At 60.3% G+C, this 114,529-nt stretch carries 98 protein-coding genes, 1 tRNA gene and 3 pseudogenes (1 of these 102 cut by a window edge); 72 read left to right on the top strand and 30 right to left on the bottom strand.

From position 1 onward, the window contains the following. Positions 1-1,507 carry the 3' portion of an efflux transporter outer membrane subunit gene (locus AC1D2Q_RS25375; protein ID WP_477814951.1) on the top strand. 86 nt of this gene lie to the left of the window's left edge, so 1,507 of the gene's 1,593 nt are visible here — the last part of the coding sequence; its start codon lies off the left edge, out of view; it ends in the stop codon at positions 1,505-1,507. Here the strand turns inward: AC1D2Q_RS25375 and AC1D2Q_RS25370 are convergent. Further along, positions 1,488-2,177 (bottom strand): NYN domain-containing protein, encoded by a 690-nt coding sequence (locus AC1D2Q_RS25370; RefSeq protein ID WP_019581661.1) that lies wholly within the window; start codon positions 2,175-2,177, stop codon positions 1,488-1,490. The genes AC1D2Q_RS25375 and AC1D2Q_RS25370 overlap by 20 nt on opposite strands. Before the next feature lie 496 nt (positions 2,178-2,673). Here AC1D2Q_RS25370 and AC1D2Q_RS25365 point away from each other — a divergent pair, with 496 nt between their 5' ends. Genes AC1D2Q_RS25365 through AC1D2Q_RS25350 form a run of 4 tightly spaced genes read left to right on the top strand, consistent with a single transcriptional unit; the run spans position 2,674 to position 7,378 of the window. Continuing rightward, on the top strand, positions 2,674-3,456 hold the full coding sequence (locus tag AC1D2Q_RS25365; RefSeq protein ID WP_026331885.1) for an efflux RND transporter periplasmic adaptor subunit: 783 nt from the start codon (positions 2,674-2,676) through the stop codon (positions 3,454-3,456). After that, on the top strand, positions 3,453-4,772 hold the full coding sequence (locus tag AC1D2Q_RS25360) for an efflux RND transporter periplasmic adaptor subunit (RefSeq protein ID WP_477814950.1): 1,320 nt from the start codon (positions 3,453-3,455) through the stop codon (positions 4,770-4,772). The genes AC1D2Q_RS25365 and AC1D2Q_RS25360 overlap by 4 nt, the downstream gene beginning before the upstream one ends. Beyond that, positions 4,773-6,869 carry a site-2 protease family protein gene (locus AC1D2Q_RS25355; protein WP_477814949.1) on the top strand — a complete coding sequence of 699 codons (2,097 nt, stop codon included), beginning with the start codon at positions 4,773-4,775 and terminating at the stop codon, positions 6,867-6,869. It abuts the gene before it with no gap. 11 nt (positions 6,870-6,880) lie between these two features. Beyond that, complete coding sequence (locus tag AC1D2Q_RS25350; RefSeq protein ID WP_477759474.1) at positions 6,881-7,378, top strand: GNAT family N-acetyltransferase; 498 nt, start codon at positions 6,881-6,883, stop codon at positions 7,376-7,378. Between the two features lie 43 nt (positions 7,379-7,421). Here AC1D2Q_RS25350 and AC1D2Q_RS25345 read toward each other — a convergent pair whose 3' ends face one another. Together AC1D2Q_RS25345 and AC1D2Q_RS25340 are read right to left on the bottom strand one after the other, a co-directional pair. Next, on the bottom strand, positions 7,422-7,733 hold the full coding sequence (locus AC1D2Q_RS25345) for a DUF6916 family protein (protein ID WP_019651576.1): 312 nt from the start codon (positions 7,731-7,733) through the stop codon (positions 7,422-7,424). A gap of 56 nt (positions 7,734-7,789) precedes the next feature. Continuing rightward, on the bottom strand, positions 7,790-8,377 hold the full coding sequence (locus AC1D2Q_RS25340) for a phage tail protein (RefSeq protein ID WP_018929399.1): 588 nt from the start codon (positions 8,375-8,377) through the stop codon (positions 7,790-7,792). Between the two features lie 290 nt (positions 8,378-8,667). On the opposite strand from AC1D2Q_RS25340, the gene AC1D2Q_RS25335 reads away from it, so the two are divergent. From AC1D2Q_RS25335 to AC1D2Q_RS25305, 7 genes are all read left to right on the top strand, one after another. After that, positions 8,668-10,239 (top strand): glycosyltransferase family 39 protein, encoded by a 1,572-nt coding sequence (locus tag AC1D2Q_RS25335; protein WP_477814948.1) that lies wholly within the window; start codon positions 8,668-8,670, stop codon positions 10,237-10,239. A 151-nt stretch (positions 10,240-10,390) separates the two neighbouring features. Further along, on the top strand, positions 10,391-11,236 hold the full coding sequence (locus tag AC1D2Q_RS25330) for a sulfotransferase family protein (RefSeq protein WP_477814947.1): 846 nt from the start codon (positions 10,391-10,393) through the stop codon (positions 11,234-11,236). 51 nt (positions 11,237-11,287) lie between these two features. Further along, positions 11,288-19,153, top strand: a complete 7,866-nt coding sequence (locus AC1D2Q_RS25325; protein WP_477814946.1) for an Ig-like domain-containing protein — start codon at positions 11,288-11,290, stop codon at positions 19,151-19,153. Between the two features lie 42 nt (positions 19,154-19,195). Beyond that, entirely contained in the window at positions 19,196-20,713 is a 1,518-nt protein-coding gene (locus AC1D2Q_RS25320; RefSeq protein WP_477814945.1) for a TolC family protein, read from the top strand. Continuing rightward, positions 20,697-21,302 carry an adenylyl-sulfate kinase gene (gene cysC, locus AC1D2Q_RS25315; RefSeq protein WP_477814944.1) on the top strand — a complete coding sequence of 202 codons (606 nt, stop codon included), beginning with the start codon at positions 20,697-20,699 and terminating at the stop codon, positions 21,300-21,302. The genes AC1D2Q_RS25320 and cysC overlap by 17 nt, the downstream gene beginning before the upstream one ends. After that, positions 21,299-22,084 (top strand): aspartyl/asparaginyl beta-hydroxylase domain-containing protein, encoded by a 786-nt coding sequence (locus tag AC1D2Q_RS25310; protein ID WP_477814943.1) that lies wholly within the window; start codon positions 21,299-21,301, stop codon positions 22,082-22,084. Before cysC ends, AC1D2Q_RS25310 begins: the two co-directional genes overlap by 4 nt. Further along, entirely contained in the window at positions 22,072-23,043 is a 972-nt protein-coding gene (locus AC1D2Q_RS25305) for a sulfotransferase family protein (protein ID WP_477814942.1), read from the top strand. Before AC1D2Q_RS25310 ends, AC1D2Q_RS25305 begins: the two co-directional genes overlap by 13 nt. Here the strand turns inward: AC1D2Q_RS25305 and AC1D2Q_RS25300 are convergent. Both AC1D2Q_RS25300 and AC1D2Q_RS25295 read right to left on the bottom strand, forming a co-directional pair. Beyond that, positions 23,009-23,767 (bottom strand): slipin family protein, encoded by a 759-nt coding sequence (locus tag AC1D2Q_RS25300; protein ID WP_019581674.1) that lies wholly within the window; start codon positions 23,765-23,767, stop codon positions 23,009-23,011. The genes AC1D2Q_RS25305 and AC1D2Q_RS25300 overlap by 35 nt on opposite strands. 2 nt (positions 23,768-23,769) lie before the next feature. Further along, entirely contained in the window at positions 23,770-24,303 is a 534-nt protein-coding gene (locus tag AC1D2Q_RS25295) for an NfeD family protein (RefSeq protein ID WP_477814941.1), read from the bottom strand. 214 nt (positions 24,304-24,517) lie between these two features. Between AC1D2Q_RS25295 and AC1D2Q_RS25290 the strand changes: the two genes are divergently transcribed. The 15 genes from AC1D2Q_RS25290 to pgaD all read left to right on the top strand — a co-directional run bounded on the left by AC1D2Q_RS25290 (position 24,518) and on the right by pgaD (position 40,468). Continuing rightward, a complete protein-coding gene (locus tag AC1D2Q_RS25290; protein WP_477814940.1) occupies positions 24,518-24,985 on the top strand; it encodes an aminoacyl-tRNA deacylase in 468 nt (155 codons plus the stop codon). 120 nt (positions 24,986-25,105) lie between these two features. Next, positions 25,106-25,351, top strand: coding sequence for a DUF2789 domain-containing protein (locus AC1D2Q_RS25285; RefSeq protein ID WP_007940999.1), 246 nt, complete (start codon positions 25,106-25,108; stop codon positions 25,349-25,351). 145 nt (positions 25,352-25,496) lie between these two features. Then, a complete protein-coding gene (locus AC1D2Q_RS25280) occupies positions 25,497-25,742 on the top strand; it encodes a type II toxin-antitoxin system Phd/YefM family antitoxin (RefSeq protein ID WP_477814939.1) in 246 nt (81 codons plus the stop codon). After that, positions 25,732-26,013, top strand: a complete 282-nt coding sequence (locus tag AC1D2Q_RS25275; protein ID WP_477814938.1) for a type II toxin-antitoxin system RelE family toxin — start codon at positions 25,732-25,734, stop codon at positions 26,011-26,013. The genes AC1D2Q_RS25280 and AC1D2Q_RS25275 overlap by 11 nt, the downstream gene beginning before the upstream one ends. Before the next feature lie 334 nt (positions 26,014-26,347). Next, complete coding sequence (locus tag AC1D2Q_RS25270) at positions 26,348-26,776, top strand: MarR family winged helix-turn-helix transcriptional regulator (RefSeq protein ID WP_477814937.1); 429 nt, start codon at positions 26,348-26,350, stop codon at positions 26,774-26,776. Then, on the top strand, positions 26,773-28,845 hold the full coding sequence (locus AC1D2Q_RS25265; protein WP_477814936.1) for an FUSC family protein: 2,073 nt from the start codon (positions 26,773-26,775) through the stop codon (positions 28,843-28,845). The genes AC1D2Q_RS25270 and AC1D2Q_RS25265 overlap by 4 nt, the downstream gene beginning before the upstream one ends. Continuing rightward, positions 28,842-29,051 carry a DUF1656 domain-containing protein gene (locus AC1D2Q_RS25260; protein ID WP_477814935.1) on the top strand — a complete coding sequence of 70 codons (210 nt, stop codon included), beginning with the start codon at positions 28,842-28,844 and terminating at the stop codon, positions 29,049-29,051. Before AC1D2Q_RS25265 ends, AC1D2Q_RS25260 begins: the two co-directional genes overlap by 4 nt. Beyond that, the gene (locus tag AC1D2Q_RS25255) at positions 29,048-29,935 is read left to right on the top strand and encodes an efflux RND transporter periplasmic adaptor subunit (RefSeq protein WP_477814934.1); all 888 of its coding nucleotides are present in this window, start codon (positions 29,048-29,050) and stop codon (positions 29,933-29,935) included. The genes AC1D2Q_RS25260 and AC1D2Q_RS25255 overlap by 4 nt, the downstream gene beginning before the upstream one ends. After that, the gene (locus AC1D2Q_RS25250) at positions 29,932-31,380 is read left to right on the top strand and encodes an efflux transporter outer membrane subunit (protein ID WP_477814933.1); all 1,449 of its coding nucleotides are present in this window, start codon (positions 29,932-29,934) and stop codon (positions 31,378-31,380) included. The genes AC1D2Q_RS25255 and AC1D2Q_RS25250 overlap by 4 nt, the downstream gene beginning before the upstream one ends. An 81-nt stretch (positions 31,381-31,461) precedes the next feature. Continuing rightward, the gene (locus AC1D2Q_RS25245) at positions 31,462-32,097 is read left to right on the top strand and encodes a hypothetical protein (protein ID WP_019651562.1); all 636 of its coding nucleotides are present in this window, start codon (positions 31,462-31,464) and stop codon (positions 32,095-32,097) included. Between the two features lie 236 nt (positions 32,098-32,333). Further along, a complete protein-coding gene (locus AC1D2Q_RS25240; RefSeq protein WP_477814932.1) occupies positions 32,334-33,845 on the top strand; it encodes a YdgA family protein in 1,512 nt (503 codons plus the stop codon). A gap of 251 nt (positions 33,846-34,096) precedes the next feature. Further along, entirely contained in the window at positions 34,097-36,577 is a 2,481-nt protein-coding gene (gene pgaA, locus AC1D2Q_RS25235; RefSeq protein WP_477814931.1) for a poly-beta-1,6 N-acetyl-D-glucosamine export porin PgaA, read from the top strand. 12 nt (positions 36,578-36,589) lie between these two features. Beyond that, positions 36,590-38,587 carry a poly-beta-1,6-N-acetyl-D-glucosamine N-deacetylase PgaB gene (pgaB, locus tag AC1D2Q_RS25230; protein WP_477814930.1) on the top strand — a complete coding sequence of 666 codons (1,998 nt, stop codon included), beginning with the start codon at positions 36,590-36,592 and terminating at the stop codon, positions 38,585-38,587. A gap of 1 nt (position 38,588) precedes the next feature. Continuing rightward, complete coding sequence (gene pgaC / locus AC1D2Q_RS25225) at positions 38,589-39,944, top strand: poly-beta-1,6-N-acetyl-D-glucosamine synthase (RefSeq protein WP_018929378.1); 1,356 nt, start codon at positions 38,589-38,591, stop codon at positions 39,942-39,944. Continuing rightward, a complete protein-coding gene (gene pgaD, locus AC1D2Q_RS25220) occupies positions 39,941-40,468 on the top strand; it encodes a poly-beta-1,6-N-acetyl-D-glucosamine biosynthesis protein PgaD (RefSeq protein WP_477814929.1) in 528 nt (175 codons plus the stop codon). Before pgaC ends, pgaD begins: the two co-directional genes overlap by 4 nt. Before the next feature lie 23 nt (positions 40,469-40,491). On the opposite strand, the gene AC1D2Q_RS25215 is transcribed toward pgaD, so the two are convergent. Beyond that, the gene (locus AC1D2Q_RS25215) at positions 40,492-42,021 is read right to left on the bottom strand and encodes an FAD-dependent oxidoreductase (protein ID WP_477814928.1); all 1,530 of its coding nucleotides are present in this window, start codon (positions 42,019-42,021) and stop codon (positions 40,492-40,494) included. 140 nt (positions 42,022-42,161) lie between these two features. Between AC1D2Q_RS25215 and AC1D2Q_RS25210 the strand changes: the two genes are divergently transcribed. The 7 genes and pseudogenes from AC1D2Q_RS25210 to AC1D2Q_RS25180 form a co-directional block, all read left to right on the top strand. Further along, the gene (locus AC1D2Q_RS25210; RefSeq protein ID WP_477814927.1) at positions 42,162-42,722 is read left to right on the top strand and encodes a YbhB/YbcL family Raf kinase inhibitor-like protein; all 561 of its coding nucleotides are present in this window, start codon (positions 42,162-42,164) and stop codon (positions 42,720-42,722) included. Between the two features lie 87 nt (positions 42,723-42,809). After that, positions 42,810-44,543 carry a vWA domain-containing protein gene (locus tag AC1D2Q_RS25205; RefSeq protein WP_477814926.1) on the top strand — a complete coding sequence of 578 codons (1,734 nt, stop codon included), beginning with the start codon at positions 42,810-42,812 and terminating at the stop codon, positions 44,541-44,543. A gap of 8 nt (positions 44,544-44,551) precedes the next feature. Beyond that, positions 44,552-45,133 (top strand): RNA polymerase sigma factor, encoded by a 582-nt coding sequence (locus tag AC1D2Q_RS25200; RefSeq protein WP_477814925.1) that lies wholly within the window; start codon positions 44,552-44,554, stop codon positions 45,131-45,133. Continuing rightward, positions 45,130-45,729, top strand: coding sequence for a hypothetical protein (locus AC1D2Q_RS25195; RefSeq protein WP_477814924.1), 600 nt, complete (start codon positions 45,130-45,132; stop codon positions 45,727-45,729). Before AC1D2Q_RS25200 ends, AC1D2Q_RS25195 begins: the two co-directional genes overlap by 4 nt. A 20-nt stretch (positions 45,730-45,749) precedes the next feature. Continuing rightward, positions 45,750-46,019: a hypothetical protein gene (locus tag AC1D2Q_RS25190; protein WP_477814923.1), complete on the top strand. Its 270-nt coding sequence runs from the start codon at positions 45,750-45,752 to the stop codon at positions 46,017-46,019. Positions 46,020-46,148: 129 nt separating this feature from the next. Next, a pseudogene (locus AC1D2Q_RS25185) lies at positions 46,149-46,280 on the top strand (type II toxin-antitoxin system HicA family toxin); the annotation flags it as partial. Continuing rightward, a pseudogene (locus tag AC1D2Q_RS25180) lies at positions 46,277-46,459 on the top strand (type II toxin-antitoxin system HicB family antitoxin); the annotation flags it as partial. The pseudogenes AC1D2Q_RS25185 and AC1D2Q_RS25180, both read left to right, overlap by 4 nt. A gap of 140 nt (positions 46,460-46,599) precedes the next feature. On the opposite strand, the gene AC1D2Q_RS25175 reads toward AC1D2Q_RS25180, so the two are convergent. Continuing rightward, positions 46,600-46,893: a DUF3077 domain-containing protein gene (locus AC1D2Q_RS25175; RefSeq protein WP_007941022.1), complete on the bottom strand. Its 294-nt coding sequence runs from the start codon at positions 46,891-46,893 to the stop codon at positions 46,600-46,602. 719 nt (positions 46,894-47,612) lie between these two features. On the opposite strand from AC1D2Q_RS25175, the gene AC1D2Q_RS25170 reads away from it, so the two are divergent. Next, a complete protein-coding gene (locus AC1D2Q_RS25170) occupies positions 47,613-47,912 on the top strand; it encodes a type II toxin-antitoxin system prevent-host-death family antitoxin (RefSeq protein WP_019581695.1) in 300 nt (99 codons plus the stop codon). Beyond that, a complete protein-coding gene (locus AC1D2Q_RS25165) occupies positions 47,909-48,217 on the top strand; it encodes a type II toxin-antitoxin system RelE/ParE family toxin (RefSeq protein ID WP_081625773.1) in 309 nt (102 codons plus the stop codon). The genes AC1D2Q_RS25170 and AC1D2Q_RS25165 overlap by 4 nt, the downstream gene beginning before the upstream one ends. 76 nt (positions 48,218-48,293) lie before the next feature. Here AC1D2Q_RS25165 and AC1D2Q_RS25160 read toward each other — a convergent pair. Beyond that, positions 48,294-48,370, bottom strand: a tRNA-Arg gene (locus AC1D2Q_RS25160). A 349-nt stretch (positions 48,371-48,719) separates the two neighbouring features. Here AC1D2Q_RS25160 and gabD point away from each other — a divergent pair. From gabD to AC1D2Q_RS25145, 3 genes are all read left to right on the top strand, one after another. After that, positions 48,720-50,162 (top strand): NADP-dependent succinate-semialdehyde dehydrogenase, encoded by a 1,443-nt coding sequence (gene gabD / locus AC1D2Q_RS25155; RefSeq protein WP_477814922.1) that lies wholly within the window; start codon positions 48,720-48,722, stop codon positions 50,160-50,162. A 197-nt stretch (positions 50,163-50,359) separates the two neighbouring features. Beyond that, positions 50,360-51,637 (top strand): 4-aminobutyrate--2-oxoglutarate transaminase, encoded by a 1,278-nt coding sequence (gabT, locus tag AC1D2Q_RS25150; protein ID WP_018929369.1) that lies wholly within the window; start codon positions 50,360-50,362, stop codon positions 51,635-51,637. Positions 51,638-51,773: 136 nt separating this feature from the next. Further along, complete coding sequence (locus AC1D2Q_RS25145) at positions 51,774-52,988, top strand: HDOD domain-containing protein (protein ID WP_477814921.1); 1,215 nt, start codon at positions 51,774-51,776, stop codon at positions 52,986-52,988. 129 nt (positions 52,989-53,117) lie between these two features. On the opposite strand, the gene AC1D2Q_RS25140 is transcribed toward AC1D2Q_RS25145, so the two are convergent. Together AC1D2Q_RS25140 and desA are read right to left on the bottom strand one after the other, a co-directional pair. Beyond that, positions 53,118-54,107 carry a GGDEF domain-containing protein gene (locus AC1D2Q_RS25140; protein WP_477814920.1) on the bottom strand — a complete coding sequence of 330 codons (990 nt, stop codon included), beginning with the start codon at positions 54,105-54,107 and terminating at the stop codon, positions 53,118-53,120. A gap of 249 nt (positions 54,108-54,356) precedes the next feature. Next, positions 54,357-55,541, bottom strand: coding sequence for a delta-9 fatty acid desaturase DesA (gene desA / locus AC1D2Q_RS25135; RefSeq protein WP_477814919.1), 1,185 nt, complete (start codon positions 55,539-55,541; stop codon positions 54,357-54,359). A 148-nt stretch (positions 55,542-55,689) separates the two neighbouring features. Here desA and dibA point away from each other — a divergent pair, with 148 nt between their 5' ends. From dibA to AC1D2Q_RS25105, 6 genes are all read left to right on the top strand, one after another. Beyond that, positions 55,690-57,609 carry a phosphodiesterase DibA gene (dibA, locus tag AC1D2Q_RS25130; protein ID WP_477814918.1) on the top strand — a complete coding sequence of 640 codons (1,920 nt, stop codon included), beginning with the start codon at positions 55,690-55,692 and terminating at the stop codon, positions 57,607-57,609. A 253-nt stretch (positions 57,610-57,862) separates the two neighbouring features. Next, a complete protein-coding gene (gene oscA, locus AC1D2Q_RS25125) occupies positions 57,863-58,045 on the top strand; it encodes a sulfur starvation response protein OscA (protein ID WP_022643503.1) in 183 nt (60 codons plus the stop codon). A gap of 131 nt (positions 58,046-58,176) precedes the next feature. Then, positions 58,177-59,190: a sulfate ABC transporter substrate-binding protein gene (locus AC1D2Q_RS25120; protein ID WP_477814917.1), complete on the top strand. Its 1,014-nt coding sequence runs from the start codon at positions 58,177-58,179 to the stop codon at positions 59,188-59,190. Positions 59,191-59,261: 71 nt separating this feature from the next. After that, positions 59,262-60,080 carry a sulfate ABC transporter permease subunit CysT gene (cysT, locus tag AC1D2Q_RS25115; RefSeq protein ID WP_018929362.1) on the top strand — a complete coding sequence of 273 codons (819 nt, stop codon included), beginning with the start codon at positions 59,262-59,264 and terminating at the stop codon, positions 60,078-60,080. A 13-nt stretch (positions 60,081-60,093) separates the two neighbouring features. Continuing rightward, complete coding sequence (gene cysW / locus AC1D2Q_RS25110; protein ID WP_007941037.1) at positions 60,094-60,963, top strand: sulfate ABC transporter permease subunit CysW; 870 nt, start codon at positions 60,094-60,096, stop codon at positions 60,961-60,963. A gap of 3 nt (positions 60,964-60,966) precedes the next feature. Then, positions 60,967-61,956: a sulfate/molybdate ABC transporter ATP-binding protein gene (locus tag AC1D2Q_RS25105; RefSeq protein ID WP_028939547.1), complete on the top strand. Its 990-nt coding sequence runs from the start codon at positions 60,967-60,969 to the stop codon at positions 61,954-61,956. 115 nt (positions 61,957-62,071) lie between these two features. On the opposite strand, the gene AC1D2Q_RS25100 is transcribed toward AC1D2Q_RS25105, so the two are convergent. Beyond that, a complete protein-coding gene (locus AC1D2Q_RS25100) occupies positions 62,072-62,590 on the bottom strand; it encodes an Mpo1 family 2-hydroxy fatty acid dioxygenase (RefSeq protein WP_477814916.1) in 519 nt (172 codons plus the stop codon). A gap of 84 nt (positions 62,591-62,674) precedes the next feature. Here AC1D2Q_RS25100 and AC1D2Q_RS25095 point away from each other — a divergent pair, with 84 nt between their 5' ends. Together AC1D2Q_RS25095 and AC1D2Q_RS25090 are read left to right on the top strand one after the other, a co-directional pair. Next, the gene (locus tag AC1D2Q_RS25095; protein WP_477814915.1) at positions 62,675-63,361 is read left to right on the top strand and encodes a Crp/Fnr family transcriptional regulator; all 687 of its coding nucleotides are present in this window, start codon (positions 62,675-62,677) and stop codon (positions 63,359-63,361) included. 97 nt (positions 63,362-63,458) lie between these two features. Next, positions 63,459-63,818 (top strand): response regulator, encoded by a 360-nt coding sequence (locus tag AC1D2Q_RS25090; protein ID WP_477814914.1) that lies wholly within the window; start codon positions 63,459-63,461, stop codon positions 63,816-63,818. A gap of 112 nt (positions 63,819-63,930) precedes the next feature. Here AC1D2Q_RS25090 and AC1D2Q_RS25085 read toward each other — a convergent pair whose 3' ends face one another. Beyond that, positions 63,931-64,935: an AraC family transcriptional regulator gene (locus AC1D2Q_RS25085; RefSeq protein WP_477814913.1), complete on the bottom strand. Its 1,005-nt coding sequence runs from the start codon at positions 64,933-64,935 to the stop codon at positions 63,931-63,933. Positions 64,936-65,035: 100 nt separating this feature from the next. Here AC1D2Q_RS25085 and AC1D2Q_RS25080 point away from each other — a divergent pair, with 100 nt between their 5' ends. From AC1D2Q_RS25080 to AC1D2Q_RS25030, 11 genes are all read left to right on the top strand, one after another. Next, positions 65,036-66,109, top strand: a complete 1,074-nt coding sequence (locus AC1D2Q_RS25080; protein ID WP_477814912.1) for a fatty acid desaturase — start codon at positions 65,036-65,038, stop codon at positions 66,107-66,109. Between the two features lie 375 nt (positions 66,110-66,484). Continuing rightward, positions 66,485-67,066, top strand: coding sequence for an alpha/beta hydrolase (locus AC1D2Q_RS25075; RefSeq protein ID WP_477814911.1), 582 nt, complete (start codon positions 66,485-66,487; stop codon positions 67,064-67,066). Positions 67,067-67,121: 55 nt separating this feature from the next. Beyond that, positions 67,122-68,054 carry a sigma 54-interacting transcriptional regulator gene (locus AC1D2Q_RS25070; protein WP_477814910.1) on the top strand — a complete coding sequence of 311 codons (933 nt, stop codon included), beginning with the start codon at positions 67,122-67,124 and terminating at the stop codon, positions 68,052-68,054. 262 nt (positions 68,055-68,316) lie between these two features. Beyond that, entirely contained in the window at positions 68,317-69,099 is a 783-nt protein-coding gene (locus AC1D2Q_RS25065; protein ID WP_428635508.1) for a MetQ/NlpA family ABC transporter substrate-binding protein, read from the top strand. 548 nt (positions 69,100-69,647) lie between these two features. Further along, a complete protein-coding gene (locus tag AC1D2Q_RS25060) occupies positions 69,648-70,313 on the top strand; it encodes an amino acid ABC transporter permease (RefSeq protein WP_018929351.1) in 666 nt (221 codons plus the stop codon). Beyond that, positions 70,294-70,953: an amino acid ABC transporter permease gene (locus AC1D2Q_RS25055; RefSeq protein WP_477814909.1), complete on the top strand. Its 660-nt coding sequence runs from the start codon at positions 70,294-70,296 to the stop codon at positions 70,951-70,953. Before AC1D2Q_RS25060 ends, AC1D2Q_RS25055 begins: the two co-directional genes overlap by 20 nt. Next, a complete protein-coding gene (locus AC1D2Q_RS25050) occupies positions 70,950-71,732 on the top strand; it encodes an amino acid ABC transporter ATP-binding protein (protein ID WP_305410771.1) in 783 nt (260 codons plus the stop codon). The genes AC1D2Q_RS25055 and AC1D2Q_RS25050 overlap by 4 nt, the downstream gene beginning before the upstream one ends. Further along, positions 71,729-72,610: a transporter substrate-binding domain-containing protein gene (locus AC1D2Q_RS25045; RefSeq protein WP_477814908.1), complete on the top strand. Its 882-nt coding sequence runs from the start codon at positions 71,729-71,731 to the stop codon at positions 72,608-72,610. The genes AC1D2Q_RS25050 and AC1D2Q_RS25045 overlap by 4 nt, the downstream gene beginning before the upstream one ends. A 383-nt stretch (positions 72,611-72,993) precedes the next feature. Then, positions 72,994-74,097 carry an efflux RND transporter periplasmic adaptor subunit gene (locus AC1D2Q_RS25040; protein WP_477814907.1) on the top strand — a complete coding sequence of 368 codons (1,104 nt, stop codon included), beginning with the start codon at positions 72,994-72,996 and terminating at the stop codon, positions 74,095-74,097. Beyond that, on the top strand, positions 74,094-75,161 hold the full coding sequence (locus AC1D2Q_RS25035; protein WP_477814906.1) for an efflux RND transporter periplasmic adaptor subunit: 1,068 nt from the start codon (positions 74,094-74,096) through the stop codon (positions 75,159-75,161). Before AC1D2Q_RS25040 ends, AC1D2Q_RS25035 begins: the two co-directional genes overlap by 4 nt. Further along, positions 75,158-78,211, top strand: a complete 3,054-nt coding sequence (locus AC1D2Q_RS25030) for an efflux RND transporter permease subunit (RefSeq protein ID WP_477814905.1) — start codon at positions 75,158-75,160, stop codon at positions 78,209-78,211. Before AC1D2Q_RS25035 ends, AC1D2Q_RS25030 begins: the two co-directional genes overlap by 4 nt. Before the next feature lie 3 nt (positions 78,212-78,214). Here the strand turns inward: AC1D2Q_RS25030 and AC1D2Q_RS25025 are convergent, their stop codons facing one another. After that, a complete protein-coding gene (locus tag AC1D2Q_RS25025; protein WP_477814904.1) occupies positions 78,215-78,844 on the bottom strand; it encodes a class I SAM-dependent methyltransferase in 630 nt (209 codons plus the stop codon). 450 nt (positions 78,845-79,294) lie between these two features. Between AC1D2Q_RS25025 and AC1D2Q_RS25020 the strand changes: the two genes are divergently transcribed. Continuing rightward, positions 79,295-82,210 (top strand): RHS repeat domain-containing protein, encoded by a 2,916-nt coding sequence (locus tag AC1D2Q_RS25020; protein WP_477814903.1) that lies wholly within the window; start codon positions 79,295-79,297, stop codon positions 82,208-82,210. Between the two features lie 92 nt (positions 82,211-82,302). Here AC1D2Q_RS25020 and AC1D2Q_RS25015 read toward each other — a convergent pair whose 3' ends face one another. The 11 genes from AC1D2Q_RS25015 to AC1D2Q_RS24965 form a co-directional block, all read right to left on the bottom strand. Further along, positions 82,303-82,947 (bottom strand): methionine ABC transporter permease, encoded by a 645-nt coding sequence (locus AC1D2Q_RS25015; RefSeq protein ID WP_008005138.1) that lies wholly within the window; start codon positions 82,945-82,947, stop codon positions 82,303-82,305. Next, on the bottom strand, positions 82,937-84,058 hold the full coding sequence (locus tag AC1D2Q_RS25010; protein WP_477814902.1) for a methionine ABC transporter ATP-binding protein: 1,122 nt from the start codon (positions 84,056-84,058) through the stop codon (positions 82,937-82,939). Before AC1D2Q_RS25010 ends, AC1D2Q_RS25015 begins: the two co-directional genes overlap by 11 nt. Positions 84,059-84,060: 2 nt before the next feature. Next, complete coding sequence (locus AC1D2Q_RS25005) at positions 84,061-84,870, bottom strand: MetQ/NlpA family ABC transporter substrate-binding protein (RefSeq protein ID WP_477814901.1); 810 nt, start codon at positions 84,868-84,870, stop codon at positions 84,061-84,063. Between the two features lie 147 nt (positions 84,871-85,017). After that, complete coding sequence (locus tag AC1D2Q_RS25000; protein ID WP_477814900.1) at positions 85,018-86,370, bottom strand: LLM class flavin-dependent oxidoreductase; 1,353 nt, start codon at positions 86,368-86,370, stop codon at positions 85,018-85,020. Then, positions 86,370-87,563 (bottom strand): SfnB family sulfur acquisition oxidoreductase, encoded by a 1,194-nt coding sequence (locus AC1D2Q_RS24995; protein WP_477814899.1) that lies wholly within the window; start codon positions 87,561-87,563, stop codon positions 86,370-86,372. The genes AC1D2Q_RS25000 and AC1D2Q_RS24995 overlap by 1 nt, the downstream gene beginning before the upstream one ends. A gap of 23 nt (positions 87,564-87,586) precedes the next feature. Continuing rightward, a complete protein-coding gene (locus AC1D2Q_RS24990) occupies positions 87,587-88,828 on the bottom strand; it encodes an SfnB family sulfur acquisition oxidoreductase (RefSeq protein WP_477814898.1) in 1,242 nt (413 codons plus the stop codon). A 315-nt stretch (positions 88,829-89,143) separates the two neighbouring features. After that, a complete protein-coding gene (locus AC1D2Q_RS24985; RefSeq protein WP_477814897.1) occupies positions 89,144-89,908 on the bottom strand; it encodes a hypothetical protein in 765 nt (254 codons plus the stop codon). A 507-nt stretch (positions 89,909-90,415) separates the two neighbouring features. Beyond that, a complete protein-coding gene (gene tcyN, locus AC1D2Q_RS24980) occupies positions 90,416-91,165 on the bottom strand; it encodes an L-cystine ABC transporter ATP-binding protein TcyN (protein ID WP_007939567.1) in 750 nt (249 codons plus the stop codon). Positions 91,166-91,169: 4 nt separating this feature from the next. Next, positions 91,170-91,835 (bottom strand): cystine ABC transporter permease, encoded by a 666-nt coding sequence (tcyL, locus tag AC1D2Q_RS24975; RefSeq protein WP_007939566.1) that lies wholly within the window; start codon positions 91,833-91,835, stop codon positions 91,170-91,172. Then, a complete protein-coding gene (tcyJ, locus tag AC1D2Q_RS24970) occupies positions 91,835-92,629 on the bottom strand; it encodes a cystine ABC transporter substrate-binding protein (RefSeq protein WP_007939565.1) in 795 nt (264 codons plus the stop codon). Before tcyJ ends, tcyL begins: the two co-directional genes overlap by 1 nt. 240 nt (positions 92,630-92,869) lie before the next feature. After that, positions 92,870-93,862 carry a D-cysteine desulfhydrase gene (locus AC1D2Q_RS24965; protein ID WP_477814896.1) on the bottom strand — a complete coding sequence of 331 codons (993 nt, stop codon included), beginning with the start codon at positions 93,860-93,862 and terminating at the stop codon, positions 92,870-92,872. A 190-nt stretch (positions 93,863-94,052) separates the two neighbouring features. Here AC1D2Q_RS24965 and AC1D2Q_RS24960 point away from each other — a divergent pair. From AC1D2Q_RS24960 to AC1D2Q_RS24945, 4 genes and pseudogenes are all read left to right on the top strand, one after another. After that, positions 94,053-94,808, top strand: a pseudogene (locus AC1D2Q_RS24960) (serine O-acetyltransferase); the annotation flags it as partial. Between the two features lie 100 nt (positions 94,809-94,908). Further along, on the top strand, positions 94,909-96,078 hold the full coding sequence (locus AC1D2Q_RS24955) for an IS4 family transposase (protein ID WP_477814895.1): 1,170 nt from the start codon (positions 94,909-94,911) through the stop codon (positions 96,076-96,078). 151 nt (positions 96,079-96,229) lie between these two features. Continuing rightward, positions 96,230-96,787, top strand: coding sequence for a PQQ-dependent catabolism-associated CXXCW motif protein (locus AC1D2Q_RS24950; protein ID WP_477814894.1), 558 nt, complete (start codon positions 96,230-96,232; stop codon positions 96,785-96,787). Between the two features lie 56 nt (positions 96,788-96,843). Next, positions 96,844-97,509 carry a response regulator transcription factor gene (locus AC1D2Q_RS24945; RefSeq protein WP_018929713.1) on the top strand — a complete coding sequence of 222 codons (666 nt, stop codon included), beginning with the start codon at positions 96,844-96,846 and terminating at the stop codon, positions 97,507-97,509. Positions 97,510-97,542: 33 nt separating this feature from the next. Here the strand turns inward: AC1D2Q_RS24945 and nahK are convergent, their stop codons facing one another. From nahK to AC1D2Q_RS24930, 3 genes are all read right to left on the bottom strand, one after another. Continuing rightward, on the bottom strand, positions 97,543-100,176 hold the full coding sequence (gene nahK, locus AC1D2Q_RS24940) for a hybrid sensor histidine kinase/response regulator NahK/ErcS' (RefSeq protein WP_477814893.1): 2,634 nt from the start codon (positions 100,174-100,176) through the stop codon (positions 97,543-97,545). Further along, positions 100,106-101,269, bottom strand: coding sequence for a nitric oxide-sensing protein NosP (gene nosP, locus AC1D2Q_RS24935; protein WP_096480056.1), 1,164 nt, complete (start codon positions 101,267-101,269; stop codon positions 100,106-100,108). Before nosP ends, nahK begins: the two co-directional genes overlap by 71 nt. A 222-nt stretch (positions 101,270-101,491) precedes the next feature. Next, positions 101,492-102,298: a sulfite exporter TauE/SafE family protein gene (locus AC1D2Q_RS24930; RefSeq protein ID WP_477814892.1), complete on the bottom strand. Its 807-nt coding sequence runs from the start codon at positions 102,296-102,298 to the stop codon at positions 101,492-101,494. Between the two features lie 163 nt (positions 102,299-102,461). Here AC1D2Q_RS24930 and AC1D2Q_RS24925 point away from each other — a divergent pair, with 163 nt between their 5' ends. After that, positions 102,462-103,325: an MBL fold metallo-hydrolase gene (locus AC1D2Q_RS24925; protein WP_477814891.1), complete on the top strand. Its 864-nt coding sequence runs from the start codon at positions 102,462-102,464 to the stop codon at positions 103,323-103,325. Between the two features lie 40 nt (positions 103,326-103,365). On the opposite strand, the gene bkdR is transcribed toward AC1D2Q_RS24925, so the two are convergent. Continuing rightward, a complete protein-coding gene (gene bkdR / locus AC1D2Q_RS24920; protein WP_017339472.1) occupies positions 103,366-103,854 on the bottom strand; it encodes a Bkd operon transcriptional regulator BkdR in 489 nt (162 codons plus the stop codon). Between the two features lie 185 nt (positions 103,855-104,039). Here bkdR and AC1D2Q_RS24915 point away from each other — a divergent pair, with 185 nt between their 5' ends. The 6 genes from AC1D2Q_RS24915 (at position 104,040) to AC1D2Q_RS24890 (ending at position 110,700) form a co-directional block, all read left to right on the top strand. After that, complete coding sequence (locus AC1D2Q_RS24915; RefSeq protein WP_018929723.1) at positions 104,040-105,275, top strand: 3-methyl-2-oxobutanoate dehydrogenase (2-methylpropanoyl-transferring) subunit alpha; 1,236 nt, start codon at positions 104,040-104,042, stop codon at positions 105,273-105,275. Between the two features lies 1 nt (position 105,276). Next, positions 105,277-106,335, top strand: coding sequence for an alpha-ketoacid dehydrogenase subunit beta (locus AC1D2Q_RS24910; protein WP_477814890.1), 1,059 nt, complete (start codon positions 105,277-105,279; stop codon positions 106,333-106,335). Further along, entirely contained in the window at positions 106,336-107,610 is a 1,275-nt protein-coding gene (locus tag AC1D2Q_RS24905) for a dihydrolipoamide acetyltransferase family protein (RefSeq protein ID WP_477814889.1), read from the top strand. It begins immediately after the preceding gene. Between the two features lie 17 nt (positions 107,611-107,627). Further along, a complete protein-coding gene (gene lpdA / locus AC1D2Q_RS24900) occupies positions 107,628-109,013 on the top strand; it encodes a dihydrolipoyl dehydrogenase (protein ID WP_477814888.1) in 1,386 nt (461 codons plus the stop codon). 190 nt (positions 109,014-109,203) lie between these two features. Continuing rightward, positions 109,204-110,223, top strand: coding sequence for a branched-chain amino acid aminotransferase (locus tag AC1D2Q_RS24895; protein ID WP_205888616.1), 1,020 nt, complete (start codon positions 109,204-109,206; stop codon positions 110,221-110,223). Positions 110,224-110,358: 135 nt separating this feature from the next. After that, entirely contained in the window at positions 110,359-110,700 is a 342-nt protein-coding gene (locus AC1D2Q_RS24890; protein ID WP_105345583.1) for a hypothetical protein, read from the top strand. Here the strand turns inward: AC1D2Q_RS24890 and AC1D2Q_RS24885 are convergent. After that, positions 110,690-111,613 (bottom strand): LysR substrate-binding domain-containing protein, encoded by a 924-nt coding sequence (locus AC1D2Q_RS24885; RefSeq protein ID WP_477814887.1) that lies wholly within the window; start codon positions 111,611-111,613, stop codon positions 110,690-110,692. The two genes, AC1D2Q_RS24890 and AC1D2Q_RS24885, sit on opposite strands and share 11 nt — an antisense overlap. 105 nt (positions 111,614-111,718) lie before the next feature. Here AC1D2Q_RS24885 and AC1D2Q_RS24880 point away from each other — a divergent pair, with 105 nt between their 5' ends. Beyond that, the gene (locus AC1D2Q_RS24880; protein ID WP_477814886.1) at positions 111,719-112,327 is read left to right on the top strand and encodes a LysE family translocator; all 609 of its coding nucleotides are present in this window, start codon (positions 111,719-111,721) and stop codon (positions 112,325-112,327) included. Here AC1D2Q_RS24880 and AC1D2Q_RS24875 read toward each other — a convergent pair. Continuing rightward, positions 112,324-113,085, bottom strand: coding sequence for an ArsR/SmtB family transcription factor (locus AC1D2Q_RS24875; RefSeq protein WP_477814885.1), 762 nt, complete (start codon positions 113,083-113,085; stop codon positions 112,324-112,326). The genes AC1D2Q_RS24880 and AC1D2Q_RS24875 overlap by 4 nt on opposite strands. An 81-nt stretch (positions 113,086-113,166) precedes the next feature. On the opposite strand from AC1D2Q_RS24875, the gene AC1D2Q_RS24870 reads away from it, so the two are divergent. Then, positions 113,167-114,285 carry a cytochrome P450 gene (locus tag AC1D2Q_RS24870; protein WP_477814884.1) on the top strand — a complete coding sequence of 373 codons (1,119 nt, stop codon included), beginning with the start codon at positions 113,167-113,169 and terminating at the stop codon, positions 114,283-114,285. Positions 114,286-114,529: the final 244 nt, after the last annotated feature.

Genomic DNA, 114,529 nt, shown 5'->3' with positions numbered 1-114,529 from the left:
GCACTCGAACGGGGCGGTGCGGCGGTCCGACAAGCTCCCTCGCCACAAGGTCAGCATTCATTCAGTAGTTTTGGTGTTGAGTCTGTTTTCATTGAACGCCTGCACCGTCGGCCCGGACTTCCAGCGCCCTCAGGCACAGCAAGTCGCCCAATGGTCGAAACCGGCCAAAGCCGCCGCCAGTCAGGCCGTTCCCAACGAGATGGACGAACGCTGGTGGGAAGTGTTCCACGATCCGAAACTCTCGGCCCTGAACCAACGCGCCCTGACCGACAACCTCGACCTGAAACTCGCCAGCAGCCGTTTGCAACAAAGCCGCGCCGCGCGCCAGGTAATCACCGCCGAGCGCTATCCCAACACTGCCGCCACTAGTAGCTACGGGCGCAAACGCAACAGTGGTGAAGGCCTGAACGATCCGTCGGGCAATAACGGCGACTCGGCGTACAACCTGTGGGATGCTGGCTTTTCCGCCTCCTGGGAACTGGATTTCTGGGGGCGTGTGCGCCGCGAAACCGAAGCCGCCGATGCCACCCTGGAGGTGGCGGAAAACGATCGCCGTGGGGTGCTGCTGTCGGTGCTCGCCGAAACGGCTCAGGACTACATTCAACTGCGCGGTGTGCAAAGCACCCGGACCGTCACCGAGCAGAATCTCGACGTCGCCCGGCATAGTTTGAAACTCTCGCAACTGCGCCTGGCCGACGGTGTGGCGACGGATCTGGACGTCGCCGAAGCCGCCGCGCAAGTCGCGGCCATCGAATCACGTTTACCGGCGCTGGAGCAGCGTCAGTCGCAATTGATCAACGCGCTGAGCCTGTTGATGGGCGAACCGCCGCAAGCGTTGTCCGCCGAGTTATCCACAGACGCCCCGGTACCGCAAACCCCGCGACAGGTCGCCATCGGCTTGCCGTCGCAATTGGCCGAGCGCCGCCCGGATATCCGCCAGGCCGAAGCCCGACTGCATGCCGCGACCGCCAGCATCGGCATGGCCAAGGGTGACTTCTATCCGCGAATCACCCTGTCGGGCAACATCGGTTCGCAAGCCCTGCAACTGAGCGATTTCGGCTCCTGGGGCTCGCGCTCGTTCAGCATCGGTCCGCAATTGAGCTTGCCGCTGTTCGACGGCGGTCGGCTGCGGGGCGTGTTGCATCTGCGCGAAGCCCAACAACAGGAAGCGGCCCTGGCTTACCAGCAAACCGTGCTGCGGGCCTGGCATGAAATCGACAATCAACTCACCGCCTACAACGCCAGCCAATTGCGCCGCGACAGCCTCGCCGAAGCCGTGCGCCAGAACCAGATCGCCCTGCGTACCGCGCAACAGCAGTACGTCGAAGGTGTGGTGGATTTCGTCAACGTCCTGACCGTGCAAGGCGAATTACTGGCGACCCAGCAGCAGTGGGTCGAAAGCTCGACCGGGGTGTCGTTGGCGATGGTGGGGTTGTACAAGGCGTTGGGTGGGGGATGGGAGTCGGTGTATCCGGTGGCAGGGGCCGTTACCAATAATCCGGCTTGATCGCGGGTGCCTTATGAGTAGCCACACGAACTGGAAACTGGTGCGACTGCAGCTCTTCTGAGGTTACGACACGTCGCATCCAGTGTGAGTGCTCCTTTAAAGAGCCTGGTGATGGACGGTTTAACTCGGCTCGATGAGGAAGAATGACTCCAACTCTTATGTCTGGGAAATCTTCTCGAATTGCTCTCAGGGCTGGAGTCATATCGGTGTCGCTGGATACCAGGACTAGCTGTTCGATTTGCTCATGGAAATGGAGCTTGGCCTGCCTTGCCGCAGTGCGATACATGCTGATTGCGATGTGGACATCCGTTTCTTTTTCTTCAAGCTTCCAGATGTCGATCTTGTCTTGGCGAGAGGCGGCGGTCTTTCTGTCAATGAAGCGAGGTGCTTTAGCTGGCTCAAGTTTATGGCGACCATAGTGAACGGCAACATTAGTCGCTTTTAAAGCACGCACATAGGTGTCTTGAGCTTCTTTGGACACTCTGCCGCGAGTAGCAAGTTCTGGTTTGACAGATGAGGTGAAGTAATCAACCGAGATGAGTGAATTTTGTGGGTTCTCGATGTGGGCGACATGGCCCAGCAAGCCTTTCAGATTGAGCCATTTGTATGGGGTACCCGCGAGCAATCCATAGAACACGTTGTAGCCATCAACAAAGAAAGCGGTACGCACAAACTCAATCCTCAGAAACGAAAAAACCGGCCTAGGCCGGTTTCTTCACCACCAACTGCCAGTGAACTTAATCTCTGCGTACGGGGTTCAGTAAGACGATCCTAAGTCGAGTTAGCGATGACGTCAACCGTTGACTGACCAAGGCATCACTCGGAGGGACATCCCCAGCGCCGGCAAGCCAGTTTTGTGCATTTGTCTGGTTGATGGTCAAGCCATTCCTGGACCCATCTATTAATGATTGTTACGGCGGAAAGGGTAGATGTGCCGTTGCGTTTGTAGGGGATGAAGTGTCTATTGCCGATTTCGTTTTTGATCGAATGGTCGTTCCTGATTTCTTGTGGGATTTATTACCGATACTCATCGAGCTCGGAAATCAACGACCGCTCTGAAAATTTTGTCATTTTTGAAACATTACATTTCCAACCAATGATGGCCATCCGCTTGACGCGCCCCCCCGCTGTCGTAGACTCCGCTCATCCGTCAGGGAGTTACGGTTATGCGGCGTTTTCGTATTTGGGTTGCGGGATTAACCTTTGTAACGTGCGTAGTACAGGCACAAACGCCTGCGCCAGACGATCCGTTGCTGGAAAGCAACGCGGTCGGCGGTAACGCGTCAGCCAGCAGTGAGGCCCGTGGTGTGTTGCGAGCCCGGGATCAGGCGGTGCTCGCCAGTGAGTTGTCCGGGCGGATTGTCGAGTTGCCGTTCAGTGAGGGCGAGTCGTTCAAAAAGGGCGACACCCTGGCGCGGTTTGACTGTTCGGCCTATCAGGCTCAGCTCAACGCGGCTCAGGCCGCCAACCGTGGTGCTGGTGAGGAGCTGGCCCATAATCGGCAACTGGCGGCGCTGAATTCGGTGGGGCGCTTTGAAGTGGCGCGGGCTGAGGCCAAGGTCAGCGAAACCCAGGCGCAATCTCAGGTTTATCAGGTTCAGGTCAAACGCTGCAGCGTGGTCGCGCCGTTCGATGGCCAGGTCGTCGAGCGCAAGGTCAAGCGCTACGAAAGCGTTGCCGCCGGCGCGCCGTTGTTGGATGTGGTCGATAACCGCACCCTGGAAATTCACCTGTTGGTGCCGTCACGCTGGATGGGCAAGCTCAAGCCCGGCCAGACGTTCAGTTTTGTCCCCGATGAAACCGGTCAGCCGCTGGATGCCACGGTCAAGCGCCTCGGCGCGCGGATCGACGAAGGCAGCCAGACCTTGCTGCTGGTGGCGACACTGCCCAACGCCAGCGGCCTGTTGGCCGGCATGAGCGGAACGGCGCGTTTCGCGGAGCTCAAGTGAACGCCCCGGTAACGGGCGGCGCCGAGCAGGTGTTCGCCAGGTTTCTCGACCTCGAACGCCAGACCCGCGCGGCTCGTAATCCTTCGCAGCTGGCTTACAGCCTGGTCAATGACGGCCAGGCGCTGTTCGGTTTTCGCCATGCCGCGTTGTTGATCGCCGGCAAGGTGCAGGCGGTGACCGGTGTCAGTGCGGTGGAGCCGAATGCACCGTTCGTGGCGTTTGTCGAGCAAGCGGTCGCGCAGCTGTTCAAGCTCGAGGTGCTGAAACAGGCGCGGGTGATCGCACCCGATCTGCTCAGTGAATCGATTCAGGCCGATTGGCAAAGTCTGTCGGCCGCTCAGGTGTTCTGGTTGCCACTGATTGATCATCAGGGCGAGATATTCGGCGGGCTGTGGCTGGCGCGAGATGTGCCATGGAACCCTGCCGAGCAGGTGCTGTTGTCGCAACTGGGCGACACCTACAGCCATGCCTGGCTGGCGCTGCAACCGCGCAAACCCTGGCGACTGCGCTGGACGCGTAAGCGTCAGGTGGCACTGGTCGCCGTGTTGTTGTGCGGGTTACTGATTCCGGTGCGCCAATCGGTGTTGGCACCGGCTGAAGTCGTCCCGTTGGGCGGCCGGGTGGTCGCCGCGCCGCTGGACGGAGTGATCGCCGAGTTCCTGGTCAAACCCAATCAGACGGTGAAGACCGGCGACTTGTTGCTGCGCTTCGAAAGCACCACGCTCAAGGCTCAGGCTGATGTGGCTGAGCGCGCCCTGGGCGTTGCCGAGGCGGAACTCAAGGCCAATTCCCAACGCTCCTTCGCCGATGCCGAATCCAGTTCGAAAATCGATCTGCTGGCCGCACGTGTCGAGCAGAAACGCGCCGAACGGGATTACGCCCGTGAACTGCTCAAGCGCAGCGAAGTACGCGCCGAGCGGGACGGCATCGCGGTGTTCGCCGATGCCGAACGCTGGACCGGCAAACCGGTGCAGACCGGCGAGCGCTTGATGGAACTCGCCGACCCGAATCAGGCCGAGTTGCGCATCGAATTGGCCGTGGGCGATGCGATCGCCCTGGAACCGGGGGCGCAGGTCGCACTGTTTCTCGACAGCGATCCACTGCAGCGGCACCAGGCCAGACTCGAACGTTCGGCCTATGAAGCGCAGCCAACAGCTGGCGGGCAATTGGCTTATCGACTGGATGCGACATTTGACGGCGCACCGCCGCGCATTGGCCTGCGTGGCACCGCGAAAGTCTTCGGTGACCGTGCGCCGCTGGCGCTGTACCTGTTGCGTCGACCGCTGGCCGGGTTGCGTCAGAGCGTTGGCCTTTAGATGAGCCTGCCGAGCCTGCGGGCAGACCTGCAATTATCGACGGCGGCGCCGGCCCTCGACGGGTCACCGTGCTGGACCCTGGCCGACCCGGTGCGTGGGCGTTATTTCAAACTCGGCGCGGCGGCGATGCGCTTGCTGCGTCATTGGTCCCTGGGTGATCCCGAGCAGGTGCTGCGTGCCGCCAACCGCGAGCCAGGGCTGCCACTGGACGGCGCGGCGCTTGAACAATTACTGGAGTTTTTGCGCGGCCACGACCTGATCAGTGCCCTCGACCCATCGCAGCGCGCCAGTTACAGCCTGAAGGCCGCGGCCCAGCGCCAGAGCCTATGGAAAATCCTGCTGCATCAATACCTGTTTTTCCGGATTCCGCTGTGGCGCCCGGACGCCTTTCTCAATCGCGTCTGGCCGTGGCTGGAGCGTTTCGGCCCGCGCGCATTGCGCTACGGATTGCCCGCGACGCTGGGGCTCGGGGTGTTTCTGGTGTCGCGGGACTGGCAGCGATTCATTGCTACCTTTCCACACCTGTTCAGCCTCGGTGGTGCGCTGGCGTTCGCGGTGGCGCTGTTTTTCGCCAAGCTGTGCCACGAGTTCGGCCACGCCTTCATGGCCAAGCGCGCCGGTTGTCGGGTGCAGAGCATGGGCGTTGCGTTCATGGTGCTGCTGCCGATGTTCTACACGGACGTCAGCGACGCCTGGCGGGTCAACGATAGACGGGCGCGATTGCTGATCGGCGCCGGCGGGGTGCTGGCGGAACTGGTGTTGGCCTGTATCGCGCTGCTCGCCTGGTCCCTGCTGCCCGATGGCCCCGGGCGCACGGCGGCGTTCATGCTCGCCAGTGCGACCTGGATCACTACGCTGGTGATCAACCTCAACCCGTTCATGCGTTTCGACGGCTACTTCTTGCTCAGCGACTTCTGGGAAGTGGACAACCTTCAGGGGCGCGCCTTTGCGTTGTGTCGCTGGCGATTGCGCGAGTTCCTGTTCGGCTACGCTGCCCCGGCGCCGGAGCCGTGGGTGCCGAAGATGCAGCGGCGGTTGCTGATCTGGGGATACGGCTCGTGGCTATGGCGCGCGGCGTTGTTTTTCGGGATCGCGCTGGCGGTTTATCACCTGTTCTTCAAGGTGTTGGGGATCTTCCTGATGCTGGTGGAGCTGGTGTGGTTCATCTTCCTGCCGATCTTGAGCGAGTGGCGGCAATGGTGGAGTCGTCGCGAACAGGCGCATACGCCTCGGGTACTGCTCAGCGGTCTGACATTGCTCGGGCTGTTGTTGCTGCTGGCGGTGCCGTGGCGCAGCGCGGTGGAGCTGCCGACGATGCTGGAGGCGGGACCCACCAGCGCCTTGCACGCGCCGGTGGCGTCGCGGGTTAAAACGGTAAATGTGCTCGACGGCCAGGTTGTCGCTCAGGGCGAGGTGCTGATCGAGCTGGAATCAYCGGACCTGGACTCACGCCAGGCCATCGTCCGTCGCGAGATCCAGATTCAGCAGTTGCAGATGCGTCGTCAGGCCAGCCGCAGCGAAACCGCGGCCGACGCCGGAATCGTCGAGCAGCGCCTGGCGGAAGCGGTGGCGGAATACCGAGGCCTGGTTGCCCAGCGTGAGCGACTGCTATTGCGCGCGCCCCACGCCGGCAAGGTGCGCGACCTGCTGCCACAGTTAACGGTCGGTCGCTGGCTTTCGACCAAAGATCCTTTGGCGCGGGTGGTCGAAGACGGCGCGCGGTTGCGCGGTTATCTGGCTGAAGCCGAGCTCTGGCGTGTTGCTTCGGGTGCTCGCGGGCGGTTCATCGCCGATGACCCGATGCACCCGGCGATCGCCGTGCAATTAAGCGAAATCGATACCAACGGCGCGGCCTATGTCGATCAAGAGGCGCTGACTTCCGATCATCACGGGCCGATTGCCGTACGCCGGGATGAGCATCAGCGCGCCGAGCCGGTGCAGGCGCAGTATGGCGCGCGGTTGAGCGTCCTCGAAGAGACGCCGACGCCGGTGCAACCTTTGCGCGGCATTGTGGTGTTGCAGGGCAGCGGCGAATCGTTGCTGGGCGTTGCCTGGCGGCGCATGGCAGCCCTGGGGGTCAGGGAAAGCGGTTTCTAAGGAGAGCAGCGATGGCGAACAGCGATTCAGTGGCGGCGGACGGCTTGGTGGTCAGGCCCTCGCGGACCAGCGATGGACCTTTCCTGCACAGCCTTTACCAGGCGGCGCGGCCGGATCTGCAATGGATCGACGGCGAGCAGGAAGTGGTCCAACAGGTGGTTGCCCAGCAATTCACCGTGCAGGAACAAGGACTGGGGGAAAACTTTCCCAACGCCATGCATTACGTGATCGAGAAACTCGACACAGCCATCGGCGCGCTGACCACCGACTTCGGTCCCAATGAGATTCGTGTGCTGTACCTGGCGTTCATCCCCCAGGCCCGAGGCCGGGGTTACGGGCGGACGGTGCTGCAAGGCGTGCAAAAAGCCGCGCAACAAATCCGTTGCCCGGTGGCGACGGTGGTCTGGGCCAACAATCCCCATGCGCGCCAGCATTACCTGGCGCTGGGGTTTCAGGTTGAAGAGCGCAACCCGGCGGCGGAGCGGTTGGTGTGGTATCCCCAAGGCTGAACTCACCATGAATCCCGTGTAGGAAAGCGATCAGCGTCGCTGTTCAATTGAACGCGATGTAGAAATAACCCACGTCGGGATCCCGCCCCATGTTCGGTACTCGCGAGACAAAAATGTTTTCCACCTGACCCAGTTCCGGCAATTCCAGCGCACACAAGCCATCGACAAAGTCGGTGGGTTGCAGGCTGTTGAGCTCGACGCTGAACGGCATGCGCTCGCTTTTGGGCATCTGTGAATGGGGCGTTTCTTTAAGGGTGTCGATATGGATCGGCAATTCACTGCCATCGGGCAGCCGCAGCGTCCCGGTCTTGCCCAGCAGTGCCTGAAAGTGTTGGCTTTGAACCTGTTGCAGCATGGCATCCCTCCATCAAGCAAAAGTGGCCGGGGGATGTGCGTCCCCCGGCCAGACCCTCAGTTACGCGAAGGGAACAATCCGTTCAGCGCGATGCTGAAGTTGAGCACCAGGAACGGGTTCATCACCGTCATGGGCAAACCATTGCCGGCGGACGAGATTTCCCCCGTCACCGTGCTCGTGACACCCTTGAGCGGTACCGCCGCAGCACCTTGCTGATCGGAGTAGATGCTCGCCGAGCCTGGCCCGCCGCCCGAGGCACCGATGTAGGAGTTGGTCGCGGTCGGGTTGGTGACCGGGTTGCTCGCCGGGCTGGCCAGTTGCAGGGTGGTGGTGGCCGTGAGCCCGGACAGGGCGTGGGTGTGGTTGGGCAGGTTATTGATGGTCGCGGTGACGTTTTCGGTCCCGGAGACCTCGCCGATGACACGCGGGGTCAGGCCCAGGCCGTTGCCCTGGGCAATCGGCATGCGGCCCTGCAGGTTGGGCAGCATGAAATTGGTGGTGCCATTGCCTCCATAGTAGGTTCCCAGCAGTGAGAACAGCGCCTGGTATTGCGAGATCCCCAGCGTCTGGCCGTAGCACAGGGCCCAGCCGTTGGGGGCGAAGTTAAAGGCGAAAGGTTGGATAGTGCCCATGAAGACTTCCATAGTTCCTCATCCCTCAGGTTAGTGTCTGATATGTCACATCGCAGGCCCGGTTATCCGGGCGGATCGCAGTGATCAGCCGACTCCGTTCATCTCCGTGGCTGGGTCACGCCACGCCAAAGCGTAGACGCTGATCGGAATGATTGCCGGACGTCGTCCGTCGTAAAGCCAGCATCGACGACGGACCTGAGCCTGTCCTACAGTGCTTGAGAAAATTGCGTATTCACTGGGTCGAAGCTCATTGGGTCGAGGCACATCAGGTCGAAGCACATCAGGTCGAAAAAGGGGAGGCAATGGAGGCGCGCAGAGAAACACCGCTGGGTGACACTCAGGATCCGCACGCGACACCGGGCTCATGGGCGGCTGCCCGCCGCTTATTGCGGTGGGCGCGGGAGCACTGGCTGCTGCCGATCCTGACATTGGCTGCGCTGGTGCGTTTTTACGACCTGACGGCGGCGGCAATCTGGGGGGACGAAGGTTCCAGCCTGTTGCTGAGTCAGTATTCCCTGGCCGGGATCTGGGAGCACGCAGCCCATGATGTGCATCCGCCGCTGTATTTCATGCTGCTGCACGGCTGGATCGAGCTGTTCGGCGATGGCATTTTTTCGATTCGCTGCCTGAGCGCGCTGCCGGGGATTGCCACGGTCGGGCTCGGCGTCTGGCTGGTGGACCTGCTCGCTACCCGTCGCGCCGCGTTGCTGGCCGGGGTGTTGCTGGCGCTATTGCCCACGGCGGTGCGTTATAGCCAGGAAGTGCGGATGTATTCGCTGTTGGGGATGTGGCTGATCGGTGCCACGATCGCCCTGGTGTACTGGATAAAACGGCCACAACGCACGCGCTATCTGGTGATCTACACCCTGCTGATGACAGCGGCGTTCTACACCCATTACTTCACCGCGCTGTGCGTGCTGTGTCACTGGCTGTATCTGGGCCTGATCCGTGTGCAGCCAGGGTATCGACTGCGGCACATTCAGCGCTCCGGCTGGTGGCTGGCCAATGTGGCCATTGTGCTGTTGTACCTTCCGTGGGTGCCCAGCCTGATCGATCTGATCCAGCACATGGATCTGCTCAAGGCCAATGGCGATGTGGGGTGGGAGCCCCCTGTCACGCTCAGCTCATTGCCGTCGATGATCTGGTCGCTCCTGATCCAGGACGATGGCGAGAACTTGCCCACGCTGATGTTTATCGCGCTGCCACTGGCGCTGGTGGCCGTGGTGGGTGTGGCGCTGGCCCGCGACCGCAGTGTGTTCCGTGGCAGTGCGCTGGCGGTGATTTACACCGTGGTCCCGTTATTGCTGGTGTTTGCGGTGTCGTTCATCTCTCCGGTGTTCATCGAGCGTTACCTGACCGCTTATGCCTTGGGCCTGCCGATAGTTGTCGCACTGGCCGTCGATCGCTTGTACGCAGACTTCAAGGTATTGGCGATGGCCGTGCTGCTGCTGTTTGCCGGCGTCGAGCTGGTGGGGCTGAAGAACAATGCCACGGTGGATACCGACGATCAGATCAGCGTCATGGTCAACTACGTGAACCAGCACTTCATGCCCGGCGACCGAATCGTCACCAGCGACATGCTCTGGTACCTGAGTTACGTCTATTACAACCAGACCGACGCCAAACCGATGCTGTATACGCCGCCGATGGCCGATGGCCGGTCGAGCCGGCCGAATGCCTACGGCTTCGGCACGCTGGTGACCAATGACATCTACCTGGATAGCCTTGGTGCCTTGCCCAAAGGCACTGGCCGAATATGGCTGGTCGGTAGCATCGAGGGGGCGGACGAGTTCGCGCCGTTACCCGCAGGCTGGCAACGCGTCAGCGATGCCCGGGCGGGCGGCGCCGAGGCACGCTTGTATGTGCTGAAGTAATCCGGTGAGGCAGGACTGAAACGATTCATCTTTCAGTCCGTTATATAAATTGCGTTTTCCAGTCGATTTAGCTCCGATTTGATATCAAAACACCACTAGCTGTAAGGCTATTCATGGTCTACGCTCCGTCGTACAAAGGACTGAATGACGGGTGAATGGATTGCAACAATTCCACTTTATCTCCGGCTTGCCGCGCTCGGGCTCGACCCTGCTTTCTGCCATTCTTTTGCAGAATCCGCGTTTTCATGCCGGCATGACCAGCCCTGTGGGCGCACTTTTTTCCGGTGTTCTGGAGCAATGCAGCGCCGGCAGCGAATTCGGCGCAGTGATCGACACCGACCTGCGCCGCCGCCTGTTGCGTGGCCTGTTCGATTCTTACTACGCCGACAAGGCCGACAAACCGGTGGTGTTCGACACCAACCGCTTGTGGAGTTCGCGCCTGCCGGCGATCAGCGATCTGTTCCCTCAAGCCAAGATCATTGCCTGCGTGCGCAATGTCGCCTGGGTCATGGACAGCATCGAGCGCCTGTACCGCGCCAATCCCTTTGAAAACACCAAGCTGTTCGGCGATGCGGTCGAACGCAATACGGTCTACAGCCGCTGTGAAACCCTGGCCCAACGCAATCGACTAGTAGGGTTTTCCTGGGCCGCCCTCAAGGAAGCCTATTACGGCGAGCACGCCGACTCACTGCTGATCATCGATTACGACCTGCTGAGCCAGGCGCCAGAGCGGGTGATGCGGCTGGTCTACGACTTCATCGGTGAACCCTGGTTCGAACATGATTTCGATCATTTGGCCTACGACGCGCCGGAATTCGACCAGGCCCTTGGCCTCTCGGGGCTGCACAAGGTGAAGGCCAAGGTTCAATTGCAGTCCAGGCGCACGATCCTGCCGCCGGATTTGTTCAAGCAATACGCCGAGTTGTCCTTTTGGCTCGATGGCTCAGCCAGCGCCGCCAATGTCATTCGTATGAAAGCCGACGCCGCGCTCAGTTGATCGCGGCGTTTTCATTGATCCGTTCAAAAAGTTCGAGTCCGGGTGAGCAGCATGTGGTGGAGCAAAGGCAAGTCGCGGGTTACTCAAGGCACACGAGCGCTGGCCTCGCCAATGATCATGTCCCTGGAGCCGCGCATGCTGTTCGATGGCGCGGTGGCCGCCACGGTGGCCGATACCGCCCAGGCTGACAGCCATACCACTGCCGACGCGGTCAAGGCACCGACTGCCGACCAGTCGGTCGCCAGCAAGGACACCCACGGCCAGGCCGATGCCACGCCAACCCCGACGCCTGTCGCGGTGCCGGGGCAAAGCGTGGTGTTCGTCGATTCGCGGGTCAAGGACGCCGACAGCCTGCTTAAAGGCGTCGCGCCCGGTACTCAGGTGGTCCAGCTGGACGCGGGCAAGGACGGCTTGCAGCAGATTGCCGACTACCTCGATACCCATCAGGGCATCAGTTCGGTGCAGATCATCGCCCACGGCAACGCAGGCGATCTGTGGCTGGGTAACAGTTATCTGTCGGCCGATAACGTCGCGGCCCGCAGCGCCGTGCTGGCGGAAATCGGCAAGGACATGAACGTCGGCGGCGACATCTTGATCTACGGCTGCTACACCGCTGAAGGCGAGCGCGGCTTGAGTTTCGTCGACTCGCTGGCGCAACTGACCGGCCGTGATATCGCCGCTTCCAGCAACCGCACCGGGGTCGGTGGCGACTGGAATCTGGAAATTGCCACCGGCAACATCGAAAGCGCCAACGTGCTCTCGACCACGGCCATGAGCGAGTATCAGTGGGGCCTGGCCACCTGGACCGCCACCAACAACGCCAACACGGGCGTCGGCTCGCTGCGTGCCGCCCTCGCCTCGGCGCAGAACGGCGATATCGTCACCTTCAGCGGCAGCATGACGGTGCAGTTGACCTCCGAACTGTTGATCAACAAGAACGTCACCGTTGATGGCGACTTGAACAACGATGGCGCGGCGGATGTGATTCTCGATGGTCAGTACCGGACCCGAGTGATTGAAGTGAGCTCAGGCAGTATCGTCACGCTCGATGGCCTGGTGATCACCCGTGGCCTGGTGTCGGGCAATGGCGGCAACGGCGGCTACGGTGCCACGGGCGCGATGGCCGGGGGGATTTTCAACGCCGGGGTTCTGACCCTGAACAACGTTACCGTGACCTCCAACGGGGCTTCCGGTGGTGGCGGCGGCGGCGGTGTCACGGGCGCTTTTTATGGCGGTGGCGGCGGTGGCGGCGGCGGTTTGGGCGGCCAGGGCGGCGGGCATGGCGGTTCGGCAGGGCCGGGCACCGGCACGTTGGGCGGCCAGGCGGGCAGCGGCGGTGTCGGTGGTTATGGCGGCGGTTATGACGCCACCCACATGGGCGGTCGCGGTGGTTCCACCACTGGCGGTGCTGGCGGGGTGGGCGTTTCCTATTACAGCAACGGCGGTAACGGTGCGACGGCCACCAATGGCACGATTTCCATTGGCGGTGGCGGCGGCGGGGCCGGTTGGGACAAGGTAGGTGGCGCCGGCGGCAACGCTGTGGGCGGGATCTACAACGCCAGCAGCGGCACCATAACCGTCATCGGCACGTCGACCATCAGCAACAACATCGGCGCCGGTGGCGGCGGTGGGGGTGGTGGTGGCCAAGGCAGCAATGCCAGTAATGGCGGCATTGGCGGTCGGGGCGTCGGTGCGATCTGGAACAAAGGCACGCTGCTGATCACGGCCGCCAACTTCGCGGCCCTGGCCGGTAATGCCGCGGGCAGTGGCGCCGGCGGTACCGCGCAGGGCGGAGGTACAACCGGCACCTCGCCGACCTCCTTCTCGACAATCTACAACGACGGCGGTGTACTCAACACCGCGTACTCGCCGCCGCCGACTGCGACCATTGTGGTCGCCGACACCACACTGAGCATCGGCGAAACGTCCTTGGTGACGATCACCTTTTCCGAGGCCGTGACCGGTTTCACCAACGCGGACCTGACTATCCCCAACGGCACCCTCAGCGCCGTCAGCAGCAGCGATGGCGGCATCACCTGGACGGCAACGTTCACCCCGTCCGCCAGTATTTCCGATACGACCAACGTCATCACCCTGGACAATACCGGGGTGATAAACATTCTGGGCACAGCCGGCGTCGGTACCACCAACTCCAACAATTACACGGTCGACACCGTACGCCCGACCGCGACCATCGTGGTGGCGGACACTGCGCTGAAAGTCGGCGAAACCTCGCTGGTGACCATCACCTTCAACGAAGCGGTCACCGGCCTCACCAACGCGGACCTGACGATTGCCAACGGTACGCTCACGGCGGTGAGCAGCAGCGATGGCGGCATCACCTGGACGGGGACCTTCACCCCGACCGCCAGCATCACCGATACGACCAACCTGATCACTCTGGACAACACCGGGGTCAGCGACTCGGCGGGCAACGCCGGGAGCGGCACCACTGATTCGAACAACTACGCCATCGATACCGTACGCCCGACCGCGACCCTGGTGGTGGCGGATACCAGCCTGAGCAGTGGCGAAACCTCGTTGGTGACCATCACGTTCAGTGAAGCAGTCAGCGGTTTCACCAACGCCGACCTGACGATTGCCAACGGTACACTTACCGCAGTGAGCAGCAGCGATGGCGGCATCACCTGGACCGCGACCTTTACGCCTTCGGCCAGCGTCAATGACACGACCAACCTGATCACCCTGAACAACACCGGGGTCAGCGATCTGGCGGGCAACACCGGGAGCGGCACCACCGATTCGAACAACTATGCCATTGATACGCTCCGCCCGACCGCGACCATCGTGGTAGCCGACAACGCACTGAAAATCGGCGAAACCTCACTGGTGACGATCACCTTTAGCGAAGCGGTGACCGGCTTCACCAATGCCGACCTGACCATCGCCAACGGCACACTCACTGCGGTGAGCAGCAGTGACGGCGGCATTACCTGGACCGCGACCTTCACCCCGACCGCCAGCATCAACGACACGACCAACTTGATCACCCTGGACAACACCGGGGTCATCGATGCTGTCGGCAATGCCGGCAGCGGCACGACCGATTCCAACAACTATGCGATCGACACCGTGCGCCCGACGGCCACCATCGTGGTCGCGGACACAGCGCTGAGAATTGGCGAAACCTCGCTGGTGACCATCACCTTCAGCGAAGCGGTGAGCGGTTTCACCAATGCGGACCTGACCATCGCCAACGGGACACTCACGGCGGTGAGCAGCAGCGACGGCGGTATCACCTGGACCGCAACCTTCACGCCTTCGGCGAGCATCAACGACACCACCAACCTGATCACCCTGGACAACACCGGGATCAGCGACCTGGCGGGCAACGCTGGCAGCGGCACCACCGATTCCAATAACTACGCCATCGACACGGTGCGCCCGACCGCCACGATTGTGCTGGCCGATACAACGCTGACAGCGGGCGAAACCTCGCTGGTGACCATTACCTTCAGCGAAGCGGTGAGCGGTTTCACCAACGCCGACCTGACCATCGCCAATGGCACGCTGAGTGCGGTGAGCAGCAGCGATGGCGGCATCACCTGGACGGCGACCTTCACGCCTTCGGCGGGCATCAACGACACCACCAACCTGATCACCCTGAACAACACCGGAGTCAGTGATCTGGCGGGCAACACCGGCAGCGGCACCACCAACTCGAACAACTACGTGATCGACACCGCCCCGCCGACCGCGACCATCGTGGTAGCCGACAACGCACTGAAAATTGGCGAAACGTCACTGGTGACCATCACCTTCGATCAGGCCGTAACCGGTTTCACCAACGCCGACCTGACCATCGCCAACGGTACGCTCACCGCGGTGAGCAGCAGCGACGGCGGCATCACCTGGACGGCGACGTTCACCCCGACCGCCAGCATCACCGACGCGACCAACCTGATCACCCTGGACAACACCGGCGTGCAGGCGGCCGCCAGCGGTAACGTGGGCAGCGGCACCACCGATTCCAACAACTATGCGATCGACACCGTGCGCCCGACAGCCACTATCGTGGTCGCGGACACAGCGCTGAGAATTGGCGAAACCTCGCTGGTGACCATCACCTTCAGCGAAGCGGTGAGCGGTTTCACCAACGCCGACCTGACCATCGCCAACGGCACGTTGAGTGCGGTGAGCAGCAGCGACGGCGGCATCACCTGGACGGCGACCTTCACCCCGAGCGCCAGCATCAACGACACCACCAACCTGATCACCCTGGACAATACCGGGATCAGCGATTTGGCGGGCAACGCCGGCAGCGGCACCACCGATTCCAATAACTACGCCATCGACACGGTCCGTCCCACCGCGACCATCGTCCTGGCAGACACCACCTTGAGTGCCGGTGAAACTTCGCTGGTGACCATCACCTTCAGCGAAGCGGTGAGCGGTTTCACCAACGCCGACCTGACCATCGCCAACGGTACGCTCACTGCGGTGAGCAGCAGCGATGGCGGCATCACCTGGACCGCGACCTTCACCCCGACCGTCGGCGTGAATGACTCGAGCAACGTCATCACCCTGAACAATACCGGTGTCACCGACGTGGCCGGAAACACCGGCAGCGGCACCACCAACTCCGGCAACTACACCATCGATACGGTGCTGCCGACGGCGACCATCGTGGTGGCCGACAATGCGCTGAACATCGGTGAAACCTCACTGGTGACCATCACCTTCAGCGAAGCGGTGACCGGGTTCACCAACGCCGATCTGACCATCGCCAACGGTACGCTCACCGCGGTGAGCAGCAGCGACGGCGGCATCACCTGGACGGCCACGTTCACCCCGACCAGCGCCATCACCGACACCAGCAACGTCATCACCCTGGATAACAGCGGTGTGACCAACGCCTCGGGCAACGCCGGTAGCGGCACCACCGATTCCAACAACTACGCCATCGATACCGTGCGCCCGACGGCCACCATCGTGGTCGCGGACTCGGCGCTGGCGGTGGGTCAGACTTCGGTAGTGACCATCACCTTCTCCGAGGCGGTGACCGGCTTCAGCCTCGCCGACCTGACGGTGAGCAACGGTACCCTGAGCAGTCTGAGCACCAGCGATAACATCACCTACACCGCCACCCTGACACCGGCAGCGAGCATCACCGATGCGACCAACCTGATTACCCTGGACAACACCGGGGTGACCGATGGGGCCGGCAATACTGGAAGCGGCACCACCGACTCCAACAATTACGCCGTCGACAGCCAACGCCCGACGGCCACCATCGTCCTGGCGGACGCCGCCCTGAGTGCCGGAGAAACATCGTTGGTGACGATCACCTTCTCCGAGGCGGTGACCGGTTTCACCAATGCCGACCTGACCATCGCCAACGGTACGCTCACGGCAGTGAGCAGCAGCGATGGCGGCATCACCTGGACCGCGACCTTCACCCCAACCGCCGGCGTGAATGACACGAGCAACGTCATCACCCTGAACAATACCGGTGTGACCGATGTGGCCGGCAACACCGGCAGTGGCACCACCAACTCGGGCAACTACACCATCGATACGGTGCTGCCAACGGCCACCATCGTGGTGGCCGACAACGCGCTGAAAATCGGTGAAACGTCGCTGGTGACCATTACCTTCAGTGAAGCGGTGACCGGTTTCACCAATGCCGACCTGACCATCGCCAACGGTACGCTCACGGCGGTGAGCAGCAGCGATGGCGGCATCACCTGGACGGCAACGTTCACCCCGACCACCAGCATCACCGACGCGACCAACCTGATCACCCTGGACAACACCGGCGTGCAGGCGGCCGCCTCCGGTAACGTGGGCAGCGGCACCACCGATTCCAACAACTACGCGATCGACACCGTGCGCCCGACGGCTACCATCGTGGTCGCGGACACGGCGCTGCAAATCGGCGAAACCTCGCTGGTGACCATCACCTTCAGCGAAGCGGTCAGCGGTTTCACCAACGCCGACCTGACCATCGCCAACGGAACGCTGAGCGCGGTGAGCAGCAGCGACGGCGGCATCACCTGGACCGCAACCTTCACGCCTTCGGCGGGCGTCAACGACACCACCAACCTGATCACCCTGGACAACACCGGGATCAGCGACCTGGCGGGCAACGCCGGCAGCGGCACCACTGATTCCAACAACTACGCCATCGACAGCCAGCGTCCGACGGCGACCATCGTGTTGAGTGATTCGACCCTGAAACCGGGGGAAAGCGCCCTGGTGACCATCACCTTCAGCGAAGCGGTGACGGGTTTCGACAACAGTGACTTGAGCGTCGCCAACGGGACCTTGAGCGCGGTGAGCAGCAGCGACGGCGGCCTCACCTGGACCGCGACCTTCACCCCGACTGCCGGAATTACCGACGCCAGCAACATCATTACCCTGAACAACAGCGGCGTGTCGGACGTGGCCGGCAATACCGGAGCGGGCACCACCAACTCGGCCAACTATGTAGTGGAAACCCAAGTGCCGACCGCCACCATCGTAGTTGCCGACAACGCCCTCAAGGCCGGTGAAACATCGCTGGTGACCATTACCTTCAGCGAAGCGGTGAGCGGTTTCACCAATGCTGACCTGACGGTTGCCAACGGCACCCTCAGCAGCGTTTCGTCCAGCGATGGCGGCGTGACCTGGACGGCGACTTTCACGCCTGCCGCCAGCGTCACGGACACCACTAACCTGATCCGCCTGGACAACAGCGGTGTGACCAACGTGTCGGGCAACAGCGGCGTCGGTGTGACCGACTCCAACAACTACGCCATCGACACCGTGCGTCCGACCGCGACCATTGTGGTCGCGGACAATAAACTGGGTATCGGCGAGACCACCACGGTGACCTTTACCTTCAGCGAAGCGGTGTCCGGTTTCGACCTGTCCGACCTCAGCGTGGCCAATGGCGTCTTGTCCAACCTGGCCAGCAGCGACGGCGGAGTGACCTGGACCGCCACACTCACGCCGACCGCAAGCATCAATGATGCGACTAACCTGATCCTGCTCGACACCGGCAATGTGCTCGACGCCGCGGGCAATGCCGGCGCCAGCATCGCCATCTCCAACAACTATGCGCTCGATGCGACCCGCCCGACCGTCAGCATCGTGGTTGCCAATCCGGTGTTGGGAATTGGCCAGACGACACTGGTGACCTTCACGTTCAGCGAAGCGGTCAGCAACTTCGACTTGTCGGACCTGAGCGTGACCAACGGTGAACTGACCAATCTGTCCAGCAGCGATGGCGGCAAGACCTGGACCGGCACCTTCACGCCCACCGCGAACATTACCGACCCAAGTAATTTCATTGCGCTGGACACCAGCAATGTGACGGACCTGGCGGGCAACCTGGGCGCCAGCGTCGCGGTATCCAATAACTACACAATCGACACCGTACCGACGCCACCCCCCTTGGTGTTGACACCGGTGGTCGTGGCCGATCCACCGAACGTGCCATTGCAACCGATCATCTTCACCCCACCCACTGGCGATCTCGGCTCGCCGCTGACCTTTGCCCCGCTGTTTGAACAACGGGTGATCGGCAATGGCATTCGCCCTCTGGGTGACATCTTCATGAACCACGGGGCGTTGGCGCCAAGCTTTATCGCGCAGGTATTCAGCAGCAGCGACAACGGCGGCGATGGCTCAGGCCACGGCTTCCTCGGCTTTGGCGGGGGCGATGGCGGGGTCTTCGGCAGCAGCACGCTGTCGAGCCTGTTCAATCAGGCCACCAGTAGCGAGGGGGATTCGCTGAACATCTTTGGTAATCAGTCAATCAGGGCGGGGGATGCTTCCCAAGGGCTGCGCGGCGTGTTTGGCGCACCGAGTCTTGGCCAGCAATTACAACAGCTCAAAGACACCGAGCAGCGGCAGGTCGACAGCCTGGCCGCGGCTTTGCAGCAAGTCGGCATCAGTGAAATGCAGGCCTGAAAAAACCATTAAAGGCAGTGCGGTACCGGGGGCAATACAAGGATGAAAAGAAGTCATAAGTTGTTCGGCGCCAGCCTGCTGGCGCTGGCGATCAGCGGATGTGCGGTCACCAGTCAACCGATCGAACGCAGCGTCAGCCAACAGCGCGCCAAAAGCGATCTGCAAAACATGTACAAGGGTCAGGAGCCCCTCAGCGGCCCGCTGACCCTGCACCAGGCCATGGCCCGCGCGGTGAAATACAACCTCGAAGGCCGGCTCAAGATCATGGAAGAAGCCCTGGCCAAGCGCCAACTTGACCTCGCCAGTTTCGACATGCTGCCGCGCATGGCGCTGGATGCCGGTTACGTGGGGCGCAACAACGTCAACGCCTCCAGCAGTCAGAGCGTGCGCACCGGCACCCAGTCTCTGGAACCGTCGACCTCCCAGGACCGCGACCGTGACGTGGCGGACCTGACCATGGTCTGGAACGTGCTCGACTTCGGCGTCAGCTACATCAGCGCCAAGCAGCAGGGTGATCAGCGGCTGATCGTGCAGGAGCGGCGGCGCAAGGTGATCAACACCATCGTCCAGGACGTGCGCTCGGCCTATTGGCGAGCCGTGGCCGCCGAACGTTTGCTCAAGCAGATCGACAGCCTCATGGCCCGAGTCGACACCGCCCGTGAGAATAGCCAGAGCATGAGCCAACAGCGTATCGGTGATCCGATCCAGTCGTTGGCTTATCAGCGCTCGCTGATCGAAGCCACCCGGCAACTGGAAGAGCAACGCCGCGCGCTGTCGCTGGCAAAAACCGAGTTGGCGACCCTGATCAACCTGCCACTGAATACCGAGCTGACGCTGGCGACCCAGGACGATTACGTCATTCCGGAACTCAAGGTCGACCTCGCCAGCCTGGAGCAGGAAGCGCTGACCAGTCGGCCGGAGTTGCGCGAGCAGGATTACCAGACCCGCATCAGCGCGGCCGAAACCCGCAAAGCCATGCTGCGCCTGTTACCAGGGCTGGAGTTCTCCGCTGGCGGGCATTACGACAGCAACTCGTTTCTGGTGGAGCAGGGCTGGGCGGATTATGGGGTGAAAGTCACCTGGAACCTGTTCAATGTGATTTCCGCACCCGCCGCGATCGACGTCGCCAAGGCTGGTGAGGAAGTCGCCACGGCACGTCGTCAGGCGATGTCCATCGCAGTGTTGGCCCAGCTCTACGTGGCCAACGCCAACTACCGCGAAGCACTGCGGCAGTTCCAGACCAATCAGCAATTGTCGAACATCGACGGGCAAATCGTCGGTCAACTGCGCAACCGCTATCAGGCGGCCGGGCTGGGTGAACTGGATCTGATCCAGGGCGAGCTGAACACGTTGCAGGCCGATCTGCGTCGCGACCTGTCCTACGCTGACCTGCGCAACGCTTACGGGCAAATCTTCGCCAGCGCCGGTCTCGATCCGCTGCCGGACGAAGTGCAATCTACCGAAGTCCAGTCCATCGCCACCGCACTGGCCAATCGCGAAGCGGCGTGGGCGGCGGGCAACATCTCAGTACCGCCGGTGGCCCATGCCCCGGTCCGCTAACCTGCTGGCGCCGACGGCGAGCATCAGCCGCGCCCAACGGGAAGCCCGCAACGGCCATCGCGGCACGGCGATTCTGCTGACCGGTTTACCGGCGGCGGGCAAGTCGACATTGGCCCAGGCACTGCACGCCGAGCTGTTCGAACATGGCGTGCAGAGTGTGGTACTCGATGGCGATGGACTGCGGGTCGGGCTCAATCGCGATCTGGGGTTCACCGACAGCGATCGCCTGGAAAACATCCGCCGCGCCAGCGAACTGGCGGCGCTGTTGGTCGAGAATGGGCAGATTGTCATCCTCGCGATGATCGCGCCCTTGGTGGAGTTGCGCGAACTGTTTGCCCGACGGTTGGGTGAGGATTATCGCGAAGTCTGGTGCAACGCCTCTTTGGCAGTGTGTGAACAGCGTGATCCCAAAGGTCACTACGCCCGTGCTCGACGGGGTGAGTTGGCGGGGTTCACGGGTGTCTCTGCGCCTTACGAACCACCGCCGTGTGCGTCGTTGGTGCTCGACACGGGCGCGCTGTCGGTGGAGGCCTGTCTCGACCGCTTACTGACCTGGCTCGGTGAATGTGCGGTACTGCCAAAACGATGAGCCGGCCGGCATTCTCACGGTTGCCGGTGACGGTGGATTTGCCGTTGCTGTTGCAGGCGCTGGCGGCGATCGGTGAGGGCGACTGGCACGGTCATTTCAACAGCGCTTATTACACGGGCGACTGGAGCGGCGTGGCGCTGATTTCCGCAACCGATGCCTTGACGGAACTGGCACCCGGTCGCGGCGAGCCTCAATGGCGCGAACCCTGGCGACGGGATGGTCGATGGCAGCAAGGCCTGCGGGATCTGCCGCTGGAGATCGTCTGCGCGCGCCTGTTGCGACTTGGCCCGGGCGGGCGCATCCATGAGCATCGCGACTATGACCTGGGCGAGCCGGATGCGGACTTGCGTCTGCACATCCCGCTGCTCAGCCCACCTCAAGTGGACTTCATGCTGGACGGCCAGCGCATGCCGATGACCGCTGGCGAATGCTGGTACCTCGACCTGGCGCGACCTCATCGCGTGGACAATCGCGATACCCGGGCACGAATTCATCTGGTGCTCGATTGCCGGCCCGGTGCTTGGCTGGAGCAGGCGATTATCGATGGGGTGGCAACCACGCCGTCGCCGCTAGTCGGTGATCAAGCTTTAGAGCAATTCAAGGCACTGCTGGCCGGCGATCCGCAGCTGTGCAAGACCTTGCAGGGATTGCGGGACAACGAAGCCTTTATCGCCCGCACCCTGGAGTTGGCCGCCGAGCGTGGCCTTGTGTTCACCCGCGAAGAATTGCGTGCGGCGATGCGCGACGGTCGTCGCCAGTGGACTGAACAATGGAGCGCCTGAACCTCGAAGGCTGGTTGCCGATTCGCCTGTGGCAAGAGGCTGGGCAATGGCAAGTCGATTGGTGCTGGTTCGGTGACACGCGGCTGCATCAGCCGTTTTTTCGTGACGCCGTGGAGGATGCGCTGCGGCTGCCGTTCAATCAGGCGTTTCGGCGGAAAACGGCGTTGTCGACCCTCGCGGACTGGCGGGCTTGCAGTCCCGGCCTGACGCCGAGCGCCTTTATCTTTCACGCGTCCCGCTGTGGCTCGACCCTGATCAGCCAGATGCTGGCGCGACTCGACAACCACATTGTCATCAGCGAACCACCGCCACTGGACGCGTTGCTGCGCAGCGATTTGCCTGCCATCGAGCGCCGTGCCGCGATCAAAGGGTTACTGTCGGCCTACGGGCAATGTCGACGTGGCGTGGAGCGACGGTTGGTGATCAAACTCGACGCCTGGAACATCGGTGAACTGCCGTTGCTGCGTGAGTGCTTCCCCGAAACGCCGTGGCTGTTTCTTTATCGCGATCCGCTGGAAATTGCTGTCTCGCATCTGCGTCGCCCGGGCATGCACATGGTGCCGGGGATGATCGGCGCCAGTGTGCTGGATGACGAATTTCCATTCAGCAGCCGTGAGGATTACATCGCTCGGCGATTGGGGCGGTTGCTGGCGTCGGGGTTGGCGCAATGCCAGGCATTTGGCGGCTGGGCGGTGAATTACAGCGAACTGCCGCAGGCGATGGCGGGGCGGTTGGCAGCGTTCTTTGCGTTGGACATCGAGCAGCGCCGGCAAGTGTTTGCGGCAGTGGGACAACATGCCAAGCAGCCGTCGCAGGTGTTTGTCGGCGACGGCGATGACAAGCGTCGCGAAGCCTCGGAGCTGCTTCGTGAGCGGGTGGAACACTGGGCGCGGGAACCGTATGAGGCGTTGGAAAAAGATCGGCTCAGGATTTTGACGACAAATCCGCCATCCCCTTGAGTAACTCGATCGGCAGCGGGAAGACGATGGTTGAACTCTTGTCCCCCGCGATCGCACTCAGCGTCTGCATGTAACGCAACTGCATGGCCCCCGGCTGACGCCCGAGCATTTCGGCAGCCTGCATGAGTTTTTCCGAGGCCTGCAATTCGCCTTCGGCGTGGATCACCTTGGCCCGGCGTTCCCGTTCCGCTTCGGCCTGTTTGGCGATGGCGCGAATCATCGATTCGTTGAGGTCCACGTGCTTGATCTCGACGGTGGCCACCTTGATGCCCCAGGCATCGGTCTGGGCATCGAGCACTTGCTGGACGTCGACGTTCAGCCGTTCCCGTTCGGCCAGCAATTCATCGAGTTCATGTTTACCGAGCACCGCCCGCAACGTGGTCTGGGCCAGTTGGCTGGTGGCCATGAGAAAGTCCTCGACCTGGATGATCGCCCGTTGCGGATCGAGCACGCGGAAATACAGCACTGCATTGACCTTGACCGAGACGTTGTCGCGGGTAATCACGTCTTGTGGCGGTATGTCGAGCACCACGGTCCGCAGGTCGACACGGACCATTTGTTGAACCGCCGGAATCAGCAGGATCAGACCCGGACCCTTGACCTGCCAGAAGCGTCCGAGCTGGAACACCACGCCGCGTTCGTATTCGCGCAGAATGCGGAAAGTCGACCCCGCCAGTGCAATCAGCAATAACAGCAGCGCGGCAAAACCCAATTGCAGACCCATGACTATTCTCCACCCGGTGCCGCGTCAGTCGCGGCCACTTGCAGCAGTAGACCCTTGCGTGCCACCACCCGGACCTGTTGTCCCGGTTTCAGTGGTGTGGCACTCATGACTTGCCATTGTTCGCCTTGCAGGTGCACCCAGCCGACATAAGCATTGCCAGCCTGCAACGAGGTTATCGGCGTCACGCTGCCCAGTAATTCGGCGTCGCCGCTGAAGTTGCGGCGCGGTCGGGTTTTCAAGGCGCGGATCAGCAGGAAAATCAGCAACAGTGCGCTGATCAGTCCCAGGCCGATCATCAAGGGAATGGGGACTTCGGCGTTGGTCAGAATCACCGCCCCAATCACGAACATCACAAGGCCGCCCAGACCGACCACGCCGTAATTGGGCAAGGCCGCCTCGGCGATCAGAAACGCGATACCGAACGTGATCAGCCAGATCCCGATGGGGTCGGGAACCAGCACTACGACGGTGTCCTCCGCCAATACCGGTCCGCTCAAGGCCAGCAGCAGCGCAATTACCCAGCAACGAATGTTCACTTGACCCTCCGGGAGAGTCATCCGTCCGCGAGCCGTTCGTGGCTCTGTATACAAGTCTAGTTGAGCCTGCGACTGTATGAATTTTGACCAGTTGTCGACCGCGTCCGACGGGCGGATTTCCCGCCGGTTCCCACCAGCGGGCCTAGACTTTTAATGGAGAGAAAAAACTCTAACCATCGTCCGCCCTTCGTTGTTGCGGACACCGAGGTGCATCATGCGTATGGCAAGAACCGTGCAGAACAGCCTTGAAAAGGCGCACTGCGAATATGACATCGTTTCCCATCCGCACTCGGCCAGCAGCCTTGAAACGGCGCGGCTCGCGGGCATTCCTGCCGAACGGGTGGCCAAATCGGTGATCCTCGACGATCGTCACGGGCATTACTTGATGGCCGTACTGCCCGCCAGCCGCCATCTGGACCTGAGCAAAGTCCGTGGCAGCAGCGAATGGCAAGTTACCCGGGAAAGCAACCTGCCGCGCCTGTTCGACGATTGCGAACGCGGCGCCGTGCCTGCATTGGGCGAATCCTATGGACTGGACATGGTCATCGACCCAATGCTGACCCGGCAGCAAGACATCTACCTCGAAGCCGGCAACCACAACAACCTGGTACACATGAGCGTGCCGGAATACTTGAAAATGGTGCCGCATGCCGAGGTCTGCGAGTTGAGTCTGTCGGCGTAACCGCCGTCATCGCGGGCAAGCCCGCTCCCACAGGAATTGCGAAAACCCTGTGGGAGAGGGCTTGCCCGCGAATGGCAGCGCCGCGGTCACCCTCATTCAGCCATCACGAAGGAGCCCGACATGGAATCCCCCACCCACAGCCTCCCGGCCCTGTTCAAACAACTCGGCCTGCCTGACGACGCCGAAAGCATTGATAAATTCATCGCCACCCACTCGCCGCTCAAACCCGAACTGCACCTGGCGGACGCGTTCTTCTGGAGCGAGAGCCAGGCGGAGTTGCTGCGTGAGGAAATTCTGGATGACGCGGATTGGGCGGAGGTGGTGGATCAGTTGGATGTAATGCTGAGGAAGGGGCGGGGGGTGTAAAAAAATCTGGGGAAAAATGGCGAAATGTAAAAAAAACTGGTGAGTGGTAAAAAAATCTGGGCAGAAACTGAATTTGTTAGCTTTTTCTAGGTTGCTCAGAAGCAGTCGATAGACCAGAATCTAGACCTGAATTGAGGTCTTAATTATGCAAAGTGTTCTGGCCGACATGGCGGTTAGCGTGTCCGAGTTGAAGAAAAACCCATCTGCAGTTCTAAGCGGTGCTCACGGTGGACCTGTGGCAGTGCTGAACCACAACCGGGTTATGGGATACATGGTTCCGGCCGATGTTTTCGAGCAAATGATGGAGCGCCTCGATGACTTCGAGCTGGCGGAAATTGTTCGCTCTCGTAGAAATGAAACGCCGGTCCCGGTAAGCCTGGATGAGCTATAAGCTTGAATTCCTGCCGTCCGCACGCAAGGAGTGGGACAAGCTTGGTCATACGTTGCGTGAGCAGTTCAAAAAGAAATTGGCGGAGCGACTCGAATTGCCTCGAATCCCTTCCGACTCACTGCATGGGATGCCTGATTGCTACAAAATCAAGTTGAAGTCATCGGGATACAGGCTTGTGTATCAAGTTTTTGACGAGCGTGTAGTCGTTTCTGTAGTGGCGGTTGGTAAACGCGAACGCAGCGATGTATATGACCGAGCCAAGAAGCGCTGATAATTCCTAGATGTCCATTTCTGCCGCTTGCGCCCGCTTAGTGGCAAATTCAATTTCGATCTCTTCATGACTGCGACACTGTCCACCGTGTCGCGAGAGTCGTGCCACGTTCACTTCCCTTTGCAGGAAATTGTAACGATCCGGCCCTCGGTTCGGATAGCGAACGTTACACAGATTTCAAATCCGGCAGCGATCCCCGTTGAACTCCGTGTCTGGCATTGCTCGCCAAATTGTTTCAAAACTTGACCAACTTTCCTCTCAAATGCCATATTGATAGTTAGCAAACTAACATTGTGTGCATTCCCTCGTGCCAAAGAACCTCGCCGCTCTCCAGATGAACATCAGCAGCTCCATGGTGGTGGCCGCCAGGCATTGGCGGAAGATCTGCCAGACCACGCTGGCCAACTATGGAATCTCCGAAGCCTGCGCTGTCCCGCTGTTGATGATCGGGCGCTTGGGCGAGGGTGTGCGGCAGGTGACGGTCGCGCAGGCGGCGGGGATGGAGAGTCCGTCGCTGGTGCGGTTGCTGGATCAGCTGTGTCATGCCGGTTACGTCTGCCGTACCGAAGACATTCATGACCGACGCGCAAAATGCCTGAGCCTGACCGCGACCGGTCGCGAGTTAGTGCAGGCGGTCGAAGCCGAGTTGGTACGTTTGCGCCAGGACGTGCTCGAAGGCATCGACCAGAGTGACCTGGAAGCGGCACTGCGGGTACTCAAAGCCTTCGAAGCGGCCAATCATCTGCCGGTGGTTCACCCTTGAGCGGTTTTTTCACCGGCGTGCCCCCGGCGCGGGACTGGTTCTACGGTGTGCGCACGTTTGCAGCCTCGATGATTGCGCTGTACATCGCCATGCTCATGCAAATGCCTCGTCCGTATTGGGCGATGGCCACGGTGTACATCGTTTCCAGTCCGTTCCTCGGCCCTACCAGCTCCAAGGCGTTGTACCGCGCGGCGGGTACCTTGCTCGGTGCCGCGGCGGCGGTGTTGTTTGTGCCGATGTTCGTTCAGAGCCCTTATGTGCTGGTGGTGGTCATCGCACTGTGGACCGGGATTTTGCTGTTCCTGTCCCTGCATCTGCGCACCGCCAACAGCTATGCCTTGATGCTCGCCGGTTACACCTTGCCGCTGATCGCCTTGCCGGTGGTGGCTAACCCTTTGGCGGTGTGGGACGTGGCCGAGGCGCGGACCGAAGAGATTTTTCTCGGCATCGCCTGCGCGGCGGTCGTCGGCGCCATGTTCTGGCCACGGCGGCTGGCGCCGGTGTTCAACGACTCGGTGAACAAATGGTTTGCCGATGCCTCGACCTACAGCCTGCGTTTCCTTAGCCGCAATGTGCAGCCGGAGGAAGTCAGCGCCTTGCGTTCATCGATGGTGGCGAACTTCAATAGCCTGGAATTGATGATCGGTCAGCTGCCGCACGAGGGCGCGCGAGCGCAAACGGTGCGCAACACCAAGGAGCTGCGCGGTCGGATGATTCATCTGTTGCCGGTGATCGACGCCCTCGACGATGCGCTCTATGCCCTCGAGCGGCGCACGCCGGAGCTTGTGGATAAGTTCGCGCCACTGCTGACCGCGACCACCGAATGGCTCAATCACAAAGACGCTGATCTCGACCGTTGGCAGGCCCTGAAAAACCGGCTCGAAGCGCTGCAACCACGTGCCGAGGCGCTGGACGATCGCAAGCAGTTGCTGTTTTCCAACGCGCTGTATCGCCTCGGCGAGTGGATCGACCTGTGGCAAGACTGTCGCAGCCTGCAATACGCCATTCAGTGTGAGAGTCAGGACAACTGGCGCGCGGTGTATCGGCACTGGCGCCTGGGGCGACTGTCACCGTTTCTCGACCGTGGCTTGATGCTCTATTCGGCGGCTTCTACGGTCACCGCGATCATCGTCGCCTCGGTGCTGTGGATTCTGCTCGGCTGGACCGACGGCGGCAGCGCGGTGATTCTGGCGGCGGTGGCGTGCAGTTTCTTTGCGTCGATGGACGACCCGGCGCCGCAGATCTACCGGTTCTTTTTCTGGACCGCGATGTCGGTGCTGTTCGCCGGCCTTTATCTGTTTCTGATCCTGCCGAACCTGCATGACTTCCCGATGCTGGTGCTGGCGTTCGCTATCCCGTTCATTTGCGTCGGCACCTTGACGGTACAGCCGCGTTTTTATCTGGGGATGTTGCTGACCATCGTCAACACCTCATCTTTCATCAGCATTCAGGGCGCCTACGACGCGGATTTTCTCAGTTTCACCAACTCCAACCTGGCCGGGCCCATGGGGTTACTGTTCGCGTTCATCTGGACCCTGATCGCCCGGCCATTCGGTGCGGATCTGGCGGCCAAGCGCCTGACCCGTTTCAGCTGGCGCGACATCGTCGGCCTGACCGAGCCGGCCACGCTGGCCGAACACCGGCATATGGGCGTGCAGATGCTCGATCGCCTGATGCAGCATTTGCCGCGACTGGCCATGACCGGCCAGGACACCGGCATCGCCCTGCGCGAAGTGCGCGTGGCCCTGAATCTGCTGGACCTGCTCGCCTATTCGCCGCGAGTGCCCGGTGCGCCGCAAGCGCTGCTGCGCCAAGTGGTGGCTGAAGTTGGTGAGTACTTCAAGGCCTGCCTCAAGGCCGGTGAACGTTTGTCGGCGCCGAGTCCGTTGCTGATGACCCTCGACCGCACCCGCCGCGCTCTCGGCGGCCAAGGTGATGACGAAACCCGTCTGCATCTGCTGCACGCCTTGAGCGGCCTGCGTCTGGCGCTGTTGCCGGGCGTCGAGTTTGTCGGCACGGGCGAACTCGAGGAACCGCTTCCCCATGGCATCGATGGAGCGCCTTTATGATCGGTGATCTGGATATCAGCGGGGTGTTCCTGCCCACGCTGCTGGTGCTGATGGGCATTACCTATGTGTTGTTCCTGTGGGTGCACGGGGTGCTGACGCGCCTGCACTTTTACCGTCTGGTCTGGCACCGGGCATTGTTCAACGTGGCTCTCTACGCTGTGCTGCTCGGCGCCGTGGACTCACTCAGTCGATACCTGATGACATGAAAAAACCTTTATTGACCCTCGGCCGTGTGGTCCTGACGTTGTTGATCGTGACCTTCGCCATTGTCGTGGTCTGGCGCATGGTCATGTATTACATGTTCGCGCCCTGGACCCGGGACGGGCATATCCGTGCCGACGTCGTGCAGATCGCCCCGGACGTCTCCGGGCTGATCCAGCAAGTAGAGGTGCGCGACAACCAGTGGGTGAAACGCGGCCAGGTGCTGTTCAGCATCGATCAGGACCGCTTCAAGCTGGCCCTGCGCCAAGCCAAAGCGGCGGTCGCCGACCGTCAGGAAACCTTGGCCCAGGCCCAGCGCGAGGCCAAGCGTAACCGTGGCTTGGGCAATCTGGTCCCGGCCGAGCAACTGGAAGAAAGCCAGTCCCGGGTGGCGCGCGCCGAAGTGGCGTTGATGGAAGCGCAAGTGACGGTGGACAGCGCCCAGCTCAACCTCGACCGCTCAGTGATCCGCAGCCCGGTGGATGGCTACGTCAACGACCGGGCGCCGCGCTCTCAGGAGTTCGTCAGCGCCGGCCGCCCCGTGTTGTCGGTGGTCGACAGCAATTCCTTCCACATCGACGGTTATTTCGAAGAAACCAAACTGGACGGCATTCATGTCGGCCAGAGCGTCGACATTCGGGTGATCGGCGACCGTGCGCGCCTGCGCGGGCATGTCGAAAGCATCGTCGCCGGCATCGAAGACCGCGACCGCAGCAGTGGCAGCAACCTGTTGCCCAACGTCAACCCGGCGTTCAGTTGGGTGCGGCTGGCCCAGCGGATTCCGGTGCGAATCGCTTTCGATGAGGTGCCGGAAGATTTCCGCATGATTGCCGGGCGTACGGCCACCGTGTCGATCATCGACGATCGAATCGGGGGGCCGGCGAAATGAGCAGGGCCTCGGGTTTGGCAGTTGCCGGATTGGGCTTGTTGCTGTCGGCCTGTCAGGTGGTGGGGCCGGATTATCACTTGCCGGACGAGGCCGCCGTGCACCGTGAAGACTTTCAGGGCGACCTGGCGGTGAACGGCAAACATGTGGTCTCGGCGCCGGTGCCCGCCGATTGGTGGCGGCTGTATCAGGATCCGCGTCTGGGCCAATTGGTGCAGCAGGCCATGGCCTCCAACACCGATTTGCGGGTGGCGGCGGCGAATCTTTCGCGGGCTCGCGCTCAGGTCGACGAAGCGCAGGCGGCGGGCGGTTGGAGCGGCGGCGTGAAGGTCGGCGCCCAGCGTTTGCAGGAATCCGGCGAAGCGTTCTTGATACCGGAAAAAGTGCCCGTGGCCAACGTCGGCGATATCGGCATCACGACCTCGTATCAGTTCGATTTGTTCGGCACCTTGCAGCGCGGCATCGAAGCGGCCAAGGCCAATGCTGATGCGACCCAGGCGGCAGCGGATACCGCGCGTATTACCCTGGTGGCCGATGTGGTGCGGGCTTACACCCAGGTTTGTGCGGCCAACGAAGAGCGGGAGATCGCCCAGCATTCCCTCGACCTGCAAGCCCAGAGCACCTCCCTGACCCAGCGCTTGCGCGATGCCGGGCGCGGCGATGAAACCCAGGTCACCCGTTCGCAAACCCAATTCAAATCCTTGCGCGCCGAATTGCCGCGTTATGAAGCCGCACGTCAGGCCGGGTTGTTCCGCTTGTCGATGCTGCTGGCCAAACCGGTCGAGCAACTGCCGGCGGGCACCAGCGACTGCGCCGAACTGCCGAAAGTTACCCAATTGTTGCCGGTGGGTGACGGCGCCACACTGCTCAAACGCCGGCCCGACGTGCGCCAGGCCGAGCGCAAGTTGGCGGCGGCCACCGCCGGCATCGGCATTGCCACCGGCGAGTTGTACCCGGACATCAGCATCGGCGCGACCGTGGGCACGGTCGGCATCCTGGAAAACCTCGGTAAACCATCGACCAATCGCTGGGGCTTCGGTCCGTTGCTGACCTGGACCGTACCGTCCAACGGCTCCCGCGCGCGAATCCGTGAGGCCGAGTTCGCAACCCAAGGCGCGCTGGCGCATTTCGATGGCGTGGTACTCAACGCCATCCGCGAGACTCAGACCGGCCTGGCGCAATACTCCGCGCAACTTCAGCGCCGCGATGCGTTGGCTGACGCCGAACAGTCGGCGCAATTGGCGGCAGACCAGACCCACCGCTTCTTCCAGGCCGGTCGCGCGTCGTTCCTGGCGGACTTGCAAGCCACCCGCACCTACACCGATGCACGGGCGCAACTGGCCTCGGCCAACACCCAGGTCGCCATGAGCCAGATCGATTTGTTCCTCGCCTTGGGCGGCGGCTGGGAAAGCGGACGAACGCAAGGCTCACAACCCGGCAAACCCTGAGGCCGTTGCTATGCTTTGATTTGATGGGGTCGCGCGGCGAACCCGTCGATCAAGGCTTGCGTTGGTCATGGGGATCTAATAATGAAAAACCCTTACGCTCCCGGCTTCTGGTGCGCCATTGCGGCATTGGTTTTGCTGTCGGCCACCTATTTTTATGGCGTCATGCTGGCCCACCAGATCGACAAGGCGCTGATCTTCCTCGACAGCGCGGCGGCACTGATCGCCGTGATGGCCATCGTGGTGGTCGCCTGGGCTTCGCTCCAGAACCAGCGCATCAAGAAACGACAACTCGAACAAGGCAAAACCCTGGTACTGATCTGGGACACCAAGGTGGCTTTGCGTCGGGTGGAAACGGTGTTCGACCGATATTTCTGGGGCAGTTACTGGCAACCGGGGCGCACGTTTCAGGAAGTCATGGGCGAACTGACCGGCACGCCACTGGAAAAAAGCCTCGAAACCTTGAAGAAGCAATGCCAGGCGCTGGACAAGCAAGTGGCCGACGAGGGCTGGCACTGGCTCAACAATGCCCGAGAACTGTCCGATGTCGCCAACGCCATGGCCCGCGAACGCTATCAACTGGATTTCTGTGACCCACGCGCGGAGGTGACTGGCGGCGCGGTGATCAATCGGGATTTTGAAGTGCTGGTGTATACGTGGACCGCGCGGCTAAAAAGTTTTGATCATCAGCTTGATGAGATCGAGGTTCAGTATTCGTAAGGTTGTATTGGCAGGGCTGCTCGCGAAGGCGATTGAACGATCGCCGAAACTGTCCCCTGCCAGGTGTCCACAGGCAGCCGCACCCCCATGGACACTCTTTCACCTTTAATCATTGGGCCGCCCTGCGGCGCAAATGCTAATCTCCTCGCCACTTTCAGCGCAGTCGTGACCGCGACCCGTTATGGGTTCAGGGAAGACGACCACACTTTCAACAATGGACATTGATCGGGTACTTCATGAATAAATCAGCAGGCGTGCTTCTAGGAATTGTCGTGGCCATCGGTGCAATCAGCGCGGGCGGCGCCTGGTACACCGGCAGCAAACTCGATGGGGTGCTGAACAGCTCGATCGCCGACGCCAACAAAGAACTGCAAGCCGCGCTGGCAGGCTCCAACGGCACGGCGTCGCTGGAGCTGGTGTCGCTGGAGCGTCATGTGTTCAGCAGCACCGCGCACTACCGCCTCAAGGGCGAGGGCGAGATGTTTGGTGAAGCGCCGATGGAGATGCTGTTCGTCGACCGCATCGAACACGGCCCGCTACCGTTCTCGCGCCTGGTGTCGTTCAAGTGGTTGCCAGTCCTGGCCACCAGTCACTACGAGCTGGAAAAAACCCCGCTGACCGAAAAGTGGTTCGCCGCCGCCAAGGACAAATCCCCGGTCAAAGGCGTGGTCAACATCGGCTACGACAACTCCACAAAGGGCTCGCTCGAATTCCTGCCGCTGGAAGCCGCACTGGATGACAAGTCCAACCTGACGTTCTCCGGGTTGAAACTCGACGTGGCCGCCAGCGCCCAGGCGCAAAAGGTCAAAGCCGACGGTTACATGGACAGCCTGAAACTGACCACCGTGGCCGAAGATCAGACCCCGGTTCAGGTCGAGCTCAACGGCTTGACCCTGGCCAGTAATCTGACCAAAAGTACCTACGGCTATTACGTCGGCGACAACACCCTCGAGCTGACAAACAGCAAAACCACCTTTGGCCCCAAGCAATCGGTACTCGGTTTCAAGAACTTTGAAATGAAGAACCAGACCGGGGAATCAGGCACCAACGCTTCGGGGCGTGCCGATTACAAGGTCGGTGAAGTGTCCTTGAACGGCAAGGTTATCGGCTCTGCGCAGATGGCCATGAGCCTGAAAAATCTCGACATCCCGTCGACGATGTCGCTGATGCAGATCTACCAGACCAAACTGCAACCGTACGAGCGGGCCGCCGCCGAAGCCACTGCCGCCGGTCTGCCGGCGCCGCCGCTGAACCTGACTCCGGCCGAAGAGGCACAGGTCAAGACCGGTCTGGAGAAACTGCTGGCCGCAGGTCCCCAGGTGGCCCTGGAAAACCTGTCGTTCAACACCAGCAACGGAGAAAGCCGCGCTAACCTGGTGCTGGACCTGACCAAACCGCAATCCATGGACCTGCCGCCAGACCAATTGGTCAAGCAGTTGATCGCGTTGCTGGACTTCAACGTCTTGGTGTCCAAGCCAATGCTCATTGATTTGCTCACCGTGCAGTCACAGATTGACGGCCAGACCGATGCCAAACTCATCGCCGATCAGGCGAGCGCAACCGCCGACATGTTCAGCAGCATGGCGGTCGGTACGCAACTGGCAAAACTGGACGGTAACAACATCGTCACCAAGTTGCGTTACGCCAACAATCAGGTGGACTTCAACGGCCAGAAAATGACCCTCGAGGAATTTGTCGGCTTCGTGATGGGCAAACTCGGCGGCACTGGTGACGTCACCATCCAGTAAAACCGCAGGCTTCAGCGCAACGCCCGGCCTCTGCAACACGCAGACGCCGGGCGTTTTGCTGTCTGGAGTTCCGAAACGGGGTAAGGGGAAGGCCCGCCACGAATCTGAAGAAATATTGTGTCTTGAATTATTGACTACGCTTGCATGCAAGACTGCTTCGATAAAGCTTGGCCGGGTCTTTCGATCCGGCTTTCCGTTACGAGTGGGCAAGGGGCATTGTGACCCGGCTGGCCATGTAAGGATGCTGACGAATGCCGCGTATTGCTGGTCCCTTTATTTATCGTGGGCTGCGCCCCTTGTTTCGCGTTGCGCTGTGCGGCCAATTGTTGTGGCCGGTGCTGGCGCTCGCTGATACCCCTTACGATCAAATGGTTCGCGATGCGCGGGCCGGCAACTACACGCCTGCGCTGACGGTGTTGCGCCAGGTGCCGGTAAGCCAGGCCTCCACTGGCCAGATCAGCGATCACCTGCAGATCGCCAGTTGGGCCGGTCTGGATGCGGAAGTGGTACAGGTCTATGAAACCCAGGGACGTGAGCGGGCGTTGCCAGTCCAGGCCCTGACCGCCACCGCGCGGGCCTATCGCAACCTCAAGCGTTGGGACTCGGCGACCCAGGTGTACAACAAGGCCCTGGCCCTTGAACCGCAAAATGCCGACCTGCAGCTGGGCCTGGCGATGACCCAGGCCGACGCCGGTAAACCTGACGAGGCGGTTGCCCGCGCCAGGGCGCTGGTGGCGGCGAAACCGGATGATCCTGGCCGCCGTCTGGCTTTGGCCTACGCCTTGACCCGCGCCGGTGCCACTTACGATGCGTTGTTTGAATACGACCAGGCCTTCACCCGCGCCGGCAGCAAACCCGAAGTCGCTCGGGAATACGTGATTGCCCTGCAACGCGCCCGTTTGCCGGAGCCGGCCTTGCGCCTGGCGCGTCAGCGGCCGGGGTTGATTGATCCGGTCACGCAACGCCGTCTCGAAGGTGACCTGGCCGCCGAACGCGTGCGCCTGGCCGAACTGGCCACCCGCAGCGAAAAAGAACGTTATGTGATCGCCGGTCGGGCCCTGGCCGATTACGACCAGTTACTGGCGACCTGGACGCCGGACCCTGCGGCCCACGATGATGTCATCCGCTGGCGAATCGACCGCATGGGCGCCCTCAAGGCCCGTGCACGCACCGCCGATGTGATCACCGAATACCAGAAACTGCTCGCCGAAGGGGTGAAGATTCCGACCTATGCCCTGCGTTGGGTGGCGTCGTCCTATCTGGATCAGCGTCAGCCGGAAATCGCCACCGATTTGTATCGCCAGGTGCTGGTAGCGCCGGATGCCGATGTCGGCGATCGCCTGGAAGACAGCACCGCGCTCTATTACGCCCTGCTCGAAAGCGACAAGGCCGATGAAGCGCGCAAGGTCGCCGAAGACGTGGCCAAGACCCAGAAACCGCGAATCGAGCTCAAGGGCTTGCCGGTGGGTAACCCCAACGATGAATGGATGGACGCGCAGCAACTCGCCGCCCAGGCCGGCACCTACGGCGCCGATCTGCCGTCGGGCGAGCAGCGTTTACAGACGTTGGTGGATCAGGCACCGGGCAACATCGGCCTGCGCCTGGCCCAGGCCGATCTGTACCTGGCCCGGGACTGGCCACGACGCGCCGAGAATCAGCTCAAGGAAACCGAGAGCATGGCCCCGCGGGATATCGGGCTGGAAGTCGCTCAGGGCCACACTGCCATGGATCTGCAGGAATGGCGGCAGATGGATGCGCTGACCGACGATGTGGTCGCGCGCTTTCCGGACAACCGTCAGGTGCAGCGTTTGCAGCGTCAGCGTGCGGTCCATGACATGGCCGAGCTGCGAGTTCAGGCCTACGGCGGCAAGAGTTATGGCGGCGGCAACGGCGATGTCGGGGCGGTCAACGGCAGCCGCGACTTCGGCATCGAAACCACGCTGTACAGCCCGCCCATCGATGAAGACTGGCGCCTGTTCGCCGGTGCCGGCTACGCCACCGGCGACTTCCAGGAAGGCACCGGCCACCATCGCTTCCAGCGCGTCGGGCTCGAACGCCGGACCCGTGACATGTCCCTGGAAGCGGAAGTTTCCAACCATTCCTACGGCTTTGGCGATAAACAGGGCGCGCGCCTGGCGATTGCCCGAGACATCGACGATCACTGGCAGTACGGCGGCAGCCTCGAATACCTGTCGGCACAAACGCCGTTGCGAGCATTGAACAGCGACATCACGGCCAACGGCGGCAGCGGTTTTATCCGCTGGCGCGCCAATGAAAGCCGTGAGTGGAGACTGGCGGTCAGCCCCTCGCACTTCAGCGACGGCAACAACCGTGTCGAAGCCGTACTCACTGGTCGCGAGGGCGTTTATCGCGCGCCGGGGCTGCAAGTCGACCTCGGTCTGGAAGTCGGCAGCAGCCATAACTCCAAGTCCGACGACGTGCCGTACTTCAACCCCAAATCCGACTTCAGCGTGCTGCCGACGGTGAACGTCAATCACGTGCTCTACCACCGCTACGAAACCTCCTGGAGCCAGCAGTTCCAGGCCGGCGCGGGCACTTACAGCCAGCGCGATCACGGCACCGGCGGTATCGCCCTGCTGGGCTACGGCCAGCGCTACAGCTGGAACGACGTGTTCGAGGTGGGCGGCCTGCTGAGCGTGATCAACCGGCCATTTGACGGTGACCGGGAAACCGATCTGCGCCTGCTCGTCGACCTTACTTACCGCTTCTAGAAGAGTTTGAAGATGCCTTTTATTTCGCGTTTCATCCTCCTGCTGGGAGTGCTGTTGATCAGCGCCTGTGCCCAGCAAGCCCCAGCCTTCGCGCCGCCGTCCGAACGCACGGTGTCGGCCAATGAAAAACCCTGGCCGAAAAACCATGTGCTGGGGATCGCGTACCACGATGTCGAAGACCGCGACCCCGATCAGGCGGTGGTGGCCGTGCGCACCGAACGCATGATCGAGCAACTGGCATGGCTGCGGGAGAACAACTACACACCGGTCACCGTCGATCAGGTCATGGCCGCTCGCAACGGCGGTCCCGAGCTGCCGCCACGGGCGATCATGCTGAGTTTCGATGATGGTTATTCGAGCTTCTACACCCGCGTAATGCCGGTGCTGCGCGCCTATAACTGGCACGCCTTGCTGGCGCCGGTCGGGGTGTGGATCGACACGCCGCTGAACCAGCCAGTGGATTTCGCCGGTACACCGCGCAAGCGTTCGGATTTCCTGACCTGGGAGCAGATCCGCGAGATTTCCCGGTCCGGCCTGGTGGAAATCGCCGCCCACACCGACGCCAGCCACAAAGGCGTGCTGGCCAACCCGCAAGGCAACCTGCAACCGGCAGCCGCGACCCGGCGCTATGACGCCGCGACCGGTCGCTATGAAACCGAAGCCCAATTCCAGGCGCGGATGCGCGCCGACGTAGCGGCCATTTCGGAGAAGATCCGCAAGGCCACCGGTTACAAGCCGCGGGTCTGGGTCTGGCCATACGGCACTGCGGATGGCACCTCGCTGCAAGTGATCAACGACCAGGGTTATCAGATGGCCCTGACCCTGGACGACGGCCTCGATGCCCTCGACAACCTGATGAGCAGCCCGCGCTTTCTGGTGGCCTCGGACCCGGATGGCGAACACTTCGCCAACAGCATCGTCTCGGTGCAGTCCGAGTCGCCGATGCGCGTGGTGCATGTGGACCTGGATAACGTCTACGACCCGGACCCGGCCCAACAGGAAGTCAACCTCGGCAAACTGATCCAGCGCATGGCCGACATGGGCGCCAACACGGTGTTCCTGCAAGCCTTCGCCGACCCCGCGGGCGATGGCCTGGTGCACTCGCTGTACTTCCCCAACCGCCACCTGCCGATGCGCGCCGATATCTTCGATCGCGTGGCCTGGCAGTTGCGCACCCGGGCTCACGTCAAAGTCTATGCCTGGATGCCGGTGCTGAGTTTTGCCCTGGATTCGAAGTTGCCGCGTGTTACTCGCTGGGACCCGAAAACCGGCACCACGTCAGTTGATCCTGACCAGTACAAGCGCTTGTCACCGTTCGATCCGAACGTGCGGCGCATCATTGGTGAAATCTACGAAGACGTGGCACGCCTGACCTCGGTCGACGGCATTCTCTATCACGATGACGCCGTGCTGTCGGACTTCGAAGACGCCGGCCCCGACGCCCTGAAAGTCTATGCGGCCAACGGCCTGCCCGGTTCGATTGCCGCCCTGCGCGACGATCCGGCCACCCTGCAACGCTGGACGCGGTTCAAGAGCCGCTACCTGATCGATTTCACCCATGAGCTGACCGCCAAGGTCCGCGCCATTCGCGGCCCGCAGGTAAGCACGGCGCGCAATATTTTCGCCGGGCCGATGCTCAACCCCGAGAGCGAAGCCTGGTTCGCGCAGAACCTCGACGACTTCCTGGGCGCCTACGACTGGACAGCGCCGATGGCCATGCCACTGATGGAAAAACAGAGCCTCCAGCAATCCGGCCCCTGGCTCGAAACGCTGGTAGCGACGGTCAAATCGCGTCCCGGCGCCCTCGATCGCACGGTGTTCGAGTTGCAGGCCCGCGACTGGACGAAAAACAAAGACTCCGACATCGACGGCGTGCAGTTGGCCGACTGGATGGGCCGCCTCAAGCGTCAGGGCGCCACCAGTTTCGGCTACTACCCGGACGACTTTCTCGAAAACCAGCCGGACCTGAAAACCGTGCGGCCCGCGCTCTCCAACAAGTGGAATCCATAACATGCTGGACAGACTTCTGGCCCTATTGGTTCTGGCGATCGTCCTTGGGGTTCCCCTCGGGCTGATCTTTCTGGTCACCGGGCAATTCCTGATGGACTTCGTGTTCTTCTACCCACTGTTCATGTCGGGGCTGTGGATCGCCGGCGGCCTGTATTTCTGGCTGCACTGGGAGCGGCACTGGCCGTGGCAGGACGACACCTTGCCGCCGCCGCTGGCCGGCGAACCGCTGATCTCGATCCTGATCCCTTGCTACAACGAAGGCGATAACGCCGCCGATACCATCCACGCAGCGCTGGCCCAGCATTACCCGAACATAGAAGTGATCGCGATCAACGACGGCTCCAAGGACAACACCGCTGCGGTGCTCGACGCACTGGCGGCGCAGGATCCGCGTTTGCGGGTGCTGCACCTGGCGGAGAACCAGGGCAAAGCGGTTGCCCTGCGCATGGGCGCCATCGCGGCGCGCAGCGAGTACCTGGTGTGTATCGACGGTGACGCGCTGCTGGCGCCCAACACCGCGGCCTATCTGGTGGCGCCGATGCTCGACAACGCGCGACTGGGCGCCGTGACCGGCAACCCGCGAATCCGCACCCGTTCGACTCTGATCGGCCGGGTACAGGTCGGCGAGTTCTCCTCGATCATCGGCCTGATCAAGCGCACCCAGCGGGTGTTCGGGCGGATCTTTACCGTCTCCGGGGTGATCGTCGCCTTCCGTCGCACGGCCCTGAACCGGGTCGGCTACTGGAGCCCGGACATGATCACCGAAGACATCGACATCAGTTGGAAGCTGCAACTGGATCACTGGAGCATTTTCTACGAGCCCCGCGCGTTGTGCTGGATCCTCATGCCGGAAACCCTCGGCGGCCTGTGGAAGCAGCGCCTGCGCTGGGCCCAGGGCGGCGCCGAGGTGTTGTTCAAGAACATCCGGGGCATCTGGCAATACCGCCATCGTTATCTGTGGCCGCTGTTGTTCGAATACTGCCTGTCCACCGGTTGGGCCTTCACCTTCCTGTTGTCGGTGATTTTCTGGGGTGTCGGCAACTTCGTCGAAATGCCGCCCGCCATTGCCGTCCATCACCTGATGCCACCGGCCTTTACCGGGCTGCTATTGGCGGTGGTTTGCCTGGTGCAATTCGCGGTCAGCATCATGATCGACCGACGTTACGAAAAGGGACTCGGCAGGACCATGTTCTGGGTGGTCTGGTATCCGCTGGTGTTCTGGTTCATCAGCCTGCTCACCACCCTGGTCAGCTTTCCCAAAGTGCTGTTCGGCCAACATCAGAAGCGCGCGCGCTGGGTCAGTCCGGACCGGGGCATCAAGCCGCTGGATGACGATGAAGAGGAGGTCATCAAATGAAAATCATCAGAACCCGGCAGCGGCCTTTTCTAGTCGTGATCGATGTTGTCTTCACCGTGCTGGCCTGGATCGGGCTGCTGTATTTGCTGGCGCGGGGTCTGTGGCCGCTGATCGATACCCATGACGGCCCGCGCATCGATGCATCGTTTTTCGACGCCCTCGGCACGTTGCAGATTTACCTGTGGGTGGCGCTGGTGAACGCGGTGATCCTGATTGGCTGGGCGCGTTATCAACAGCGCAAAAGCAAGAGCTTCGCCCAGCGCCGTTTGCCGGCGCCGGTGGTGGATGATCAGGGGCTGAGCAAAAGCTTCAAGCTGACCGGCGACCGGCTGGCGAAACTGCGCACGCCGGGCTCAATGACCATTCACAACGATCAGGAAGGCGATGTCAGCCATGTCGTTACACACTACACCCCGGTCGACCCGTCTCAACTGCCGCCGCCCTTGGCGCCATTGGAACATCCACTGGTGATCCGCCTGCCGGCCGAAGATGATGACAACCGCGAGCCGATAAGCCACATCTGAGCCTGACGCGTTGCAGACGTGCGTCAGGCAAAATCCCGAACCAGGCGCCACGCCTCGTCCACCGACAGCGGTTGTTTCATCCGTTCGGCAAGCATCGCCATGGCGCGCTCCTGATCGCACGCAACCGCTGCCGCCACTACGCCGTTTTTGGCGAACAGACCAATAAACGGTGGATGCTCAGGGTCGCCCTTGAACTCAACCTCGTCCCAGGCCTCGGCGTGTCCGAGGTAGTCGTAGTTTTTGCCGAAGTGCCAGGTCCAGAAATACGGCACGTCGAGGTAGCGTTCGTCGCCGCCGAGCATATTCGCCGCCGCAATCCGCGCCTGTTGCTGGGCCAGGCGCCAGTGTTCGATCCGTTGGGGCTGGCCATTGAGCGGGAAGGTCGCGATATCGCCGACGGCCCACAGCCCGTCAGTCACGCGCATGCCGCCGTCGACCTTCAATGACTGATCTTTTTCCTTCGGCAGATCGGTAAACGGGGTGGTCGCCGGGGTGACGCCAATGCCGACCAGCACCAGATCCGCCGGCAAGCGCTGACCGTTGTCCAGCAGCACCGCTTCGACTTTGCCTGTGCCTTCGATCTTTGCCGCTTCGCCATCGGTATGAAACACCACGCCATTGGCCTCGTGCAGGGCACGAATCGCCTTGCCGACGGCCTCGCCGAATTGCGCCTCGAAAGGGATGGCATGGCGCGTCAGGACGGTGACATCGAGGCCGTATTGACGCAGGGATGAAGCGGATTCCAGACCAATGAAGCTGCCGCCGATAATCACTGCCCTTTGACCCGGTTTTGCGGTGGTCAGAATCTGCTGCGCCTGCGCCTTCGAGCGCAACACGAACACCTGCGGCAGATCGGCGCCTGGCAGCGACAGGGATTTTGGTATGCCGCCGGTGGCAATCACCGCGGCGTCATAGCTCAACGATTGACCATCGGCCAGGCGCAGGGTCCGGCTCGGTGCATCCAGGCCCATCACATCGCTGTTTATCCGTTCAATGCGCTGTTCACGATAAAAATCTTCATCGCGCAGCGGCGGAACTTCGTCTGGTGGCATCTCCCCGGCAATCACGAATTTGCTCAATGCCGTACGGTCGTATCCGGCCTCGGGCTCACGGTCGATCAGTAGCACCCGACCGCCGAAGCCTTTCTCCCGCAACGCCGCCGCACAGGCTGTACCGGCGGCACCAGCGCCGATGATCGCAAAGGTGCGCTTATCGTCCGCCGGCGGTGTGCTGGGGCTGGGCATCGGCTGGTCATCGACCCAGACCTTATCGTCGCGCAATTCCAGCGGGTAGCGCCGCAGACTGTCCAGGGACGGTGGCTCGCACAGCGCGCCGTCTTCGAGCCGATAGGCTGCCTTGTGCCACGGGCAGATCAGCCGTCCCTCACACAGCGCACCTTTGGCCAAGGGAGCCCCGGCGTGGGGACATTTGCCCTGATAGGCGCGCAATTGATCGCCGACCCGCAGCAAGACGATTTTCATCTTGTCGATACGGACCTCAAGGCCACGGTCGAGGGGCACATCGGCAAAACGGGCGACGCGGTGCAGTGCCATGATCGATCTCCAGGCAGGTGTTTCACTTAGGAGTTTGGTGCTTATTCACAGGTTCAGCCAATTCCCTCTGCCACCGCACGAACGGTCCGGCTATAGTTTGCGTGCCGACGACGGCCCCACCCCGCACAAGGTGCTCCGGTATGACCCGATTGACCTCTTTGAACCCTTGGCTGGCGGCCGTTGCAGTCGCCCTTTGCGTGCAGTTGCCAGCGCAGGCCCAGGAGCGTTTCACCCTCAGCATCCCCGGTGTTTCGGACAATCGGCTGTTCACGTCGGCGGAAGCCAGCGATGCCAGCGGTTGCGGCGGCAAGAATCAGTCCCCGGCCCTGAGCTGGAGCGCCGGGCCCCCGGGCACCCTCAGCTACGCCATCGTCATGCACGACCCGGACGGCCAGAAAGGCTTGGGCGTCGATCACTGGATTCATTACGGCATCAAGGCCACGACACGGCAGATCCCGGCTGGTGTCGGCGCCAAATCCACTCTCGAAGGCGTGGGTGGCACCAACATCAAAGGCACCACTCACTACGTTGGCCCGTGCCCGCCCATCGGTGACAGCTCCCATCACTACATCATTCAGATCTACGCCCTGGACCTGGCGCCAGAAGCCTTGCCCGCCGGCCTGACCCGCGCGCAGCTGCTGGAACAGGTAAAAGGCCATGTGTTGAAAAACAGCAGCGTGGTGCGGCGTTATCACCGCTGAAGATTTTTCACTTCGGCTTAACCCGAACTGATCGGGCTGTCCGTCTCAGAGGATGAATGAGTCAATTTCCTCCTGAGGTCAGCCCCCATGTCCCTCCCTCTGCATGTCCTCCGCCCGGCCGCCCAGGGTTTCGCCGCCGGGTTGTTGCTGGCCGTTGCCGGTTGCGGCGGATCATCCACTCCACCCTCTGAGACGGGCAACCCGGCAGCGGTTGCGCCCCCGGCTCAAAATGCGCCGAAAACTGAAGCATTAGTGCGCGAATCGGCCATGGCGGACACCGCGATGGCCAAACGCAGCGCACGACCGGGCCCGCTGGTCGCTTTCGCGCCGGTGCCCGCCGGTGAAACTTATCCACAGGGCTACCGGGATGAACAGCGCGAGCAATATCAGGCGCTGGCCGATAACCCGATTCACAGCGTGGCTGAAGCGCCGGTCTCGACCTTCAGCGCCGATGTCGATACCGGCGCGTACGCCAATGTCCGGCGCTTGCTCAATCAAGGGCGTTTGCCGCCGGAAGGGGCGGTGCGGCTGGAAGAGATGGTCAATTACTTCCCCTACGATTACGCCTTGCCCACCGACGGCTCGCCATTTGGCGTGACCACCGAACTGGCGCCGTCACCCTGGAACCCGCATACCCGATTGCTGCGTATCGGCATCAAGGCCTCCGATCGCGCGGTGGCAACGCTGGCCCCAGCGAACCTGGTATTTCTGGTGGACGTGTCCGGCTCCATGGACCGTCGCGAAGGCCTTCCTCTGGTCAAAAGCACCCTGAAATTGCTGGTCGATCAATTGCGCGAGCAGGACCGGGTTTCGCTGGTGGTCTACGCCGGAGAATCCCGTGTGGTGCTGGAGCCGACTTCCGGACGGGAAAAAGCGAAAATTCGTACCGCCATCGAGCAATTGACGGCGGGCGGTTCGACGGCCGGCGCGTCGGGTATCGAACTGGCTTACCAAATGGCACAACAGGCGTTTATCCCCAAAGGCATCAACCGCATCCTGCTGGCCACTGACGGTGACTTCAACGTCGGTATCAGCGACTTCGACAGCCTCAAGCAAATGGCTGTGGATAAACGCAAGACCGGCGTGTCCCTGACCACCCTGGGTTTTGGTGTGGATAACTACAATGAACACCTGATGGAACAACTGGCCGACGCCGGCGACGGTAACTACGCCTACATCGACAACCTGCGCGAGGCGCGCAAAGTGCTGGTGGATCAACTCGGCTCAACCCTCGCGGTGGTGGCGAAAAACGTGAAGCTGCAGGTGGAGTTCAACCCGGCTCAGGTCAGCGAATATCGGCTGTTGGGTTATGAGAACCGCGCCTTGAAGCGTGAGGATTTCAGCAACGACAAGGTCGACGCCGGAGAAATCGGCGCAGGGCATACGGTGACAGCGCTGTACGAAATTGTGCCCAAGGGCGAGAAGGGCTGGCTGGAACCGTTGCGCTACGGCAATTCCGGGGCAGAAGTTTCCGCAAAAACCGGAGAATTGGCGATGCTGCGGGTGCGTTATCAGTTGCCGGAAGGTGGGAACAGTCGCTTGATCGAACGGCCAATACTGAAGGGCGAGGCCGGTAAACTCTCGGCCGCCAGCGATGACCTGCGCTTTGCCGCCGCCGTCGCTGCCTTTTCCCAGCAGCTCAAGGATGGGCGCTACACCGGTAATTTCAGCCTGAAAGACACCGAAGCCCTGGCCCGTGGCGCACGGGGTGACGATCAGTTCGGCCTGCGCGGTGAGTTCGTGCAATTGGTGGAGCTGGCGCAAAGCCTGCGAACCTCCACCGCCTCGAATCAATCGCCCAACGACAACCGGATAGAGTGAAAGCTGACATGTCCGATCCAGCAATCAGCTCCGCCGCCGGCAGTGATGAATCGCTGCTGGCGCGCTACCGCTCGGGCGACGGGCCGGCGTTCGAAGTTTTGTACGCCCGCCACCGCCAGGGCCTGTATCGCTTCCTCCTCGGCCTCAGCGGTAAACCCGAACTGGCCGAAGAGGTGTACCAGGAAACCTGGCTGAGCCTGATCCGCAGCACCAGTCAGCCACAAGGCCGGGCGAACTTTCGTACCTGGCTCTACCAGATTGCCCGCAACCGACTGATCGATCACTGGCGCAAACACGGCATCCACAACCCCTTCCACGACAGCTATGACGAACAGGCCCACGCACTGATCGACGACGCCGCCGACCCCGAACAACTGCTGAGCCTGAGCCGCGACAGCCAACGCCTCGAAGCGGCCCTGCAAACCCTGCCCGCCGACCAGCGCGAAGTGTTCCTGCTACGCGCCCACGGCGACCTCGACCTGCCGCAGATCGCCACCCTCACCGAAACACCGCTGGAAACCGTTAAAAGCCGCTTGCGCTACGCCCAGCAAAAACTGCGTCGGCTGCTGGCCGAGGAGGTACTGACATGACTGACGCCAAACAGACACCGCCATCGGCCGACGATGAAGTGCTCAAGCATTTTCGCGATCACAGCAGCGGCGAACCACCGGCGCACCTCGACGCCTTCATCCTCGCCACCGCCCACCGCGAAGCCCCCGCGCCGAAGCCGAACCTGTGGCAACGCTGGCTCCGCGCCTGCCAACAGCCCCGTTGGCAAGTCGCGTTCGCAAGCCTGGTCGGGATTGCGCTGATGCTGGCGCTGGTGCAACGCACGCCGGAACAACTGCCGGGTTACGACTTCGCGCCTGCGCCGAAAGCCTCCGCCCCGGCTGCTAAACCGGAAGCCGCTGCCCGCTTCCAGGCTACGCCCGCACCGGCTGCGCCGATGGCGGATTTTGCTGCACCTATGCAACGTGAATCGATCAACAGCGAAATGGCCGACGAAGCCAAACTCAGCAAACGCGCCGCCGCGCCGGTCCAGTCACTGGATGATCAATTACGTGAGGTGATACGCCTGCAAGACGCCGGACAAACCCAAGCCGCCGAAGCGCTGATGACGACATTGCACAAGCGCTTTCCCAAGGAAAACCTTGCGGAAAAACTCAAGGATTTGCAGAAAAAATGAGCTGAACAGCGGTCGACGATTTGGCAACAACACCCGAAAGCGCGCACTATCGGCCTATAGCCGATGCGTTGGAGGATGCCGTGGCCCAAAAAATCGACCGCATCGCCCAAATGCTCAACTGCCCGGTGAAGGGTGAGGAATTAAGGCGAGCAGTGACTGAGAGTCGTAAGGAGTTTCTTCTGGCGAAGCAGGCAGAAGAGGATCTTGAGGAAGACGTTCTTGATGATGAGTTGATCGAGGACGAAGAAGACGATGATGAATACGACGAGTTTGACTGGACGACAGAATGAGAAAACCGCTTTGGCGGTTTTTTGCCATTAAAGAAATGTTGATGGCCCCTGTCGGTTGATGCGCTTCGGTGCTGAGACTGCTCAGGGGTTTTTTATTGCCTGGGATTTTTCCGCCTTACCAATCATGTTGGGTTCCGGGTACGTTTTGAGCTCAACGGTGTGGTCGGCACCTTTCATCGACCACACCCAGACAAAAAAGCAAAGTCCTACCAGGTTCGTGGTGCGCGGGCTTTCCTTGAACAAGCAGGAGTCACCCCATGAACGTAATGAATTACAAAGGCTATGCCGCCCGAATTGAATACAGCGAGGAAGACGGCCTGTTTATCGGCCATATCGCTGGTATTAGAGATGTCGTTGGGTTTCATGGCGAGTCGGTACAGGAACTTCGAAACGCATTTGAAGAGGCCGTCACTGATTATCTGGAAACTTGCGCCAAGCTCTGACGAAGATCGAGCGCATGCCTGACCACTGCTATTGCACGGTTATGCAGTTGCATGAGTGGTAGGACGCCAGAAGCAGCATCTACACGCAATTTTGGAGGCCCCGAATAATCGGGGCGCATTTAAAGGGTGAGTTGCCGCTATTCTGCGGCTTGTTGCGTCGCCGTCTGCGGTGGTTGTGTCAGCACTTTCACCACATCATCAATCACTGCCTTACTCATCGCAGTCAGATAATGCGCGGCCCACGCGTGGCGATCGGTGTCTTTTGCGTAGGCTGCATCCTCAGCAAACGACTTGGCCAGGAACAACAGGTCGGACGCCTGCGCCAATGCTTTGCTAATAGGCACCCCAGCGCTGACACGAAACAGTGGATCGTCTGCACAGTAGAGGCAGGGCGTGAAACCGATGGTTTTTGCTTCTGAATGTTCAGTCATTTGCCACCTCCATTGACGGAGGTGCGGTGGGGGCGCGATTCGAAGTCGGGGTGAGGGATAAGCCTAATTTCGTACGGATTTACATTGCGCATGGTCTAGCTCCTTGACGAGGAACTGCCACTTTTTCGTTACCAAGCGAATGGGTGGCAGCTGTGCGCAGGTTGGTAAACCGGGAGTCAAGGAATCCGGCACGCCCGAAGACGTCCCACGCACAGCCGCCATAACTCAAAATTGCGGGCGTAAACAAACGCCTGCAATTCTCAATGGGGGCGCTGTTGCGCTTAACTCTCGGGTTACCAAGCCCGGTCGCTGAATTGGCAGCGACGGCGGAAGGGTATCGTGCAGGCTGATCTCCTGCAACCGTCGAAAGTCGTAAGGATTTTCTGCTGAATCGGTCGGAAGAAGATGACGTCGATGATCCCAAGGCTAATCGCAAAGTTCGCTAAGTACCCGGCTGGGTATTATCGTCATTTGACGGTCATTTGATTGAACAAGGCGCTGGCAGCAGACAGCAACTGGCCAAGGTGCGGTTTCAGCCGCCTTTGTTCGTGCCGCTCATTTGCCGGTCATTTGACTAGCGAATCTCGATTTAACGACAGCAAAGGAAACCCGTTTCGATGGTTTTTTGTGGGGCAGATGGCCCCGGTCAGTTGCACGTTGACCGTTGTTCGGAAAATCGAGCACTATAAGGTACTATTTTTTGTACCTTTGGAGCCGTCATGGAGCAATTACTTGCGAGTCGGTCGGTCAGTATTACCGAGCTGAAACGCAGCCCAAGTACTGTGATTGAGCAAGCAGGCTCAGAGCCAGTTGCCGTTCTCAACCACAATCGTCCTGCTGCCTACCTTTTGCCGCACGCCGCTTATCAGCAGCTCCTGGATAGATTACGAGCCGCAGAAATATGTGTAGCTATTGCGACCAGCCGCAATGACCCACGTCCGGCCATTGCTGCCGATACCGTGTTTGCCGAGCTTGATGCGCTCATTGATGAGGTCGAAGCAGAGCAGAAGCGCCCATGAGACAATTGTTTTTCTCCGCACTGGCACGAGAGGATCTGCAGCAAATCGCCCGCTACATTGCCCGTGACAATCCGGGTCGAGCTCGGACTTTTGTTGGTGAGCTACGAGTGTGCTGTGCTCGGCTGCTGGATCAGCCTAATCAAGGTATTCCCCGAGATGACTATGCCAGAGGGCTGCGAATGATTTCCCACGGCCGATATTTGATCTTTTATAGTCTTTTCGAGGGCGATGTTCAGATTGAGCGTGTCCTGCATGCCGCAAGGGACGTTGGACGTCTATTCGAATCAGGCAGTGCTGATCACTAGACCCAAACCATTGAAAATGGCTTACCCACAAAAAAGCCCCAGACCCAACGGCCTGAGGCTTTCTCGTTTCTACAGATGGTGCACCAGGCGGGATTCGAACCCACGACCCCTGCCTTCGGAGGGCAGTACTCTATCCAGCTGAGCTACTGGTGCAATGCGGGCGCCATGATACTCATATGCGCTGCGGGCGTCCATGCCGCTGAATCGCCTGCGTTTTTCCAAAGCGTAACCTACGATTGCTACGCTGATCCGAAAAAATAGGCAAATGCGGCGTTTTCGTTCTTTTTTTCGAACAGCCTATTGTCCTTTACCCCCTTTGATCCTAGGATTCGTTTGAGATTTCAAACGCTCTTGTCTGGGTGCTGAACCGCACGAGTTCGATCAGTGCGCTATTTATGTGCTTCAGCCCGGTGAATGATTTCCCTGACGGCAGCCTATAAGGCGCCTTTCTACAATCATAATTCGCTCCGCGCTGGCCGCGGTGCTGTTAAGGAAAGCCGACATGCAGCTTAAAGACACCCAGTTGTTCCGCCAGCAAGCCTTTATCGATGGCGCTTGGGTCGATGCGGACAACGGTCAGACGATCAAGGTCAATAACCCGGCAACGGGCGAAATTCTGGGTACTGTGCCGAAAATGGGCGCTGCCGAAACCCGCCGTGCGATTGAAGCTGCTGATAAAGCGCTGCCGGCCTGGCGTTCACTGACCGCCAAGGAGCGCGCGAACAAGCTGCGTCGCTGGTTCGAGCTGATCATCGAGAACCAGGATGACCTGGCTCGCCTGATGACCCTGGAACAGGGCAAGCCATTGGCTGAAGCCAAGGGCGAGATCGTTTACGCCGCTTCCTTTATCGAGTGGTTCGCCGAAGAAGCCAAGCGCGTCTACGGTGACGTGATTCCGGGCCACCAGCCAGACAAGCGCCTGATCGTGATCAAGCAGCCGATCGGCGTGACCGCTGCGATTACTCCATGGAACTTCCCGGCTGCAATGATCACCCGTAAAGCCGGCCCGGCCCTGGCCGCCGGTTGCACCATGGTGCTCAAGCCTGCTTCGCAAACTCCGTTCTCTGCATTCGCCCTGGCTGAACTGGCCCAGCGTGCCGGTATTCCGAACGGCGTGTTCAGTGTGGTGACCGGCAGCGCCGGCGACATCGGCAGCGAGCTGACCGGCAACCCGATCGTGCGCAAACTGTCGTTCACCGGTTCGACCGAAATCGGGCGTCAGCTGATGACCGAGTGCGCCAAGGACATCAAGAAAGTCTCGCTGGAACTGGGCGGCAACGCGCCGTTCATCGTGTTCGACGACGCGGACCTGGATAAGGCCGTCGAAGGCGCGATCATTTCAAAATACCGCAACAACGGCCAGACCTGCGTCTGCGCCAACCGCCTGTACATTCAGGATTCGGTGTACGACGCGTTCGCCGAAAAACTGAAAGTGGCTGTGGCCAAACTCAAGATCGGCAACGGTCTGGAAGACGGCACCACCACTGGCCCGCTGATTGACGAAAAAGCCGTGGCCAAGGTGCAAGAGCACATTGCTGACGCCGTCGGCAAAGGCGCTACCGTGCTGGCGGGTGGCAAGAGCATGCAAGGCAACTTCTTCGAGCCGACCATCCTGACCAACGTGCCGAACAACGCGGCCGTAGCCAAGGAAGAAACCTTCGGTCCATTGGCACCGCTGTTCCGTTTCAAAGACGAAGCCGACGTGATCGCGATGTCCAACGACACCGAGTTCGGTCTGGCCTCGTACTTCTATGCGCGTGACCTGGGCCGTGTGTTCCGTGTGGCTGAAGCCCTGGAATACGGCATGGTCGGCGTCAACACCGGGTTGATCTCCAACGAAGTCGCGCCGTTCGGCGGCATGAAGGCGTCGGGCCTGGGCCGTGAAGGCTCCAAGTACGGCATCGAAGATTACCTGGAAATCAAATACCTCTGCCTGGGTATCTAAGCTCGAAGGGATAAGCCCGGCAAGGCATTGCTTCAAACGCAAAGGGCACGAGAGCGCTGTCCCTTTGCGCGCTTCAAACGGAATTTTCTCTGTGGCCGGGAACGCTGTGGCAGTCGATCATCGCATGCTGCCGTAGTTGCTTCCCCGCCGCTTAATCCTTGAACCACGCCGACCGATGAGCGGCGAATGAGGAATGTATGAGCAAGACTAACGCTGAGTTGATGGCCCGCCGTACCGCTGCCGTACCCCGTGGTGTTGGCCAGATTCACCCGATCTTCGCCGACCACGCGAAGAACGCCACCGTGACCGACGTTGAAGGTCGTGAGTTCATCGACTTCGCCGGCGGTATCGCCGTGCTGAACACCGGTCACTTGCACCCGAAAGTCATCGCCGCCGTGACTGCGCAGCTGAACAAGCTGACCCACACCTGCTTCCAGGTGCTGGCCTACGAGCCATACGTGGAGGTGTGCGAAAAAATCAACGCCAAGGTGCCAGGTGATTTCGCCAAGAAAACCCTGCTGGTGACCACCGGCTCCGAAGCCGTGGAAAACTCCATCAAGATCGCCCGCGCCGCCACTGGCCGTGCCGGCGTGATCGCGTTCACCGGCGCTTACCACGGTCGCACCATGATGACCCTGGGCCTGACCGGTAAAGTCGTGCCTTACTCGGCCGGCATGGGCCTGATGCCAGGCGGCATCTTCCGCGCGCTGTACCCGAACGAACTGCACGGTGTGAGCATCGACGATTCGATCGCCAGCATCGAGCGCATCTTCAAGAACGACGCCGAGCCGCGTGACATCGCTGCGATCATCATCGAGCCGGTTCAGGGTGAAGGCGGTTTCTACGTCGCGCCTAAAGAGTTCATGAAGCGTCTGCGCGCCCTGTGCGACCAGCACGGCATTCTGTTGATCGCTGACGAAGTGCAAACGGGCGCTGGCCGTACCGGCACCTTCTTCGCCATGGAACAGATGGGCGTCGCCGCCGACCTGACCACCTTCGCCAAATCCATCGCTGGCGGCTTCCCGCTGGCCGGTGTGTGCGGCAAGGCCGAATACATGGACGCCATCGCTCCAGGCGGCCTGGGCGGCACTTACGCCGGTAGCCCGATCGCTTGCGCCGCGGCCCTGGCCGTGATGGAAGTGTTCGAAGAAGAGCACCTGCTGGACCGTTGCAAAGCGGTTGGCGAGCGTCTGGTGACTGGCCTGAAAGCCATTCAGGCCAAATACCCGGTGATCGGCGACGTGCGTGCCCTGGGTGCGATGATCGCTGTCGAGCTGTTCGAAAACGGCGACAGCCACAAGCCGAACCCGGCTGCTGTAGCCGCCGTTGTGGCCAAGGCTCGCGACAAGGGCTTGATCCTGCTGTCGTGTGGCACCTACGGCAACGTTCTGCGCGTGCTGGTACCGCTGACCGCGCCGGACGAGCAACTGGACAAAGGCCTGGCGATCATCGAAGAGTGCTTCGCCGAGCTCTGATCCATTTGTGAACTGATCGACAAAAAACCCGCTTCGGCGGGTTTTTTTATGCCCCTTGAAACAGATCAACGGCAATTGCGCTGTATCGAATGGCCAGCATTGACTAAGGTGCAAGCATTGCCGTTGGAGTGTGCAGATGACTGCTGTGGTGTTACCCGCTGTACCGCGAGTGCTGATTGCCGAGGCGGACCCTTGGTCCCGCGACCTGCTTAAGCAGGTGTTGTTGAATGTGCGCTGCGACGCACGGCTGGACCTGTGTGCCGATGGCCAGGAAACCCTGCACCTGTTGGCGGAAAATCCTTATGACCTGGTGATCGTCGACTGGGAGTTGCCCGGCGTCGATGGCTTGAATGTGTTACGCAGCGTTCGTCAGCGCAAACGTAATCCGCCGTTGCCGTTCATTCTGATGAGCAGCCGCAACGACAGCGCCAGTGTGCGTGAAGCCTTGCCCCTGGCGCCCACGGCGTACCTGACCAAACCCCTGAACATGGAAAACCTGACCCAGCGCTTGCAGGATTTGCTGCTGAACGCGGGTGAAGAGGTGTCCTGCGAAGTGCCCTCACTGGCGCCGGGCATGACCTTGTCGGTGTATCTGGAGCGGCGGCGTGAACTGGCGGACGGCGCGCCGCTGATGACCGATGTGCAGGTGGCGATCAAACGTAGCCTCAATCCCGATGGCCTCGATCTGACGCGGCTTGAAGACGAAATCCGCACCGATCCGCAAGTCACCGCTGTCCTTATTGCTGCCGCCAACAGCGCGGCCAAGCATCATGGCGCGGCTGTGCAAACCCTGTCGCAGGCGCTGCATCGCTTGGGTACCGGGCAAAGCATGAACCTGATTCTGGGCCTCGCCCTCAAGCGCAGTGCCCGGCTCAGTGATCCGCAACTGGCGGACTATGCCGAGCGCTATTGGGAACTGTCCCTGCACACCGCTGAGTACGCGCGGACGCTGGCGCGCTTGCTGGATCTGGATCAGGAGCGTTGTTATTGCGCAGGCATGCTGCATCGCCTCGGCGACCTGGCGTTGCTGCGCTGTTTGCAGGAGTGGAAGCAGGCCGGTGGTGAGCTGGATGAGTGGGAGGAAGTCGGCGATGCCTTGGCCGAATTCGGCGCGGCCTACGGTTCGGCGCTGCGTACCCGCTGGCGCCTGCCGCTGGAGCTGCGTGAGCTGATTGCGGCGGTTTATCAGCTCGGTGGCGGGGTCTACTCTCGCGAAGCGCTGGTGATGAACATGGCCGCGCGACTGGCGCGCCTGACCGAGCATGAGGGGGTCGAGGCATTGGCCAAGAGCCGCACGGCGCGGTTGCTCAAGATCGGATTGCCGGAGTTGATGCGCTTGCGCAAAAAATAGGCTTTGTAGATTGTTCCCATGCTCTGTGTGGGAATGCCGCCCGGGACGCTCCGCGTCCCTTCGCAAGTCGTGACGCAGAGCGTCACTGGATGCATTCCCACGCAGAGCGTGGGAACGATCATCATGGGCTCAGCTGGAGATTATCCGGTTCTTGCCCTGGCGCTTGGCCTGATACATCGCCGCATCGGCGCGGGCGAACAGGCTGTCGAGGTTTTCATCCTCGGGCGTGAGGCTGGTCAGGCCCTGGCTGACGGTGATGCCGAATGTCTGGTCGTCATGGCTGAAACTCAACCGTTGAATCTCCCGTTGCAGGCGCTCGGCCACTTGCATGGCCATGTCCGGTGCACATCCGGGGAACACCGCGGCGAATTCCTCACCGCCGATCCGCCCGAACAGATCACCACGCCGCAGGGCCGCGCGACCGCTCTCGGCGATGCGTTGCAGCACCTTGTCGCCTTCCGGATGGCCGTAGGTGTCGTTGATCACTTTAAAGTCATCGATGTCCAGCAGCAGGAAGGCCAGCGGCTTGCCTTGCAGGCGTGCCTGCTCGAATTCGTGATTGGCACATTCGAAGAAGTGTCGGCGGTTGCTGCTTTGGGTCAGTACGTCGGTGGTGGCCAGGCGGTGGAGCTCGGTTTCCATCTGCTTCTTTTCGGTGATGTCTTCGGCAATGCCAACGATGATCACCGGTTCACCCGGCTCGGCCTGACGGTTGATGAAGCACTTGTCGCTGAGCCAGCGCACCTGGCCGTCGGCGGCGATGATGCGGTATTCGCGGTCTTCAACGGCGCCGTTGACCAGCACTTGCGCCAGGCTGCGCTCGGCGTAGTCCAGATCGTCGGGATAAACACTGTCGCGCCAGTGGTTGTAGTCGGACAGCAACAGGCCGGCGGGGCGGCCGAAGATCCGGTCATAGGCCGGGCTGACGTAGAGGACCTGACGGGTTTCCCAGTTGAATGCCCAAAGCACGGCGTTGACGCTGACCAGCAGCGAGCTGAACAGCTGTTCGCGTTCGCTCAGGCGCGCCACTTCGCCCTGCGCATGCATCAGCGCCATCAGCGTTTGCGCGGCCTCGGGCCACTGCGGAAGGGATGTGTCTTGTAGGTTTTTATTGACCATCGGCACAAGTCTCAAAGGGCGTGCCGCTATTTCGACAGCGGCCAACACAAAGCCCGCCGGGGTGGCGAAGTGTCTTTGAGATAGGAGATTTGGGGCGAAGTTCCCGCTTTTCGTGGCGAGGGAGCTTGCTCCCGCCGGGCGGTATTGGCGACGCGTTTTTTCAGTTAAAACGCGTCGTCAGGTATTGCGGCTGCTGCGCAGCCGAGCGGGAGCAAGCTCCCTCGCCACAGGTGCGCCCCTGATTCAGGGTCAGGCAGTGGCGGGGCGCAGGGAGTAGGTTTTCAACTGGTCGGCGAAGTCGCGCAGGGATTGAATCCCGCTGGCCTCGGCCTCGTGTACCCAATCCTTGATGGCGGCCAGCATGTCGTGACCATTTGAGCTGGTCTTGACCCAGATCTGCTGTAAGGCCAGGCGTTTCTCGTAAATTACCTTCAGCGCCTGGCTGTGCTCGAGCATGGTCTGGATGCGCAGGTGGTGCTTGTCGTCCAGCAGGCTGGTTTCCCGCGAGAGCAGGCGTTTGGCCCGGTGGAACTGGTGGCGGACCGAGTGATCGACCTTTTCCAGCTCTTGCTTGACCAGCGGCGCGATCACCAGCTTGCGGTACTGGGCCATGATCTGGAAGCGGTTGTTGAGGATCGCCATAGCGGTGTCCATGTCCAGGTTGCCTTTGCCTTCGACACGATGGGCGATCGGCGCAACCCGCTGGACCTTGGCCAGGCGCAGGAAGCTGAAGACCTGGATCCAGGCCCAGCCGAGGTCGAATTCCCACTTCTTCACCGACAGTTTGGCCGAGTTAGGGTAGGTGTGATGGTTGTTATGCAGTTCTTCGCCGCCGATCAGGATGCCCCAGGGCACCAGATTGGTCGCCGCATCGCGGCATTCGAAGTTGCGGTAGCCGATGGCATGGCCCAGGCCATTGACCACGCCGGCGGCCCAGACCGGGATCCACATCATCTGGATGGCCCAGATGGTGATGCCGATGGTGCCGAACAGCAGCAGGTCGATGACGCCCATGATCGCCACGCCCAGCAGCGGGAAACGGCTGTAGAGGTTGCGTTCGATCCAGTCTTCGGGGCAGTTCTTGCCGTAGATGCGCAGGGTCTCGGGGTTTTCCGCTTCGGTGCGGTACAGCTCGGCACCTTTGCGCAGAACGGTGGACAAGCCCTTGATGACCGGGCTGTGCGGGTCATCGACGGTTTCGCATTTGGCGTGATGCTTGCGGTGGATAGCGGTCCATTCGCGGGTGTTCTGCGCCGTGGTCAACCACAGCCAGAAGCGGAAGAAATGTTTAAGGCCGGCATTGAGCTCAAGCGAGCGATGGGCTGAATAGCGATGCAGATAGACCGTGACGCCGACGATCGTGACGTGGGTCATCAGCAGGGTGACTGCCACCAGTGACCAGGGCGATAAGCCAAGAAAACCTTCGTACCACATAGCCTATAGGACCCTCGATAAAGAAAAAAACAGCCGTTGCATTATCACTTAGCCCACAGATAAAACCAGTCGCCCTTTCAGATAAGAGTGGCCGGATGTTTCTTTAATCTATAATTCCAGCCTTTTTTGTAGGGACATGGACGCTCTAATGTCAGCCACATATCGCGATGCCTTGCGTGCAGCGCTGCTCTATCTGGTGCTTTCTGTAGTCTGGCTGCAGTTCAGTGGTTATTTATTGAACAGTTTCTTCGATAACTCCACCGACCTGCTGCGCTGGCAACTGATCAACGGTTATGCCTGGGTGGCCTTCAGTGCCGGGCTGATTTTCATTGCGCGGGCACGTTTGTTTCGCTGCCTGGGCGTCGGTGCCAGATTGCGTGAGCGCACTGCCGACCGGGAGCGTTTGCGACAGGCGGCCGCGGTATTCGATTGCACTCGCGAAGGGGTGCTGGTCACCAATAGCAAAGGGCTGATCGTCCATGTGAATCGGGCGTTCATGGAAATCACCGGCTACCAGTGTGAGGAAGTGCTGGGTCAGCGACCGAGCATGTTCAAGTCGGGCCATCACCCGCCGGGTTTTTACCAGGCGATGTTCGCGACACTCGACAGCCTCGGCGAGTGGAGCGGGGAAATCTGGAATCGGCGCAAAAGCGGCGAGATCTACCCGCAATGGCAGACGATCCGCCTCGTTCATGACGATCAGGGGCGGCTCAGCCAGTACGTTGCGGTGTTTTCCGACATCAGTGCGATCAAGAACTCCGAGCATGAACTGACGCACCTGGCCCACCACGATCCGCTGACCGATCTGCCCAATCGCCTGCTGTTTACCGACCGTGCCGGGCAGGCCGTGGCCTCGGCGCAGGCCCATAAGCGCGGTTGTGCGTTGCTGATGATCGACCTCGATCACTTCAAATTGATCAACGACAGCCTTGGCCACAGCGTCGGTGACCAACTGCTCAAGGGCGTGGCTGAGCGTCTGAATACCTTGTTCGGCCCGGGCATCACCCTGGCGCGGCTCAGTGGCGACGAATTCGCGGTATTGGCTGAAAATTGCCCGCAACCGGGGCACGCGGCGGCGTTGGCTCAGCAGGTCGTCGATGGGCTCAAGGAGCCGTTCCAGATCGACGGGCATTCGTTGTTCATCAACGCCAGTGTCGGCATCAGCCTGTTCCCCAGTGATGCCTTGAGTGCCGAGCAATTGTTGCGCAACGCCGACTCGGCGCTGTTCAAGGCCAAGAGCGCGGGCCGAGACGGTTATGCCCTCTATACCGAAGAGTTGACCGCACATGCCCAGCAACGCGTGGAGATTGCGTTCGAGTTGCGCCGAGCACTGGAACAGCAGGAGTTGCGGGTTTATTACCAACCTGTGCACGACCTCAAGACCAGCCGTCTGATCGGCGTCGAAGCCCTGGTGCGCTGGGAGCATCCACAGCGCGGGCTGGTGTCACCGGCTGAGTTCATCCCCATTGCCGAACGCACCGGGTTGATTGCCGAGATCGATGCCTGGGTCATGCGCCAGGCCTGTCAGCAAATGTGCCAGTGGCAAGCCGCGGGCGTGGTGTTGTCGTTTGTTGCGGTGAACGTTTCTTCGCGCCTGTTCGCTCGCCGTGAGTTGTACCAGCAGGTGGCTCAGGTGCTGCACGATACCGGGCTGGATCCGGCGTATCTGGAGCTGGAAGTCACCGAAAGTGCGGTGATGGAGGATCCGGAAGTGGCGCTGGAGCAGATGCACCGCTTGCGTGAGTTAGGCGTGCGGCTGGCCATCGATGACTTCGGCACGGGCTATTCGTCGTTGCTGCGACTCAAGCGTTTACCGGTGCAAAAACTCAAGATCGATCAGGGATTCGTCGCAGGCTTGCCGGGTGATGAGGACGACGCCGCGATCGCGCGGGTGATCGTTGCGTTGGCGCAAAGCATGGGAATGCAGGTGCATGCCGAGGGGATCGAGCAGGTCGAGCAGGCGGCTTTCCTGCTCGAGCACGATTGCGATCTGGGGCAGGGGTACTGGTTTGGGCGGCCAGTGCCGACCGCTTCATTGGATTGGACGCGGGCGCCGGTGATTTCCTGAAAAGCGAAAGATCGCAGCCTTCGGCAGCTCCTGCAGGAGATCGGCGTACACCCGTAGGAGCTGCCGAAGGCTGCGATCTTTTGATCTTCAAGTCCCTGACGCTCAGTAACCCCTTGCGTCACCAAATAATTTCTTTTTGTTATATAAACATTCTTAAATAGTATTTTTAAGAATATGCGCGCCTAACTACTATTGCTCCACGCCTTAAGCAGTGCCGCCACTGCCGGGCACATCTCATTAAAGGAGCAGCACCATGAGCGCATCCCTACGCAGTGTTGACGGACAGGACGAAGCCACCATTTTGCGCGAGATCCAGAGCGCCTTGCGCGACCTGCGCTTTGGCGCGGTGGAAATCACCGTGCACAACGCCCAGGTGGTACAGATCGAACGCAAAGAGAAATTTCGTTTGCAGCAGCCGGGCAACAAACCGAGCTGAAGCAAAGATCAAAAGATCGCAGCCTTCGGCGGCTTCTGCGGGAGCGTCGAAGGCTTCGATCCTTGAGTCAGGCAACCCGTTCCAGACCATAAGAAAAAGCCACCACACCAAGAATTCCAGGAGCTTTCACCATGTCGTCGATTCGCCATTTTGCTTTGGCCGCCCTGGCCAGTGCCCTTTTTGCTGGTTCCGCGGTTGCCAAGGATTACGAATTGCTCAACGTGTCGTATGACCCGACCCGTGAGCTGTATCAGGACTACAACGCCGAGTTCATCAACTTCTGGAAGAAAGACCACGCTGGCGACAACGTGAAGATCCAGCAATCCCACGGTGGTTCGGGCAAACAGGCTCGCGCCGTTATCGATGGTCTGCGGGCCGACGTGGTGACCCTGGCCCTGGCCGGTGACATCGACGAAGTCGCCAAGCTCGGCAAGAGCCTGCCGGCTGACTGGCAGAAGCGTCTGCCGGAAGCGAGCACGCCTTACACCTCGACCATCGTGTTCCTGGTGCGCAAGGGCAACCCGAAAGGCATCAAGGACTGGGGCGACCTGACCAAAAACGGCGTGGAAGTCATCACCCCGAACCCGAAAACCTCCGGCGGTGCACGCTGGAACTTCCTCGCGGCCTGGGCCTATGGCCTGAAAGCCAATGGCGGTAACGAAGCCAAGGCCAAAGAGTACGTACAGACCCTGTTCAAACACGTGCCTGTGCTGGACACCGGTGCTCGCGGTTCGACCATCACCTTCGTCAACAACGGTCAGGGCGACGTGTTGCTGGCCTGGGAAAACGAAGCCTTCCTGGCCTTGAAAGAAGACGGCGGCGCCGACAAGTTCGACATCGTCGTGCCTTCGCTGTCGATCCTTGCCGAGCCACCGGTGGCTGTGGTCGACAAGAACGCCGAGAAGAAGGGCAATACCGAAATCGCCGAAGCGTACCTCAAGCACCTGTACAGCCCGGCCGGCCAGGAAATCGCGGCGAAAAACTTCTATCGTCCACGTGACAAGGACGTAGCCGCCAAGTACGCCAAACAGTTCCCGACCCTGGAACTGGTGACCATCGACAAGGACTTCGGCGGCTGGAAAACCGCCCAGCCGAAATTCTTCAATGACGGTGGCGTGTTCGACCAGATTTACCAGGCGCAGTAGCCTGAAATAGATCTGCCAACGGGCCCCGATCTTGCCGTCGGGGCTTAGTGCGTTTTCAACCAAGGACTTTTATGTCGCGTCGTATCTCCCCCGTCATACCCGGCTTCGGGCTGACGCTGGGCTACACCTTGGTGTACCTCAGCCTGATTGTGCTCATTCCACTGGCGGCGATGTTCGTGCATGCCGCTCAACTGACCTGGGACCAGTTCTGGGCAATCATCTCGGCACCTCGGGTGCTGGCCGCGTTGAAGCTGAGCTTCGGCACCGCGTTGTACGCCGCGATCATCAACGGCGTGATCGGCACGCTGCTGGCCTGGGTGCTGGTGCGCTACACCTTCCCCGGGCGCAAAGTCATCGATGCGATGATCGATCTGCCCTTCGCATTGCCCACTGCCGTGGCCGGTATCGCGTTGACCGCGCTGTACACCCCCACCGGCCTGGTGGGTCAGTTCGCGGCGGATCTGGGTTTCAAGATCGCGTATACCCCCCTCGGCATCACCCTGGCGCTGACTTTTGTAACACTTCCATTCGTAGTACGTACGGTACAGCCTGTACTGGCCGATATCCCCCGTGAAGTGGAGGAGGCGGCGGCGTGCCTGGGGGCAAATCCGTTGCAGGTTTTCCGCCATATTCTGATGCCGGCGCTGCTCCCAGCCTGGCTGACCGGTTTCGCTTTGGCCTTTGCCCGTGGGGTCGGCGAGTACGGTTCGGTGATTTTCATCGCTGGCAACATGCCAATGAAAACCGAAATTCTGCCGCTGCTGATCATGGTCAAACTCGACCAGTACGATTACACCGGCGCCACCTCCATTGGTGTACTGATGCTGGTGGTTTCCTTTGTCCTGTTGCTGCTGATCAACTTGTTGCAGCGGCGCATCGAAACCCCATAAGGAGGCGCGAAAAATGTCCCAATCGTCTATTGCAGCAGCCTCCTCGAACGCCGCCCGCCGTGGCAGTGCAGCTTCGCGGCGAATCCTCATTGGCCTCGGCTGGCTGATTTTTGCGCTGTTTCTGTTACTGCCGCTGTTCATCGTGGTGTCCCAAGGCCTGAAGCTGGGCCTGGGGGCGTTCTTCACCGCGATCTTTGAGCCGGACGCGTTGTCGGCCCTGAAACTCACGGTGATTGCGGTGTTGATTTCGGTGCCGCTGAACCTGGTGTTCGGTGTCAGCGCGGCGTGGTGCGTGAGCAAATACTCGTTCCGCGGCAAGAGCATGCTGGTGACCCTGATCGACTTGCCGTTCTCGGTGTCGCCGGTGATCGCAGGTCTGGTCTACGTGCTGATGTTCGGCGCCCAGGGCTTGTTCGGCCCATGGTTGCAGGATCACGACATCCAGATCGTCTTCGCCTTGCCGGGCATTGTGCTGGCGACGATTTTCGTCACCGTGCCGTTCGTGGCCCGTGAGTTGATCCCGCTGATGCAGGAACAAGGTACCCAGGAGGAAGAGGCCGCGCGTTTGCTTGGCGCCAATGGCTGGCAGATGTTCTGGCACGTCACCGTGCCGAATATCAAATGGGGCCTGATCTATGGCGTGGTGCTGTGTACCGCGCGGGCCATGGGTGAGTTCGGTGCGGTGTCGGTGGTGTCCGGGCACATTCGCGGGGTGACCAACACCTTGCCGCTACACGTCGAGATTCTCTACAACGAATACAACCACGTGGCCGCGTTCGCTGTGGCGAGCCTGTTGCTGATCCTGGCGCTCTTCATCCTGCTGCTCAAGCAGTGGAGCGAAAACCGTATTAACCGCCTGCGCGCCAGCGCCGCGGAGGAATAAGTCATGTCGATCGAAGTGCGTAACGTCAGCAAGAACTTTCACGCGTTCAAGGCGCTGGACAACATCAGCCTGGACATTCAAAGCGGCGAGCTGGTGGCGCTGCTGGGGCCGTCCGGCTGCGGCAAGACCACCTTGCTGCGGATCATCGCCGGCCTGGAAACCCCGGATCAGGGCAACATCGTGTTCCACGGCGAAGACGTTTCCGGCCACGACGTGCGTGATCGCAACGTCGGTTTCGTGTTCCAGCACTACGCCTTGTTCCGCCACATGACGGTGTTCGACAACGTTGCGTTCGGCCTGCGTATGAAGCCGAAAAACCAGCGTCCGAACGAAAGCCAGATCGCGGCGAAAGTCCACGAACTGCTGAACATGGTGCAACTGGACTGGTTGGCCGATCGCTACCCGGAACAACTCTCCGGCGGCCAGCGTCAGCGCATCGCGTTGGCCCGCGCCCTGGCGGTGGAGCCGAAAGTGCTGCTGCTCGACGAGCCTTTTGGTGCACTCGATGCCAAGGTCCGTAAAGAACTGCGTCGCTGGCTCGCGCGGCTGCACGAAGACATCAACCTGACTTCGGTATTCGTGACCCACGACCAGGAAGAGGCGATGGAAGTTGCCGACCGGATCGTGGTGATGAACAAGGGGGTGATCGAGCAGATCGGTTCACCGGGCGACGTCTACGAAAATCCGGCCAGCGATTTCGTCTATCACTTCCTCGGCGATTCGAACCGTCTGCATTTGGGCGAAGACCGGCACGTACTGTTCCGTCCACATGAAGTGTCGCTGTCGCGGCATGAACTGGAAGACCACCACGCCGCTGAAGTGCGGGATATTCGTCCGTTGGGCGCCACCACGCGGGTGACGCTGAAGGTCGAAGGCCAGAGCGAGTTGATTGAAGCTGAAGTGGTGAAGGATCACGACAGCCTGGTTGGATTGACGAAGGGTGAGACGTTGTTCTTCAAACCCAAGGTCTGGCAGAAAGTCGCCAACATTTAAGATCAAAAGATCGCAGGCTGCGCCAGCTCCTACAGTGGATTTGGGTTGAACACACATTTGTGGCCAACCCAAAACCCCGTAGGAGCTGCCGCAGGCTGCGATCTTTTAAAGCGGCCTAAGCCGCCGCATTCTTCGGATTGATTCGCACACCACCCACTCGCGCCTCGATCTGCTCTTTGAGCTCATGCCGCATCCCGAGCAAAAACGCCAACTCAGCCACCACAAACAATGGCCCGACAATCAACCCCGTCACATCATCGACAAACGCCGGTTTGCGCCCCTCGTAATGATGACCGACAAACTGTATCGCCCAGCCCACCACAAACATCCCGATGCCGGCGCCAAGCCAGGCAAATGTGCTTTGCTGCGCAAGCACATGCCCCAGCCAGACCGACAGGCCCAGCAATACCGTCATCAGCGCCCCCAGCCGCAGTTCCAGGCGCAGGTAAAACCACGCCGACACCAGTGACACCAGCACTGCCGGTGACAGCCAGCCCCCGGCCCATTGCGGACGCGACAGCAACACCGCGACCGCCACGACGATCAGGGGAATGCCCACGAAATGGCTGGCGATATTGCGCGGATCACGGTGGTAGGCGGCGTATTGACTGAGATGGTCAACGAGGCTTTTCATTGTTATTCCTCCTGTAGGGTGATTGATGATGCCCCGGGTTCAGCTCTCGCTCTGTCAGCCAGGCGACAATCTCCAGGAGTTTTCATGGACATGCAGGTTTGGCGTTCGCGCCTGGATACGGGGCAATGGTTCAGTCATTTACCTGTTTCCTTACAGGATAGTCTGCTGGCAATCGCCCGGGTTCGGCGGCTGTCACCGGGGCAGCGGCTGTTCCAGCGCGCAGATCCGCCGTGCGGGTTGTATGCGGTACTTGAAGGTTCGGTGCGCATTGGCGCGGTGAACGAGCAGGGCAAGGAAGCGCTGCTGAGTCTGGTGGAACCGCCGCACTGGTTCGGCGAAATCTGCCTGTTCGATGGCCAGCCGCGCACCCATGATGCCTACGCCGTGGGCCATTGCATCCTGTTGCACATCCCGCAAACAGTGCTGCTGGCATTGCTCGACGAACACCCGGTGTACTGGCGGCAACTGGCGTTGTTGATGAGCCACAAATTGCGCCTGACCTTCATCAACCTCGAACAGCTGAGCCTGATGCCGGCCCCGGCGCGCCTGGCCCATCGCTTGCTGATGATCGCCGAGGGCTATGGTGAAATCGACCTGCCGCGCCGCGTTCTGCAACTGCCGCAGGAGCAACTGGCGTCGATGCTGTCGTTGTCGCGCCAGACCACCAACCAGATCCTCAAGGACTTGCAGGGGCAGGGAATTCTGAATCTCAGGTATGGCGAGATCGAGATTCTGGATGCGCAGCGGTTGCGGGCGTTGGCGGTGGTTTGACGTGCACCTGTAGGCGCTGTCGAAGGCTGCGATCTTTTATTGATGGGCTTTGTCCACGAACGCGCCTAGCCTGTGAAGACGACAATCGAGGTGTGCCATGCGTGTGCTGTTAGTGGAAGACGAACCCGAGACCGCCAGCGTCCTGGCCAAAGGCCTGAGCGAAGCGAGTTATGCGGTGGATGTAGCGCTCAATGGCATGGACGGCCGACGCTTTATCGAATCTGGCGAATATGAATTGATCATCCTCGACGTGATGCTGCCGGGGCTCAACGGCTGGCAGTTGCTGCAGCAGATCCGCAAGCTCGGCGATACGCCGGTGCTGTTGCTCACCACCACGGACGGCATCGAGGACCGGCTGCGTGGGTTGGAACTGCATGAGGATGACTACCTGCTCAAGCCGTTTACCGTCAGTGAGCTGGTGAGGCGGGTGCGCAAAGTGTTGCGGCGTAAACGTTGATGGCATGCGGTGAATTGATTGACGCCTTCGCGGGCAAGAGTCAATCGTGTGTACGACGCAAATGTGTAGGAGCGAGGCTTACCCGCGACTCTCAACACACCTGGCGAATCTATTACCGCAACCCATCCCGAAACTGCCCCGGCGTCATCCCCGTCCAGCGCTTGAACGCGCGGCTGAAACTGCTGGTGTCGGCGAATCCCAATAGATAACTGACTTCGCTCAACGAGCATTGCGGGTCGCGCAGGTGCAGCAGCGCCAGGTTTTCCCGACTTTCGTTGAGCAGCGTATCGAACCGACAACCTTCGTCCGCCAGGTGCCGTTGCAGGCTGCGCAAGCTCAAGTGCAGTGCCTGGGCGATACGTTCGGCCGACGGTTCACCTTCGGGTAGTTGCTCTTCAATGGCGTCGCGAACCTTGCGCTCCCAGGTCAGGAGTTTGAGTTGCGCCAGGGTGCGATCGAGCACGGTTTCGTTGTGTTCGGCCAGTTCCGGGTTGGCATCGTCCAGGTGACTGTCGAAATCCACCAGGGCGAATTCCAGTCGGTCTTCCTCGGCGGCGAAATACACCGGCGAACGGAACACTTTGTGCCATTGATGCGGGTCGGCAGGTTCCGGACGGCGCAGATAAACCGCCAGCGGCGCGTAGTCACGGCCCAGCCGGTTACGGCAGGTGCGCACGTAAATCGCCGCGAAGGCGTCGATGGCTTCGAAGGCGGGCGCGGGGTTGCCCTGGGGGATTTTCAGGCGGAAGCGGTAGCGATCCTCGTCGCGGATCAGCTCCAGGTCCAGCGCATTACTGACCACCTGGTGATAACGCACGATGCGCTCGAAGACCTCCCGCAGACTGCCGCTGGCTACCAACGCATAACCCAGCGCATGAAAGGTGGTAGGGCTGACGAAACGCGACACCCGCAAGCCAATCGCCGGGTCGCCGCTGACCTGCACCGCGATTTCCCACAGGCGTGTGGTGCCGGACAACGGGTAACGGGCGTTCGGGTCGTCCATCAACTGCGGATCGAGCCCCGCCTGTCGGCACAGGGCAGTGCTGTCGAGGCCCAGCGCATCGAGCTGCTTGCGCAGGGCGCGGGTCCAGCTGGCGAGGGAGGTCGGTTCAGTCATGTCGATTGGCGCGTCCGGTCAACAGGTTGGCGTTCACGGCTACCGTTCAGTTAAGCATCACAGGGCAGGATGCGAGCATCAATAACCAGAGGATGGAAGCATGGACGGTACTTCTGCAAGTCCCCAGCGACTGAATGCAGCACAGCGATCAGCGCATATTCGCCAAGTGGTATTGGCCAAAGGCGTCGAATTGCGTCGGCGCTACCCGATTCTCAATCATCAGGACGCCTTGGGCGCGGGCATCCTGGCCTTCGCCCTGGCCGGGATGATCGGTTCGGCAGTGCTCTATATCAACGGATACATGGCCTGGTGGGCATGCCTGTTGGTCAACGCGTTCTTCGCCTCGTTGACCCATGAACTTGAGCATGACCTGATCCACAGCATGTATTTTCGCAAACAGCGGGTGCCGCATAACCTGATGATGGGCCTGGTGTGGCTGGCGCGGCCGAGCACCATCAATCCGTGGATCCGCCGCCATTTACACCTCAACCACCACAAGGTGTCCGGCACCGAAGCCGACATGGAAGAGCGGGCGATCACCAACGGTGAGCCCTGGGGTTTTGCGCGGCTGTTGATGGTTGGCGACAACGTGATGTCGGCGCTGATCCGCATGCTGCGGGCCAAGACCTGGGCGCACAAGTTCAGCATCCTCAAGCGCTCCCTGAAAGTTTACGCACCGCTGGCGCTGATGCATTGGGGGGCGTGGTATGTGTTCCTCGGTTTTCACGCCGCCAACGGAATCGCGCATCTATCGGGGGCGCCCATCGAATGGTCGGCGACGACATTGGCGGTGATGCAAGTGATCGACATCGCTGTCGTGGTGATCATCGGTCCGAACGTATTGCGCACGTTCTGCCTGCACTTTGTCAGCTCGAACATGCACTACTACGGTGACGTGGAGCCGGGGAATGTGATTCAGCAGACTCAGGTCTTGAACCCTTGGTGGCTGTGGCCGTTGCAGGCGTTCTGCTTCAACTTCGGCAGCAGCCACGGGATCCATCACTTTGTGGTGAAGGAACCGTTTTACATCCGCCAGATGACAGTGCCGGTGGCGCATGAGGTGATGCGAGAGATGGGGGTTCGGTTCAATGATTTCGGGACGTTTGCACGGGCGAACCGATTTGCGCACAAGGCGACCACAGAACCCCGTCAGGTGCGTGCCGCCCAGGTTTGAGCAATGCACCCGGAAACTCAAAGGCGAAAAACGCTCGTCATCAATTTGACCCAAAGGGACGCTACGTTGTGACGCAAGCAGCGAGGGTTCGGCGATTATTGAGAGTTGGCATATGTCTTTTGGGTCTAATAAAGTAATTAAATATTCCTTTATTGGATAACCGATTTCGCCAATCATCGGCTTCAGGATTGTTGATCAGCGCAAACAGATTTTGAGTTTCCGGGGCCGTCTCCTTGGCAGGGTGCGGCCCCTTTTTTATTTCGGGTAAACACATATTCGATATTGGTCTTAATAAATAGCCTCTTATTCCTTAGCGAATATAACTCTCCTCCCTATACTCGATCAGGAACAGACACACAGCAGGAGAGCTCCCCCATGCGCAACGAATCAATTCGCTACCTGATTGTGCCGGGCTGGCAAGGATCGCCAGAAGATCATTGGCAAACCCACTGGCAGAACAGTCTGCCAAACAGTGCGCGGGTGGAGCAGGCCGATTGGCTGACGCCTCGTCGCGAAGACTGGGTCGCGGCGTTGGCCGAGGCGATTGCCGCCGACAGCACGCCTGTGATCCTGATCGCCCATAGCCTGGGTTGCATCACCGTTGCCCATTGGGCAGCCACCGCGCCGGTGCAATTCTTGCGTCAGGTGCGCGGCGCCTTGCTGGTCGCGCCAGCGGACGTCGAGCGCCCGGCCTGCGCGCCGGCCCTGCGCAACTTTGCGCCGATCCCGACCCATTTATTGCCGTTCCCGAGCCAGGTCGTCAGCTCTGACAACGACGCCGCCGTGAGCGCGCCACGTGCGCTTGAACTGGCGCGTCAGTGGGGCGCCGAGGCGGGGATTTTATCGGGGGCCGGGCACATCAACGTGAAGTCCGGTCACCGGCGCTGGGAGCAGGGTTTTGCCTATCTCTATCGCCTGCAAAACCGTATGGAACACCACGCCCTGCGACGTGCGTAACCCTTTTTCTTGTTAAACGCCCCCGCCTCCCGGCGGTTTTGGGCGGGAGTCTGCCATGAGTTTGCATGAAACCTTCGGTCAGCCATTGCTGACCTTTCCCGATGCGGAGAAAAGCCCGCTGAGCATCCGCGCCAAGGCGCTGGTGTTTGTCGATCCGCGTTCCCGGCAATTGCGCCAGGAGCTGGAACAACTGGCGCCACGTTCGATCTCGGTGTTGATTCGCGGTGAAACCGGCAGCGGTAAAGAACTGCTGGCGCGGCACATCCATCGCGCCAGTGATCGTGGCGGGTTGTTCGTGTCCGTCAATTGCGGCGCGATCAGCCCGACTTACGCCGATGCTGAACTGTTCGGCTATGCCGCCGGCAGTTACAGCGGTTCGGCCAGCAGTCGTGCCGGCTGGTTCGGCTCGGCCAACGGCGGCACCTTGTATCTGGACGAGATCGGCGACCTGCCGCTGCCGATCCAGATCAAGTTGCTCGCAGCCCTGGAAAACCACGAAGTCACCCGCGTCGGTGCGCACCAGCCGAGCCCGGTGGACGTGCGTCTGGTGGCGGCCACCAGCATCGATCTGGCCCAGGCAGTGGCTGCCGGAAAATTCCATGAGCGGCTTTATCACTACCTCAGCGAGGGCCAACTAGAACTGCCGGCCTTGCGTGAGCGGGTGGGCGATATTTTGTCGCTGGCCGAATACTTCCTCGGCATCTACAGCCAGCGCCTCGACCTGCCGGTGCCCCTGATCAGCGAAGCCGCGCAGCATTTGCTGGAGCAACACAGTTGGCCGGGCAACACTCGGGAGCTGGAGAACGTCATTCACTTTGCGCTGCTGGTGAGTACTGGCGATGAGATTTTGCCGGAGCATTTGAATCTGCCCGAGGCGCCGGCATCGTTGCTACAGATCGAGCAGCAACTCAAAAAAATCCTCGGCAACGGCTCCACCGCCGAAAAAGAGGCCTTGAAAAAACTGCTCAAAGACGCCGGGCTTTCGTAGGAGCTGGCGCAGCCTGCGATCTTTTGATTTTGGCGATTTCAAAGCCACCGAAGATCAAGATCAAAAGATCGCAGCCTTCGGCAGCTCCTACATCGGGTGCGGCTGTTGTAGGAACAAAATGGAATATGAAAGTGAATAAAAGATATTGTTCGGGAATAAAAAATCCCGGTATTGTCCGCGTCACGCCAGCGATAGCACTTCACTGGCACCTAAACATTTAGCCGTCGTCGATGACGACCGTGATTTTCGATAAGGACACTGCATGAAAAAGGTTCTGTTGTTCACCGCATTGGCGGCTGCCCTGACCGCGGGCCTGGCCCAGGCCGGCGAGAAACTGGTGGTTGCGGCGACGCCGATTCCACATGCCGAGATTCTTGAACTGATCAAGCCAACCCTCGCCAAAGAAGGCGTGGACCTGGAGATCAAAGTCTTCACCGACTACGTTCAGCCGAACGTGCAGGTCGACCAGAAGCGTCTGGACGCCAACTACTTCCAGACCCTGCCGTACCTGAAAAACTTCAATGAAGGCAAAGGCACGAACCTGGTGACCGTAATCGGTGTACACGTCGAACCATTCGGCGGCTACTCGAAGAAAGTCAAAAGCCTGGCTGAGCTGAAGGACGGCGCAACCATCGCCATCCCGAACGAAGGCAGCAACAGCGGCCGTGCCCTGATCCTGCTGCAGAAGGCTGGTCTGATCGAGTTGAAAGACCCGAAAAACGCCGTGGCCACGCCGAAAGACATCGCCAAGAACCCGCACAATTTCAAATTCAAGGAACTGGAATCGGCCATGCTGCCGCGTGTTCTGGACCAGGTCGATCTGGACATGATCAACACCAACTATGCGCTGGACGCGGGCCTGAACCCGGCTAAAGATGCGCTGGTGATCGAAGGTGCCGACTCGCCTTACGTGAACTTCCTGGTGGCTCGTCCAGACAACAAGGACAGCGTTGCCATCCAGAAGCTGGCCAAGGCTCTGACCAGTCCTGAAGTGAAGGCGTTCATCGACAAGAAATACAGCGGCGCGGTACTGCCGGCGTTCTGATTGATCGCAGTCTCGAACCCCTTCAAGGTTTCAAACGCCGACGGCTTTCGATAGCGTCGGCGTTTTTTATGGCGCTTGAAAATCAAAAGATCGCAGCCTTCGGCAGCTCCTACAGGTGTTCACATAACCCCGTAGGAGCTGCCGAAGGCTGCGATCTTTTTGTTTTTACGGTCTAGCCACCCTGGTCTTCAACGCCTTGCGCAGCGCCACCAGCAATTTCACGATGTCCTGCGGATCCAGCCGCGGCGGCACTTTTAGGTCAGCCATGTTCTCTTCCTTGTGATGGTTCGGCCGGGGGAGTCTGGCCAAAAGCTGCACGTCCTTGGAGGGGCATTTTGAAAAAAAGATCCCTCCTACAGCGCAAAGGAAAATAGCCGTCCCCCGCTGCCGTCGCAAATCCGCAGAATAGTTTTTTGCGTGATATCAATATGCTTTAACGGTATTTAAATTCCTCTTTTTATACCTTTAAAGTTGGCGCCTGCCGGGTGGTTATCCACTGCCCATGGACTGCGCCATCGTCGCTTACCGAGCGGCGTACAGGATGTTCAATGACCTTCGATTACGCATTTATCCTCAGCACCCTGCCGGCGTTTCTCAAAGCCGTTGGTGTGACGCTGCAGGTCGGCTTCATCGCCATCGGCACTTCATTGCTGGTGGCGCTGGTCAACGCGACGATTCTGGTGTTTCGCACGCCTTACCTGCAGCGGCTGGTCGGGCTGTATGTGGAGTTGGCGCGTAACACGCCATTGCTGATCCAGTTGTTCTTCGTCTACTTCGCCTTGCCGGCCCTGGGCATCAAAGTCTCGGGCTTCGCCGCAGCGATCATCACCATGACCTTTCTCGGCGGAGCCTACCTCACCGAAGTCCTGCGCGCCGGCGTGGATGCCGTGCCCCAGGCGCAACTTGAGTCCGGTCGTTCAATAGGCTTGTCCCACGGGCAATTGCTGCGCTACGTGATCCTGCCGCAAGCCGGCATTCTCAGCCTGCCGTCGCTGTTCGCCAATTTCATATTCCTGCTCAAGGAAACCACAGTGGTCTCGGCGGTGGCGGTGCCGGAGATTCTCTACACCACCAAGAGCTACATCGCGCTCTATTACAAAACCTACGAAATGCTCGCCGTGCTGACGTTGATCTGCGTGCTGTTGTTTTTGCCGTTGTCGCTGCTGCTCAGCCGTCTGGAAAGGAGGCTCCAGCATGGCCAGTTCGGGTCTTGAGTTGCTCATGGTGTCGTTGCCGCAACTGGGCAAGGGGGCTGCGCAAACCTTGTCGATTTCTTTCCTGAGCATCGCCTTCAGCACCGTCGGCGGGGTGCTCTACGGCGTGTTGCGCACGCTGAATTCGACATGGCTCAACGCAATTCTGCGGGTTTATCTGGAACTGTTCCGGGCGATCCCGGTGCTGGTCTGGTTGTATTTGCTGTTCTTCGGCCTGCCGATTTTTTTCGGCCTGAGCATTCCGAGCTTCTGGTGCGCGGTGCTGGTGCTGTCGCTGTGGGGCGCCAGCGAAGTCGGGGAAGTGGTGCGCGGCGCCTTGCATTCGTTACCGCGCGGCCAGCGAGAAGCGGGATTGTCGATTGGCTTGAACGGCCCGCAACTCTACGGCTACGTACTGCTGCCCCAGGCGCTGAAACGCATGACGCCGCCGACCATCAACGTCTACACGCGGATCATCAAGACCAGCTCCCTGGCGGTGCTGATCGGCGTGGTGGACGTGATCAAGGTCGGCCAGCAGATCATCGAGCGCACCTACGAATCGGTACTGATCTACGGCGCGCTGTTTCTGTTTTTCTTTTTCATCTGCTACCCGCTGTCAGCCGCTTCCCGCGTGCTGGAGCGGCGCTGGACGCAAGCATGAGCGCATTGATCGAGTTCAAGGGTTTTAACAAGTTTTTCGGCGAGCAGCAGGTGCTCAACGGCATCGACCTGAAGGTGAAACCGGGCGAAGTGATCGTCATCCTCGGCCCCAGCGGATGTGGCAAAAGCACCTTGCTGCGCTGCCTTAACGGCCTGGAAGTCGCTCACAGCGGCAGCTTGAATTTTGCCGGGCGTGAGTTGCTGGACAAGGGCACCGACTGGCGCGAAGTGCGTCAGCAGATCGGCATGGTATTCCAGAGTTATCACCTGTTCCCGCACATGAGCGTGCTCGATAACGTGCTGCTTGGCCCGGTGAAAGTGCAGAAGCGCGACCGCCGCGAAGCCCGTGCACAGGCCGAAGCCTTGCTGGAGCGCGTAGGCCTGTTGGACAAGCGCGACGCGTTCCCGCGTCAGCTCTCCGGTGGTCAGCAGCAACGCATCGCCATCGTCCGTTCGCTGTGCATGAATCCCCAGGTCATGCTCTTTGACGAAGTCACCGCCGCCCTCGACCCGGAGATGGTCAAGGAGGTGCTCGAAGTGATTCAGGGCCTGGCCCGCGAGGGCATGACCCTGCTGATTGTCACCCACGAAATGGCCTTCGCCCGCGCCGTGGCCGACCGCATCGTGTTCATGGACGCCGGGCGCATCCTTGAGCAACACCCCCCCGAGATTTTCTTTACGAACCCGCAAACCGCACGAGCGCAGCAGTTCCTGGAGAAGTTCTCCTTCGTCGCCGCACTACCTAAAACGACTCAAACAAAGGAACTGGAACTGCCATGAAAACTGCCAAGTCTTCTCTGCTGCTACTCCCGCTGTTCGGCCTGGCGCTGCTGGCCGGTTGCAACAAAACCGAAGAACCGGCCAAGCCCAAAGTCGCCAGCGTCAGCAGCGCACCGGCCGGTTACCTGGAAAAGATCAAAGCCCGGGACAAGCTGATTGTCGGCGTGTTCACCGACAAACCGCCGTTCGGTTTTGTCGATGAAGCCGGGCGCTATGTGGGGTTCGATACCGACATTGGCCGCCAATTCGCCAAGGATCTATTGGGCGATGAAAACAAAGTCGAGTTCGTGGCGGTGGAGCCGGCGAGCCGGATTCCATTCCTGCAAAGCGACAAGGTTGACCTGATCCTGGCCAACATGACCGTCACCCCGGAGCGCAAGGAAGCGGTGGACTTCACCAACCCGAATCTCAAGGTGGCGGTGCAGGCGCTGGTGCCGCAGGCCAGTTCGGTGAAGAACCTTGATGACTTGGCGACCCGCACGACTATCGTGACCACGGGCACCACAGCCGATGTCTGGCTGACCAAAAATCACCCGGACTGGAAACTGCTGAAGTTTGAGAAAAACTCCGAGTCCCTGCAAGCCCTGGCCAATGGTCGCGGCGACGCTTATGCGCAGGACAATCTGGTGTTGTTCAGTTGGGCCAAACAAAACCCGGGCTACCGTGTACTGGAACAGAAATTGGGTGCCGAAGCACCGATCGCCCCGGCGGTGAAGAAGGGCAACATCGAACTGCGCGATTGGGTGAATACGGAGTTGGCGAAGCTGGGTGAGGATAAGTTTTTGCTCAAGCTGTACGACCAGTATGTGCGCAAAGAGCTGAGCGACGACACCAGGCCTGAAAGCGTGATTGTCGAGGGTGGGAAGTGGCAGGGGTGATTCACTCGGCCTTGTTGTGACCCTGCCACCGTCTTCGCGAGCAAGCCCGCTTAATCCGGCCAATACCACGCCGGCTCATCCAGCATCCGTTGCCCGACCACCCCGGTCTGCCGAGATGCTTCTCCAGCACAATTGCGGCTGCCCGTGCCGGGGCATCGGCATCGCTGCGAAAGTGATCGTTGACGCGAATTTACGTTGTAGGAGCTGCCGAAGGCTGCGATCTTTTGATCTTCCGGCGAGAGCACTACCGCTAAAGTCAAAAGATCGCAGCCTTCGGCTGCTCCTACAGGGATATGGTTATCTGCGTGGGCTAAGGTGGAACCCTGTTCTAAGCTCACAGTCGTATCGACACTGGCACGCCCGTACAACGCAAAGGAGTCTGCATGGTTGGTCCCGGATTGAAAATAGTGCTTGGCTTGTGCCTCGTTGCCTTGCTGACCGCCTGCGGTGAAAAAGCACAGGTCGAAAAGGACCGTCCGCGAGTCTTCGTGCAAGAGGTCAAGCCAACCGATTACGCCGCCGCGGTGACACTCACCGGCGATGTCCAGGCCCGAGTCCAGACCGAGTTGTCGTTCCGCGTGGGCGGCAAGATCATCCAGCGCATGGTCGATGTCGGTGACCGGGTGTCGGCCAAACAAGTGCTGGCCAGGCTTGACCCCAAAGACCTGCAAACCAATGTCGATTCGGCCCAGGCCCAGGTGGTTGCCGAGCAGGCGCGGGTCAAACAGACTGCCGCCGCCTTCGTTCGCCAGCAAAAACTCCTGCCCAAGGGCTACACCAGCCAGAGCGAATACGACTCCGCCCAAGCGGCCTTGCGCAGCAGCCAGAGCGCATTGAGCGCGGCTCAAGCGCAATTGGCCAACGCCCGCGATCAACTGAGCTACACCGCGTTGATTGCCGATGCGCCAGGCGTGATTACCGCGCGCCAGGCCGAAGTCGGCCAGGTGGTGCAGGCCACGGTGCCGATTTTCAGCCTGGCCCGGGATGGCGAGCGTGACGCGGTGTTCAATGTTTACGAATCGCTACTGACCGAACCGCCGTCAGACCGATCGATTGTGGTCAGCCTGCTCGACAATCCGAAAATCAAGACCACGGGCACTGTTCGCGAAGTCACCCCGGCGGTATCCGCGCAGACCGGCACGGTGCAAGTCAAAGTCAGCCTCGACAGTCTCCCTGAGGGCATGCAACTCGGGTCGGTGGTGAGCGCCACGGCCAAGCCAGTGGGTAAAACCGCAGTGGAACTGCCCTGGGCGGCCCTGACCAAAAATCTCAGCGACCCGGCCGTGTGGCTGGTGGACGCCGAGGGCAAGGCGCAGCTGCACACGGTCACTGTTGGCCGTTACCTGACCGGCAAAGTCATTGTCAGCGCCGGCCTCACCAGTGGCGAAAAAGTCGTCACTGCGGGCGGCCAGTTGCTGCACCCGGGCGTACGGGTGGAGGTCGTCGAAAATACCTACGAGACACCAACGACAGGAGCCCAACCATGAAGCACCTGTTGCTGTTGTCCGCCGCCGTACTGCTGGGCGCCTGTTCCAAGGAAGAAGCGCCGCCAGAACCGGTGCGGCCGGTGTTGTCTGTGGAAGTGAAAGCGCTCCATCAAGAGGATCTCGGCCGGTTCGCCGGCAGCATTCAGGCCCGTTACGAAAGCAACATCGGGTTCCGGGTGCCGGGGCGTATCGCCAGCCGTAACGTCGATGTCGGCGCTGAAGTACAGAAGGGCGCCTTGCTCGCCACCCTCGACCCCACCGATCAGCAGAACCAGTTGCGCTCGGCCCAGGGTGATCTGGCGCGTGTCCAGGCGCAGCTCATCAACGCCCAGGCCAACGCCCGGCGTCAGCAGGAACTGTTCAATCGCGGGGTCGGCGCTCAGGCGCAACTGGACATCGCCCAGACCGAACTGAAAACCACCCAGGCGTCCCTCGATCAAGCCAGGGCCGCAGTCAACCAGGCGAAGGACCAACTCAACTACGTCGAGCTGCGCACCGATCACAAAGCCATTGTCACCGCGTGGAATGCCGAAGCCGGGCAAGTGGTGACCGCCGGCCAGCAAGTGGTGACCCTGGCGCAGCCGGACATCAAGGAAGCGGTGATCGACTTGCCTGACACCCTGGTCGATGATTTGCCGGCCGACGTGGTGTTCCAGGTCGCCTCACAGCTGGACCCGAGCATCACCAGCACCGCCATCGTGCGTGAAATCGAACCCCAGGCCCAAAGCGCGACCCGTACCCGTCGCGCCCGCCTGAGCCTGACCGATACGCCGCCGGGTTTTCACCTCGGCACGGCGATCAGCGTGACCCTCAGCTCCGAAATCAAACCACGCCTCGAACTGCCGGCGAGCGCATTGCAGGAGGTCGATGGGAAAACACGGATCTGGATCGTCGATCCACAGACGCAAACCGTTGCCCCACGGGAGGTCAGCCTGATCAGCCGGACCGACGACACGGTAGTCGTGGCCAACGGCGTGAAGTCCGGCGAGCGGGTGGTCAGTGCCGGTGTGAACAGCCTCAAACCGGGGCAGAAAGTGAAAATCGACGAGGGCAGCCCGCAATGAAAGGGAGTTTCAACTTATCCGAGTGGGCCCTCAAGCATCAGTCGTTTGTCTGGTATTTGATGTTCGTCGCGCTGTTGATGGGCGTGTTCTCCTACCTGAACCTGGGCCGCGAAGAAGACCCGTCGTTCACCATCAAAACCATGGTGATCCAGACCCGTTGGCCCGGCGCGACCCAGGAAGAAACCCTCAAGCAGGTCACTGACCGGATCGAGAAAAAACTCGAAGAACTCGACTCGCTCGATTACGTGAAAAGCTACACCCGCCCCGGCGAATCAACGGTCTTCGTTAACCTGCTCGACACCACCAGCGCCAAGGACATTCCGCAAATCTGGTACCAGGTGCGCAAGAAGATCAACGACATCCGCGGCGACTTCCCGCAAGGCCTGCAAGGGCCGGGCTTCAACGATGAGTTCGGTGACGTGTTCGGTTCGGTGTATGCCTTTACCTCTGACGGCCTGTCGATGCGCCAGCTACGCGATTACGTGGAACAGGTGCGTGCCGAAATCCGTGAAGTGCCAGGGTTGGGCAAGGTCGAAATGATCGGCGAGCAGGATGAAGTGCTGTACCTGAACTTCTCCACCCGCAAACTCGCCGCCCTCGGCATCGATCAGCGCCAGGTGGTGCAGAGCCTGCAATCACAGAATGCCGTGACCCCGGCGGGAGTGATCGAGGCCGGCCCGGAGCGGATTTCGGTGCGGACCTCGGGGCAGTTTGCCTCTGAGAAAGACCTGGCCAACGTCAATCTGAAGCTCAACGACCGCTTCTACCGCCTGGCCGACATCGCCGACATCAGCCGTGGCTATGTCGATCCTGCCACCCCGGAGTTTCGTTTCAACGGCCAGCCGGCCATCGGCCTGGCAATCGCCATGAAGAAGGGCGGCAACATCCAGGCATTTGGCAAGGCGCTGCATCTGCGTATGAACGAGCTGACCGCCGACCTGCCGGTGGGCGTCGGTGTGCACAACGTTTCCGACCAGGCCGAAGTGGTGGAAGAAGCCGTCGGCGGTTTCACCAGTGCGTTGTTCGAGGCCGTGGTGATCGTGCTGATCGTCAGCTTCGTCAGCCTTGGTGTGCGCGCCGGGCTGGTGGTGGCATGTTCGATTCCGTTGGTGCTGGCGATGGTCTTCCTCTTCATGGAATACAGTGGCATCACCATGCAGCGGATTTCCCTCGGTGCGCTGATCATCGCGCTCGGGCTGCTGGTGGACGACGCGATGATCACGGTGGAGATGATGGTCACGCGCCTGGAAATGGGCGAAACCAAAGAACAGGCGGCGACCTTCGCCTACACCTCGACGGCGTTCCCGATGCTCACCGGCACGCTGGTCACCGTCGCCGGTTTCGTGCCGATCGGTTTGAACGCGAGCTCCGCCGGTGAATACACCTTCACGCTGTTCGCGGTGATCGCGGTGGCCATGTTGGTGTCATGGATCGTCGCCGTGCTGTTCGCCCCGGTACTCGGTGTGCATATTCTAAGCAGCAATGTGAAACCTCACGACGCAGAGCCAGGGCGCATCGGTCGGGCGTTCAATGGTGGCCTACTGTGGGCCATGCGCAATCGCTGGTGGGCTATCGGCATTACCGTGGCGCTGTTCGTGCTCTCGGTGTTTTCCATGCAGTTCGTGCAGAACCAGTTCTTCCCGTCCTCGGACCGTCCGGAAATTCTTGTCGACCTGAACTTGCCGCAAAATGCCTCGATTGCCGAAACCCGCAAAGCTGTGGACAGGCTCGAAGCGACGCTCAAGGGCGACCCGGACATCGTGCGCTGGAGCACCTACATCGGCGAGGGCGCGATCCGTTTCTACCTGCCCCTCGACCAGCAGTTGCAGAACCCGTACTACGCGCAACTGGTGATCGTCAGCAAAGGCCTGGAGTCACGCACGGCGCTGACTGCTCGTTTGCAAAAGCGCTTGCGTGAAGAGTTCGTCGGCATCGGCAGTTACGTCCAGGCCCTGGAAATGGGCCCGCCGGTGGGGCGGCCGATTCAGTACCGGGTCAGTGGCAAGGACATCGATCAGGTGCGCAAACACGCGATCGCCCTGGCCACTGAGCTGGATAAAAATCCGCACATTGGCGAGATCATTTATGACTGGAACGAGCCGGGCAAAGTGCTGCGCATCGACATCGCGCAAGACAAGGCGCGGCAACTGGGGCTGTCGTCGGAAGACGTGGCGAACCTGATGAACAGCATCGTCGTCGGCTCACCGGTGACGCAGGTCGATGACGATATTTACCTGATCAACGTGGTCGGCCGCGCTGAAGATGCCGAGCGCGGTAGCCCGGAAACCTTGCAGAACTTGCAGATCGTCACCCCCGGCGGCACTTCGATACCGCTGCTGGCGTTTGCCACGGTGCGCTACGAACTGGAGCAACCGCTGGTATGGCGTCGTGATCGCAAACCGACCATCACCATCAAGGCAGCGGTGCGCGACGAGATTCAGCCGACCGACCTGGTGAAGCAGTTGCAACCGGACATCGACAAGTTCGCCGCCGGTTTGCCGGTGGGCTACAAAGTCGCCACTGGCGGCACGGTGGAGGAAAGCGGCAAGGCCCAGGGACCGATTGCCAAGGTCGTGCCGTTGATGCTGTTTTTGATGGCGACCTTCCTGATGATCCAGTTGCACAGCGTGCAGAAGCTGTTCCTGGTGGCCAGCGTCGCGCCGCTCGGCTTGATCGGCGTGGTGCTGGCGCTGATCCCGACGGGCACGCCCATGGGCTTCGTGGCGATCCTCGGGATTCTGGCGCTGATCGGCATCATCATCCGCAACTCGGTGATTCTGGTGACCCAAATCGATTCTTTCGAGAAGAGCGGTCATACGCCGTGGGACGCGGTGGTGCAGGCCACGGAACATCGGCGCCGCCCGATTTTGTTGACGGCTGCGGCAGCGAGCATGGGGATGATCCCGATTGCCCGGGAAGTGTTCTGGGGGCCGATGGCCTACGCGATGATTGGCGGGATCATCATCGCGACGTTGCTGACGCTGCTGTTTTTGCCGGCGCTGTATGTGGCCTGGTACAAGGTACGCGAGCCGAAGAAACAAGCGCCGTAACGATCAGTCGGCTCGACGCCAAACACTCGCCAACCAAGGCTGCTGCTCCCGCGGCAGCCCCGCCGGCCGGTAGTAATGTTCCAGCTCCACAAACCCCGCCTCGGTCAGCATTTCCCGCCACACCTGAAGATCGTAATACGCCCCATACCGCGGTCCGTTCCAGCCTTCCTGATTCTCACCACGGGGATTGGAACTGAACAACACGCCGCCCGGCTTCAACGCCTCGCGCAGCTGCTTCAACACCCGAGGCAATTCCTGACTCGGCACATGAAACAGCACCGCATTGGCAAAAATCCCGTCAAACCGCTCGGCCGGCAGATCGAGTTTCAGAAAGTCCTGCTGCCAGACCTCGCAACCGCTGTCGTCCCGGGCCATCTGCGCAAGCTTTTCCGAACCGTCGAGCCCGATGGCGATATGGCCCATGAGGGTGAAGGTTTTCAGGTCGCGGCCAGGGCCGCAGCCGAAGTCGAGAATGCTGAAGGGCGCCTCACCCTGAATATGCCGCAACAGGGCATCGATGTTCTGGCTGACATCGTGATCGCGAGTGCCTTCACGGAAGTCCTCGGCCACCGAGTTGTAATGGCTCAGAGTGGTGGAGGTGATCTGCTCCAGGTCGGTGGGAGTCTGTTTCATGGTTGGCTACGCAGGCAATGGGGATCCGCCGAATATACGCCATGACAGCCACCATAACTTTCAGGTAATAAAAAACACCTGACATGAGGTAGCGCTATGCGCCTGATAAGATCCGGGCGACTAAACCCGATCACTGATGAGCAGTGACGAACCGAGACTAGCCACGAGATTCCGTCGGCGCAAGCGAGCGGAATGATCTAGGAAATGTCCTGCAAATGAAAGGGATCGGGCCTGCTGGCCCCCTGATTTTCCTGTGCAAAAAATTCCCTTCGAAGGTCGGTGATTACCTGTGGCAGACGCGCTTTTGTGGCGAGGGGCTTGCTCCCGTTCGATTGCGCAGCAATCGTAAAACCTGCCGCCCCGAGTATGGCCACCTGTTAGTTCTAACAGTATCGGCTTGGCAGATGAGGGTTCATATTGTTCCTCGTCTTCAAACGATGGTGACTTGTAATGAGAGCGAATCATGACTTCGCTACGCCCACTTTGTCGGTCAAGGATCCGCGTGAGTTAGTGATCCGTAGCGTGGGCTACTGCCGCCATCCCGACAAACCAGTCATCGAGTCGCGCATCAGTCGGCAAATTTTCGACACCGCGGGGCGGTTGATTCAGTTGTGGGACCCGCGATTGTGGGGAACGGCGCCGAAGCCGAATGTGGCCACGATCCACGGCCTGAGTGGGCAGCCTGTGCTGTCGGACAGCGTGGATGCCGGGTGGCAGTTGAGCCTTTTGGATCAGGCAGGTTCACTGCGTTCGTTCTGGGACGGTCGTGGCAACAAGCGGCACATCGACTATGACGATCAACAACGGCCGATAACCGTCACGGAACAGGCGGCTGGAGAACTGCCACAGGTGGTGGAGCGGTTGACCTATGCTGGTGCCGCTCCAATGTTCACCGTACACAATCAGTGCGGGCGACTGATCCGTCATGACGATCCAGCGGGCTCTCAACTCGTCGGCGACTACGGTCTGGCGGGTTCAGTGTTGATGGAAAGCAGACGATTTCTCGCTGAACTGGAAACACCTGACTGGCCTAACGACCCTGAAGCCCGAGACGAGTTGCTGGAAGATCTGTCGTTCGTCACCCGCTACGCCTTCCTTCCTACGGGTGATATTCAACGTCAGACCGATGCCAAGGGGAATATCCGAACCTTTAGCTATGGCGTGGCAGGCAAGCTCAGTGAAGTCGGGCTGCTACAGGCTGGGGATGGCAAGCAACCACAATGTCTGGTCAGCAACATTCGCTACAACGCCGATGGCCAGATCGAAAGCGAAACGGCGGGCAATGGCGTTGAAACACGAGTTGAGTACGACGCCGAGAACGGTCGTTTGACAAGGTTGGTGGCAGTAAGGAATCAACAGCCGTTGCAGGACCTGAACTACCTCTACGATCCGATAGGCAACATTGTCGAGGTGGAAGACAAGTCCCAACCCGTGACGCATTTCAACAACCAGCGTATCGAACCGATCAACCGCTACCGCTATGACAGCCTGTATCAACTGATCGAAGCCAAGGGTTGGGAAGTCACCAACCCAAGCCACGGACCCGCGTTACCGGAATTGCTGCCCACACCGCTGGACCCCAATCAGCGGCGCAATTACATACAGCGATTCGATTACGACCCAGCGGGCAATTTGATCTCTCGCCACCACAGCGGTGCGCCCGGTTTCTCGATGTTTACCTCTGCGGGCAGTAACCGAAGCCTGGCTCAACGGGATGATGGTTCATTGCCGGGTGAACCTGAAATCGCATCGGGTTTTGATGCCTGCGGCAACCAGCTGGAGCTGCAACGCGGACAAGCCATGGTTTGGGATATTCGCAACCAGTTGAGTCGGGTGACCTTGGTCAAGCGTGAGGGAGAACCCGACGATTACGAATGTTATGTCTACGACCACCCAGGTCATCGGTTGCGCAAGGTGCATTTCAACCAGACCAATCGACGAACCCTGCGAGCTGACGTCTGTTACCTACCCGGCCTGGAAGTCCACCGACAGGCTGATGGCGAGGAGCACCATGTCATTTGCGTCGAAGCAGGACGTAGTAGCGTTCGAGCGTTGCATTGGCCCGAGGGTACGCATGACGATCAATTGCGCTACAGCCTCGACGATCACCTCGGCTCAAGCACGTTGGAATTGGACGACGAGGCAGGCGTGCTGACCCAGGAACGCTATTACCCCTTTGGTGGTACGGCGTGCTGGGCGGGTATAAGTGCGTTGGTGGCGAAGTACAAAAGCGTTCGGTATTCGAAGAAAGAGCGGGATGCGACAGGTCTTTACTGCTTTGGGTTTCGGTATTACGCACCCTGGTTGCAACGTTGGATAAGTCCGGATCCGGCATGGGATGGGCTCAACGCATTTGAGATGGTCGGGAACAGTCCTCTGAGTTTTTTTGACCCCGACGGTTTGACAAGAGAGGCAGCGAGTAAGAGGTGGAGAGCGGCCTATGATGCGGTGGCGGCCACTAACTCGGGGGTTCGGGTACGAACCGTTGTGCCGGGAATAATCGCTGTTGATGTCGTCGGTGGAAATGAACTCTTCAATCGCTTGGGCATTGGGCTGACACGTGACGTCGACAGCGTCAGAAGGCTTTCGTATTTGTCCATTGACGCTTCTCTGAAAGGAAAAGTTGCGGGAGGTGTTCGCCCGGTTCATCTCAAAAGTTTGTCGGGGACAGCTATCAAGTCTGAGGCCCGGAAAAAAAACGCCGGTGCGATGGCCTATATAAACGGTGGCTTTTTTAACATGGGGGGAGGGGCGAGTAAGGAGGCCCCTGGTTATGCATCCGTTGGCCCCAACGTCATTGACGGTCGCCGAAGGGAATATGCCGATATTCCTCGAGACTATCGCTCAAATTATATGAAGATCCAGATGGATGACCTTTCGATGATTCATTCCGGGCCTTTGCTTTCAGATAACGGCAAGGCTACCTTCCCCCAGGAAATGCTGAGTCAGCCCCGGTTTCAGTTTACCAACCGAACCAGCACGCCGGGCAGGCTGGGTCATGCGAGCGCGCCAAATGCTCGTTCCGGCATCAGCCTTCCCAATCCAGACGCAGATGGGCAGCGTACACGGCTGGCAATGGGCACTACCGAGGGGCGAACCCATGAATCTCCCGGTTACACGATGCCCGAATGGTCCATGGTTATGGCCAGGCTCGACAGATTGAACGGTTCTGGCTGGCAATCAGTGAATCTTGATGGAGGTTATTCGACTGTCTTGGGGGTTGTCGGTGCCGAAGGTCAATCTCTCATGACGCGGTCATATCCTGGTGCGCCAGATAGAGCCGTTGGAAATTTCATAGCCTACTATCAGAAGTCACCCGGTTTTTCTCAACGACTGTCCAACACCGTTCAAAGGTGGTTTTCTTGAGCGTGAGTGTATGAGATCAAACGGTGTGTTTGAGCGAAGGTTTACTGGATCTGAGCGGGAGTGGGAACGCCCTCGCTCAGGTTCAACGCAGATCAACGCTTGTTCAACCCCCGAGCCAACCGATCCCCGCCCAACTGAATCACCGCCACCAACACCACCAGCAACACAATCACCGTCAACATGATCTGGCTATCAAACCGCTGATACCCATACCGGTAAGCAATGTCGCCCAACCCACCGGCACCAATCGCCCCGGCCATGGCCGACGAGTTGATCATCGTTACCAACGTAATGGTGAAACCCCCGACAATCCCCGGTAGCGCCTCGGGCAACAGCACATGCCAGACGATATGCCAGCGTCGGCAGCCCATCGCCTGCGCCGCTTCGATCAACCCATGGTCGACCTCGCGCAAACTGACCTCGGCAATGCGTGCGAAAAACGGCGTGGCGGCGATGGTCAGCGGCACCACCGCCGCCCACACGCCGTACGTGGTACCGACGATCAGCCGGGTAAACGGAATCAGCGCCACCATCAGAATCAGAAACGGAATCGAGCGGAACAGGTTCACGAACGCGCCCAGTGCGCGGTTCAGTGCCGGTGCTTCATAGATTCCACCTTTGGCGCTGGTGACCAGGATCACCGCCAACGGAATGCCCGCCAGCAGCGCGATCAGCGACGACACGCCGACCATCAAAAAGGTGTCGATAAAACCTTGCAGCAACCGATCAAACCACATAACCCAGCACCTCCACCTGTTGCGCCCAATGGCCGGCGCGCTGACGCAATTCCTCGGCGCCAAGGGACGAACCGGTCACCGCCAGCAGCAGTTGCCCGAGCGCATGGCCCTGAATCCGTTCCACGCCCCCTTGCAGCAAGCGCACGCGGCCACCGAGGGCGCTGAACAGTGCTGCCAGGTCTGGCTCGTCGCGTGTATTGCCGGTGAATTGCAAGCGCAGGACCACGGCGGCGTCAGAAGACTGCGGCTGTGCCCGCAAGCGGCTTTGCAGTTCGTCCGGCAGGCCGTGTTGCAGCGGTGCGAGCAAGGTCTTGCTGACCTCATGCTGCGGGTTGCCAAAGACTTCCCAGACCGGCCCTTGCTCGACGATTCGTCCGTGCTCCAGCACCACGATCCGATCGCAGATATCGCGGATCACCGCCATCTCGTGGGTAATCAGCACGATGGTCAGGCCCAGTCGCTGATTGATCTCGCGCAACAGGCCGAGGATCGATTGGGTGGTCTCCGGATCCAGCGCCGAAGTGGCCTCGTCACACAGCAGAATTTCCGGGTCATGCACCAACGCACGGGCGATGCCGACACGTTGTTTCTGCCCGCCGGAAAGCTGCGCCGGATAAGCCTTGTACTTGCCTTGCAGGCCCACCAGTTCCAGCAATTCACGGACCTTCTGCTCGCGTTTTTCCTTGGGCACACCGGCGACTTTCAGCGGCAACTCGACGTTCTGCCAAACCGTCTTGGCTGACATCAAATTGAAGTGCTGGAAGATCATGCCGATCCGTCGGCGCAGCGCCACCAGGCGCTCTTCATCGAACTCGCCGATGTCCACCTGATCGATCAGCACACGCCCGCTGCTCGGTTGTTCGAGGCGGTTGATGGTGCGGATCAGCGACGACTTGCCGGCACCGCTGCGCCCGATAATGCCGAACACTTCGCCGCGCTGGATCGCCAGGTCGATACCCTGCAGGGCCGCCACCGGACCTTGCTGGCCGGTGTAGGTTTTGCCCAGGCCGATGAAGCGCACATGAGCGCGGTTCAGTTCGGGGTGCAGCTCGGTGCGTTCAGCGCTGTGCGGCTCTGGAGTCTCCAGTCGCCGTTGGATGGCGGCGGTCATGCTCAGCTTTCCCAACCGGCTTGATAGAGCTTGCCGTGGGCTTTATCCAGCGCTGCGCGAACGGCTGGCGAGTGCTGATAGATGTCGACGAATTTGATCAGGCGCGGGTCGTTTTTGCTCTTGGGCTGGATCACGAACTGGATCACGTATTCCTTGTGATCGAGACCATCGAACAGCAGCGCGGAGCTGGCATCGAAGGTCTTCGACAGACGAATGTAGGCCGGGTAGCCCTGGACCAGATCGGCGTCGTCATAGGCGCGTACCAGTTGCACGGCTTCGACCTGGAGGATTTTGATTTTCTTCGGGTTGGCGATGATGTCTTCTTCGGTGGCCTTGTAGCCTACGCCCGGTTTGAGCGTGATCAACCCGGCCTTGGCCAATAGCTGCAGGCCGCGACCGCTGTTGATCGGGTCGTTGGCGATGGCCACGCTGGCGCCTTCTGGCAACTCATCGAAGCTTTTGTATTTCTTCGAATAAAGGCCGACGTTGTTGATGATGCCCGGGGCGAACGGCACCAGATCAAAACCGGCAGCGGCCTTGGCGTTTTCCAGGAACGGGATGTGCTGGAAATAGTTCACGTCGATGTCGCCCGAGGCGAGGCTGACGTTGGGGGCGATCCAGTCGCTGAATTCCACCAGTTCGACTTTCAGGCCTTGTTTGCTGGCTTCCTCTACGGCGGCCTCCAGGGGAATGGCGAAGGCGGCGGTGGTGCCGACTTTCAGCGGCGCGTCGGCGGCGAAGGTGATGGAGCTGAAGAGGCCGAGGGCCAGGGCCAGTGTTTTGACTGGGTGGGAGAGGTAGGTCTTTTTCATGATGAGTTTTCCAGTCAAGTTAAGGCCGATCGTTCCCACGCTCCGCGTGGGAATGCCTCCCGGGACGCTCCGCGTCCCTGCGGCGATGACGCAGAGCGTCACTGGCTGCATTCCCACGCAGAGCGTGGGAACGATCAGGGTCGGGGGTTAGTGTCGGTAGTGGGAGCCCGTGTGTTGCTCAGGCAAATGCGCGTCACGCTGAAACAGCTTTTCCCGCAGGCTGCCGTCGTCGTAAGCGGTCTTGTATGACCCTCGGCGCTGTAACTCCGGAATCACCAGCTCAATGAAATCCACATAGCTTTCCGGGGTGACGATCCGTGTCAGGTTGAAGCCGTCGAGGCCGGTTTCGGCGATCCACGATTCCAACTCATCGGCCACCTGCGACGGCGAGCCGACCACAGTGATATAGCGGCCACCGAGGGCGTGTTGTTCCAGCAGTTTGCGGCGGGTCCAGTCGTTGTTTTGCAGGTTCTTGGTGGCAGACTGGATGGCGTTGCTCTTCACGTACTGGATCGGTTCGTCGAGTTCGTACTCGGAAAAATCGATCCCGGTGGACGCCGAAAAGTGCGCCACGCCGGCCTCGGCGCTGGCGTAGCTCAGGTATTCGGCATGCTTGGCCCAGGCCAGCGCTTCGGTGGCGCCGACGATCACGTTCAAGCCCATGAACACCTTGATGTCCTCAGGCTTGCGCCCGGCCTCGACGGCGCTGGCGCGAACCTTGTCCACTTGAACCCGGGTCGCCGGTTTGTTCTGGCCGCTGATGAACACGCACTCGGCATGCCGCCCGGCGAACAGCAAACCGCGATCCGAGCTGCCGGCCTGGAACAGCACCGGCGTGCGTTGCGGCGACGGCTCGCAGAGGTGATATCCCTCGACCTGATAGAACTCGCCCTTGTGCTCGACCTTGTGCACTTTGTCCGGCTGGGCGTAGATCCGTTGCTCGCGGTCGTTGAGCACCGCGCCGTTTTCCCAGCTGCCCTCCCAGAGTTTGTAGAGCACTTGCAGGTATTCGTCGGCCTGGTCGTAACGTCGGTCGTGTTCCACCTGCTCGCTCAGGCCCATGGCCTTGGCGGCGCTGTCCAGATAGCCGGTGACGATGTTCCAGCCGACCCGGCCGCGACTCAGGTGATCGAGGGTCGACAGGCGCCGGGCGAACAGATACGGCGGCTCGTAGGTCAGGTTGGCGGTCAGGCCGAAGCCGAGGTTTTTGGTGACGGCGGCCATGGCCGAGACCAGCAGGAGCGGGTCGTTGACCGGTAACTGGATCGACTCTTTGAGCGGCACGTCCACCGAGTTCTGGTAGACGTCGTACACGCCGACGATGTCGGCGATGAACAGACCGTCGAACAGTCCGCGCTCCAGCAGTTGCGCCAGTTCGGTCCAGTATTCGATCGTCTTGTACTGAGTGGAGGTGTCCCGTGGATGGGTCCACAGGCCATGGTTGATGTGCCCGATGCAGTTCATGTTGAACGCGTTGAGCAGGATCTTCTTTTTGCTCATCAAATGGTCCCCCGCAACGGCGGGTTTTCATCGTTGAGGTAGTAATTGCCCACCGCGTGATACTTCCAGCGCACCGGGTCGTGCAGGGTGTGAACCCGGGCGTTGCGCCAGTGACGGTCCAGACCATGTTCGATCAGGGTTGCCTGGCTACCGGCCAATTCGAACAACGTGCTGCCGGCGGCGAGGGAGATCTCGGTGCTGATGGCGCGGGCTTCGGCAACCGCAATCGACGCGGCGGCGACGGTGTCGGCGTTGGTGTCGGCCTGGGCCTGGTCGAGGAATTCGCCGGAGCGTTCCAGCAAGGCTTCGGTGGCATGCAGACGAATGCTCAAGTGGCCGAAACTCTTGATGGTCAGCGGGTCTTCGGTGGCTTTTTCATGTGTGGCGTCGATCCACGGCCGGGTTTTGGTGCGCACGAAATGCAATGCATCTTCATAGGCTGCGCGGGCAATGCCGGTGTCGATCGCGGCGTGGAGAATCTGCGCCAATGGGCCGACAGTGGTCGGGCGTTCGAACGCGCTTTGAAATGGAATCACGTCCTCGGCGGCAACGTAGACATCCTCGAACACCACCGAACCGCTGCCGGTGGTGCGCTGGCCGAAGCCGCTCCAGTCGTCGATGACTGTCAGGCCTTTGCTGTTGTACGGGACGAAGGCCAGTTGCTGCACGCCGTTTTCGTCCACCACAGAGGTGGGGATGCGCTGAGCGTAAATCGCGCCAGTGGCGTAGAACTTGCGGCCGTTGATGCGATAGCCGTCACCGTCGCGGGTCAGGCGGGAGACGCGGTCATGGGCGGTTTTGGTGCCCAGTTCCGCCAGTGCATTGCCGAAACGCTGGCCGGCCAGCACTTCGGCGTACAGGCGTTTTTTCTGCTCATGGCTGCCGTTCACACGGAGCACTTCGAGGGCGTAGAAATGGTTCTGCGGGATCTGCCCCAGGGAGCCGTCAGCCTGGGCGATCAACGCGATCACTTTGGCCAGGGTGACGTTGGAAACCCCGGCGCCGCCGTATTCCTTTGGCACGCTGATGCCCCAAAGGCCCGAACGGGAAAACACTTCCAGTTCCGGGTGCGGCAAACGACGTTCGCGGTCGCGCAGGGCGCTGTCGCGTTTGAAGTCGTCGGCCAGGTCACCGGCGACGATCAGGGCTTGCTCATCGCTGGTAATGACCGCGACGTTTCGAGAAAGAGACATGTGTTTCTCCAGCGATCTGGTCGTTAAATCCAGGAGTGGCGAGCCGGCAACGTGCCGTTCAAGTGATAAGCGCCAACCGCGTGATACTTCCAGCGCACCGGGTCGTGCAGCGTGTGCACCCGGGCATTGCGCCAGTGGCGGTCGAGGTTGAGCTCGGCGAGGGTGGCGCGGCTGCCGGCCAGCTCGAAGAGTTTTTCGCTGGCCAGCAGCGAGATCTCGGTGGTCAGCACTTTGGCCTCGGCAACGGCAATCGAGGCGCGTGCCGCGGACTCGGCGGTGAGCGGCGTGGCGTTGACCTGATCGAGCACTTGCCCGGCCTTGCGCAGCAGCGCTTCGGCGGCGTGCAGTTCGATTTTCAGCTTGCCGATATCGGCGATCACGTAGAGATCGTCGCTCGCCCGTTCGACCTTGGCGTCGATCCAGGGGCGTGCGCGTTTTTGCACGAATTCGATGGCGTCATCGATGGCGCCCCGGGCGATGCCGGCGTCGATAGCCGCTTGAATCAGTTGCGATACGGCGCCTTGAGTGTTCGGGCTGTCGTTGATCCTCCAGTTATCCACCACCAGCTCGGCGTCGACCCGCACGTTGTTGAGCAAAATGGTGCCGCTGGCGGTGGTGCGCTGGCCGAAACCCGACCAGTCATCAACGATGCGCAAGCCCGGCGTGCCACGACGAACGAAGGCCAGTACTTGCTTGCCGTCATCGTTCAGCGCCTTGACGGCCACCCAGTGGGCGAACAATGCGCCGGTGGAGTAGAACTTCTGCCCGTTGATGACGAAGCCATCGCCGTCGGCGGTGATTCGCGCCTTGAGCTCCAGGGTATTTTTGGTACCGCGCTCCGGTCCCGCGTTACCGATCCTCCAGCCTTCGAGCACGCTTTTGAACAGCTGCTTTTTCTGCGACTCGGTGGCACTGCCGAGTACCAGGTTGAGAATCCCGAAGTGGTTCTGCGGGATCTGCCCCAGGGCCGGGTCGGCCGCGGAAATGATCGCGAAGACTTCGGCAACGGTGACGAATGAAACCTGTGGGCCGCCGTACTCACGCGGGATGGCGATGCTGCCCAGGCCGCTGCGGGTGAACTGTTCGATTTCCGACCAGGGCAGCTTGCGCTGCTGGTCACGTTTGGCGGCTTGCAGGCGAGCGACTTGCGCCAGCTCTTGGGCAGCCTTGATGGCTTGTGCGTCGTTGCGCAAGACCTGCGCGGGCAACAACAACGGGGCGATGTCCAGATCACTCTGGATGATTGCATCTGCCAGACTGGACATCAGTGCCGCTCCTTGGCTGCACGCAATGCCCTGGCGATTTGCACTGGGGTGATTGTGTTCCGGACCATACCTACCTCACATCTCATGAAAACGCCGCAGGTGTTGCGGCGAACGAAAAACACGAATGTCCGGTGGTCCGGTGTATATACCCTAAACGCGTGTAAATAATTAATGAACTAACTTTTAGGAATATGCATAGAAGGCCATCGTCCTTTAAATCGCCAAGATCGCAGCCTTCGGCAGCTCCTACAGGGTGTACACCAATCCAGGTAGGAGCTGCCGAAGGCTGCGATCTTTAGAGGTTTTACAGACGCCTCACCGTTTGCGGGGCTCAGCGGCTTTGAGCACTTCCTTCGGCGGCACTTTCAAGTAGGGATTGGCACAGCCGATCTTCAGGGTGCGTGCCGGTGCCCAGCGCGAGTTGTTGCCCACCCGATCGAGGATGCAGTAAGTCACTTCCAGTCGAAGGTCTTCGCCGGCTTCGAGAATGATTGCCGGTGGCACCCAGACGTGAATCGGCTGGCCCACATCGTCGGCCTTGAGTTTGGGCAGGTCCATGCGCACATCGCCCCAGCGCAGGGTGATTTCGTCGTCGGTGGCCATGTTCAGATACGGTTCGATGGTCAATGGCACACCGCGCTTGACCTGGTTCGGATTGACCCCCTGACGGCGAATGGTCTCGGGGATGAACACGGGCGCCAGGCTCTGGTTTTCCTCATCGCAAAGGGGCGAGGGCAGGCCGCCCGGGCAATCGAGTTTGATCTGGACGCGCGCCGCCGGTGATATCGCTGGCCCTTGCCCGACCTGCATGATTTTGTAATGGATGCGCGCAGATCCATTGGCAATGAAGCTCTCCGGCACCCGCAGGCTCACCGCTTTGCCGTCATGGTCGGCCCCCAACACGCTGGAAGCCACGTAGCAGTTGTTCCAGAACAGCTCGATCAGGTCGCCTTCGTCCATGCCGGGGTAGGGCGGCACGTCGATCATGAGATGAGCGGCCGAGGTGATGTTGATGCCGGCCTTGTGAGTTTGCGCCAGGGTCGGGGCTGCAAGTTCGGGTTTGTTCGAAGTGCTTGTCATGGGGTTCTCTCCTTGAAGCCTTACCGCGAAGTCCGTTTCTGAAAGATCGAAAGGTGTGAATTACCAGGCAACAAAACGATTCACTTTTTGTGTGTTTGAAGAGTGATCGAGTTTGATGAAAGTCGCTTGTTGGAGACTAGATAAGAGTGGGTTCGAATAGGTGTCAATAGTGTTTATTGGTTAAAGGTTGGTTCTTGGGTTATTCAGAAATTTCCTACGCAGTGTAGTTAGTAAACCGCATCGTGCTGTCGAATTTAGACCAATATTTTGTGGGTTTCATGCCCTGGAGGCAGCAACCCGTTGAGTGAGGATGGTGACGGATTTCATGGATTTTAAGAGAGATGAATCTGTTGCAGGACATATATATGTACCGCACGGGATGGCTGGAAGTTGCTTATGATTTGGATGAGTCAAATAGGTCAGGAGGGAGGGGTATGAGGTTTTTAGAAGAAGGAATGTGTCACTTCCATCCATGGAAGTTGACGGTTCTTTGAAAGGACGACGCAATTAAGCGTTATTAAGAAACTTGCTGAGAAACTGCTTCGTCCGTTCTTCTTTCGGGTTGGCAAAGAGCGCCTTGGCTTCGCCTTGTTCGACGATCACACCCTTGTCGAAAAACACCACGCGGTTGGCCACGTCCCGGGCAAAACCCATCTCGTGGGTGACGATCACCATGGTGCGTTTCTCCTCGGCCAGGCCGCGGATGGTCGCCAACACTTCGCCCACCAATTCCGGGTCCAGCGCCGAGGTCGGTTCATCGAACAGGATCACTTCCGGTTCCATCGCCAGCGCCCGGGCAATCGCCACGCGCTGTTGCTGACCACCGGAGAGACGTCGCGGGTAAGCGTCTTCCTTGCCCGCCAGGCCGACCTTGGCCAATAGCTTCTTACCCAAGGCAACGGCGTCGGCCCGTGGGATTTTCTTCACCACGATCGGGCCTTCGATGACGTTTTCCAGGGCCGTACGATGGGGGAACAGATTGAAGTTCTGGAACACGAAACCTACATGCTGGCGCAAGCGTCGTACCAGGCTCTGCTGCTGGTTCAGGGGACGGCTGCCATCGATCTCGATGTCGCCGACCTTGATCCGGCCGCTGGTGGGTTCTTCCAGAAAATTCAGGCAACGCAGGAACGTGGTCTTGCCCGAGCCGCTGGGGCCGATGATTGCCACCACCTCGCCTTCCTTCACCTGCAGATCGATGCCGTTGAGCACCACCTGACCCTTGAACTGCTTTGTCAGTTTTTCCACGACAATCATTGGGTCAGGACTCCTGGTCGTGCCGATTGACCCGCTCTTCCAACTTGTTCTGCAGGTGCGAAAGCACCGTGGCCAGAACCCAGTAGATCAGCGCGGCGGCAAGATACATGGTGAAAATTTCGAAGGTACGGGCGGTGATCAGCTGCGCCTGGCGGAACAGCTCCGGCACCTGAATGGTGGCCGCCAGCGCGGTGTCCTTGACCAGCGAGATGAAGCTGTTGCCCAACGGCGGCAGGGCCGTGCGCATCGCTTGCGGCAGAATGGCCCGGCGCAGGGTTTGCGCGCGGGTCATGCCGATACTGGCCGCAGCTTCCCATTGGCCGCGCTCGATGGAGCTGATCGCGGCACGCAGGATTTCGCAGGCGTAGGCCGCCATGTTCAGCGAGAAGCCGATCAGGGCTGCCGGCAGCGGATCAAGTTCGATGCCCAATTGCGGCAAGCCGTAATAGATCACGAACAGTTGCACCAGCAACGGCGTGCCGCGAAAGAACGACACGTAGATGCGGGAAATCCAGCTCACCAGTTTGAAGCGCGACAGGCGCATCAACGCCAGGCCGAAGCCCATCAGCAGGCCGAAGAACATTCCGCCCAGGCTCAGGATGACCGTGTAATACGCGCCCTTGAGTAGAAAGGGCGCGGAGTCCAGCGCGAGTTGGAAAGCTTCTCCCATTATTGAGTGACGTCAGCGCTGAAGTATTTTTCCGAAAGCTTTTTCAGCGTACCGTCGGCACGCAGCTTGTCGATGGCTTTGTTCACCGCGGCCAGCAGTTCAGGCTCGCCTTTGCGCAAGGCTATACCGGCCTCCTGGCGGGAGAACGCTTCGCCGGCGGCGGCAGTGTCCTTGGCCTTCCTGGCGTATTCCAGCGCGGCCAGGCGGTCGATCAGAATGGCGTCGATGCGGCCGACGCGCAGATCCTGGAACTTGCTCGGGTCATCTTCGTAGGTGCGGACGTCAGCCTTAGGTACATTCTCTTTCACCCACTGCTCGTAGTTAGTGCCCAGGCCTACGCCGACTTTCTTACCGGCCAGATCGGCGGCGGTCTTGATGGTGTCTTTGTTTTTGGTCAGGGTCAGCGCCTGAATCCCGGAAACAGTGTACGGCTCGGAGAAGTCGTACTTTTTCTTGCGCTCTTCGGTGATGGTTACCTGGTTGATCACCGCGTCCAGACGCTTGGATTCCAGGGCCGCGAGGATGCCTTCCCATTTGGTTGGCTGCAGTTTGACCTTCACGCCCAGCTCTTTGGCCAAGGCTTCGGAGAACTCGACTTCGAAGCCGTTCAGTTTGCCGGCCTCGTCGACGAAGCTGAACGGCGGATAAGTGCCTTCCAGGCCGACGTTGATCACGCCGGCGTCCTTGATTTTTTGCAGCTGCTCTCCGGCAACCGCTTGCCCGAGCAGGCCGGCGCTCAGCGCCAGGCCCAACGAGCCCACCAGCAGATTTCTACGTAGTGCGGAAAAATTCATGACAAGCCCCTGTGTTTTCTTATGGAAGACGCTTAAGGAAAGTTGGCAAATTCGGGATTTGAACGACTGCGATATCCTGCCCTAAAGCAGCTTATGCGTCTCGCTGCAAATTCGCCTGCGGCGCGACTATATGATGTCGTCTTTAGATAGGAAAATAATAAATATTAAGTTTGTTATTCTTTTATGAGATATGCGGGGTTGCTTGGAGATCGTTCCCACGCTCTGCGTGGGAATGATCGGTTACAGAAAGTCTTTGTAGGCAAACAACGCCGGCGCTCCACCGGTATGCAGGAAGATGATCGGGCCCTCATCGAAGCGCTGACGCCCGATGCCGTCGAGCAAACCGGCCATGGCCTTGCCGGTATACACCGGGTCCAGCAACAACCCTTCCTGGCTCGCCAACAGCTTCACCGCCGCTAACGTCCCGGCATTCGGCTCGCCATAACGCGGGCCGAAATATTCGTCCCACAGTTCGACTTTGAAACTCGCCGGCAGGCCCACGCCCAACAGCTCGGCAGTGCGTTCGGCGAGGCCCTGGACTTTCGGTCGTTGAGCTTCATCGCTACGGGAAACGGTCACGCCGATGACTGGCAAATCCGGCAGTACTTCGCTCAATGCCAGCGCCAGGCCGCTATGGGTGCCGGCACTGCCGGAAGCCAGGACTACGGCGGCGAATTGCAGCCCGGTGTCCTTGATCTGCTCGGCCAGTTCCAGACCCGCACGGACATAACCCAAAGCGCCCATCGCATTGGAGCCACCAATCGGCACCAGATAGGGTTTCTTGCCGTTGCTGCGCAGACGTGCGGCCAGCGCTTGCAATTGCTCGTCAGCGTTGTCGAGGTTTTCCACCAGTTCGACCTTGGCATCGAACAAGTCCAGCAACAGCCGATTGCCATTGCCGAGGTAGTTGCTATCGTCAGTGCCGAGCGGGTTCTCCAGCAGCGCCACACAGCCCAGGCCAAGCTTGGCCGCAATGGCGGCGGTCTGGCGCACGTGGTTGGACTGGATCGCGCCAGCGGTGATCAGCGTATCGGCGCCCTGGGCCAGGGCATCGGCGGCGAGGTATTCGAGTTTGCGCAGCTTGTTGCCGCCCAGTGCCAATGGCGTCAGGTCATCGCGTTTGACGTACACATCGCGGCCCAGCCAGGTCGACAGGCGTTCGAGTTTTTCCAGGGGGGTAGGGTGACCGAGCAGGTCGAGGCGGTTAAAACGGGCAAGCTGTTGTTTGATCATGGGTCCGTACTGGCGGAGGAAGATGTCAGGACTATAGGCACGGGTATTTAGTGGGGCAACTGCCAATCGCTTATAGCCAAAAGTATTGTTAACAGCACTATTGGTTCTTAATTCGGCTGCAAGTCGTTGCCGTAAAGTAATCGCCGTCAGTGCGGCCAGACAGTCCGGCCGCCCGTGAGGAGTTTTTACCGTGAGCGAGCGTTCCAGCCATTGGCAATTGCAGACCATCGTCAGCCAACTGCGTACGGCGCGCGACCAGTGGCGCGCACAAAACGGCCGCGCCAGCACCGAGCAGGGCGGTCGCGAGTTGCCGTCCCGAGCGGCCATGGCGGACATTCTCGAAGCCTTGTGCGGTGCGTTGTTTCCGATGCGTCTGGGGCCGGTGGATTTGCGCGAGGAGAGTGAGGACTTCTACGTCGGCCACACACTCGACGTGGCGTTGAATGCATTGCTGGCTCAGGCGCGGCTCGAATTGCGCTACGTCGCTCGTCACAGTGCCGGGGGCGATTCTGAAGTCGAAGCCAAGGCCATCCGGATCATTCAGGACTTCGCCCTCGCTCTGCCGGAATTGCGCAGCCTGTTGGACACCGACGTGCTGGCGGCCTATCACGGCGATCCGGCGGCTCGCAGTGTCGATGAGGTGTTGCTGTGCTACCCGGGAATCCTGGCGGTGATTCACCATCGCCTGGCCCACCATTTGTACCGCGCCGGGTTGCCGTTGCTGGCGCGGATCAGCTCGGAAATCGCTCACTCGGCCACCGGTATCGACATCCACCCTGGCGCGCAGATCGGTCGCAGCTTCTTCATCGACCACGGCACGGGTGTGGTGATCGGCGAGACCGCGATCATTGGTGAGCGGGTGCGGATTTATCAGGCCGTGACGTTGGGCGCCAAGCGCTTCCCGGCGGACGAAGACGGCCAGTTGCAGAAGGGCCATCCGCGGCATGCGTCACTAGTGTCCGGTAAAAACTAAAGGGGGAGCTTGCTCCCCCTTGCTGTGCCTGCTTCGTAAGCAATAATCAGGTTTTCAGACTCGATTTTCGCCCATGTTCAGCAGCACTCGATTTGCACAAATGCTCCAGGCCCTTCCCCATCAGCTCTTCAAAGCATCCGTCAAACGCTGTGGCGCTGATCGTTATGCCAAGCAGTTCACTTCGTGGGATCTACTTATCACGCTGATTTACGGTCAGATGGTCCAAGCTAAAAGCTTGCGCACGTTGGCAACAGCTTCACAGTCGCTGGAACCCCATCGTCACCACCTCAACGCCAAGAACATGGTGCGCTCGACCCTTTGTGACGCGCTGAACAAGCGCAGCTCAGAGCCGTTTCGACTGGCCTGCGAGCACTTGCTTCAAGGCATTGGCCGCAAACAGCGCAAGTCGCTCGAGGCAATGATCACCTTGATCGATTCGACCTCGATCAGCTTGCGTGGACCCGGTTTTGACGAATGGACCACCGCGACGAAAACCCGCATAACTCAAGGCCTGAAGGTGCATGTGGCAATCGATCCACGGCAAACAGCCCCGACTTACGTAAACATCACCGCCGCCAACGTCAACGATCTGAGCGATGCCCTGACCATGCCGCTTGAAGCGGGTATGACATACGTTTTCGACAAGGGTTACTGCGACTACAACTGGTGGCACCAGATTGATCAGATGGGCTCTTTCTTCGTCACACGACTGAAGAGAAACGCCAATCTAAAGCAGGTAGAAAATTTGAGGGAAGAGGATGCAGCGGAATTCATTGAGGCAGACGAATCGGTGTTATTCGCTAAGAAATACCTGAACACTCGGCGTCCGAATCACTACAAGGATCAGGCTGTACGTCGGATTCAGGTTCGTCGAGACGACCACGAAACGCCGTTGGTGCTGGTCACCAACGACTTCTCTCGCTCAGCTGAGGAGATCGCCGATCTGTACAAACAACGTTGGCAGATCGAGTTGTTTTTCAAGTGGATCAAGCAAAACCTCAAGCTCAAACGGTATTTCGGCTTCTCCGAAAATGCCGTCCGTCTGCAGATCTACAGTGCCTTGATTACCTACCTTTTGCTGCACCTTTATCAGCGCCGCTCAGGTTGTTCGGGGGCTATTTCAGACTTCGCCATTCGGCTGACCCACAGTTTGTTCGAGCGCCCATTAAGCATCGAACACCTTGAATACCGAAGGCAAAAGCGAACAGAGCTGAAGGCTGCCCAAGGCAGCCTTCAGCTCTGAAAAGGTTTTACCGGACACTAGTGACGCAGAGCGTGGGAACGATCAACAGGACAAAATTACTACTTTGGTACTGGTTTACCTGTCTATCGTCGCATTCACAACGCATCGCTACTGGCATGTAATGGGTTCATAACTATAAGGACTGACCCCTATGCCGCGTGCCCGACGTGTTCTGTTGCGCCCCTCTCTCGCTGCGCTGTCGCTGAGCCTGTTGCTGGGCACCGCGCAGGCCGAAACAGCGCTGTTCTCCGCCGACGGCTATCGCATCGGCCTGTACCGCAGTCCGACCCCGACTCAGCTCCAGGGCGCGAGCATCATCGACACGCCCGCCCTGCAGGACCTGCTCAAGCAGACGCCCCGGCCGGTGCTGATCGACGTCTACCGCCGACAATGGCTACAGGGCCGCTTCATCGAAGACCAGCCCCACGAAAACCTGCCCGGCAGCCATTGGCTGGCCAATACCGGTGACGGCGATCTGACGCCCGACTGGCAAGACTATTTTGCGCGTAACCTGAACACATTGACCGCTGGCGATCACACGCAACCGTTGGTCTTCTACTGCCGCTCCGATTGCTGGTTGAGCTGGAACGCGGTAAAACGCGCTGCTTCCATGGGCTATAAAACACTGTATTGGTACCGCGACGGACTGGATGCCTGGCAAGCGGCGAATCTGCCCGTGACGCAGGCAAAGCCCGAGCCTTTTCCCTGACTTGAACACCTGCGTGTTGTTGCCACACCCTGAAAAAAATAATGAGGTGAAAGGCCATGTACAAAATTCTGATTGCCGACGATCACCCGCTGTTTCGCGAAGCCATTCACAACGTCATCAGCGACGGTTTCCCCGGCAGCGAGGTCATGGAAACCGCCGACCTCGACAGCGCCCTGGCCCTGACCCAGGAACACGACGACCTGGACCTGATCCTGCTCGACCTGAACATGCCCGGCATGCACGGCCTCAATGGCCTGATCAACCTGCGCAACGAGGCGCCGACCATTCCGGTGGTGATCGTCTCGGCCGAACAGGACAAGCAGATCGTGCTGCAAGCCATCACCTATGGCGCGGTGGGGTTCATCACCAAGTCCTCGCCACGGGTGCAGATGACCGAGGCCATCCAGCAGATTCTCAATGGCAATGTGTACCTGCCGCCGGACATCATCCGCACGCAAAAAAGTGGCGCCAGCCGGCGCATGAGCGAGACCCCGAGCTTCCCGCCGGAGCTGCTCCAGGCGCTGACCCGCAAACAGTTGCTGGTGCTTGAGCGCATGACCAAGGGCGAATCGAACAAACAGATCGCCTATACCCTGGAAATCGCCGAAACCACGGTCAAGGCCCACGTCTCGGCGATCTTGCGCAAACTCAATGTGCACAATCGGGTGCAGGCGATCTTGAGTGCCGGGGATATTGATTTCGGGTCGTATCTTCGGCGTTGAGTTCGATCGTTCCCACGCTCCGAGTGGGAACGATCAAGGCCGTCCGAGCAAATGACTCATCGCCGTCTTGAGCTTCATCGGCCGCACCGGTTTGTGCATCAGGGTGTGGCCCAGTTCGCGGATCTGTTGTTTGAGTTCGTTGCTGTAGTTGGCGGTGATCATCATCGCCGGGATCGCCGAGGCGCGACGGGCATTGATGCGGGCCACGGCGTCGACACCGTTCTGCTCGTCATCCAGGTGATAGTCGGCGATCAACAGGTCGGCTTCGGCGTGATAATTGTCCACTTGCCGCGCCAGGTCCTCCTCCGACAGCGCCGTGACCACCCGGCAGCCCCAACCTTCGAGCAAGGTGCGCATCCCGGCGCAAATCGCTGCGTCGTTGTCCAGCACCCACACCCGTGCACCGCGCAGGCGCTCGAGCATCGGTTCACTCATCAACAAACTCGGCAACGCCTTAGGCGCCGTGGCGCTCAAAGGCACCTCGACGGAAAACATCGAGCCCTTGCCCGGCCATGAACGCACGTGAATCCGGTGGCCGAGAATACGCGCGATTTTCTCGACGATCGCCAGGCCCAGCCCCAAACCGCGATCTTGATCGGGGCGCTGTACGTCACCGCGTTTGAACTCCTGAAATATCTCCTCCAGACGGTTCTCGGCAATGCCCATGCCGCTGTCCCAGACTTCAATCGTCAGCCGCTGATAATGACGCCGGCAACCGAGCACCACCCGCCCGCTGTAGGTATAGCGAATGGCGTTGCTCAGCAGGTTGCGCAGGATCCGCGCGAGCAATTGAATGTCGCTGCGCACCAGCGCCGAACACGGGATGAAATGCAGCTCAAGGCCTTCGCTGCGGGCCACTTGGGTGTATTCGGCGGCGAGGTTTTCCAGCAATTCGCTGAGGGCGAACGGCGCAATGTCGGCCTTGATCACCCCGGCATCCAGTTTGGAAATGTCCACCAGTGTGCCCAACAGGTTTTCCACGTCCTCCAGGGAATTGCTGACATTGCGCACCAGATTTTCGTTGGCCAGCGGTTCCCGGCGCTCCAGCAACGCGCTGGTAAACAATCGCGCGGCGTTGAGCGGTTGCAGCAGGTCGTGACTGACGGCGGCAAGAAATTTGGTCTTCGATAGGTTGGCCTGCTCGGCCTCCAGCTTGGCCTCGCGCAAGCGTGATTCCACGCGGCGGCGCTCGTCGATTTCGCGCAGCAATTGGTCATTGAGGGTGGTCAGTTCGGTGGTGCGTTCACGCACCCGCAACTCAAGGTTCTGATAGGCCTGATGCAGCGCCTCGGCGGTGCGGCGGCGTTCGGTGATGTCGCGGATCAACACGAAAATCCCCACCACTTCCCCGCTGGCCAGGCGATTGGGCACGTAGGAGCGCAGCATGTAGCGCTCCTGATTGTTGATGTTGGTTTCGGCAAACTCGAACGTCACGCTTTCGCCAGCCAGAGCCCGGGCCACATAAGCCTCCAGGCGCTGATAATGCTGTTCGCTGTGCACTTCGCGCAGGCTTTGCCCGAGCATCACGCCCCGGGGCCAGCAGTACCATTCTTCATAGACTTTGTTGGTGAATTCGTAGACCAGATCGGCATTCAGATAGGCGATCAGCGCCGGCACATGGTCGGTGATCAGGCGAATCCAGCGCTCGCTTTCGCTGAGGGCTTCGGCGTGCTGATAACGTTCGGTGATGTCGGTGAAGGTGTTGACGAAGCCGCCGGTGGGCAACGGATGGGTGCGGATCTCCAGGACCCGGCCATCGTAGAGGCGCTGCTCGCATTCCTGCACGTACCGCCCGTTGGCATCGCGACTGGCCGGGGTCAGCAGGTTCAGCTCGCTGTCGGCGATCACTTCGGCGAACGGCCGATGAGCCGCCACCGGAGCCAGGCCACTGAGTTCCAGGAAACGCCGGTTCCACAGTTCCAGAATGCCCTCGGCGTTGACCATCGCCACCCCTTGGGACAGGTTGTCGACCGCCCGTTGCAACAGATGCGATTTCTGCGCCACGGCCTGCTCGCGGCGAAGGGTTTCGCTGAGTTTGACGTCGGTAATGTCGGTGAACAGGATCACCCGCCCGCCTTCCTGGGTCGGCCGCTCGCTGACTTGCAGCCAGCGGCCATTGTGTAGGCGATAGAGCAGGCTTTCGTCGACAGGCGACCGGGGTTCTTCACTGAACAACCCGGTCGAAGTCATCAACCGTTTGACCTCACTCAGGCGCATGCCCGCGTTGATCCGTACCCGGCTGTTACCCCAAAACGCCTTGAAGCGGCTGTTGAACAGCACAATCCGCTGCTCGGCGTCGAACAGCACAAAGGCGTCGGAGATGCTTTCGATGGCGTCGATCAAGTGTTGATGGGCGGTTTCGGCCCGTAGCCGCGCTTCGCTGAGCAAATGGTTGCCAGCCTTGAGTTCGGCCATGGCCTGGTTCAGGGCGTCGGTGCGCTCACGCACCTGTTCGGCCAGCACCACCGAATGCTGGAACGCCGCATACGGGTCGTTGCCCCGGGTGATTCCGGACTCGATGCGTTCGATCAGCGCGTCATTGATGCGCTGCAATTTTTGGTTTTCGTGCCGCAGGCTGGCGATTTGCGCCTGAAGGTCAGCGCTGTCCAGGGGCGCGTCCTCGGGCAATGGCAACCCCGGTGAAGGTCTGGTTGATGTGCATGCCATTGAACTGTTCTCCGTAGGTGTTGAAACCCATCACCCGCTGGTCCCGCAAAAACGCACCGATCTGCTCGAGACTGCCGGCGTCCTCCAGTTCCAGGCGCCGGAGAAAACAGTCACAGCCGATGGTCAGCAACAAGTCCCCGAGACGCTCGCGCAAGCCCTCGAACAGGCCTTGCAGATTCGGCAGCATGGGGCCGGGTTTCATGACGGTGAGGACGATGCCGTTTTCCACCGCACAGTAGAAACTCAGGCTCAGGTCTGGATGAACCTGCTGGATCGCCCGCACGTAATACTGATCGTTGATCCGCACCGCCAACGGGTGTGCGGCAAAGGTCCGGTAATCGAGGTCGGCCACCGCCACGCCGATATGCCGGGCGTACTCCTCGGCGGCCGGTTCGGCGTTGAGCTCGAATACCCGGCGCGAAGTGCTGTCGGCAGCGGTGACCACCAGTTTCTCGGCCCTGGGCAGGATGTGGTGGGTGGTGAAAACTTCAAAGTCCAGCCAGGTATTGACCAGCACCACCACCGCCGCGCCGCTGTGAAACTCACCGCCGAAATACACATGGGTGTGGGTCAGGTAATTGTCGTCGCCGGCCGAACCGCCGAAATGCGGAATATCGCCCAAAGCCGCGCTCAAGGCAGCAAGCACCATTTCTTCACGACTGGACAAGCCATCGAGCAGGGTCAGGGCAAAGCTGTTGCCCTTGATCGGCGCCAGGGTATTGCTGCGACAACCGCTGACCAGGCGCTCGACCATTTGCTGGGCATCGATCAGGCTGAAATGCTCCATCTCATCGATCAGTTCGGTAGAGATGGAAAAGTGCCGATGATCGAAGCCCACCGCTGTCACGCAGCTGCGGCCATAACCTTGGGGGGTGATTTCGCCGGCACTGGTGCAGCCCACCAGCCGAATGCCGCCGAAGCTCTGCTGCAACGCCTGCCCCAGTGCCTGCAAGTCGTACTCGGCGGAACAGAAGAACAGCACGAAGCCCAAATGCGGGTGCAAGAGTTGTCGCGCCAGATCCTGCGCCGCTTGCTGGGCATCGATGGCCTGGGACATGGCACTGACCACACCGTCACTCTGAACCTGCTGCATCGTCGCCCCTCGCCTGTATGAGGCTCGAGTGTACGAAGCCTGCGGGCGGCGACGAATGCTACTTGGGTAGCGGGTGGGTGGTTCGATGGGATGAGAATGGCTTTGCACAATTGCGTGGCTGGCGCTTTTGTGGCGAGGGGGCTTGTCGGAACGCCGCATCGCCCCGTTGGACTGCGCAGCAGTCCCCAAAACTGGCCGATGCGCGATCAGAATCGGGGGCCGCTAGGCGAGCGCTCTAAACAGCATGTAAACGGCAACCACCCCGCAGACGCTGGCAAAGCCCATTTGCAGCCCTCGGGCCGGCACCCGCGCGCAGAGTTTTCGGCCGAGGATCATTCCGACGATGCTGGCGACGATGAACGACATGCCCAAACCATCGATCCGCACCCCGGCGTGAAACGCGCCAATCACCCCGATCACCGAGATCAGGCTGATCACCATCAACGACGTGGCGACGATCCCGCGCATCTGCACATCGGTCAGTTGCTTGAACGCAGGCACTATCAGAAAACCGCCACCGACCCCGAGCAACCCCGAGACCACGCCAGTGACCGCGCCGAGCGCGGCAAGGGTCGCGGTGCATTTGGCGGTCCAGGAAAAACGCCCGGTCTGTTGATCGAGCATGCAGTTTTTCTGGCCCCAGTTGGCGTGGCCGTGGTCGCTGGGGCCGGCGTCGAGCTTTTCCGGGCGCAGCATCCGCCAGGCCACCATGACCATCAGCAGGCTGAACAGAATCATCAAGACCTTTTCCGGCAACTGATGGGCGAAGTAGATGCCCACCGGCGAAAACACCGCGCCGAGCAAAGCAATCAGCAGCGCCGCGCGATAGCGCACCAGGCCATGGCGCAACCCGTCGATCGCACCGATCGCCGCCGCACTGCCCACCGCGAACAAGGCGACGGGCGCCGCTTGGGTCATGGTCAAACCCAGCCCCAGCACCAGGGCCGGCACCGCAAGAATACCGCCACCGGCTCCGGTCAAGCCGAGCACCAGGCCCATGACCAGGCCAAAAAAACTTGCCAACAACATAAAACACTCATGATCCGCGAAAAAAGGCCGGGGACGCCCGGTATCGATTGAGTGACAGGATAGAGCCCGCACAGTTTTTTTCATTAATTGAATTGATGCGGGGCTGGTCAACGCAGGGAAAATGAAACTACCCTCAAGGCTTGTCCAAACAGAAACAGCCACCATGCCCGCCTTGATTGAAGCCTTCCTCGACCCCGCCTCATCAACCTTCAGCTACGTGATTTACGAGCACGATGGCGGGCACTGCGCGATTGTCGACCCGGTGCTCGATTACAACGCCGCCGCCGGACGTACCTCGACCGTCCAGGCCGACAAGATCATCGCCTTCGTTCGCCAACACCAGTTGCAGGTGCAATGGCTGCTGGAAACCCATGCCCACGCCGACCACCTGTCGGCCGCGCCTTATCTGCGCCGGGAACTGGGGGGCAAGATTGCGATCGGTCAGTCGATCAGCAAGGTTCAGGGGGTGTTCAAGACACTGTTCAATCTTGAACCGGGATTCAGGGTCGACGGTTCGCAGTTCGATCACCTGTTCGCGCCGGACGAGTCATTCCGCATCGGCAACCTCAAGGCCACAGCCCTGCATGTGCCCGGACATACCCCGGCGGACATGGCTTACCTGATCGACGGCGATGTGATTATGGTGGGCGACACGTTGTTCATGCCGGATGTCGGCACCGCACGTTGCGACTTCCCCGGCGGCAACGCCAACCAGATGTTCGCCTCAATCCGCAAACTGCTGGCCTTCCCCGCCAGCGTGCGCCTCTTCGTCTGCCACGATTACCCGCCCGAGGACCGCGCCCCGCAATGCCAGAGTACGGTTGGCGAGCAGCGCAAAAGCAACATTCATATTCACGACGGCGTCGACGAAGCCTCCTTCGTCGCGATGCGCACCCAGCGTGACGCCAGTTTGTGCATGCCGACGCTGTTGCTGCCGGCGATTCAGGTGAATGTCCGGGCGGGGAATTTGCCGCCGGCGGAAGATAATGGCGTCACTTACCTGAAAATTCCCCTGAACCAACTCTGACTCACACCATCGATCATTCCCACGCTCCGCGTGGGAACGATCAGTTGGCCAGGGTCAACCCATTCGCCGGCAACGGCAACGCCGTCTTGTAGCGCACTTGCTTGAGCGCAAAGCTCGAACGTATGTTCGCCACCCCCGGCACCTTGGTCAGGAAGTCCATCATAAAGCGCTCCAGCGACTGGATGGTCGGCACCAACACACGGATCAAATAGTCCGGGTCGCCGGCCATCAAATAGCACTCCATCACTTCCGGGCGATCCGAAATCGCTTCTTCGAAATGCTGCAGCGCCTCTTCCACCTGCTTCTCCAGGCTGACGTGAATGAACACATTCACATGCAGCCCCAGCAAGTCGGCATCCAGCAACGTCACCTGCTCACGAATCAGCCCTAATTCTTCCATCGCCTTGACCCGATTGAAGCACGGCGTGGGCGACAGGTTCACCGAGCGCGCGAGGTCGGCGTTGGTGATGCGCGCGTTCTCCTGAAGGCTGTTGAGAATGCCGATGTCGGTACGGTCCAGTTTGCGCATGAGACAAAAACACCTGTTTTTTATGTTTATGCAGATTTTTTATCCTCAAATGACCTCCAGCGCAACGAAACACAGAGAAATATTCTTCTTGGCCCGGCCTATGATTGTTGTAGGACAAGAATTCTTTTACCGAAGAATGACTGCCAGCTCACTACAAGAAATTCACAAGATCGAGCGTAGAAGCCATGAACCAAGCGTACGAACCGCTGCGCCTGCACGTTCCCGAACCCTCGGGCCGCCCGGGGTGCAAAACCGACTTCTCCTACCTGCATCTGACCGATGCCGGCACGGTGCGCAAACCCCCAATCGACGTAGAACCGGCCGACACCGCTGATCTGGCCAAAGGCCTGATTCGCGTGCTCGACGACCAGGGCAATGCCCTCGGCCCATGGGCTGAAGGCGTCCCCGTCGAGATCCTGCGTAAAGGCATGCGCGCCATGCTCAAGACGCGGATCTACGACAATCGCATGGTGGTCGCCCAGCGCCAGAAAAAAATGTCGTTCTACATGCAGAGCCTCGGCGAAGAAGCCATCGGCAGCGCCCAGGCCCTGGCCCTGAACATCGACGACATGTGTTTCCCCACCTACCGTCAGCAAAGCATCCTGATGGCTCGCGAAGTGCCGCTGGTGGACCTGATCTGCCAACTGCTGTCCAACGAGCGCGATCCGCTCAAGGGCCGTCAGCTGCCGATCATGTACTCGGTCAAGGAAGCCGGTTTCTTCACCATTTCCGGCAACCTCGCCACCCAATTCGTCCAGGCGGTGGGCTGGGGCATGGCCTCGGCGATCAAGGGCGACACCAAAATCGCCTCGGCGTGGATCGGCGACGGTGCCACTGCTGAATCGGACTTCCACACCGCCCTCACCTTCGCCCACGTGTACCGTGCGCCGGTGATCCTCAACGTGGTCAACAACCAGTGGGCGATCTCGACGTTCCAGGCGATTGCCGGCGGTGAAGCCACCACCTTTGCCGGACGCGGCGTCGGTTGCGGCATCGCCTCCCTACGGGTCGATGGCAACGATTTCTACGCGGTCTACGCTGCATCCGCCTGGGCTGCCGAACGCGCGCGGCGCAACCTCGGCCCGACCATGATCGAATGGGTCACCTACCGTGCCGGCCCGCACTCGACCTCCGATGATCCTTCCAAATACCGTCCTGCGGACGACTGGAGTCACTTCCCGTTGGGTGACCCGATTGCACGCCTCAAGCAGCACCTGATCAAAATCGGTCAGTGGTCCGAAGAGGAACACGCCGCCGTCAGTGCTGAACTGGAAGCCGAAGTGATCGCCGCGCAGAAAGAAGCCGAACAGTACGGCACCCTCGCCGGCGGCCAGATTCCGAGCGCCGCGACCATGTTCGAAGACGTCTACAAAGAGATGCCGGAGCACTTGAAGCGCCAGCGTCAGGAGTTGGGGATCTGACATGAACGATCACAACAATAATATTCAGTTGGAAACCGCCATGACCACGACCACCATGACCATGATCCAGGCCCTGCGCTCGGCCATGGATGTGATGCTTGAGCGTGACGACAACGTCGTGGTGTTCGGCCAGGACGTCGGCTATTTCGGTGGTGTGTTCCGTTGCACCGAAGGGCTGCAGAACAAGTACGGCACCTCCCGGGTGTTCGATGCGCCGATTTCCGAAAGCGGCATCGTCGGCGTCGCCGTGGGCATGGGTGCTTACGGTTTGCGCCCGGTGGCCGAGATCCAGTTCGCCGACTACGTGTACCCGGCGTCGGACCAGATCATTTCCGAAGCGGCACGCTTGCGTTATCGCTCGGCCGGCGAGTTCACCGCACCGATGACCCTGCGCATGCCCTGCGGCGGTGGCATTTATGGCGGCCAGACTCACAGCCAGAGCATTGAGGCGATGTTCACCCAGGTCTGCGGCTTGCGCACCGTCATGCCATCCAACCCTTACGACGCCAAAGGCCTGCTGATCGCCTCCATCGAAAACGATGACCCGGTGATCTTCCTCGAGCCAAAACGCCTGTACAACGGCCCGTTCGACGGTCACCACGACCGCCCGGTAACCCCGTGGTCGAAACACCCCGCCGCGCAAGTGCCGGACGGTTACTACACCRTGCCGTTGGACGTCGCCGCCATCGCGCGTCCGGGCAAGGACGTGACCATCCTGACCTACGGCACCACGGTTTATGTGTCGCAAGTCGCCGCTGAAGAAACCGGCATCGACGCCGAAGTCATCGACCTGCGCAGCCTGTGGCCGCTGGACCTGGAAACCATCGTCAAGTCGGTGAAGAAAACCGGACGCTGTGTAGTTGTTCACGAAGCGACCCGTACCTGCGGATTCGGCGCCGAGCTGGTCGCGCTGGTGCAAGAGCATTGCTTCCACTACCTGGAAGCGCCAATCGAGCGCGTGACCGGTTGGGACACCCCCTACCCGCACGCGCAAGAGTGGGCGTATTTCCCTGGTCCGTCCCGTGTGGGCGCGGCTTTGCATCGGGTTATGGAGGTCTGAATGGGCACGCACGTCATTAAAATGCCGGACATTGGCGAAGGCATTGCAGAAGTTGAATTGTCTCAGTGGCACGTCAAGGTCGGCGACATGGTCGTCGAAGATCAGGTGCTGGCCGATGTCATGACCGACAAGGCGATGGTCGACATCCCCTCACCGGTGCACGGCAAGGTGATTGCACTGGGCGGACAGCCAGGCGAAGTCATGGCGGTCGGCAGCGTGTTGATCAGCATTGAAGTCGAAGGCGCGGGCAACGTTAAGGAATCGACCGCGCCAGCAGCTGTTATTAAAGAAGCACCTGTAGCGGCGCCGAAAGTTGAAGCCGTCGTAGAAAGCACACCGGCTGCAGCGGCCCCGCGTCCGACTACCGTTTGCCAAGGACCGATGGTCGCCCGCGAAGCCGATGAACGTCCGCTGGCCTCCCCGGCCGTGCGCAAGCATGCGCTGGACCTCGGCATTCAACTGCGCCTGGTGCGTGGCAGCGGCCCTGCCGGGCGGATTCTGCACGAAGACCTCGAAGCCTGGCTGGCTCAGGGTCAGTCGAACGCATCGACCGCCACCGCCGCTTATGCCCAGCGCAACGACGAACAGCAAATCCCGGTGATCGGCATGCGCCGCAAGATCGCCCAGCGTATGCAGGACGCCACCCAGCGTGCCGCCCACTTCAGTTACGTCGAAGAAATCGACGTCACGGCCGTCGAAGAGCTGCGTGCGCACCTGAACGAAAAACACGGCGCGACCCGTGGCAAGCTGACCTTGCTGCCGTTCCTGGTACGCGCCCTGGTCGTGGCCCTGCGCGACTTCCCGCAGATCAACGCCCGTTACGACGACGAGGCCCAGGTCATCACCCGCCTCGGCGCGGTGCATGTGGGCGTCGCCACGCAAGCCGACATCGGTTTGATGGTGCCGGTGGTGCGTCACGCCGAAGCCCGCAGCCTGTGGGACAACGCCGCGGAAATCTCCCGCCTGGCCACGGCTGCACGCACTGGCAAGGCCAACCGCGATGAGCTGTCCGGCTCGACTATCACCCTGACCAGCCTCGGCGCCCTGGGCGGCATCGTCAGCACGCCGGTGCTTAACCTGCCGGAGGTGGCGATCGTCGGCGTGAACAAAATCGTCGAACGGCCAATGGTGATCAAAGGCCAGATCGTGATCCGCAAGATGATGAACCTCTCCAGCTCCTTCGATCACCGCGTGGTCGATGGCATGGACGCGGCGCTCTTCATCCAGGCCATTCGTGGTTTGCTCGAACAACCCGCCACCCTGTTTGTGGACTGATTATTAGTGGAGCAGGCATGCAACAGACTCTGAACACCACGCTGCTGATCATCGGTGGCGGCCCTGGCGGTTATGTGACGGCGATCCGTGCCGGTCAATTGGGCATTTCGACCATTCTGGTGGAAGGCCAATCGTTGGGCGGCACCTGCCTGAACATCGGCTGCATTCCGTCCAAGGCGTTGATCCACGTCGCCGAACAGTTCCATCAGACACAGCACCACAGCCAGTACTCGGCGTTGGGCATCAGCGTATCGGCGCCGACCCTGGACATCGGCAAAAGCGTCGAGTGGAAGGACGGCATCGTCGATCGCCTGACCACTGGCGTCTCGGCACTATTAAAGAAGCACAAGGTCCAGGTCATCCACGGCTGGGCGAAAGTGATCGACGGCAAAACCGTTGAAGTCGGCGACACGCGGATTCAGTGCGAGCACCTGGTGCTGGCCACCGGTTCGACAAGCGTCAACCTGCCAATGCTGCCGATTGGCGGGCCGATCATCTCCTCCACTGAAGCCCTGACGCCGAAAAGCGTGCCGAAACGGCTGGTTGTGGTCGGTGGCGGTTACATCGGTCTGGAGCTGGGGATTGCTTATCGCAAGCTCGGCGCCGAGGTCAGCGTGGTCGAGGCGCAGGATCGTATTCTGCCGGCCTACGATGCCGAACTGACCCATCCGGTGCACGAAGCACTCAAACAACTCGACGTGAAGCTTTACTTGAAGCACAGCGTTGAAGGCTTTGATTCTCAAAGAAATTTACTTCAAGTTCGCGACCCGAACGGCGAAATCCTGAATCTTGCAACCGATCAGGTGCTGGTGGCCGTCGGTCGCAAACCCAACACCCAGGGCTGGAACCTCGAAGCCTTGAACCTGGACATGAACGGTTCGGCGATCAAGATCGACAACCGTTGCCAGACCAGCATGCGCAACGTCTACGCCATCGGCGACCTCAGCGGCGAACCGATGCTCGCCCACCGGGCCATGGCCCAGGGCGAGATGGTCGCCGAGCTGATCAGCGGCAAACACCGCGAATTCAACCCGGCCGCCATTGCCGCCGTGTGCTTCACTGACCCGGAACTGGTGGTGGTCGGCAAGACCCCGGACGAGGCCAAGGCTGCGGGGCTGGACTGCATCGTGTCCAGCTTCCCGTTCGCCGCCAATGGCCGGGCGATGACACTGGAGTCGAAAAGCGGCTTCGTGCGGGTCGTGGCGCGGCGTGACAATCATCTGATTATTGGCTGGCAGGCGGTGGGTGTGGGTGTTTCGGAGTTGTCGACGGCGTTCGGTCAGAGCCTGGAAATGGGCGCCCGGCTGGAAGACATCGCCGGCACCATCCACGCGCATCCGACGCTCGGCGAGGCGGTGCAGGAAGCGGCCTTGCGGGCGCTGGGGCATGCGTTGCATTTGTGAAGATCAAAAGATCGCAGCCTTCGGCAGCTCCTACAGGGGTTCGCCGATCCTGTAGGAGCTGCCGCAGGCTGCGATCTTTTAGCTTTTTTGCACTGCGAAATAGCCCTGGAATGAAGTATTGTTGTCCCCATCCAGAAAAATGTCAGAAGCCTTGAACCGTTTCGACGGTTGTTAAGTGATAGAGGGTGTCATGGGTAACGAAAGCATCAATTGGGACAAGCTGGGTTTTGACTACATCAAGACAGACAAGCGCTATCTGTCGCACTGGCGTAATGGCGAGTGGGACAAAGGCACCTTAACCTCTGACAACGTGCTGCACATCAGTGAAGGCTCTACAGCCCTTCACTATGGCCAGCAGTGCTTCGAAGGCCTGAAGGCCTACCGTTGCAAGGACGGTTCGATCAACCTGTTCCGCCCGGATCAGAACGCCGCCCGCATGCAACGCAGCTGCGCGCGCCTGCTGATGCCGCAGGTGTCCACCGAACAGTTCATCGAAGCGTGCAAGGACGTGGTCCGCGCCAACGAGCGTTTCATCCCGCCTTACGGCACCGGCGGCGCGCTGTACCTGCGCCCGTTCGTGATCGGCGTGGGTGACAACATCGGCGTGCGTACCGCACCCGAGTTCATCTTCTCGATCTTCTGCATCCCGGTCGGCGCCTACTTCAAGGGCGGCCTGACCCCGCACAACTTCCTGATCTCCAGCTACGACCGTGCCGCCCCACAAGGCACCGGCGCGGCCAAGGTCGGTGGCAACTACGCCGCCAGCCTGATGCCAGGCTCCCAAGCCAAGAAGGCGCACTTCGCCGACGCCATCTATCTGGACCCGATGACCCACACCAAAATCGAAGAAGTCGGCTCGGCCAACTTCTTCGGGATCACCCACGACAACAAGTTCGTCACCCCGAATTCCCCTTCGGTGTTGCCGGGCATCACCCGTCTGTCGTTGATCGAACTGGCCAAGACCCGTCTGGGCCTGGAAGTGGTCGAAGGTGACGTGTTCATCGACAAGCTGTCCGACTTCAAGGAAGCCGGTGCATGCGGTACTGCTGCCGTTATCACCCCGATCGGTGGCATCAGCTACAAAGACAAGCTGCACGTGTTCCACAGCGAAACCGAAGTCGGCCCGGTCACCCAGAAGCTCTACAAAGAGCTGACCGGTGTACAGACCGGCGACATCGAAGCGCCAGCGGGCTGGATCGTCAAGGTTTGATCTGACGCGACTGTCCGTTTGAGCACAAAAGCCCGGCCATCACATTGAAGGCCGGGCTTTTTTTCGTCCGCGTTTCGGGCAAAACGTCACTAGACTTGCCACGTGCAACCGCCATCAACAGGTGCCACCAAAACCATGGATAAATTCTGGCGAAAGTATCTGGCCTTGCTGGACACCGATTTCACCACGCAAGTGTTCGACAACATCAAGAACCTGCTGGTGTGCGCCCTGCTGTTCGCGGCGGGCACCAACGCGTTGCACGGCGGCCATCATGTATTTATGGGATTGTTCGCTTCAAACCTCGCCGGCTGGGGATTGATTGCAACGTCAGCACTGCTGATGCTGCTCAGTGTCAGCGACGGCTTGCGCCGGCTGTCCAGGTTGCCGTATCACACGGCGTTCCAGATCATCCTGGGTCTGGTTTACCTGGTGCTGGCGGTGCGGGTGGTGGAGATCGTCTGGGACTTCAGGGCGTAGCGGTCACGGCACGAGGTGTCTGCCAACTCAGCTCATCCTGAGCAATCCGGGCAAATAACCACTCCACAAAGATCCGTGTGTGCGCCGTCACGTCCGGCGCAACACCGTAGTAATAACGCGGCAACGGCATGCGCAACTCGGGTAACGGGCAGATCAGGCGTCCGCTCGAGATATGGCTGCCCAACAAAGAGGTCGGGCACAGGGCAATGCCCTGTCCATCCACTGCGGCCTGAAGCACCAGGTGCATGTGATCAAACTGCCGGGTGACCTGAGTGGCTGACTGGCTTTGACCAAAGTGCATGGCCCAATTGTGCCAGTCTTCGCGGCGTGCCTTGGCGGTCAGTAACGTATGCCGACTCAGGGACGTGAGGTCTTCAAGTGGCAGGCGCTCGATCAGCGATGGCGCCGCCACCAGCAACAGTTCGTCTTCGAAGAGTGCTCGCGCTTCAATCGCTGGTGCCCAATCGTCACGACCACGGCGAATGACGATATCGAACCCGTCGCGCGCCTGATCCGGTGCCTGGGTCTGGGTGATCACCTGCGGCTTGATACCTGGGTGCTGCGCAACGAAATCCGCCAGCCTGGGCGTCAGCCAAAGCATGGCAAAGGACGGACGCACATTGATCTTCACCGTAGGCAGCGAGGCATGCTGCTTGAGCGCAGTGGCGGCATTGGCGATCTGCGCCAGCCCGGCGCTGACCTGCTCATAGAAGCGCTGGCCTGCCGGCGTCAGCACTGACTGACGGATACGCCGCTCGAACAGCAGCACCCCAAGGTATTCCTCGAGCAATTTGATGTGCCGGCTGACGGCACTGTGGCTGACATGCAGCTCTTCGGCGGCCAGGCTGAAGCTCTGATGACGAGCAGCAACGGCGAAGGCACGAACGGCATTAAGCGGCGGTAGTGAATTCATGCGTCTAATTTAGTCACCTATGCGCGGTAATTAAAGCGTTTGTCACGCCCTCCTCGCCACGCCAATCTGCCAGCACGCAGCCAATGCCACCTGACGGAGCAAGCCATGAACAGTTACGGACTCTTTGTACTCTTCGCCACCCTGACTATTTTGAGCCCGGGACCTGGTGTGGTCCTGACCCTGTCCAACGCGGTACGCCACGGCTGGACGGGGGCGGTGCCGGGCATTCTGGGGATCGCGTCGGGGGCGTTTGTCGTCGCCGCCGTCAGCGCCACCAGTGTCGGCCTGATACTCAGCACCTCGGCGAACGCCTTTACCGCGTTGAAATACGCAGGGGCCGCCTATTTGTTGTACCTGGGCTACAAAAGCTGGCGCTCGGATCGTTTGAGTACCTTGCTTGAAACGCGCCCCTCAAGCCCCGGCTATCGCTTCGTCGAAGCCGCTTCGCTGCAGTTTTTGAACCCCAAGGCGGTGTTTTTCTTTCTGGCGGTGTTCCCGCAATTCATCGACACCTCGGCGCACTTCTACAGCCAGTTCTTCAAACTGGTCGCCTCCTACGCCATTCTGGTGATCCTGGTGCACGGCAGCTATGCCTTGCTCGCCAATGCCGCCAAAGGCTGGTTATCGAGCCCCAAGGGTTCCTGGCTGGCGGCGAAAGTCTCAGGGGTGACCTTCGCCGGTTTTGGCGTGCTGATGGCTTCGGCCAGTCGTTAAGCCGCAGGACCGGCAATCGCTCGGCGCCTGTTCTCGGTGGACGAGAGTGGCGCTGTCGTTCCCTGAACCGGCAGTTCAACGGCGAACCGGCGACCGAGTTCCTTGTGCCCCGCTGCCGTCAACGCCAACGCCCGACTGTCCAGGTCCTGCGTCACCCATTGGCGTTTGATCGCCGTTTGCAGCAACGCCGCGCCCAAGGCTCCGCCCAGGTGCGGCCGACGCATGCTCCAGTCCAGGCACGGGCAGGCAAAGCGGCGCAAAGTACCGAGGTTTTTGACGTCGATGCCCAATCCTTCGAACAACGCTTCACCACTGTCGCTCAATCGATAAGCCTGCTCATCGGTTTGCAGCAACCACCCCGCGTCGATCATCCGGTCATGCAGCACCACTGCCAACGTGCCGGCCATGTGGTCGTAGCAGGTGCGGGCGAATTGCAGGCGGTCCGGGGTGCGCGGGTTGAACGTCGGCGCGGCGTTCTGGCCGATCACCATCAGTGCTTCGAGTGCCTGGGCCACGCGCTTGTCCGCGAGGCTGTAATAGCGGTGGCGGCCCTGAACGTGCAGACGCACCAGCGCCAACTCCTTGAGTTTTGCCAAGTGCGCGCTGGCCGTCGAGGCGCTGACTTCGGCAACCGCCGCCAGCTCGGTGCTGGTGCGGGCGTGGCCGTCCATCAGCGAGCAGAGGATTTTCGTCCGCGCAGGCTCGGCAATCGCTGCGGCCACTTGAGAAACGCCGACGTCATGTTGTTCTGCGTTCATATTTCGCTCCCGGACGAATCAAGGCCCTTTCCGACTGGAGATAGTAGCAACACTTTTCAACCATCGATAAGGCTGCGACCCATGGACCCGATCATCGCTGCGACTCACGCCGCCCCTTACCCCTACTACGCGCAACTGCGTGCCGAGGGTGGATTGGTTTTTCATCAGGGACTGAAACTGTGGGTGGCCAGCAGCGCCCGAGCGGTCGTCGCTGTGCTGGCGCATCCGGATTGCCATGTGCGGCCGGCGCATGAGCCGGTGCCCAAGGCGATTGCTCAAGGCATGGCCGGCAAGGTGTTCGGTCAGTTGATGCGGATGAATGAAGGCGAACGGCAGCGTTGCCCGAGAGCGGCGATTGAGCCGGGGCTGGCGTTGATTGATGTGAACGAGGTCAACTCACTGGTCAGCGCTCGGTTGATTACCCCTGGGGCCGATGGGTTGTACACGGCGATGTTTCGCGGGCCGGTCTGTGTAGTGGCGGCGTTGTTGGGATTCTCTCCGGCGCAGGGCCGGGCCATCAGCGAGCTGACCGCTGACTTCGTCGCCTGCCTGTCCCCCCTCAGCGACCAGGCCCAACTGGACGCTGCCCATGTTGCGGCAGAACAGCTGAAGGGATATTTCATCGAGCTTCTGGCTGATCCGAACAATCGAAGCGCCCTGCTCGCCGGTATCCGGCAGCGCTTCGCCACCTCGACCGACCCGGAAATCTTGATCGCCAACCTGATCGGCCTGTTCTCCCAGACCTACGAAGCCACCGCCGGGCTGATCGGCAATGCGCTACTGGCGTTGAATCGAAACCCGCAGCTCGATTTGACTCAGGCTGACGAGTTGATCGCCGAAGTGCAGCGCTTCGATCCTTCAGTGCAAAACACCCGCCGCTTCGTCGCAGCGCCCTGCGAAATCGACGGCGTGAACCTGAACCCCGGCGACGTGATTCTGGTGCTGCTGGCCTCGGCCAATCGTGATCCGCTGCTTAATGACGATCCCGATATGTTCCTGCTCGAGCGCCCAAACCGCCGCAGCTTCACCTTCGGCGCCGGCCGTCATCAATGCCCGGGGCAGGTGCTGGCCTTGAGCATTGCCCGCGCGACGCTGACTCAGATCCTGACGATGAAACCGGCTTTGGATCGGTTGACCTGGCACTACCGCGCCTCTCTGAACGGGCGCATTCCTTTGTTTGCTGATCTGCCGAACGCCTGACAGACCGTGTCATCGTTCTTCGCGAGCAAGCCCGCTTGGGTACGCATCGCAACACAGTACCAGGGGTTCAGCAGTCATCATATTGGGCAAGCTGGCGGTGAGTCGGGCGCTGGACAAGATCGATCCGCAGGAGGCTTAACGTGCTGATCGTTCCTACTTCTATGTGGGAACGATCATAAAACTGCGCCGATCCCAATGTAGGAGCTGCCGAAGGCTGCGATCTTTTGATCTTAAACGGCGATGT

This window comes from Pseudomonas sp. P1_A1 (genome assembly GCF_056406935.1).
Note: the sequence above shows the minus strand (reverse complement) of the source record. Positions and strands in the feature narration are given on the sequence as shown.

What these genes read in the sequence shown, in the direction of transcription:
- AC1D2Q_RS24985 (WP_477814897.1), bottom strand. Translation starts at nt 89,908, where the DNA reads ATGACAAGCACTTCGAACAAACCCGAACTTGCAGCCCCGACCCTGGCG.
- cysC (WP_477814944.1), top strand. Translation starts at nt 20,697, where the DNA reads ATGCCCCGGTCCGCTAACCTGCTGGCGCCGACGGCGAGCATCAGCCGC.
- nahK (WP_477814893.1), bottom strand. Translation starts at nt 100,176, where the DNA reads ATGGCATGCACATCAACCAGACCTTCACCGGGGTTGCCATTGCCCGAG.
- AC1D2Q_RS25100 (WP_477814916.1), bottom strand. Translation starts at nt 62,590, where the DNA reads ATGAAAAGCCTCGTTGACCATCTCAGTCAATACGCCGCCTACCACCGT.
- AC1D2Q_RS25050 (WP_305410771.1), top strand. Translation starts at nt 70,950, where the DNA reads ATGAGCGCATTGATCGAGTTCAAGGGTTTTAACAAGTTTTTCGGCGAG.
- AC1D2Q_RS24915 (WP_018929723.1), top strand. Translation starts at nt 104,040, where the DNA reads ATGAACCAAGCGTACGAACCGCTGCGCCTGCACGTTCCCGAACCCTCG.
- AC1D2Q_RS25005 (WP_477814901.1), bottom strand. Translation starts at nt 84,870, where the DNA reads ATGAAAAAGACCTACCTCTCCCACCCAGTCAAAACACTGGCCCTGGCC.
- pgaB (WP_477814930.1), top strand. Translation starts at nt 36,590, where the DNA reads ATGCCTTTTATTTCGCGTTTCATCCTCCTGCTGGGAGTGCTGTTGATC.
- AC1D2Q_RS25310 (WP_477814943.1), top strand. Translation starts at nt 21,299, where the DNA reads ATGAGCCGGCCGGCATTCTCACGGTTGCCGGTGACGGTGGATTTGCCG.
- gabT (WP_018929369.1), top strand. Translation starts at nt 50,360, where the DNA reads ATGAGCAAGACTAACGCTGAGTTGATGGCCCGCCGTACCGCTGCCGTA.
- AC1D2Q_RS24905 (WP_477814889.1), top strand. Translation starts at nt 106,336, where the DNA reads ATGGGCACGCACGTCATTAAAATGCCGGACATTGGCGAAGGCATTGCA.
- cysW (WP_007941037.1), top strand. Translation starts at nt 60,094, where the DNA reads ATGTCCCAATCGTCTATTGCAGCAGCCTCCTCGAACGCCGCCCGCCGT.
- gabD (WP_477814922.1), top strand. Translation starts at nt 48,720, where the DNA reads ATGCAGCTTAAAGACACCCAGTTGTTCCGCCAGCAAGCCTTTATCGAT.
- AC1D2Q_RS25345 (WP_019651576.1), bottom strand. Translation starts at nt 7,733, where the DNA reads ATGCTGCAACAGGTTCAAAGCCAACACTTTCAGGCACTGCTGGGCAAG.
- AC1D2Q_RS25245 (WP_019651562.1), top strand. Translation starts at nt 31,462, where the DNA reads ATGAAAAACCCTTACGCTCCCGGCTTCTGGTGCGCCATTGCGGCATTG.
- AC1D2Q_RS25035 (WP_477814906.1), top strand. Translation starts at nt 74,094, where the DNA reads ATGAAGCACCTGTTGCTGTTGTCCGCCGCCGTACTGCTGGGCGCCTGT.
- AC1D2Q_RS25250 (WP_477814933.1), top strand. Translation starts at nt 29,932, where the DNA reads ATGAGCAGGGCCTCGGGTTTGGCAGTTGCCGGATTGGGCTTGTTGCTG.
- AC1D2Q_RS25240 (WP_477814932.1), top strand. Translation starts at nt 32,334, where the DNA reads ATGAATAAATCAGCAGGCGTGCTTCTAGGAATTGTCGTGGCCATCGGT.
- AC1D2Q_RS25085 (WP_477814913.1), bottom strand. Translation starts at nt 64,935, where the DNA reads ATGACTGAACCGACCTCCCTCGCCAGCTGGACCCGCGCCCTGCGCAAG.
- AC1D2Q_RS25075 (WP_477814911.1), top strand. Translation starts at nt 66,485, where the DNA reads ATGCGCAACGAATCAATTCGCTACCTGATTGTGCCGGGCTGGCAAGGA.
- AC1D2Q_RS24950 (WP_477814894.1), top strand. Translation starts at nt 96,230, where the DNA reads ATGCCGCGTGCCCGACGTGTTCTGTTGCGCCCCTCTCTCGCTGCGCTG.
- AC1D2Q_RS25280 (WP_477814939.1), top strand. Translation starts at nt 25,497, where the DNA reads ATGCAAAGTGTTCTGGCCGACATGGCGGTTAGCGTGTCCGAGTTGAAG.
- tcyN (WP_007939567.1), bottom strand. Translation starts at nt 91,165, where the DNA reads ATGATTGTCGTGGAAAAACTGACAAAGCAGTTCAAGGGTCAGGTGGTG.
- AC1D2Q_RS25260 (WP_477814935.1), top strand. Translation starts at nt 28,842, where the DNA reads ATGATCGGTGATCTGGATATCAGCGGGGTGTTCCTGCCCACGCTGCTG.
- dibA (WP_477814918.1), top strand. Translation starts at nt 55,690, where the DNA reads ATGTCAGCCACATATCGCGATGCCTTGCGTGCAGCGCTGCTCTATCTG.
- tcyJ (WP_007939565.1), bottom strand. Translation starts at nt 92,629, where the DNA reads ATGAATTTTTCCGCACTACGTAGAAATCTGCTGGTGGGCTCGTTGGGC.
- AC1D2Q_RS25040 (WP_477814907.1), top strand. Translation starts at nt 72,994, where the DNA reads ATGGTTGGTCCCGGATTGAAAATAGTGCTTGGCTTGTGCCTCGTTGCC.
- AC1D2Q_RS25095 (WP_477814915.1), top strand. Translation starts at nt 62,675, where the DNA reads ATGGACATGCAGGTTTGGCGTTCGCGCCTGGATACGGGGCAATGGTTC.
- AC1D2Q_RS25215 (WP_477814928.1), bottom strand. Translation starts at nt 42,021, where the DNA reads ATGGCACTGCACCGCGTCGCCCGTTTTGCCGATGTGCCCCTCGACCGT.
- pgaA (WP_477814931.1), top strand. Translation starts at nt 34,097, where the DNA reads ATGCCGCGTATTGCTGGTCCCTTTATTTATCGTGGGCTGCGCCCCTTG.
- AC1D2Q_RS24875 (WP_477814885.1), bottom strand. Translation starts at nt 113,085, where the DNA reads ATGAACGCAGAACAACATGACGTCGGCGTTTCTCAAGTGGCCGCAGCG.
- AC1D2Q_RS25065 (WP_428635508.1), top strand. Translation starts at nt 68,317, where the DNA reads ATGAAAAAGGTTCTGTTGTTCACCGCATTGGCGGCTGCCCTGACCGCG.
- cysT (WP_018929362.1), top strand. Translation starts at nt 59,262, where the DNA reads ATGTCGCGTCGTATCTCCCCCGTCATACCCGGCTTCGGGCTGACGCTG.
- AC1D2Q_RS24925 (WP_477814891.1), top strand. Translation starts at nt 102,462, where the DNA reads ATGCCCGCCTTGATTGAAGCCTTCCTCGACCCCGCCTCATCAACCTTC.
- AC1D2Q_RS24990 (WP_477814898.1), bottom strand. Translation starts at nt 88,828, where the DNA reads ATGTCCAGTCTGGCAGATGCAATCATCCAGAGTGATCTGGACATCGCC.
- desA (WP_477814919.1), bottom strand. Translation starts at nt 55,541, where the DNA reads ATGTGGTACGAAGGTTTTCTTGGCTTATCGCCCTGGTCACTGGTGGCA.
- AC1D2Q_RS25300 (WP_019581674.1), bottom strand. Translation starts at nt 23,767, where the DNA reads ATGGGTCTGCAATTGGGTTTTGCCGCGCTGCTGTTATTGCTGATTGCA.
- AC1D2Q_RS25015 (WP_008005138.1), bottom strand. Translation starts at nt 82,947, where the DNA reads ATGTGGTTTGATCGGTTGCTGCAAGGTTTTATCGACACCTTTTTGATG.
- AC1D2Q_RS25350 (WP_477759474.1), top strand. Translation starts at nt 6,881, where the DNA reads ATGGCGAACAGCGATTCAGTGGCGGCGGACGGCTTGGTGGTCAGGCCC.
- AC1D2Q_RS25020 (WP_477814903.1), top strand. Translation starts at nt 79,295, where the DNA reads ATGAGAGCGAATCATGACTTCGCTACGCCCACTTTGTCGGTCAAGGAT.
- AC1D2Q_RS25285 (WP_007940999.1), top strand. Translation starts at nt 25,106, where the DNA reads ATGGAATCCCCCACCCACAGCCTCCCGGCCCTGTTCAAACAACTCGGC.
- AC1D2Q_RS25305 (WP_477814942.1), top strand. Translation starts at nt 22,072, where the DNA reads ATGGAGCGCCTGAACCTCGAAGGCTGGTTGCCGATTCGCCTGTGGCAA.
- AC1D2Q_RS24895 (WP_205888616.1), top strand. Translation starts at nt 109,204, where the DNA reads ATGGGTAACGAAAGCATCAATTGGGACAAGCTGGGTTTTGACTACATC.
- AC1D2Q_RS25175 (WP_007941022.1), bottom strand. Translation starts at nt 46,893, where the DNA reads ATGACTGAACATTCAGAAGCAAAAACCATCGGTTTCACGCCCTGCCTC.
- AC1D2Q_RS24945 (WP_018929713.1), top strand. Translation starts at nt 96,844, where the DNA reads ATGTACAAAATTCTGATTGCCGACGATCACCCGCTGTTTCGCGAAGCC.
- AC1D2Q_RS25270 (WP_477814937.1), top strand. Translation starts at nt 26,348, where the DNA reads ATGAACATCAGCAGCTCCATGGTGGTGGCCGCCAGGCATTGGCGGAAG.
- AC1D2Q_RS25290 (WP_477814940.1), top strand. Translation starts at nt 24,518, where the DNA reads ATGCGTATGGCAAGAACCGTGCAGAACAGCCTTGAAAAGGCGCACTGC.
- lpdA (WP_477814888.1), top strand. Translation starts at nt 107,628, where the DNA reads ATGCAACAGACTCTGAACACCACGCTGCTGATCATCGGTGGCGGCCCT.
- AC1D2Q_RS25340 (WP_018929399.1), bottom strand. Translation starts at nt 8,377, where the DNA reads ATGGAAGTCTTCATGGGCACTATCCAACCTTTCGCCTTTAACTTCGCC.
- AC1D2Q_RS25195 (WP_477814924.1), top strand. Translation starts at nt 45,130, where the DNA reads ATGACTGACGCCAAACAGACACCGCCATCGGCCGACGATGAAGTGCTC.
- AC1D2Q_RS25205 (WP_477814926.1), top strand. Translation starts at nt 42,810, where the DNA reads ATGTCCCTCCCTCTGCATGTCCTCCGCCCGGCCGCCCAGGGTTTCGCC.
- AC1D2Q_RS25060 (WP_018929351.1), top strand. Translation starts at nt 69,648, where the DNA reads ATGACCTTCGATTACGCATTTATCCTCAGCACCCTGCCGGCGTTTCTC.
- pgaC (WP_018929378.1), top strand. Translation starts at nt 38,589, where the DNA reads ATGCTGGACAGACTTCTGGCCCTATTGGTTCTGGCGATCGTCCTTGGG.
- AC1D2Q_RS24965 (WP_477814896.1), bottom strand. Translation starts at nt 93,862, where the DNA reads ATGATCAAACAACAGCTTGCCCGTTTTAACCGCCTCGACCTGCTCGGT.
- nosP (WP_096480056.1), bottom strand. Translation starts at nt 101,269, where the DNA reads ATGCAGCAGGTTCAGAGTGACGGTGTGGTCAGTGCCATGTCCCAGGCC.
- AC1D2Q_RS24930 (WP_477814892.1), bottom strand. Translation starts at nt 102,298, where the DNA reads ATGTTGTTGGCAAGTTTTTTTGGCCTGGTCATGGGCCTGGTGCTCGGC.
- AC1D2Q_RS25030 (WP_477814905.1), top strand. Translation starts at nt 75,158, where the DNA reads ATGAAAGGGAGTTTCAACTTATCCGAGTGGGCCCTCAAGCATCAGTCG.
- AC1D2Q_RS25255 (WP_477814934.1), top strand. Translation starts at nt 29,048, where the DNA reads ATGAAAAAACCTTTATTGACCCTCGGCCGTGTGGTCCTGACGTTGTTG.
- AC1D2Q_RS24870 (WP_477814884.1), top strand. Translation starts at nt 113,167, where the DNA reads ATGGACCCGATCATCGCTGCGACTCACGCCGCCCCTTACCCCTACTAC.
- AC1D2Q_RS25055 (WP_477814909.1), top strand. Translation starts at nt 70,294, where the DNA reads ATGGCCAGTTCGGGTCTTGAGTTGCTCATGGTGTCGTTGCCGCAACTG.
- AC1D2Q_RS25145 (WP_477814921.1), top strand. Translation starts at nt 51,774, where the DNA reads ATGACTGCTGTGGTGTTACCCGCTGTACCGCGAGTGCTGATTGCCGAG.
- AC1D2Q_RS25045 (WP_477814908.1), top strand. Translation starts at nt 71,729, where the DNA reads ATGAAAACTGCCAAGTCTTCTCTGCTGCTACTCCCGCTGTTCGGCCTG.
- AC1D2Q_RS25275 (WP_477814938.1), top strand. Translation starts at nt 25,732, where the DNA reads ATGAGCTATAAGCTTGAATTCCTGCCGTCCGCACGCAAGGAGTGGGAC.
- AC1D2Q_RS25200 (WP_477814925.1), top strand. Translation starts at nt 44,552, where the DNA reads ATGTCCGATCCAGCAATCAGCTCCGCCGCCGGCAGTGATGAATCGCTG.
- AC1D2Q_RS25335 (WP_477814948.1), top strand. Translation starts at nt 8,668, where the DNA reads ATGGAGGCGCGCAGAGAAACACCGCTGGGTGACACTCAGGATCCGCAC.
- AC1D2Q_RS24880 (WP_477814886.1), top strand. Translation starts at nt 111,719, where the DNA reads ATGAACAGTTACGGACTCTTTGTACTCTTCGCCACCCTGACTATTTTG.
- AC1D2Q_RS25080 (WP_477814912.1), top strand. Translation starts at nt 65,036, where the DNA reads ATGGACGGTACTTCTGCAAGTCCCCAGCGACTGAATGCAGCACAGCGA.
- AC1D2Q_RS25025 (WP_477814904.1), bottom strand. Translation starts at nt 78,844, where the DNA reads ATGAAACAGACTCCCACCGACCTGGAGCAGATCACCTCCACCACTCTG.
- AC1D2Q_RS25010 (WP_477814902.1), bottom strand. Translation starts at nt 84,058, where the DNA reads ATGACCGCCGCCATCCAACGGCGACTGGAGACTCCAGAGCCGCACAGC.
- AC1D2Q_RS24955 (WP_477814895.1), top strand. Translation starts at nt 94,909, where the DNA reads ATGTTCAGCAGCACTCGATTTGCACAAATGCTCCAGGCCCTTCCCCAT.
- AC1D2Q_RS25105 (WP_028939547.1), top strand. Translation starts at nt 60,967, where the DNA reads ATGTCGATCGAAGTGCGTAACGTCAGCAAGAACTTTCACGCGTTCAAG.
- AC1D2Q_RS25365 (WP_026331885.1), top strand. Translation starts at nt 2,674, where the DNA reads ATGCGGCGTTTTCGTATTTGGGTTGCGGGATTAACCTTTGTAACGTGC.
- AC1D2Q_RS25140 (WP_477814920.1), bottom strand. Translation starts at nt 54,107, where the DNA reads ATGGTCAATAAAAACCTACAAGACACATCCCTTCCGCAGTGGCCCGAG.
- AC1D2Q_RS24995 (WP_477814899.1), bottom strand. Translation starts at nt 87,563, where the DNA reads ATGTCTCTTTCTCGAAACGTCGCGGTCATTACCAGCGATGAGCAAGCC.
- AC1D2Q_RS25320 (WP_477814945.1), top strand. Translation starts at nt 19,196, where the DNA reads ATGAAAAGAAGTCATAAGTTGTTCGGCGCCAGCCTGCTGGCGCTGGCG.
- AC1D2Q_RS25165 (WP_081625773.1), top strand. Translation starts at nt 47,909, where the DNA reads ATGAGACAATTGTTTTTCTCCGCACTGGCACGAGAGGATCTGCAGCAA.
- AC1D2Q_RS25000 (WP_477814900.1), bottom strand. Translation starts at nt 86,370, where the DNA reads ATGAGCAAAAAGAAGATCCTGCTCAACGCGTTCAACATGAACTGCATC.
- pgaD (WP_477814929.1), top strand. Translation starts at nt 39,941, where the DNA reads ATGAAAATCATCAGAACCCGGCAGCGGCCTTTTCTAGTCGTGATCGAT.
- AC1D2Q_RS25170 (WP_019581695.1), top strand. Translation starts at nt 47,613, where the DNA reads ATGGAGCAATTACTTGCGAGTCGGTCGGTCAGTATTACCGAGCTGAAA.
- oscA (WP_022643503.1), top strand. Translation starts at nt 57,863, where the DNA reads ATGAGCGCATCCCTACGCAGTGTTGACGGACAGGACGAAGCCACCATT.
- AC1D2Q_RS25070 (WP_477814910.1), top strand. Translation starts at nt 67,122, where the DNA reads ATGAGTTTGCATGAAACCTTCGGTCAGCCATTGCTGACCTTTCCCGAT.
- bkdR (WP_017339472.1), bottom strand. Translation starts at nt 103,854, where the DNA reads ATGCGCAAACTGGACCGTACCGACATCGGCATTCTCAACAGCCTTCAG.
- tcyL (WP_007939566.1), bottom strand. Translation starts at nt 91,835, where the DNA reads ATGGGAGAAGCTTTCCAACTCGCGCTGGACTCCGCGCCCTTTCTACTC.
- AC1D2Q_RS25325 (WP_477814946.1), top strand. Translation starts at nt 11,288, where the DNA reads ATGTGGTGGAGCAAAGGCAAGTCGCGGGTTACTCAAGGCACACGAGCG.
- AC1D2Q_RS24885 (WP_477814887.1), bottom strand. Translation starts at nt 111,613, where the DNA reads ATGAATTCACTACCGCCGCTTAATGCCGTTCGTGCCTTCGCCGTTGCT.
- AC1D2Q_RS25210 (WP_477814927.1), top strand. Translation starts at nt 42,162, where the DNA reads ATGACCCGATTGACCTCTTTGAACCCTTGGCTGGCGGCCGTTGCAGTC.
- AC1D2Q_RS25090 (WP_477814914.1), top strand. Translation starts at nt 63,459, where the DNA reads ATGCGTGTGCTGTTAGTGGAAGACGAACCCGAGACCGCCAGCGTCCTG.
- AC1D2Q_RS24890 (WP_105345583.1), top strand. Translation starts at nt 110,359, where the DNA reads ATGGATAAATTCTGGCGAAAGTATCTGGCCTTGCTGGACACCGATTTC.
- AC1D2Q_RS25120 (WP_477814917.1), top strand. Translation starts at nt 58,177, where the DNA reads ATGTCGTCGATTCGCCATTTTGCTTTGGCCGCCCTGGCCAGTGCCCTT.